Origin of the sequence: Paraburkholderia piptadeniae (genome assembly GCF_900007165.1) — a bacterium.
Taxonomy (GTDB): Bacteria; Pseudomonadota; Gammaproteobacteria; order Burkholderiales; family Burkholderiaceae; genus Paraburkholderia; species Paraburkholderia piptadeniae.
On sequence record NZ_CYGY02000032.1, the window covers coordinates 1 to 115,343 of the forward strand.

Genomic DNA, 115,343 nt, shown 5'->3' on the forward strand with positions numbered 1-115,343 from the left:
ATTTCCGGAGCCACCTCTGGATCAGCTTCGGGTTCAGGCAACGGCACATCCGGCTCAGGCAACACCACGACGGGCAGCACGACATCATCGCCGTCCACCGCCGCGTTCGCCGCCGACGCACTGACGCATCACAACGATCTCGCGCGCACCGGGCAAATGCTCGCTGAAACGACGCTCACGCTGTCCAACGTCAATTCGGCGTTGTTCGGCAATATCGCGTTTCTCGCAGCCGATGGCAAGGTCGATGGTCAACCGTTGTCGGTGATGAGCCTGTCGATCAACGGAACGACTCACAACGTGATCTATGTCGTCAGTGAACACAACAGCGTCTACGCGTATGACGCGGACAACCACGCACTGCTGTAGCAAGTGTCGCTGACAGGCGCGAACGAAACACCCAGCGACGATCGCGGCTGCGGCGACATCACGCCCAAAATCGGCATTACGTCGACGCCCGTCATCGATCGCAATCGCGGACCGCACGGCGCGCTGTATGCCGTCGCGATGACGAAGGATGCGAGCGGCGGCATTCATCATCGCCTGGATGCGCTCGACCTGGCGAATAGCGCCGAACTGTTCGGCGGCCCGAGCGAAATCGCCGCGACCTATCCCGGCACGGGCGGCAACAGTGTCAACGGCGTGCTCACGTTCGATCCGTCGCTGCATACCGAGCGCGCGGCCCTCACACTCGTCAACGGGAACATCTATATGGGGCGGACGGCGCATTGCATGGCCGGCCCTTACACCGGCTGGATCATGAGCTACAGCGCCGACACCCTGAAGCAGACGGGTGTCGTCAACATCGCGCCGAACGGCCTTCAGGGCTCGGTCTGGATGGCCGGTTCCGGCATGGCATCGGATGGCGCATCGATCTATGTGGTCGACGGCAACGGCACGTTCGGCACGACGCTCGACGCGAACGGGTTCCCCGTCGACAGCAACTTCGGCGACTCGTTCATGAAGCTCTCGACGAGCCCGCTCAAAGTCACCGACTACTTCGCGCCGCTCGATGTCGTGCAGCTCGCGAACACCGACAACGACTTCGGCTCCGGTGGCGCGATGCTGCTGCCCGACCAGAAGACAGCGGACGGCACCGTCAAGCATCTCGCCGTGGCGGCAGGCAAGGACAACAAGATCTATGTCGTCGATCGCGACTCGATGGGCAAGTTCAGTCCCACGTCGAATAACGTCTGGCAGGTGCTCACGGGCACGCTGGCGGGCGGCATATGGGGCTCGCCCGCCTATTTCAACGGCACCGTGTACTACGGCGGATTGAACGACAACATCAAGGCGCTGCCCATCACGAATGCGATGCTCGCGGCGACGGCCGCGTCGAAGAGCCCGACGATCTTCGCCTATCCGGGCACCGTCCCGGCGATCTCGGCAAACGGAACATCGAACGCGATCCTGTGGGCCGCCGAAAACGGCACCACGGGCGCGCTGCATGCATATGACGCAACCAATCTCGCCCGCGAGATCTATAACAGTAATCAGGCCGGCACGCGCGATCAGTGGGGGCAGGCAACAAGTTCATCACGCCGATGATCTCGCGCGGCAAGGTCTATGTCGGCGCGACGAACGGCGTCGCCGTGTTCGGGCTGCGGCAATGATCACACTGTGACGTATACCGCGCTGCAGCACGGAAATTGGCGACGAATGGCGTGCTTCTGGCGTGCCTCGCCGCTGCAACGCGATATGCTGGAATAGCAACCTTTCGGCTTGCGATGGCCTGACGGCCGCACTTGCCATGGCTCACAACGTGGCTTCACGCGCGTTTCGCGCCGCGAATCCGCGCCGACAAGATCAATACTTCGCCAGGGAGTCCGCTCGCCCATGAGACGCTTCACCCATGCAGCAATCTCGCTGCTCTTCATCAGTGGCGCATCCGTCGCTCAGCAACCGATGACCGTTCCCGGACGCAGTCAGAGCCCGGGACAGCAGACCATCGATTCGGCTCTGTGCTACGCAGACGCAAACAAGACGACGCATGTGAACATGGCGCACGAGTCGCAACGTCCGCCGCCGCGCGAACAGGCCGCGCAGACAGCGCCGCGTCCCATCGTTGCGCCTGCGCCCGTCAACCCGCCTCTGCCTGCAGCCATGGGGGCATCGGGTGCATCCGCCGCGTTGGCCGCTTCGGCCGCGTCCGCACCCGTCGTTGCGAGCGGCGCGACAGCCGCAAGCGGCGCCCACGTCGCGAGCGCGGCGAACGCGGCGAGCGGCGCGCCGCCCACGACAGTCGCGGCAGCGTCGGGCGCATCGGGCGCCGAAGCCGCATCGGGCGCCAGCACGCCAATGCCCGCGTCGCCGTCGCTGGCCGAAATGCCGCCACCGCCGCCGCCTGAACCGCCGATGGTCCGCTATTGGGCCGCTTACGCGAAGTGCATGCAGCAGCGCGGCTATTACACGCGCTAGCGCGCTGACATAGACAACGCGGCCTCATCGATTCGACGAAACGCAGACGGCACGCATGCGCGCAGAACGCATGCGTGCCGTTCGCATTTCCCCATCGGCGGGGCCTCGCATTTCATCTCTCTGCGACGGTAGTTGTACGCATCGTTGAGCCATGCGACGCGCACGTCGTATTGTGGCGTCCGGTTAAAAAACGGGCATTGGCCTAGACTTATACGCACCCGATAACACGCGAACTCAACGGACGGAATCATGAAAGGGATACTGATCGAGAAGCAGGACAGCGGCAGCCGCGCGTCCGTCACGACAATCGACGAAGCGAATCTGCCTTCTGGCGACGTGACCGTGCGCGTCGAATGGTCGACGCTCAACTACAAGGACGCGCTTGCGATCACGGGACGCTCGCCCGTCGTGCGCAGCTTTCCGATGGTGCCGGGCATCGACTTCGCGGGTGTCGTCGAATCGAGCGGGCATGCGTACTGGAAAGCCGGTGACCAGGTGATCCTGAACGGCTACGGTGTCGGCGAAAAGCATTGGGGCGGTCTCGCGCAATGCGCGCGCGTGAACGGCGACTGGCTCGTGCGCACGCCCACTCCACTGACCTCGCGCGATGCGATGGCCGTCGGCACGGCAGGCTACACCGCGATGCTGTGCGTACTCGCGCTCGAACGTCACGGCGTGACGCCCGAACAGGGCAAGGTGCTCGTCACAGGCGCGGCGGGCGGCGTCGGCAGCGTCGGGATCACGCTGCTCGCGAAGCGCGGCTATCAGGTGATCGCGTCGACGGGCCGCCCCAGCGAGTCTGCCTATCTGCATGAACTGGGCGCACAGGAGATCATTGATCGCGCGGAACTGTCCTCGCCCGGCAAACCGCTCGCTAAGGAACGCTGGGTCGCGGCGATCGATGCCGTCGGCAGTCACACGCTCGCAAATGCCTGCGCCGGCACCGCGTATGGCGGCATCGTCGCGGCATGCGGGCTCGCGCAAGGCATGGACTTCCCCGCGTCCGTCGCGCCCTTCATTCTGCGCGGCGTGACGCTGGCGGGCATCGACAGCGTGATGGCACCACGCGCGCGCCGCGTCGACGCATGGCAACGCATCGCACAGGACCTGAACACCGAACGCCTTGCATCGATGGTCAACGAGATCGGACTCGACGAAGCGCTTGCGGCCGCGCCCGATGTGCTCGACGGCAAGGTGCGCGGTCGACTCGTGGTCGACGTCAACCGATAATCCACGAAACATGCGCGAGTCATGCGCGCATGAAGGCGTGCTGTAACCCGGCGTTACCTTTCTCGCAGCGCTGTAGCACCTGTGTCGCCCATGCGCCCCTAGACTGAAGCCGTACTCAGTCACGCGCAACGATGCGCAGGGAGCAAACAATGAAGAAGATGATGCTTGGTGCAGCTATCGGTCTGACGATGCTGGCGGCTTCGGCGGCCGCTTCCGCGCATGTCGATGTGGCCGTCGGCCTGGGCGTTCCGGGCGTGGTCGTGCCGGCTCAACCCGTGTACGCTGCGCCCGCCCCCGTCGCAGTCGGCTATGTCGACGACGACTGGCGCGCGCGTCGTGAATGGCGCGAGCATGAGTGGCGCGAACATGAATGGCGTCGCCATCAAGCGTGGCGCGAGCACGAATGGCGCGAGCGTCAACGCGAGCGCTGGGGCTACTACTGATCGCGCACGCTGAACACGTAATACGCTGCCGCCTCGCTCGCAGTCGACACACGATCTGCTGCAGCGAGGCGGTGTCTTTGAGGCGCCTAGTGTTCTTTCCGATGCAAAAGCGCGTGCAGGGCCCGCGTCACACACCCGGCTTCCACGGCCATGACGGATACAAACGCCCGTTGCTCTCGACGCTCTCGCGCTGCGGCTCACCGGGCTCTTCCGCGCGCTCGACATCGGCTGCATCGGCGGCATCGGCCGAGGGCACGTCCGCGTCTGCGGACTCGAATGTCTGCGCGGCCGGCAGCGATTGTGCAGGCAACGCATCGCCGAACCATTCGACTTCGCGCTTCATCGCGTCGACATAAGCACGCCAGCCCGCCGCATTGTCCGCAAACAGATTGTCGCGGACGGCGAGCGCGAGCTGCGCGTAGTCGACCTGCTCCTCGAGCAATTGCGCGGGCCACGCGGCAAACGATGCACTTGCCTGCTTCGCGAAGTCCGCTGCCTTCGTCGCGGGAGATATGGCCGCGAGCCATGCGTGTGCCGCAAGGTCCGCGTGAGCGTTCAACAGATCACCCAACGTGTGGCGCGTCGCATCGGCGGCCAGCGCCGCATCGATTGCATGCAGCGCGTCGCCGAGATGCAGCAGCAGCGCGCGTCGTTCAAAAGCGTCTTTCATCGAAACATATCCGTGCGTAAGTCCATCACACCATTCTAAGGGGTGCGGGACGCAAAACCAGTACGGCGCGCAAGCGGCACGTCATGAGCGAACGCCGAAAAAGCCGTGCCACAGCGAATCGAAAAGACTCGCCGCGCGCGCGTCGTGCGAAGGCTTATCGTGCTTCGCCGCAGCCGCTTGAGCTTGCGCTTGAGATGACGTGCGTGCCGCGCGTTCGGCAGGCTCGGGTGAAATATCGGCGGCATCGGACACGCTCGACGTGTGGTCCGCATCGGCGGTCTGGTCCGCATTCGCGCTTTGATCGTCATGCTCCGCGCGCCGCGACTCCTGCAGCGCCCACACGCTGTCGGCGATACGCTGCGCTACGTCGGTATTGCAATTGCGGCCGAGCAGCACGCCGAACAGCACGTCACGGTTGTGGCCTTCGTCGGCAAAGCGCATCGCAACGCCAACCATCCGCGCATACTCCGCTTGCGCGGCGGCCTGCGCCTTGCGCGCCCGCTCCGCCTCCTTCTCCTGCTGACGCTTGTGCAGCGCCTCCCAGCGCCGCATTTCCTGCTCATAGACAGAGTCGTAGACCTTGCGCTGGTTCTGGTCGGAGAGAATCGCGTACGCGTCCCTGATCTCCTGGAACGCCGCGCGCGCGACGTCTTCGTGGCCGACGTTACGGTCGGGATGCCATTTCATCGCGGCCTTCCGGTACGCCCGTTTGATCTCTTCCAAGGTGGCGTCTTGAGACACGCCAAGCTTCGCGTAAAGGGTTGCCATGTCGCGTTGGATTCACGGTTTGCAGTAGACGGTCGCGTTCATCCTAGCACGCAACGATCGAGCCCGAGATCGGCGAGCGGCATCGCGGCGCGTCGTGCTTTCATGCACCGGCATACTGATTGCGTGCGCATCGATGAAGGATGCTCGCGCGAATGTGCGCCAACGCACATTGCGCGCGGCTCGCGAGCGCGCGCCGTCATATGTTCGACACACGCGTCACGCACCATCGGCCCTCGGTAATGAACAAGTAATAAACCTTGCGTCCGGGTTGCCCCCCGCTTTCACCGTTCGCATTCCCGGCGCTGTCCTCGTCACGTTGCTCCTTTCAAGGAACATTTCCGTGCTGCGCTCACGACTCTTCGCCCGCACCATGCTCAGTGCCATCGCATCGCTCGCGGCGCTCGCCGCTGCCCCCGCCGCTCACGCCACCGTCGATCTGATCGCGATCGGCAAGCTGGACGGCAATCTCCTCGACAAGTCGAAAGACACGGCAGGCGAGCTCGAAAACGGCGCGCCCGGCAATCTGCTCGGCGGCATGGGCTCGGGCATCGGCTATGCAGGCTGTCACACGTTCGTCGCCGTGCCGGATCGCGGGCCGAACGCGATTTCGTATAACGCGGCCATCGACGACACTGCGTCGTACATCAATCGCTTCCAGACGCTGCGCCTGCATCTGAAGGAAGCCCCCAAGGGTTCGTCGCTGCCTTTCACGCTGACGCCGAAGCTCCTCGACACGACGCTGCTGCACACGTCCGATCATCTCGTCTATGGCACGGGCGCCGCGTACGGCGTGCCGAACGGCGCGCCGAAACTCAACAGCCAGAACCATACGAACTACTTCACGGGACGCTCGGACAACTTCGATCCGGCGCACCTGTCGACGTATCCGCTCGACGCCCGCTTCGATCCCGAAAGCATCCGCGTCGCGAACGATGGCGACAGCGTGTTCATCTCCGACGAGTACGGCCCCTACGTGTACCGCTTCGAGCGAAAGAGCGGCCGCCGCATCGCGACGTACAAGTTGCCTGACACGTTCGCCGTATCGACACTCTCGCCCGTTGGCAACGACGAGATCAGCATGAACACGTCGGGCCGCGTGGCGAACAAGGGCATGGAAGGCCTCGCGATTTCGCCGGACGGCACGACGCTCTTCGGCGCGATGCAAAGCCCGCTGATCCAGGACGGCGGCACGGACGGCGCGTACACGCGCATCGTGAAGATCGATATCCGCACGGGCAGCACGACCCAGTATGCGTACCCGCTTACGAACATCGGCACGACAGCCAAGCCGAAGTATCCGACGATCAGCGACGTGCTCGCCATCAACGATCATGAATTGCTGATGGACGAGCGCGACGGCAAGGGCCTCGGCGACGATTCGACGGCCGCGTTCAAGCAGGTCTTCCGCGTCGACCTGACGGGCGCGCAGGACGTGAGCCAGGCTAGCAGCCAGAGCGGCCTCGCGCCCTATGCGCTGAAGAAGACGCTGTTCCTCGATGTCGTCGCGGCACTGACGTCGCATGGCTACAAGCCGACCGACATTCCGGCGAAGCTCGAAGGCCTCGCGTTCGGCCCGGACGTGACGGTGGGCGGCGTGAAGAAGCACACGCTCTTCATCGCGAACGACAACGACTTTCTCGCGACCGTCACCGATACGAACCACCCGTCGGGCATCGCGAATCCGAACCAGTTCTTCGTGTTCGCCATCGATCGCGCCGATCTGCCCCACTATGTCGCGCAGCGTTTGCCGGGCGTGTCGAACGATGGTCACCGTGACGCGTGCGGCCGCGATGACGACGACGACCAGGGCCACGATCACTAATCAAGGTCACCAACACTGGCATCACGATCCGGGTTCCTGCGTCCCCTGACGGACGTTGAGACGGGCCGGCCGCGACGATCCGCGTGCCGGCTCTCTTTTTGCCCTCGACACATCGAGCCTCTGCACACGCCGCTTCACGCGTATAGAATCGACGCATGAAGAAGCCCGCGTCCCCAGGCTCGCCGTCCGCCATTGTTGCAGCGGCAGGGCCCGAACTGCCGCTCTCTGCGCCGAGCGTCGCCTCCGTTGCGCTCGCCGCGTCGATCGCGCTGATCGCATGGTGCGCGTTCGCCGCGCAAACGGACATCACCGTGCACCGGATGCTCACGCGCGGCTTTGGCGTGATCGGCGGTATCGAGCGGCTCACAAGCTACCTCACCAATCTGACAATCTTCGCGTGCGCGCTCTGCTTCACGTGCGTCGGATTCTTCAACCAGCGCAGCCGCGTACCCTCGGTCCGCTTCTTCCACAAGCCGACTGTCGTGACGGCGGTGACCGTGTATATCGTGTTCGTCGGCATCGCGTACAACCTGTTGTTGCGCCATACCTGGACGCCGTCGGGCTGGCGCGTCCTCCTCAACGAAAGCCTGCATACGATCGTGCCCGTGCTCGCCGCGCTGTACTGGCTGCTGTTCGTGCCGCGCTTTCATCTGACGCCGCGCCATCTGCTGTGGTGGCTCGTGTATCCGCTCGGCTATCTCGCGCTGACGATGCTGCGCGGCGCGTTCTCCGACTTCTATCCGTATCCGTTCATCGACGTCGGCGAGCTCGGCTACGAACGCGTGATGATCAATGCGTGCCTGCTCGTGCTTGCATTCCTGATGCTGATGGCCGTGTTCGTCGCCATCAATCATCGGCGGCCGATGCCGTCGATATCGCCTGCACCCGTTCCTCACCCAGCGGAGAACCATCATGACAACGACCCGGCGTGAGTTCATCGTAGCGGCCGGCGGCGTCGCGGCCAGCCTGTGCGCAACGCTCGTCACAAGCCGCGACGCCCGCGCGGACGAGAAGCTGAGCGAATCCGATCCGGCTGCGAAGGCGGTCGGCTACGTCACCGTCGCCGCGAAAGTGGACAAGGCGCGCTTCCCGAACTACAAGGCAGGACAGACCTGCAGCAACTGCTCGCTCTTTCAGGGCAACCCGACGGACGCATGGGGCGGCTGTACCCTCTTCGGCACGAAACAGGTGGCAGGCGGCGGCTGGTGCAGTTCGTACACGAACATGTAGCGCGGCTTCGTCGCGTGAGGCTGCACGCGTCGCGCGCATCCCGTTCGCTTAGCATTCGGTTAGTGTTCGCCCGTACCTGCTGTTGTACGCGTAAGCGGCCTGTTCGCAGACGGCGTTCCGCCCGATATCGGCGGCACGATAGCGTTGCAACCTCATAACAAGACCCGCCGATGCCTACGTCTGTCACGTCATGTCGTCCATCGCGCCGTTTTAGGGCTCGCGTATCGCATGGGCTGTTTTCGTTCGGCACGAGCGTGCTCACCCTCGCGCTCTTCGTTGCGCCCGGTCTCGCGACACCTGCCCACGCACAAGGCTCCGTCACGCTGTACGGTCTGATCGACACCAGCATCGAAGTGACGAATCCCGGCAGCGGCTACGTTGCGCGCATGGACTCCGGCGCCTATCGCGGCACGCGTGTCGGGCTGCACGGCAGCGAGCCGCTCGGCGACGGCAACAACCTGATTTTCACGCTCGAGAACGGCTTCGATTCATCGAGCGGCGAGTTCTCCGTGCCGGGCAGTATCTTCAACCGGCAGGCATGGATCGGCGCGCACGGCGCGTGGGGCGAGTTGCGCGTCGGGCGCCAGTACTCGCCGATCTATATCCCGTTCAAAGGTCAACTCGATGCGTTCGGCGCGGGCACGATCGCGTCCGGGCTGAACAATCTGTCGAAGATCACGCCGTACACCGACAACGCGCTCGCCTACCTGTCGCCGACCATCTGGGGACTCAGCGCGACGGGCATGTATGCGCTGCGCGATCCCGGCGACGGCAATGGCATCGGCGGGTATTACGTGACAGCCGACTGGGCGCTCGGCCCCATGAAGCTCCTTTACGCGCATCAGCAGACGCATGGCAGCGGCGCGCTGCGCGCAAACTTCGCGGGCGCTTCTTACCAGTGGGGCACACTGACAGGCTTTGTCGCGTACTTCAACGGCGATGGCGGCACGCCTCGCTATCACGACGATGGCCTGTCGCTGTCCGCGTTGTGGCAGATCACGCCGCAGGCCAGCGCGTCGCTCGGCTATGCGCATGCGCGCGACCGCAGCGGCGGCAACAACGATGCCGACCAGTTCAGCATCATGTTCGACTATCAGCTGTCGAAGGCACTGTTGCTTTATCTGAGCGCCGCGAACCTGGAGAATCGCGGCGAGGCCACATTCACGCTGCGCGGCGTCAATGTGGTGGGCCTGCCCGTCGCCTACCCGGGCGCGCCTGTACGTGGGGTGCAGGTTGGGATGATCGAGCGGTTCTAGCGCGGTGCATTATCTTGCATTGAACTATCGTGCCTTCTGTCGATGCTCGCGGTAGATGGCACATGCATTGCGGATTTCGTCGGTGTATCGAACTGCACTCGCGAGAACCGCATAATGAACCTGCGCCAGACTGCTTTTCCTTTTTTCGTCTATCCGGTCTGCCAGCGGCTGCACACGCCGACGCCGCCCGACGTCGATCCCGATCCGGCGCCGGACGACGACCCCGATCCGGGCCCCGACTCGCCGCCCATCCCCGAGCGCGAGCCCGACCGCATGCCGCCTGCCGAGGAGCCGCCCGCGGGAGATCCGCCCAAGCGCGATCCGCCGATGCACGCCGGCTGGGCAACGCCCCACCGAGCCACCCGTGCCGCCCCAGCCGCCCGAGCGCCGCGCGTCAAAGCTGCGGATCGAGCAGCGACATGACGCGGTCGACGACTTTCTCCATCCATGGCCGCCGCTTCCAGTCGTCGAGCGTCACGCGCTTCGACTTCGCGAGATCGTCGCCGAAGATCTGCGTCTGACGGCGCGCGAAGGCTTCATCGTAGAGGTTGATGTTCGCCTCGTCGTTGAGCTTGAACGAGCGCGAATCGAAATTCGTCGAGCCGACCGACACCAGATAATCGTCGACGACCAGCAGCTTGTCGTGAAACATGGTCGGCAGATACTCGAGCATCTGCACGCCCGCTTCGAGCAACGGTACCCAGCATGCGCGCGAGGATTCGCGCACGGTATGCGTGTCGATGCACTTGCCGGGCGCCAGGATCTGCACGGCGACGCCGCGTTTTGCCGCATCGACGATCGCGTTGACGGTCAGCCTGTCGGGCACGAAATAGGCGCTCGCAAGATGAATCGAGCGCGTCGCCGCCGTGATGGCCATCAGGTACATCAACTGCATGTCGTCGCTGCCGCCCGACGGCGAACTGCTGAACATGTCGCGAGACCCTCGCCTTCGTCGTTGGGCTCGGGAAAATAGTCGGGCCCATGCAGTACATTGCCGGCCGCCTTGATCCAGTTGTTCATGAGCAGACGCCTGCATATGACCGACAACAGGACCCGTGACGCGGAAGTGCGTGTCGCGCCAGTGCATCTTGTCCTGTGCATGTCCCCTCCATTCCTGCGCGATGCCGACACCGCCCGTAAAGCCGATGCGTCCGTCGATGACGAGCAGCTTGCGGTGCGTGCGGTCGTTCATGCGGCCAAGCCCGGTCCAGTGCGGCTTGTGGAACTGGACCACTTCCGCACCTGCCTCCTCGAGCATGCGCGGATAGCGCTTATCCATCTTCTGCGTGCCGACCCAGTCGAGCAACACATGCACCGAAATGCCTGCACGCGCCTTCTCCGAAAGCGCGACCGCGATCCGCACGCCGATTGCGCCGGACCAGTAGATGAAAGTTTCGAACGTGATGGACTTCCGGGCGCTCGCGATGCCTTCGAGCATCGACGGAAAAATCCCGTCGCCGTTGAGCAGCACCTCGAAGCGGTTGCCGGATACGACGGGCGGCCCGAGCAACAGGCCCATCGAGCGGATGAACTGAGGATCGTGGCTACCGTACAGACGCTCGATCTTGTGCTCGATCTTCTTTCACCTGTCGACAGATTGGCGATCACGAGCACGACGACGAGCGTGACGACGGCCGTGAGCAGTATCGTCACATGCGCCGCGTTCAGCGGTGTTCAGCTTGGGAAACGCGCGCCGAAGAGCAAAGCTGCATCGGCGCGCAAGAGGAGATGCACGGGAGGTGCACTACCAGTCCGGGTTGTTCACTTCCTGGCGATAGCCATAGAGGTTGTTCAGCAGGCGATATGGGCGTCCACCCTCCTGCATTGCTTCGCGCCAGCCGCATAGCGTCGCGAGCGAATCGGTATGCAGCACCGCGTAGGGCTTGCTGGCCGCGCCGCCGGCAGTTGTCGCGCCGGGAAAAAGTTCGATGGCGTCCTCGTCGACCGTGAGCAGCATGCGTATGTCCGCTTGCAGGATCTGCATTTCATACTGGGAAGCAGGTGTCATGGCGCGTCTCCTTGATGCATCGGAATCGTTCTGGACCGTGGATACCGACCTGCGGATCGACCGGCTGGCGAAGACGGTTTTCGAAGAATTGGGCTTCACGTCGCTTACGACGCACGAAGCCCAATTGCTACTTGCAAGCAAATGACATTCCCGATGCAGGTTCGAGACGGCGTGCGAGTGATGCGGGATGGCCGGTTGGCGCTTTGAAAAAAGCGCCAACGGAGGGGGTGAAAATTACGCGCCGCTGCTCGCTGGCCTGGGCTGAGAGGCGCGCCAGCGTAAAGCGTGAATCAGCGTCGAGAAGTCAGTCGAGGGGAAGCTGATCGCAGGCGTTAGTCGTCGGCGATGCGCAGATGAACGAGTAGTCGCCGCTCCAGCGCACGGCAGCGGCACTGGCGTGCACGGCGTCCTGGAAACCCGGCGACGTTTCCCACGCGATATAGCCGGAACACAGCACGGCGGACATCACGACCAGCCAGAAGGCGATTTTTTCAAAGATCTGAAAACGGGGCGGCATGGCATCTTTTCCTTTGACGCCGCATTTTACCTCAACACTAGGGTTTTTACCTAGATCAAATGCGGCTCCGCAACATGCCCTTGTTCGTCCGCGCGCGGACGCGCCCCGCCGTCGCCCGAAATGGGGCAAACAGAAGTGCGGCAACGCGCATGATTCTGACGCTTGATGCCTCGATGCACTCCGGCTAACTGGTTGTCGGCAGAGCAGCGCATGACAGTGAGTGCATGCGCCAACGAGCGAGGCAATCTTCTATGACTGGGACGAATGGATCGGCCGGATTTTCTATTTGGCGCGTGCGGACAAAATGCCGCTCCCGGCGGACGATCACGATGAAATCGCCTGCATGCGCATCGCAATGCAGCATGTCATAGCGGCCACGACAGCGTCGTGGTGCGAGATGCACTAAAGGCCATGTCTGTGCGGCGGCGTGCATCACGCGTAAGGCGCTGCCGATTCATGCATGTGCCCATGCTGGCCCGCGCTTCGTGGCTGGCTGCTGCGCGACCTTGAAGCCCGCTTCTTCGAGCACGGCCCGCGACCGTTCGCGGAAATCGTCTGCAGCCAGTTGCGCATCGGCTCCGCTCACCCACACGGCAATGCGCAGAGCCGCGTCGCCGCCGTGCGGATAGTCCGACGCCGTGACCATCGGCGCGAGCGTCGTGCCGCCCAGGACACGGGGGTCGTCGGCGATCAACTTCTTCAGCGCATCGATTGCGCCCGCCACGTCCTGGCGCTGCGCAATCCCGACTTCAACCTCGATGCGCTGCGTCCCGCCACTGGTGTAATTGATGACGGGATTGCTCCAGATCTGGCTGTTCGGCACGAAGACGGCATTGCCGTCGCTGCGTTCGATACGCGTCGTGAATAGACCCACTTCGCGCACGATGCCCGCCGTCGCGCCCGTGCCTTCGATCAAATCGCCGGCACGAAACGGACGCAGCAAAAGCAACATAATGCCGGCTGCAATATTTTGCAGCGTGCCCTGCAGAGCGAGGCCGATGGCGAGGCCGGCGGCGCCGAGCACGGCCAGCACGCTCGCTGTCGCAACGCCGACTTCGCTCAGCGCCGCGAACAGCACAAGCACGCGCACGGACCAGGTGCCGATCGCATTGATCATCGGCGCGAGCGTCGGGTCCGCACGCGTGCGAGACAGCCCTTTCGACAGCAGCGCGCCAATTCGGTTGGACACCCACCAGCCGACGATCAGGATCAGGATCGCCACGGCCGCATGCATCAGATCTTGCGTAAGCGTGACGACCAGCGAGGGTTGCAGGTGAAATACGCGAGTGAGCAAATCATCCATGGTTGTATTTGCAGTTCGATGGGGATTGAACGTGATGCCGACGCGGCGCAAGAAGGCAACGTCGAAACAATGCCGGAACAAGGCTGAGGCCCAGGCCATCCGGCGCGAAACGGCAAGCGCGAGCGAGTTGCTCTACACTGGCGGCCCGACGATGCCTTGGCTCGACGCATCGTTGCGTCGAGCTTCTTTCAACTGCGTGTGCAAATGCGGTGCCTGACGGGCGACGCACACGCGACGGCCCGTTATATGGGACGCCAATTCATTCATCGATGAAAACACCACCCGCCGGCAACAACGACCAGGAGACCTTCGACACGCTCGTCGGCGAGGCCAACCGTGAACCCGAAATCAGCCTGCCGCGTCAGACGCCGTTCCAGCGTTTCTGGTGCACGCGCGTGCTGTCGTCGCTGTCGTTTCAGATGCTGGCCGTCGCGATGGGCTGGCATATCTATGCGCTCACGCATAGCGCGTTCGCGCTCGGCCTCGTCGGGCTCGCGCAGTTTCTGCCGATGTTCGTGCTGACGCTCGTCGTCGGCCAGGTCGCCGATCGCTACGACCGGCGGCGCATCGCGTCCATCTGCCAGGGGCTCGAATGCGCAGCCGCCGCCCTGTTCGCGTGGAGCACGTTCGGCGGCTGGATCAGCGCGCCCGTGATTTATGTGCTCGCCGCATGCGTCGGCGCGGCGCGCGCGTTCGAATCCCCTGCCGTCGCGTCGCTGTTGCCGGGCGTCGTGCCGCGCACGCAGCTGTCGCAGGCGACGGCCTGGGCCACGTCCGCGAACCAGGCTGCGCAGATCGGCGGCCCGGCGCTTGGCGGGCTGCTCTACGGTATCGGTCCGGGCGCGGCGTATCTCGCGTGCACGTTGTCGTTCGCGCTCGCGTCCGCTGCCGTCAGCACGATCCCGCTGCGCACGAAGCCGATGCCGCGCGCGCCCGTCACGCTCGAATCGGTGTTCTCCGGCGTGCGCTTCATCCGCAGCCAGCCGGTGATACTCGGTGCGCTGTCGCTCGATCTCTTCGCCGTGCTGTTCGGCGGCGCGACTGCGCTGCTGCCGATCTTCGCGCGCGACGTGCTGCATGCCGGGCCGCTCGGGCTCGGCCTGCTGCGCTCCGCGTCGGCCGTCGGCGCGCTCGGCGGCACGATCTGGCTCGCGCATTTTCCGCTGCGCAAGCGGCCGGGCGCGGCCATGTTCGGCGGCGTGATCGTGTTCGGCATCGCGACGCTCGTGTTCGGGCTGTCGCATTCGTTTGTCGTGTCACTGCTTGCGTTGATGGCGCTCGGCGCATCGGATGTGATCAGCGTGGTCGTGCGCCTGTCGCTCGTGCAACTGCGCACGCCCGATGACATGCTCGGCCGCGTGAGCGCCGTCAATTCGCTGTTCATCGGCACGTCGAATCAGCTCGGCGAGTTCGAGTCCGGTGTGACTGCGGGCTGGTGGGGAGCTCAGGCTGCTGTACTCGTCGGCGGTTGCGCGACCATTGCGATCGCGCTGCTGTGGATGCGGCTCTTCCCCGATTTGCGCCGCACGCGCACGCTTGAACGCGAAGAACATGGCGGGGCTTCGGGCGCATGAGGCGCATGTGTACCGACCGGTGCAGATAATGCGGAACACCAGGCGCGTTGATTGCGTGCTCGCTGGACAGATCGGCTGCGAAAAATCGGTGCGGCCATCCATCCCGACGCCAAGGAGACGCAGATGCCCCACACACAACGCGCCCATCGAATGCCCTCTCTCCGTCGAATCAGCGCGATCGCAGTCGTCGCGACAACCGCGCTGAGTCCACTAGCCGCTCGCGCCGACGATGCGCCCAACCCATGCGCCGCGCTCAAGCGCATCGTCGCAGCGGCGCCGACGGGATTCTCGCAACTGACGCCCGACGACGGCAAGGGCGTCGCGCAGCCGTACGGCAATGATGCGCAATGCGGCGCGACGAAAGGCGGCTACGAATGCATGTGGACGCCGAACGAAGGCGCGGCATCGAGCACGACGGCATTGCAGGCCGTCGCCGCGGACATCGCGTCGTGTCTGCCCGACGCGACGCACGACGTGAACTCGCCGGTACGCCAGCACTTCTACATCGGCCCACGCGATGCGCGCACGCAGATCACCGCGATGCGCGCCGGCGCGAGCAGGCTGAAGCTGATCGTGTCGGGCAAGTAGCGCGGCATCTGCGCGGCGCAATCACGTGGCCGCGCTAATCGCGCACTATTGCGTTCGATACCAGACGCGAATCCCCGAATACCAGTGGCTCACGCTCGTATCGTCGCCGGAGCCGAAAGTCGACAGGCTTTCGACGTTGATCACATCGATGTTGTGCTCGGCAATCCATGCATTCGCGCGATCGACGAGCGCGGCTGCGTTTTCGTACACGTGCCCTCGAATCACGTGGCGTTGCATGACTTGCCGTTCGAAATCCTGGAACGCGATCTTGCTCATGTGTCGTCTCCGCTGGTCAGGCTGTTCTTGATGTGGCGCCCTCGCGAAAGAGTCTAGCAATGGCGGGACGGGAGCGGCAATTGCTCGCTTAAAGGCGGCTATTGGCAAAGGGAGCGTCTCATGAGCAGCGAAAAGCAACGCACGGGCACCACGAGTCCGGGCAGCGACGTCCAACATCCGAAGCACCCTGTCCACAGCGATAACGAAAAGAGCAAGATGCCTGAGCGCGACGACGCCGGCCGCAAGCAGTCGCCAGCCGATCGTCCGGGCAAAAAGCCGGGCGAAGGCGAGCCCTCCGTCGGCTGAAGCAAAAGCGCGCGGCGAAAAATCATTCGCCGCAAAAAATACGGCGGCCGCATGGGTACGGTCGCGATGCCAGGCTCTACTACCATCTGTCGCTGATCGCGCGCGTTCATCACGATGAAGTGGCGCAGTCTGCCGCCTGCTGCGCCGAAGTTTCCGTAAAAGCGCAGCCACGAAGAACGACGCGGCCATAAGAAAACGGCTCTGTTCATCGAACAGAGCCGTTTGTTGCGTCACAACGGGTCAGGCCGGGCGCATCACGGTTCGTTGCGCAGGTATCCTACCTTCGACGGATCGCGCATGCGGAACGACACGAGACCCGCAATCGCGCACATCGCCGTGACGTACCAGTAGAACGACGATTCGCTGCCCGCCTGCTTGAGCCACAGCGCGACGTATTCCGCCGAGCCGCCGAAGATCGCGTTCGCGACCGCGTACGACAGGCCGACGCCGAGCGCGCGCACTTCCGGCGGGAACATCTCGGCCTTGATCAGGCCGCTGATCGACGTATAGAAGCTGACGATGGCGAGCGCGGTCACGACGAGCGCGAATGCCGCGACGGGGCTCGTCACATCCTTCAGCGCATGCAGCAGCGGCACCGTGCCGATCGTCGCGAAGAAGCCGAACAGCAGCATCGAGTTGCGGCGGCCAATGCGATCCGACAATGCGCCGAACAGCGGCTGCATCACCATGTACACGAAGAGAGCAGCCGTCATCACGTTGCTCGCAGTCTTCGCATGCATGCCCGCGGTGTTGACCAGGTACTTCTGCATGTACGTCGTGAACGTGTAGAAGATCAGCGAGCCGCCTGCCGTGAAGCCGAGCACGGTGAAGAACGCGCCCTTGTGCTGCCACATCCCGCGCAGCGTGCCCGCTTCCTTGCGCTGACGCATTTCGGCCGTCGTCGTTTCGTCGAGCGAGCGGCGCAGATACAGCGCGACCAGCGCCGACAATGCGCCGACCACGAACGGAATCCGCCAGCCCCATGCCTTCAGTTCTTCCGTCGTCAGCACCTGTTGCAGGATCACGAGCACGAGCAACGCGAACAGCTGGCCGCCGATCAGCGTCACGTACTGGAACGACGCGAAAAAGCCGCGGCGTCCCTGGAGCGCGACTTCACTCATATACGTTGCACTCGTGCCGTACTCGCCGCCCACGGACAGGCCCTGGAACAGACGCGCAACCAGCAGCAGCAAGGGCGCGAGCGCGCCGATCTGCGCATAGGTGGGCACGACGGCGATCACGAGCGAGCCGCCGCACATCATGAACACCGACACCATCATCGCGAAGCGCCGGCCGCGCTTGTCGGCGAGACGCCCGAAGAACCAGCCGCCGATCGGGCGCATCAGGAAGCCCGCCGCGAACACGCCCGCCGTGTTCAGCAGTTGCGCCGTCGTGTCGCCCTTCGGAAAGAACGCCGGCGCAAAGTACAGCGCGCAAAACGAGTAGACGTAGAAATCGAACCACTCGACGAGGTTGCCCGATGAGGCGCCGACGATTGCGAAGATGCGTCGCCGGGTGTCGCTGGGAGTGAATACGGTCGTGGTGTCGGTCATGCTGGTGTCGGTCCCTTCTAATAGGTTTTAGCGGTCGTGACGCCGCCTTGTATTGCGCTGAAGCCGGTTTGCGGCGGGGTTTCGGTCCCGTTGCAATCGGGTTTCAGCACGCGCGCGAGATTGTAGAGAAACGTAAGCTTTGACGCGGTCGGTATCTTAACGGATATCCATGGATAACGGCGCGTGGACGCGCATCTGAAGCGTTTCGTGCCAGGCGCGGTCTGCGAACGCAAGCGCGCTGCGCGTGTTGCGCGCACAAAAAAGCCAGCCCGAAAGCTGGCTTTTCATCACGATCGTTGTGCGCGGGCCGGCAAACGCGCGTCAAAGGTTCGTCAGACGCCGATCAAACGCCCAATCAATCAAACGCGAATGGCGGGCGCCGTATAGCGGCACTCGTAGCGCTTTCTGACGGTCCCGTTTTCATCGACGCTTTCCAGGAACACATCGAACTGCCACAAGCGCGCCATATGCTTGAGCACTTCGTCGCTGTCGCTCGACAGATGCCGGTTGTCGCTCATGAAGTGCCGCAGCGTAAGGCTGCGGTCGCCGCGCGTATTCACGGAATACACCTGGATGTTCGGCTCGCGATGATGCATGTCGTACTGCCGCGACAGCGCCTGGCGCACATATTGATAGCCGCTGTCGTCGTGAATCGCGGAGACTTCGAGCGCATCGCGCATATCGTCGTCGAGCACCGAGAAGAGCCGCATCTCGCGGATCAGATGCGGCGACAGGTACTGCGCCACAAAACTCTCGTCCTTGAAGTTGCGCATCGCGTAGTGCATCGCCTGCAGCCACGGACTGCCCGCGAGTTCGGGGAACCACTTGCGGTCCTCTTCCGTCGGGTTTTCGCAGATGCGGCGAATGTCGCTCATCATCGAAAAGCCGAGCGCGTACGGATTGATGCCGCTGTAGTACGGCTTCGTGACGGGCGGCTGATAGACGACGTTGCTGTGCGAATGGAGGAACTCCATCATGAAGCCGTCTTCGAGCTTGCCTTCGTTGTACAGCGTATTGAGCAGCGTGTAATGCCAGAACGTGGCCCAGCCTTCGTTCATCACCTGCGTCTGACGCTGCGGATAGAAGTACTGCCCGATCTTGCGCACGATGCGAATGACTTCGCGCTCCCATGGCTCCAGCAGAGGCGCGTTCTTTTCCGCGAAATACAGCAGGTTTTCCTGCGGCTCCGGCGGATAGCGCTCTTCCACTTCTTCGGGCATCGGTGTGTGACGCGTCGGCAGCGTGCGCCACAACTCGTTGACCTGCGATTGCAGATACGCTTCGCGTTCGCGGCGCGCCGCGAGTTCCCTCTGCAGCGACAGTTTCTGCGGACGCTTGTAGCGGTCCACGCCATAGTTCATCAGCGCATGGCACGAGTCGAGCAGTTCCTCGACGCGGTCGAGCCCATAACGCTCCTCGCACTCCGCGATGTAGTTCTTCGCGTACACGAGGTAGTCGATGATCGCGTGCGCATCCGTCCACAAGCGGAACAGATAATTGCCCTTGAAGAAAGAGTTGTGGCCATAGGCCGCGTGCGCGATGACGAGAGCCTGCATCGTCATCGTGTTCTCTTCCATCAGATACGCGATGCACGGATTCGAGTTGATGACGATCTCATACGCGAGTCCCATTTGCCCGCGTCGATAGCTCTTTTCGGTAGCGAGGAAATGCTTGCCGAATGACCAGTGCCGGTAGTTGACCGGCATGCCGACGGACGCGTATGCATCCATCATCTGTTCGGCGCTGATCAGTTCGAGCTGGATCGGATAGACGTCGAGTTCATATTGCTCCGCAACATGCGCGATATGAGTGTCGTACTCTTCGATCAGTTCGAAGGTCCAGTCGGACGGACACGGCAACGGCCTTCTGTCGGCAACGTTCATACGGACTTCCCTTTGCCCTTCGGTGGGCGCCCCGGTGGGTCCTCGTGCTGCAGCTGCGTCAGGCGCTACGCCTGCCCCGGCATCGGGCGCACGCGTATCCTTCACGTGCGCCGTGTTCGCCTCGGCATGCCCGGCCTCGCTTCGCTTCGGCACGCCTTTACGACGCTCGGGCTGATACCCGCGCGCCTCGTTGTGCAGGTGGCGAGTCGTCATGCCGCTTCCACCTGCTTTTCAAACAGCTCACGGAACACTGGATAGATATCCGCAGCCGTCTCGACTTTCTTCATGGCCAGATGCGGCACCATTTGCGCTAGCTGTGCATATTCGAGCCACAGGTTCTGCTCTTCAGGCGTCACCTGAATGTACGCAAAATACCGCACCTTATCGAGAATGTCATCCGAGAGGATCTTGCGACATTTCGGCGAGTCGTCGGTCCAGTTGTCGCCATCCGAAGCCTGCGCGCCATAAATGTTCCATTCAGTCGGCGAGTAGCGTTCGTCGAGAATCTTCTGCATCAGTTCCAGCGCGCTCGATACGACCGTGCCGCCGCTTTCCGTCGAATGGAAGAACGTGTCCTCGTCGACTTCTTCGGCGCGCGTGTGGTGTCGGATGAACACCACTTCGATCTTCTCGTAGTTCCGCTTGAGGAACAGATATAGCAGGATGAAGAAGCGCTTTGCGAGATCCTTGCGCTGCTCGTCCATCGAACCCGACACATCCATCAGACAAAACATCACGGCCTGACTCGACGGCTGCGGCTGCTTCACGCGGTTCACGTAACGCAGATCGAACGGGTCGATAAACGGAATGCGCCAGATGCGGCCGCGCAAATGGTGGATGTCTTCTTCGAGCAGCTTGATCTCTTCGCGACGATCGGCGGGGTCCGCCTTCATCTCTTCGAGCTGCTTCTCGAGATCGTGCAATTCGTTGACGAGCGGCGCGCCGAGCGCGATGCGCCGGCCTAGCGCGCTGCGCAACGAACGCACGACGTCGATGTTGTTCGGCGTGCCCTCCGCCGCCCAGCCCGCGCGGATGCTCTTCCACGTCGGCACGGCGAGCAGATGCGTTTTGACGAGACGCGGCAATTCGAGGTCGTCGAAGAAGTACTGCATGAATTCTTCGCGGCTCAGTTCGAAGACGAAATCGTCCTGCCCCTCGCCTTCGTTGCTTGCGCTGCCGCCTCCACCACCACCGCCGCCGCCTTGCGGGCGGGGTATCTTGTCGCCGCGTATGTAGTCGGCGTTACCCGGGTGCACCATTTCGCGCCTGCCGCCCGGACCGTGCCGGAACGACGGCTCGGCGATGTCCTTGCGCGGAATCGTGATGCTCTGGGTATTCTGAATGTCCTTGATACTCCGGTCGCGCACCGCTTCGGACACTGCGCGACGAATATATCCCTTCACGCGACGCAGAAAGCGCTCGCGGTTTGCAATGCTCTTGTTCTTGCCTGCCAGCCTGCGGTCGATGATTTGATGAAGCACATCCGGTCTCCCGCTCCGATTTGGAATACGCGGGGCGCAAGTTGCGCATGCAATCTTATGCCCATGCGACTTGCGCCTCGCAGGAGGCCCGCGCCAACCGGGTGAAGCGAACCCGTTTGCGCGGGCTTTGCGCTACGCGCTTCATGACGACTTGCGCACACGCAGATACCAGTCGCACAAGAGCCGCACCTGCTTCGGCGTATAGCCCTTGGTGACCATCCGGTTGACGAAGTCCTCGTGCTTGCGCTGTTCCTCCGCCGACCCTTTCGCGTTGAACGAGATGACGGGGAGAAGTTCTTCCGTATTCGAGAACATTTTCTTTTCGATCACGACGCGCAGCTTTTCATAGCTGATCCACGCGGGGTTCTTGCCCCCGTTCGCGGCACGCGCGCGCAACACGAAATTCACGATCTCGTTGCGGAAGTCCTTCGGGTTGCTGATGCCGGCAGGCTTCTCGATCTTCTCCAGCTCGGCATTCAGCGCCGCGCGGTCGAAGCTCTCGCCCGTGTCGTGGTCGCGAAACTCCTGGTCCTGAATCCAGAAGTCGGCGTACGTCACATAGCGATCGAAAATGTTCTGCCCGTACTCGGAATACGACTCCAGATACGCGGTCTGAATCTCCTTGCCAATGAATTCCGCATAACGCGACGCGAGCACGTCCTTGATGAACGACAGGAACTTCTGTTCGGTTTCCGGCGGAAACTGCTCGCGCTCGATCTGCTGTTCGAGCACGTACATCAGATGCACCGGATTCGCCGCGACTTCCGTCGTATCGAAGTTGAACACGCGCGACATGATCTTGAACGCGAAGCGCGTGGACACACCCGTCATCCCTTCGTCGACGCCGGCAAAGTCGCGATACTCCTGATACGACTTAGCCTTCGGATCGGTGTCTTTCAGATTCTCGCCGTCGTACACCTGCATCTTCGAAAAGAGGCTCGAATTCTCCGGCTCCTGCAAGCGCGTGAGCACCGAGAACTGCGCCATCATCTTCAGCGTGCCGGGCGCGCACACGGCATTGGCCAGCGACGAATTGCGCAGCAGCTTCTCGTAGATCTTCATCTCTTCCGAGTAGCGTAGGCAGTACGGCACCTTCACGACGAAGATACGGTCGAGCAGTGCTTCGTTGTTGCGGTTGTTGCGGAACGCTTTCCACTCCGACTCGTTCGAGTGCGCGAGGATAATGCCGTCGAACGGAATCGCGCCGAAGCCTTCCGTGCCCTTGAAGTTGCCTTCCTGCGTTGCTGTGAGCAACGGGTGCAGCACCTTGATCGGCGCCTTGAACATTTCGACGAACTCGAGCAGGCCCTGGTTCGCGAGACACAGGCCGCCGGAGTAGCTATAGGCGTCCGCATCGTCTTGCGCATATTGCTCGAGCTTGCGGATATCGACCTTGCCGACGAGGGACGAAATATCCTGATTGTTTTCGTCGCCTGGCTCGGTCTTCGCGATCGCGATCTGCCGCAGCACCGACGGATAGCGCCGCACCACGCGGAACTTGCGGATGTCGCCGTTGTATTCGTGCAGGCGCTTGACCGCCCACGGACTCAGAATGCTCTTCAGGTAGCGGCGCGGTATGCCGTATTGCTCTTCGAGGATGGGACCGTCCTCGTCATAATCGAACAGGCCCAAAGGCGATTCGTTGACGGGCGAGCCCTTGATCGCGTAGAACGGCACGCGTTCCATCAGCTGCTTGAGCCGCTCGGCAATCGACGACTTGCCGCCGCCGACGGGACCCAGCAGATAGAGAATCTGCTTCTTTTCTTCGAGCCCCTGGGCGGCATGCCTGAAGTAGGCGACCACCTGCTCGATCACGTCTTCCATTCCGTAGAACTCACGGAATGCGGGGTATACCTTGATGACCTTGTTCGCGAAGATCCGCGAAAGACGCGGATCGTTGCGTGTGTCTATCTGCTCGGGTTCTCCTATTGCCGACAGCATGCGTTCGCCAGCGGTGGCGTACGCGGCGGGATTGTCTTTGCAGAGCGCGAGATACTCCTCGAGCGAGAATTCCTCCTCCCGTGTTTTCTCGAAGCGGGTCGCGAAACTGCTGTAGATATCCATGCTACCTCCTCGCCGAAGTCTGGGACGATGTCGTGCGCGGCGCGCTATCAGGAAACGACATCGCTCGAATTCATCCTAAACCCTTTTAAATTTTTTTTCACGAACTACGTTGTGAAAATCGCGCCATAGCTAGCGCTCAGCCCGACTCGCTTGATGACGCAAATTCGCTCACCTACAATCATTGCCCACACCTCGCGAGAATCTTCACCAGCGCTGCTGCATTGCATCCTGCGTTCCCTCCCCACGCTGTCTTCCACATGCATCTTTCACACGCGGCATCGCGTTGCGTCCTGCACTTTTCCGCACCTTTGCAAACACTCGTGTAGCACGCTGTCTGCCTGACCACACTACTGCGACACCTTACTTCGTCTCGCGCGTGCCCGCAGTGCATGCGACCCAGTGCATGTGCCCAGCGCCATCGACTTCGATAACCGCTGCGCAGGGCCACGTTGCCGCCCTTTCTGCCATAACGCACGCATGGATGCTCGCGACGACAGTTCAGCCGCTGTGTTACATGTTTTGCATGTGCGCAAGCGCGCATTCCTGCCGTTCGTCATCGCGTGCGCCAAATCGTTCAACGCAAGCGGCCTCGATGTACAAGCGCGCGTGGATCGGCGCGACACGTGTCGTTTGTCCTTTGACGCCATGTCCATAGGACGGCGTGCGCGATGCGCATCTGAATAGGTAGATGTAGCCAGGTGTTTGCCCGGTTCGCTCTTGAGCGACGCGTTTGGACGGTACGCTGTCGCAAATCGCAGAGAGAAAGGCAGCGGGGACGAATGAACGCGTGCGGATGCGACGGCAACGCAGGCCGCCGCATCCGCACGCAGTGTGACGACGCCGAAGCGAGCTCGACGCCTCGCGGGACGCCTGGTCGGCTTGATTGGGCTTAGTGGTTTACGTCAGTTCGACTTCGACTTCGCCGAGTCCGTCGATATGACCATACACGCGCCCCGGTCCGTCGACGCGATGCGCGCCGATATACGAGCCTGTCGTGATGGTCCATTCGGGCTCGATCGTGATACCCATGGCGGCGCAGTGGTTGACGAACCACACGAGCAGTTCGCGCGGGTCGCCGGCGGGATTGCCCGTCGATTCGGGCACGAGCGACTGGCCATCGAACGTCAGCTCGAGTTCGGGCGACACGAAGTCGAACGAGCGCGCGAGCGACGCGTACGGCTGCGCATGCCCCGTCACCAGTGCGCCATTGTTCTGCGCATCGGCGAGCTGCGCGAGGAGCGCGATGTTCGGCCATTCGGCGAAGCGGCTGTCGACGATTTCGATCGCGGGCAGCACCGAGCCGACGCGCGCCAGCACTTCATCGCGCGCATAGGTCTCGCCGTGCGGCTCGATGGGGTCGGCGAAGCGGAACGCGATTTCCAGTTCGAGCAGCACGCGGAAAAACGAACCATGTTCGAGTCGCGCGGGCGAGACCACCGTCAGCGCAGCCGGAATCGGGGCGCCCGAGGCCGGACCGCCCGGAGCTTTGGCACCGATTTTCCAGGCGCCCGTCGAGCCGCCCAGCCCCGCGATGACCGCCTGCTGGATCGAATAGGCCGTCGCGGCGTCGGGCGGGAGGGCGTCGAGCGGGAGCGTGTCGATTGCGCGGTGCTGGCGGCGCGCATCGACGAGGCGTTGCGCGAGGTCGTGATCCGTCATGTCGTTTCCCTTTTGGCTTCCTGGACTGTCCTGGTCCGACGTGGGCCGATGCAACGGCAAAGCGATTGCAGCAAGCGATGGCGTCGCGCGGCGAACACGCGCGTGAAGCCGTCCCTGCATACGGCTCGCACGTGCTGTGATGCGGCATGCGTACAACGGCACATTCGCCGCCGCGTTCGTCAATGTACCGGAACATTGGCGCGCTGAGTCGGCTCAGGCGGTCAGAAAGGAGAGCATGGCAACTGGGGCATTATTTGAGCCGGCGCTACGGCCGTGCGCGCATACGGTTTTGCTCGAACAGGCGGCGGACTTATTGGCGCATTCGTTACTGTCGCTCGCGCAACACAACAGAGGCTGTGCTTCAAACCGGCATCTTCAAGCCCGCTTTTGGTGCGTCGGCACGTATCTGGAGCAGGCTGCAATGCGCCTTGCCAATGTCTTTTTAATGCGAGGAAGCACTGAAGCGCCCGTCGTCTGACGAACCCCGCGCCCGCCGTCCACCTGTAATTGTTACAAGCGCCGGGGAAGAACGGCAGTGGCGGCAGGCCCTCGCCACGTGGCCCGCCAGAGAACAAGAGGCGTTCGGGAAGGAAAGAAAACGCTTCACGCCCCGCCGATTTCCGCGCGGGTCGGAATCGACGGCTGCGCGCCGGCGCGCGTGACGGAAATCGACGCGGCGCGCTGCGCGAAGCGGATCGCGTCCGCCACGCTCGCCCCTTGCGCCAGTTGCGCGGCAAAGCCGCCGATGAAGGTATCGCCGGCCGCGGTCGTATCGACGGCCCGCACGCGCGGCGCGTCGAAATGCCGGGGCGGCTCGCCGCCCGTCGCGGCCACCACGCCCTGTGCGCCGATCGTCACGATCACGTTGCGCGCGCCCGCGTTGCGCAACGCATCGGCGGCCAGCATCGCCTCTTCCGGCGACGAAACGGATAGCCCCGTCAGCGTCGCCGCTTCGAGCTCGTTTGGAATCAGGTAGTCGACGAGCGGCAGCCAGTCGGCGGGCAACGGCCCCACGGCGGGAGCCGGATTCAGGATGACGGTCTTGCCGAGCCGGCGCGCCGCCGTGAGCGCGGCGTGGACGGACGCGGGCGGCGTCTCCAGCTGGCAGATCACGACCTGCGCGCGCGCAAGCGCCGCTTCGTGGCGCGCGACGGTGTCGGGTGTCACTTCGCCGTTGCTGCCCGCAATGATGACGATCGCGTTCTGGCTGCCATCGTCGACGATGATGAGCGCGACACCCGTCGGTGCCGTCGCGCTCGTTTCGAGCGCGGCGCAGTCGATACCCTCCGCTTCGAGCCCCGTGCGCAGCTGCGCGCCGTTCGCGTCCGCGCCGACGCAGCCGAGCATCGCGACCTGCGCACCGAGACGCGCGGCCGCCACCGCCTGGTTGCCGCCCTTGCCGCCCGGGACCTGCGCGAACGCGTGGCCGGCGAGCGTCTCGCCCGGCTGCGGCATGCGCGGCGCGCGCGCGACGAGATCCATGTTCAGACTGCCGACCACGGTCACGTGCCCGCGCGCGTCATTCGTTGCCACGACTGCCTCCATCGTCTTGCCTGCCGGCGCACATCGCCCGCGCCGTCCTCTTGTCCAGCAGCCTCACGCCGCCTTGATATTGCGCCGCGCCCCCGCAAACGCAGCCGTCGACTCGCGCAGGATCAGGCGCGGCGCAATCACGCGGCGGCGGAAGGTCATATCCGCCGCCGAGCCATTGATCCGCTCGATCAGCGTCTGTGCCGCCATTTCGCCGAGCGCGCGCACCGACTGGCCGACCGTCGACAGCGCCGGATAGGTGAAGCGCCCCAGCTCGATGTCGTCGAAACCGATGATCGAGCAGTCTTGCGGCACGCGCAGGCCGCGTTCGGCCGCCGCGCGCAGCGCGCCGATGCCCATCATGTCGTTGCCCGCGAAGATCGCCGTCGGCTGGACGGTGTCGAACAGCTGGCCTGCCGCGCGGTATCCGCCGCTGCCCGAGAAATCGCTTTCGACGATGCCGTTCGGAGCGATCTCGATGCCGCGCTCGGCCATCGCACGAATGAAGCCGTGCACGCGCATCGCGCTGACGGCCGTCTCGATCGGGCCCGTGATGCAGCCGATCTTCGAATGCCCTAGTTGCAGCAGATGCCGCGTGGCGAGATAGGCGCCCTTCTCGTGGTCGATCTGCACGAGATCGGCGGACACCCCTTCGATGTTCCGGTCGACGATCACGAGCGGCTCGCGGGAATCGGCGAGCGTCTGCGCCAGCGTCGCATCGTCGCCCGCCGACGCGACGATCAGCCCGTCGATGCGCTTTTCCTGCAGCACGCGCAGATAGTTGCGCTGCTTCGCCGGATCGTCGTCCGAGTTGCAGAAGAACACGCAGTAGCCATTGCGCGCGCAACCGTCCTCGATGCCGCGCGCCAGCTCCGCGAAGTACGGATTGGTGCTGTTGGGCACCACGAGCCCGATCGTCGCCGTCGAGCGCGCCTTCAGCGACCGCGCGACCGCGGACGGTACATAGTTGAGCTGGCGGATCGCCAGTTCGACCTTCGAGCGCACATCCGCGGACACCGGCCGCGTATTGTTCACGACATGCGACACCGTAGTGAATGACACGCCGGCGATGGCCGCCACATCCTTGATCGTCGCCATATGCTAAAACCCCCTGCCTGTTCTTACTGCTGGCCAATGCAGCTCATGCTGCATCCGCGGTGCTCTCGTTAAGTTATTCCCAGGCGACTGCCGTCCCGCGCCACGGCGGCCGCCCCGCTTTCAATTGCGCTTGCGCCGGCTGCGGTACGTATCCAGCACGACCGCGATCACGATCACAGCCCCCGTAATGATGCGCTTGGTCGGTTCGTTCGCGCCGATCTGCGCGAGGCCCGCCGCGAGCACCGATATGATCAACACGCCAAAGAACGTGCTGATGACGGACCCGCGCCCGCCCATCAGACTCGTTCCACCGATCACGACGGCCGCGATCACCTGCAGCTCCAGCCCCACGCCCGCGTTCGGGTCGGCCGCTTCCAGACGCGAGATCTGGAACAGCGCCGCCAGCCCCGACAGCGCGCCCATCAGCGCGAACACGATCACCTTGTATGGCTTCGGGTTCACGCCCGCTAGCCGCACGGCTTCCTCGTTCGTGCCGATGCCGACCAGATAGCGGCCGAACACCGTGCGCGTGAGCACCAGCTGCGCGACGATCATCACGGCCACCGCGATCAGGAACGCCGGCGAGATGCCGACGGCGATCGGGTTCGACAGGAAATCGAACGCGTCGCCGATATACGCGGTGCGCGAGTTCGTCATCTGATACGCGAGGCCGCGCGCCGCTTCGAGCACCCCGAGCGACACGATGAACGACGGAATCCGCCAGCCCACCGTCACGGCGCCCGTGATCGTGCCCGTCAGTGCCGCCGCGGCGAGGCCGAGCGCCGCCGCCACGATCGGCCCGAGCTGCCACTTCAGCGACGCGACGCTCACGATCGATGCACCGAGCGCCAGCACCGAGCCGACGGACAGGTCGATGCCCGCGATGATCAGCACGAACGTCATCCCGACCGACATCACGACGAGATCGGGGATCTGGTTCGCGATCGTCACGAACGTCTCGAACGTCAAAAAGTGCGAGCTCAGCACCGAGAACAGCGCGATCATCGCGACCAGCGCGCCGACGAGCCCGAGGTAGTTCGAAAAGCCCAGGCGCGTGCCCGCCGGCTTGCCGCTCGCGAGCGGGGCCGACGGATCGGCTGCCTGAGCGGCCGTCGCCGTCACGCCGGCGGGCGCGGCCGCCGGCTCCTTGCCCGCGCCTCCCGTGACCCGTTGATCCGTCATGACTGAGTCTCTCCTTCGTGCGCCTCATGCGGGTGCAGCAGGGCTTCGCGATTGCGATAGCCGGCGAATGCCGCGGCGAGCAGCGCGTCCTGCGTCCACTCGTCCCGCCTGAAGACACCCGTCATGCGCCCCGCCGACATCACGCCGATCCGGTCGCAGATCAGCATCAGCTCGCGCAGGTCGCTCGACACGACCACCAGCGCACGGCCTTCGCGGGCCAGCGCGCCCATCAATCCATAAATATCGAACTTCGCGCCGACATCGATGCCGCGCGTCGGTTCGTCGAATAGCAGCACCTTGCAATCGCGCGCGAGCCACCGGCCGATCACGACCTTCTGCTGATTGCCACCCGACAGCTCGCCGACCGGCTGCGCCGGCCCCGACGTGCGGATGCGCATCGCGTCGATCTGCCGCTTCGCGAGCGCGTTCTCGCGCCTCGCGTCGACGATGCCATGCTTCGCGACGCTGCGCAGATTGCCGAGCGACACGTTCGCCGCAATCGGCTGCGGCAGCAGCAGACCTTCGCCCTTGCGGTCTTCCGTGATCAGCGCGATGCCGTGCCTCACGGCGTCCGATGGCGTGCCGATCGGCACGGGCGTTGGCGCCGCGCCCGGCGTCGCGGCCAGCGACACCGTGCCGGCATCCTTCTGGTCCGCGCCGTAGATGAGCCGCATCAGTTCCGTGCGGCCCGCGCCGATCAGACCGCTCACGCCGAAAATCTCGCCTGCCTTCACCTCGAACGACACGTCGCGCACGACGGGCGCGCGGGTCATCCCGTCGACCTTCAACAGCGTCGCGCCGATGTTGCGCGCGCCCAGATCGATGCGCTCGCCGAGCTCCCGGCCGACCATCAGCGTGACGATCTGGTCGCTCGTCAGGTTCGCCATCGCGTCGACGCGCACCAGCCTGCCGTCGCGCAGCACGGCCACACGCTCGGCGACACGCGCCAGCTCTTCGAGCCGGTGCGAGATGTAGACCAGCGCGACGCCGCGCGCCTTCAGCCGGTCGATCTGCTCGAACAGCAGGTCGACTTCGCGCGCCGTCAGCATCGCCGTCGGCTCGTCGAGGATCAGCACGCGGCAGTCGCCGATCAGATTGCGCGCGATCTCGACCATCTGCTGATGGCCAATGCCCAGTTCGCCGACGAGCGTATCGGGGTCGATCGCCTCGAGGCCGACCTGGGCCATCGCCTCGCGCGCGTCCTCGCGCAGCTTGCGACGGTCGATCCAGCCGAAGCCCAGCTTGCCCGCGCGCGGCAGTCGGTTCAGGAACAGGTTCTCGGCAACCGACAGCGTCGGCAGCAGATTCAGCTCCTGCATCACCATGCGGATGCCGAGCGCTTCCGCTTCCGTCCGGCTCGCGGGGGCGTACGGCTCGCCCGCGAGCTGCATCGAGCCCGTCGTCGGATCGACGAGCCCGCCGATGATCTTCGACAGCGTGCTCTTGCCCGCGCCGTTCTCGCCCGTCAGCGCGAGCGCCTCCCCGGCGTGCAACGCCAGCGACACGTCCGCCAGCACGGGCTCGGCATAGGTCTTCCCTATCCCCGTGACGGACAGTTCGGCAGGCAATGCGTCTTGGTCGGTTGATGCCATCGTGATCCAGATCTCGTAGCCGCCGCGCAGCGCTGCAGCGGACTGCGCCTCGTGCGCCCGTCCGTCGTGCAGCGCCGCCGCACGGCTGCACCCGTCATGCGGACAGCGGGCCCGAAGCCGTGCGCATCCCGAAGAAGCGGCTTTTCGGGCTGCACCCGTCCGTCTGCTCGCGCGGCCGGCTTGCCTTCATTACGCTTACCTCTGGCATAACGGCGGCGCGGCGGATTTCTTGAGCACTCGTTTACCTCGACGCGCGGACCGTGGCCGCCGTGCACGCTGCATGTTCGCGCGCGGCCCGCGCGGGCTCCTTACTTCGTGACCAGATCGACTGGCGTTTCGACGACGCCCGACAGGTCCGCCTGCTTCTTGTGCCCGGCGATCGCCTTCAACGCCACGTCGATGCCGAACACGGCCTGCTTCGCCGCGTACTGGTCGGCCGTGGCGAGCACGCGGCCATCCTTCAGCATCGGCTTGATCGCGTTGATGTTGTCGTAGCCGACCACGTAGACCTTGCCCTGCTTGCCCGCCGCGCGCACGGCCGACACCGCGCCGATCGCCATGTTGTCGTTGCCGCACAGCAGCGCCTTGATGTTCGGATAGGCGTTGAGCATCGACGATGCGATCGCGTTGCCCTTGTCGATTTCCCATTCGCCCGACTGCACCGTGTCGACCTTCGCGCCGACCTTCTGCATCGCCGCCTTGAAGCCGGCCGTGCGCTGCTGCGCGTTGGTCGTCGTCGACACGCCTTCGACGATGCCCACCTCGTCGCCCGACTTCAGCTTCTTCGCCAGATAGTCGCCGACCTTTTCGGCGCCCTTCGCGTTGTCCGGACCGACGAACGGAATGTTCAGGTCCTTCGATTTGAGCACGTCGGTGTCGAGCCGGTTGTCGATGTTCACGACGATGATGCCGGCGTCCACCGCCTTCTTGACCACGGGCACCAGCGCCTTCGAATCCGCCGGCGCGAGCACGATCGCATCGACCTTCGAGACGATCATCTGCTCGACGATGCGAATCTGGTTCGCCGTATCCGTCTCGTCCTTGATGCCGTTCGTGATCAGGTCGAAGGTGCTGGCGTTGTGCTTCTGATAGTCCTTCGCGCCCGTTTCCATCGTGAGGAAGAACTCGTTGGCGAGCGACTTCATCACGAGCGCGACTTTCGGTTTTTTGGCGGCCTGAGCCCACGCCGACGAGAACGGCACGGCAGCGGCCGTGAATGCGACAGCGGCCATCAGGACACGGCGACGAATGCGGTGGTTCATGTGGTATCTCCAGTTGTTGGACTCGGGGCGAGTCCGTTTTTGTTTGTGCGCAAACGTTTGCGAGCGATATTCTCGACGGTGCCTGTTCGCGATGTCAACGATGGGCGGTGCTGCGCTGCACATCGCGCCCGCGACGCATGCCGTGCGCAAGGCCTGGCGCCTTTGGACGTAAGTGTTGCCGCGAAGCTTCGGCGGTGCTTCGAATGACGTCGTGGCACGGATCGCTCGCTTGGTTCTGCCCGTTGATCGGCCTGCGCGATGGGAGCCGCCTGTTGCCAGAACGCGTCCCACGCGCAGCGGCGCTCGTGATGCCCGGCGTTGCAACGCGCCGGTACTGCCTTGCTGTTTTCCATCCCCGCAAGCCGCAAGTTCCGCGGCAGGCAGGACGCCTATGCTGGCTCGTTCTCTCGCGCGCGGCAAGGGAAAAGAGGGAAAAAGCCTTGGCCGTCGTGATCGGCGCAACAGGTGCGATATGCGTATCATGGGCCGATGGTTCGTATGGCCTGTCTTTGGCTCGCGCGTTGCGATCGTCACGACGGCCATGCCGGCGTGCGAGCCGTCCAACATGGAGTCGTCATGCTCGGTATCAGCCAGTTCCCGCTCTTTCTCGCCGCCGTCACGGTGCTCAATCTCACGCCCGGACCGGACATCGCGTATGTTGCCGGTCAAAGCATCGCACAGGGACGGCGAGCGGGGCTGCTGTCGGCCGTCGGGGTTGCGTTCGGCGGCTGCATGCATACAGTTGCGTGCGCGCTCGGCATCACGGCGCTGCTGGCGGCCTCGCCGGGCGCGTTCAACGCAGTCAAATGGATCGGCGCCGCGTACCTGATGTATCTCGGCCTCAGAATGCTGTGGCCGACGGCTACGGCCGTGGCGAAGGGCGAAGCGCCGCCCGACGCGCCGCGGCTCTCGCGCGGCACGCTGCTCTTTCGCGGCTTCGTGACGAACGCGTCGAACCCGAAAGTGCTGCTCTTCTATATAGCGTTTTTCCCGCAGTTCGTCAGCGCCGACAGCACGCACAAGACGTTGGCCTTTCTCGTGCTGGGCGCGGTGTTCGTGACGCTCGGGCTCATCAACGATTGCGTGGTCGCGTGGCTCGCCGCGACGGCCGCGCGTGCCGTGCGCTCGCAACCGGCCGTACGGCGCTGGATCGACCGCGTGGTGGGCGCGGGGTTCATCGGCCTGGGCGTGCGGCTCGCGCTGACGAAGCGCTAAGGACTTCGACGACGCGGCCCGCGCGCTACAGCCAGTTCGCCTTCCTGAAGCCCCGGTACAGCGCGAGGTCGATCAGCAGCATCACCAGCAGGCAGATGGGATAGCCGAACTTGAAGTGCAGTTCGGGAATCTCCTGGAAGTTCATCCCGTAGATGCCGGCGATCATGGTCGGCACGGCGAACAGCGCGGCGAACGAGCCGAGGCGCTTGGTCACTTCGTTCTCGGCGAGCGAGATCATGCCGAGATTGACCTGAATGGCCGTGACGATCATTTCGCGGCGCCCCTCGATGGTCCGCACGATGCGGTCGAGGTGATCGTAGACATCGCGGAAGTACGCCTGCATGCCGACGCAGATCGACGGAATGCGTCCGCCCGTGAGCTTGCTAATGCCTTCGAGCAGCGGCGCGATGTGATGCTGGAGCATGACGAGGCGGCGCTTCAACGAGTACAGATCTTCGATGATCGCGCGCGACGCGGCGAGGTCGTGCTTGTCGAAGATGCGGTCTTCGATTTCCTCGATCTCGGTGCCGATGGCTTCGAGAATCGGAAAGTAGCGGTCGACGACGTTGTCGGCGAGCGCATACAGCACGAACGCCGCGCCCTCCTTCAGCAACTGCGGCTCGCGCTCGCAGCGCGCGCGGACTTCCTGGAAGCCGTGGCGCGTGCCGCGCCGCACCGACAGCACGTAATTCGCGCCGACGAACACATCGACCTCGCCGATTACGAACTCGCCGTCGTCGTCGGTCTCGATGGTGTGCATCACGGCGAACAGCGAATTGCCGTACTCCTCCATCTTCGGACGCTGATGACCGTGACGCACGTCCTCGACGGCCAGTTCGTGCAGCCCGAATTCGTGCTTCATCACTTCGAGCTCGTCGGGGCTCGGGTCTTTCAACGCGACCCAAACGAAGCACTCGGATTTGGCGACATAAACGCTGATGTCGTCGATCTCGATGTCGGCCAGCTTGCGGCCATCCTGATACGCGGCGCAGTTGATCAGCATGATTGAATACCTTGAAAACGATTCGGCTTCGCGGATTGAAAGCGGTTAGTCGCGATGGGCGGTTGTCCTGTTCGTGTGCCGCCCGTTCGCGACGCAAAGCCGGCATGAGCGCGGCGTGCGATACGAGTCCCCGATGTTACGTCGGCTCGAACCGGCGCGGTGTGTCGAATTGTGAATGATGCGTCGAGCCTGCCCGTCAATTGGCGACGCGCCGCAGCATGATGCGGTGATCGTCGTTGAACGAAACACTGGCGCGATTCGAATAGCGCGTGTCCGGCGTCACGATGAAGCCGATCTCCACGACAGGGTCGAACTGCGTCGACACCGCGATGCGGTGCGTGCCGGGCGTGAGCCAGAAGACGATGTGCTCGCCGTTCATGATGTCCGCGACGCGTTCGCCGTCGACATACACGAGGGCATCGCGAAAGCGGACGATAACGTTGTCGGTCCGCTCGCGCCGCAGGTCGACGGCCACCTTGCCCGTGCCTGGCTGCGTGACCTCCGGCTTGACGATGCGCTCGGCGGGCACGTCCTTGAACGGCACCTTGTCGGCGGGCGTGGATGCGCAACCGGCGACGAGCGCCACGGCAATCAACAGCGTGACCGACAGCGCCGCGCGTGCCGCTGCGGCGGCGCGCGTCGCCAGGCTTTGCTTGCGTCTCATCCTTCGTCTCCCTGTCGACCGGAGTTAGTGCTTCAGCACTTACCCCGGTCCCACGCAAGGCGGTCGACCGGAGTTGGCGCTTTAGCTGTCGGCTGGAGTTAGTGCTTCAGCACTTACCCCGGTCCCATCCTCTCCCGTTCCACACAGCGCGCTTGCTGTTGTTCGCATCGTTGTACGGACATCGTGCCCGTCTGCACCGGCTGTATTGCCGCCCCCGCTATTCTTCCGCCGGCTGGAACGGGTTCAGCACCCGCGCGCCCGTTCCGTCGAAGTCTGCCACGTTGCGCGTCACGACGGTCAGGTTGTAGATCAGAGCCGTCGCCGCGATCATCTTGTCGAGCGAGTGCTCGGGATGAGGCACGCGCAGATGGCCCCAAGTTTGCGCGACGTCGGTGCCGACATTCAGGATGTGGCTGCTGAACGAATCGATGATCGTATCGAGCCATCCTTCCAGCCGCAGCGCCTGAAACTTATCGCCGCGATGCCGGATCAGATCGACGCCGCGCCGCAACTCTCCGACGGTCACGACCGACAGATACAAGCGATGCCCCTCATCTCTCGCTGCTTCGAAAAATGCCTGAACGCCAGGATTGGCGCGGCTGCTCTTGCGCATTTCGCTGATTACATTGGTATCAATCAAATACACCCGGTCCCTCGCTTTCGTCAGTTGCGTCATGCAGGCGCTCGAAGTCGACGTCTTCGCCGACGTCCGGCATGCTCATCAGCAACTCGGCAAAGCTGAGCTTCTTAGGCTGAAAGAGCGCCTGCGCCAGGATTTCCCGATGTTCTGCTTCGACGCTGCGCCCGTGAGCCGCGGCCTGCTCACGCAGGCTCTGCACCAACGCATCGTCCAGACCTCGGACCAACAGATTTGCCATTTCGATTCCCCGGTACACGTGTGATAGCAATGATATCACCTACAATCGCGCAGTCAACCTGGCCGGATGGCATAGGGGTTGCGGCATGCCGCCTTCGCGTTCAAGATCGGTTCAGGGGGCGCCGCATCGACCGCGGCGCGGGCAAGCGGCGCAGCGCTTCAGGGAGGCTTCGATGTGGTATTTCAGCTGGATTCTGGGCATTGGCGTGGCGCTGGGCTTTGGGATCATCAACGCGATGTGGCTCGAGGCGAACGGCACGTTCACCCGCGACGACGCACCCGCTCCCACACCTTCCAGTACCGAGGACTCATCCACGTGACGCAACTGGTTTTTATCTGTGGCCACGCGGGCACCGGCAAGACGACGCTCGCCAAACGGCTGATCGGCCCATTGATGAAAGCGACGGGCCATGCCTTCTGTCTGCTGGACAAGGACACGCTCTACGGCGCCTATAGCGCGGCCGCGATCGGCGCGCTGACGGGCGATCCGAACGATCGCGACAGCCCGCTTTTTCTCCAGCATTTTCGCGATCCCGAATATCGCGGCCTGTTCGATACGGCCGCCGAGAATCTGCGGCTCGGCATCGGCGTGATTGCCGTCGGGCCGCTGTCGCGAGAAGTGCGCGAGCGCAAGCTCTTCGATCACGCGTGGCTCGGCGTGCCGAACGACGTGAAGATCAGCGTCGTGTGGGTCGCGACGTCGGAAGAGACGGCGCGCGAGCGCATTCTCGCGCGCGGCAATCCGAACGACGCGTACAAGCTCGCGCACTGGGACGAGTACCGGCAACGCCGCTTCGTGCCCACAGGCGGCCAGTGCGAAGGCCTGCTGATGTTCGACAACACCGCGCCCGTACCCGCCGATTACGACGCGCTGCTCGCGCAGATCGTGCAGGCGCCGCAACATGCCGGCGTGATGCTGCCGCCGATGCCCGTCTGACGCACGCTCCGTCGCGCGGCTTCAGCACAACCCTTTAGCACATGCCTTCTGCACGCGCCGGACAACAAAAACGGGCGTTCGACCTTTTTGGTCGAACGCCCGCTTCGCTATTGCCTCTCAGGCGACCCTCTGTGGAGCCTCATCCGTTCGCGATGCCCCTCGGTCCCGCTTCGTCTTTCGTGCGCCGGTCAGATGCTCAGACGGTCGCCACCGCGTCCAGCGCGCGGCCTTCGTACAGCTGCCCGAAACGGTTCGCGAGGAACTCGCGCAGCGACACCTGCTCCTGACGCACGAACCCGCTTTGCGGCAGCTTCTTTTCGCGAAACAGGTCGAGCACTGCGCACATCGCGCCCGCCGTGGTGATCTGGATCGCGCTCATCGGCACGCCGCAGACGGTCTTCGCGAAGATCTTGCGCGTGAACACTTCCTGCACCAGCTGGCCGTCGCGCACGCCCGTCACCGTGATGAAGACGAGCACGACATCCTGGGCCGTCGATGGCACCGAGCGGCGCATGATCGTCTTCAGCGTGTCGCGGTCGGTCGCAAGACGCAGGTCTTCGAGCAGGAACTGCATCAGGTCGCGATGGCCCGGATAGCGGACCGACTTGTAGTCGAGCGTCTCGACGCGGCCCGCCAGCGTCTCGCACAGCGTCCCCAGACCGCCCGACGTGTTGAACGCCTCGTACTCGGTGCCGTCGAGCGAAAAATGCTCGAGCCCTTCGAGCGGCTGCACCCACTGTTGGCGGCTGTCGCGGATCGCCTCGCACGGCTGGCAGTATTCGTTGATGAGGCCGTCGACGCTCCACGTCAGGTTGTATTTCAGCGCATTGGTCGGAAACTCGGGCAGCGCGCCGACGCGCATCTTCACGTCGCGGATTTCGCTGAAGCGGTTCGCCAGTTCGTGCGCGGCGATGCCGATGAAGCCCGGCGCGAGACCGCACTGGGGCATGAACGCGTGCTCGGCGCTGTCGGCGATCGCACGGATCGCGTGCGTCGCGCGCACGTCTTCCGTCAGGTCGAAATAGTGCACGCCCGCGCCCTTCGCCGCCGTCGCGACGCTCACCGCGAGGTAATACGGCAGCGCGTTGACGAGCGCGTCGAAGCCCTGGATGGCGGCGCGCAGCGCGGCGGCATCGGCGGAATCGACACGGCGGGTCGGGATGCCTTGCGCGGCCAGCTTGTCGAGCGCGTGCTGATCGCGGTCCATCGCGACCACTTCGTAGTCGCCTGTCTCACGCAACATGTGCGCGATGGTGTGACCGATCAGACCTGCGCCAACGATGGCAACTTTCATGCGCTTCTCCTTTGTTCTCTGTTCGATGGATGCTGTCTCCAGCGTGAACGGCGCGCCGCAGCGAACCTCTGTAAAGAAGTTTAGGGAGAAGGCCAGTCGGTTTATAGGCGCAAAGTGCTGCGCAATGACCATGAACTTCGACGATTCGACGAGCCATCCCGACGATTTGTCGAAGTCATATCAAAACCGCGTAAACGCGGGGCGTATGCGGCGCTTAACAAGCGCGCATGGAGCGAGCCCGCGTGCACTCATCCGCCGATCATTCCGCGATCGATCTTGCGCGACAGGATGATCGAGGTCGTCGTGCGCTCGACGCCCGCGAGTCCGCCGATCTGGTCGAGCAGATCGTTCAGGCGCTCGGGCGAATCGGCGCGCAGCCACGCGACGTAATCGAACTCGCCGCTCACCGCGCACAGCAACTGCACCTCGGGCATCCGGTTCAGCTTCTTCTGCACGTCGGGTCCGTACTTCGGCGCGATGATGATGCCGACGTACGCATAGATGCTCGCGTCGAGCACGTCCTGCCCGAGCCGCACGCTATAGCCCGCGATCACGTTGGTCTTTTCGAGCCGCGCAATGCGCGCGATCACGGTCGTGCGCGCGACGCCCAGCTGTCGCGCGAGATTCGCGACGCTTTCGCGCGCGTTGGCTTGCAGCAGTGCAACGAGGTTGCGGTCGAGTTCGTCGAGTTGATCGAGGCGCGGTGGTCTCATCGATTCAAGGTCAGCGTTGAGGTGGAAGCTCGCCGCACGGCGAGCCGCAAACGTGGATTACGGGACTACGCGGATTATGCACCCCGCGCCCCGCAGCGCGAATACATGCGGACTGCACATATTGCGCTTTCACGTCGGGAGATGCGTCACGCGCCGAAGCGCTCGATCACGAAGTCGATGAACGTCGTGAGCTTCGGCGTCGGGCGGCCGTCACGCGGATAGATCAGATGCACGGGCGCGCCATCGGGCAGCCAGTCCTCGAGCACGCAGACGAGCTCGCCGCGTTCGATCTCGCGCGCGAGCAGCGCTTCCGGCTGAAGCACCAGCCCGAAGCCGCGCAGCGCCGCCACCTTGAGCGCCTGGCCATTGTTCGCGCGAAAACGCCCCGGACGCAGCTGACAGTCGGTTGCGGCAACGCCGTCGAAACGCCACAGACCTTCGCGGCCCCAATGCAGAAAGCCGAGGCACTCGTGATTCACGAGATCGGCGGGCGTCTTCGGCGTGCCCATGCGCGCGAGATACGCGGGCGATGCGCACGCGCGCATCCGGTACGGCTTCAACGGCCTGGCGACAAGACTCGAATCCGGCAGGCGGCCGATGCGCACAGCGGCGTCGAAGCCCTCTTCGACGAGATCGACGATACGGTTCGACAGATCGAGTTCGAGGCTGACGTCGGGCCATGCGCTCAGATAGTCGGTCATCGCAGGCGAGAACACTTCGACGCCATACGTGAGCGGCACCGTCACTTTCAGCGTGCCGCGCGGCGCGGACGTCATCGATTCCGCGAGCGACTCCGCGGCCTTCACGTCGGCGAGAATGCGCCGGCATTGCTCGTAATACTGGCGGCCGATCTCGGTGAGGCTTTGACGGCGCGTCGTGCGCGTCAGAAGCCGCGCGCAGAGCTGCGTTTCGAGCGAGCGGATGTGCTTGCCGACCATTGCCGACGACAGCTGAAAGCGCTCGGCGGCCGCCGTCAGGCTGCCCGCTTCGACCACGGCAACGAAGATTTCCATGCTGACGAATTTATCCACCGGCTATTTTTCCCGATCGTTTCGGTTGTAAGCAGTTGTCGCAATGCAGTCGCAATGGGGCGATAACGTGATACTAATAGCACCCTGATGTGCGCCGCACGCATATGCATAACGCTTCGTCAAGCTTCACCCATACGAACCGACAACAGGAGTCTCAATGAAAAAAACGCTCGCCATTCTCGCTTCCGCATTGTCGATGAGCGCCGCATTCGCACAGACGGCAGCGCCCGCAGGCGCATCGTCGGCGGCCGCCTCGCAGACGCAGGTCAAGGCACGCCACGAGCAGCGCGTCGAAGATCGGATCAACTATCTGCATTCGCAACTGAAAATCACGTCGGCGCAGGAGTCGCAATGGAACAACTTCGCCGACGTCATGCGCAGCAACAGTGAAACGATGGGCCATCTGTTCGAGCAGCGCAGGGCGAATCCGAACGTGTCCGCGCTCGACGACATGAAGGGCTACGCCGAGATCACGCAGGCTCACGCCGACGGCACGAAGAAACTCGTCGATGCCTTCGACCCGCTTTACACCAGCTTCTCGCCGGAACAGAAGAAGCTCGCCGACGAAACCTTCCGCCGTCAGCCGGCTGAAGGCGGTGCGCACCACCGCCGGTCGGGCAAGCCGGCCGCGCCTGCTTCCGACGCGACCGTCAAGCCTTAAGCCGCAGCGCAAGTTGCCGCTTGTGTTTCGCAAGACGCCTGCCCTCACGGGCAGGCGTTTTTCATTGCATCCGTGCGAATCTGGCATCATGCGCGCCTGCACCGCGTTTGCACTTCGTCGCCCTTCGTCGCGTATCGTTGCGCCGACGTTGGCTTACGCGGCCCTGTCATCTGAATAGGCTTCAAAGCTCATGCTCGAACTGAAGAACATCGACCTGCTCGCCGATCCGGCCGCGCAACGCGTCGTCAAGGACGAAACCGTCACCGTGCAATTCGCCCAGGCCGACGGCGAACTGATGAGCCTCGAAGGACCGAATCGCTACGCGCACGGCGACGCGTTGATCACGGGCTCGACGGGCGACCGCTGGGTCGTGTCGCGCGAACGCTTCGACGCGAAGTACCTGCCTGCCGACGCCGGGATCGCGCACGGCGACGCCGGTTCGTATCGCAATCGCCCTGCCGTCGTGCTCGCGAAGCAGATGAGCGAACCGTTCTCGCTCGCGCGCTCGGCTCAAGGCGGCGACGTGCTCAAGGGCACGGCGGGCGACTGGATCATGCAATATGCGCCCGGCGACTATGGCGTCGTGCACGCCGCGCGCTTCGCGAAGGTCTATCGGCTCGCGGATTGAGCGAAGCTTTGTGCGACGCGCCTCGGCTCTTGCATGGCACTCGCCTCGGCCCTTCACTCGTCGGGCTCGCCGCGTTCAGGCGAATTCGTCGCCGAGTTCGACAGTCACTTCGCGCGGCACGCTCTTGCCCGCCGCGTATTCCTCTTCCAGCGATCCCAGCGTCGCCTCGACATAGGCGCGCAGCACGGCGAAGCTGCGGCCCCGCAGACGCATCGGCGTCGCGCGATAACGCGCGAGCGCGGCCGGCGCGATCGCGACGATCAACACCATGCGGCGCGCCGTCGAGCCGAAGCGCATCGCGACCCAATGCACGACGATCTGCGGCACGCCGTTGTCATCGGGGCGTTCGATGAACTGTGTCTGCTCCGGAAAAAGATCGCTGATCACGCGCGCCAGTTCTTCGATCTCGGCGTTCGCGCACTCGTACTGATAGGCTTCCATGTCGATTGGCCTCGGGCCTGTGGGTCTGGATGGACGATAGATTCTGTTCGATCTGTTGATGGCTCAAGCCGCGCGCGCGTGCATCCTGAGCAGCACCACGGCCACGGCAAGCGCCGCGACGGCATAGATGGCGTCGACGGTCACGAGCGGCAACAGCCGCGCCTGCGACATCGCCGCGGGCACGTCGATCAGCGCGTGCGCGGCAATCGCGACGGGCAGGATGGCGCGCCAGCCCGCGCGCACGCCACGCCACATCAGCACGGAGAGGCCGATCTGGAACACCAGCGCGGCTACGCGTTCGAGCACGAAGAGACCTGCCATCGCAGGCGACAGGCTCGCGAGTATCAGATGAAGCCGCATCAGCGATGCGGGCGGGATGTGACCGAGATACGCATCGAGCAGGCCACGATTTTCCAGCACGCCGAACGCGATCCACTGCGCCTGCACGATCACGCCGACGAGCCACGCTTCCGCGCCGCCGTGCCCGAGCCCGTACGCAAGCGCCGTACCGTCAGCCTTAGCAGGGTTCGCTGTGCGCCGCGCCAGCCAGCGCATCGCGACGAAACGGCCCACTTCCTCGCAGATGCCCGCCGCGAGCGCGCCGTAGACGACGAACGCGAGCGGGTTCGACAGCCATTCGCTCGTGGCCGCGTTCTGACGCAGCAGATAGTCGTTGAGCGCGCGTTCGATCAACATCGCCGACAACGCGAACACCGCGACGCCCGCAATCGCGTCGCGCCGGATCAGCGCGAACGGCGCGCGCCAGCGGCGGTACAGGCCGATCGGAAGCCATGCAATGAAGAGCGTCGCGACAGCGAGAATCGCAAGCGTAATGGGTGAAACGGGCAAAGCTGGCATCGAGCAGCGCGGATCAGGTGACGAAAGAAAGACTCCGCCGCGCATTGTAAGCGCGTCGCCGCCCGAATGCCGAACGCCCGAAAAATCAGCGCGCCGTCGACGCGCGTTCGATCAGCTCGCCGGGCAGCAGACAGTCGCGCGCGCTCGCCTGCGCGCCGTCGATGCGCTCGTGCAAAAATTCGACGGCCCGATAGCCGATGTCGTACGTCGGCTGGCGAATCGTCGTGATGCCGGCGAGTTCGGCCCATTCGGGATCGTCGATCGACAGCAGCGCAACGCGCCTTTGCCAGTTCGCGCCATGCCGCTGGTTCAGATGCCGCGCAAGCGCCAGCGCGACGGGGCCGTTTGCCGCAAAGAGCGCGACGCGCGGCACGGAGGGCTCGCCTTCGCCTTGTTGGCCGCTTGCTTCCCGTTCTTCGATCGCGGCATCGATCCCGGCGTCGAGCGCGGCGAGCGTCTGCGCAAGCTCATCGGCATCGCCGAGCTCGACCACGACCGTGCGGCCGCTCACTTGCGGATACTGCGCCAGCGCCCGATGAAACGCTGCTTCGCGCAGACGCCGCGAACTGACGCGCTCGAACGGCTGCACGACGAACCACACGCGATCGAAGCCGCGTTCGACGAGATGCCGCGTCGCAACCGTCACGGCCGCCTCGTTGTCGAGCCCGACCATATCGGCGACGAGCCCTTCCACCGACCGGTCGACCAGCACGGCGGGAATCCCGCCGCCGCCCACGGGCCGCAGCGTCTCCTCGCTCACGCCGAGCGCGTTGACGATCACCCCTTCCACGCGATACGTCGTCAGCAATTGCAGGAAGCGCCGCTCCATGTCGACTTCGTTCGCCGCGTGGCAGATGAGCGGCATATAGCCGAGCGCGTGGCAAGCCGCCTCGACGCCTTGCAGCACCTCGACGGAATACGGGTTCGTCAGATCGGCGACCAGCATGCCGATCAGGCGATTGCGTCCGCGCTTCAAGCCGCGCGCCATCTGGTTCGGCTGATAGTCGAGCCGCTCGATCGCGGCTTCGATGCGCGCGCGAAGCTGCGGCGACAGCACGCTCAACTCGCCGTTCAGATAGCGCGAGATGCTCGTCTTGCCCGTGCCGGCCTCGCGGGCGACGTCGCTGATGGTGGCGCGGCGCGGTGCGCCTGATGGCGGCGTGTTCATCGCGAGAGAACGTCGCGGTTGACGATGTTGCTCCTCAGCGTGCCGTCGAGCGCGCCGACCAGGTTTTCCGCCGCGCAGCGCGCCATCGCGTGACGCGTCTCGTGCGTCGCCGAGCCGATATGCGGCAGCGCGACCACGTTGCTCATCTTCAGTAGTGGCGAGTTCGCGTCGAGCGGCTCCTTGTCGAACACGTCGAGCCCCGCGCCGTGGATCGTGCCTGTCTGCAGCGCTTCGATCAGCGCGTTTTCATCGACGATCTGTCCGCGCGACGCGTTGATCAGAATCGCGCTCTTCTTCATCTTGCGCAGCTCGTTCGCGCCGATCAGGTGACGCGTTTGCGGCGTCAGCGGCACCTGCAGGCAAACGAAGTCGGATGTGGCGAGCAGTTCGTCGAGCTCGACGCGGCGCGCGCCGTAACGCTGTTCCGCCTCGGCGTTCGCACTGCGGTTCGTGTACAGCACCTTCATGTTGAAGCCGAGCGCCGCGCGCCGCGCAACGGCCCCGCCGATGCGCCCCAGCCCGACGATGCCGAGCGTCTTGCCCTGCACGTCGACGCCATACAGCGCGGGCCCGATGCTCGCCTTCCACTCGCCCGCCCTGACCCAGTCGGCCAGCTCGACGACGCGCCGCGCGCTCGCCAGAATCACCGAGAACACGGTATCCGCCGTCGACTCCGTCAGCACATCGGGCGTATGCGCGAGCACGATGCCGCGCTGCGTCAGATCGTCGACATCGAAGTTGTCGTAGCCGACCGAGATCGTCGAGAGCGCCTTGAGCTTCGTCGCGCCGTCGAGCATCGCGGGCGTGATCTTCACGCTCGCGCCGATCGCGCCGTCGGCGTCCTTGAGCGCGGCGACGAACGCATCGTGCTGCGAAGCATCCACCTGCGCCACTTCGGCGTGCTGCTGCAGATACGACAGCACATCGTCCGGCAGCGGCTTGTATGCGACGATCTTTCGCTTCATCGAATCACTTTCCTTGCAACGGAGTAGCGAGAGCCGCGCTCTGCATGCGCGGCGGCTTGACGGCGAGCGTCAGCACGACGGCGGCGATGAGCGCGACGCTCATGAACACATACGACGCAGCAGGCGAGCCCGTCGCGCCGTTCAGATAGCCGACCACATACGAGCCCACGAACGAGCCGAGCGCGCCCATGCTGTTGATCAGCGCCATCGCGCCGCCCGCGACGTTCTTCGGCAAGAGCTCCGGCACGATCGCGAAGAACGGGCCGTACGGCGCATACATCGCGGCACCCGCAATGACGAGCAGCGCGTACGACATCCAGAAGTGCGTCGAGCCGAGCGCATACGAAGCCGCGAACGCCGCCGCGCCGATCAGCAGGAACGGCCACACGAACGCACGCCGGTTGTTGAGTTTATCCGACGCCCATGACGCCGCGAGCATCGCGATCGTCGCGCCCAGATACGGCAGCGCCGACAGCCAGCCCGTTTCGACCATGCCGAGCGACGAGCCGTTCTTCAGGATCGACGGCAGCCACAGCACGAAGCCGTACACGCCGATGCTCCAGCAGAAGTACTGCGCGCACAGCTTGATGACGGCGGGCTCGCGGAACGCTTCGCCGTAGTTGCGCACCGGCTTGATCGCGGCCTGCTCGGCACGCAGCGTATCGGCGAGCTGCTTCTTGTCCGCCTCCGACAGCCACTTCACCTGCTCGGGCTTGTCCTTCACGATGAACCACCAGCAGACGGCCCACACGATGGCGGGCACGCCTTCCGCAATGAACATCTGGCGCCAGCCGAACGAATGCACGAGGTAGCCGGACACAACGGACATCCACAGCACCGTCACCGGATTGCCGAGAATCAGGAAGGTGTTGGCGCGCGAGCGTTCGCGCTTCGTGAACCAGTTGCTGATGAAGATCAGCATCGCGGGCATCACGGCCGCCTCGACGACGCCGAGCGCGAAGCGGATCGCCATCAGCGACGGAATATCGCTGACGATGCCCGTCAGCGCCGCGCAGCCGCCCCACAGCACGAGGCTCCAGAACACGAGCTTCTTGACGCTGCGGCGCTCCGCGTAGATCGCGCCCGGAATCTGAAAGAAGAAGTAGCCGAGAAAGAACAGCGCGCCGATCAGCGACGACAGCCCTTTGCTGATGCCGAGATCCTGGTTGATGCCGGCGGCGGCCGCGAAGCCGTAGTTCGCGCGGTCGAGATAGGCGAGGCTGTACGTGATGAACACGATCGGCATGATCGTCCACCAGCGGCGGATCGCGAGTGATGAGGGCATCGATGTCTCCTTTGTCGAACAGAGTTGGGGCTTGAGCCTCTTACTCTGGTCCCACGCAAACTATTTCGCGTGAGCCGGTTTCCTGAGTCGGTCTGTCGGTTTGCTGCCGTGTGCCCACTGCCGTGCGCCGCCTGTCGGATGGGGCGCGGCTGGCACCTTCTTGTTGTTGTCTTGCTGATTTGCTGAACGCTGAAACGTCACGCGGCCAGCGCGGGCTGCGCCGGATCGCTGCGCTCCAGCGCATCGAGTTCGGCGCGTGTCGGCAGGCCTTCTGAATCGCCGATCACCTGGATCGCCAGCGCGCCGATGCGGTTGCCGCGCGCCACCGCCTCCGGCAGCGTGCGCCCTTCGAGCAGCGCGCTCACCACGCCGACCGCGAAGCCATCGCCCGCGCCGACGGTATCGACGACGTTCTCGACGCGCTGCGCCGCGACGATGCCCGAACCCGCCGCCGTGCGGTAATACGCGCCTTGCGCGCCGAGCTTGACGATCACGCCCTTCGCGCCGCGGTCCAGGTAAAACTGCGCGATGTCGTCGGCTTTCGTGTAGCCCGTCAGGATCTCGCCTTCGCCGATGCCGGGCAGCACCCAGTCGGCGTACGTCGCCAGTTCGTTCAGCGCCGCCGCCATCGCTTCGCGCGACGGCCACAGCGTCGGGCGCAGGTTCGGGTCGAACGAGATCGTCTTGCCTGCGTTGCGCATTTCGCGCGCGAGATGGAACGCCAGTTCGCGGGAAGTCGCCGAAATCGCGGGCGCCACGCCCGTCAGATGCAGATGGCGCGCGCCCAGCACGTAGTCCGCCACATAGTCGTCGAGCGACAGATGACTCGCCGCCGAGCCCTTGCGGAAATACTCGACGGCGGGGTCGCTGCCGTCGTCGTTCTTCGACTTGAGCTGAAAGCCCGTCGGATAGCGTTCGTCCGTCGTCACGCAGCCCTGATCGATGCCTTCCTTCGCCAGCGTGTCGCGCACGTACTGGCCGAACGAATCGCCGCCGACGCGGCTCATCCAGCCCACCTTGAAGCCAAGGCGCGACAGGCCGATCGCGACGTTCAGATCGGCGCCCGCGATGCGTTTCGTGAACTGGCCAACGCCCGCGAGCGGGCCCGTTTCGGCCGCGACGAACATCGCCATCGCTTCGCCGTAGGTGATGACATCGAGTGTCGGATGCATGGCTTCTCCTGTTGATGCCGTCCGCGCTCGCCGCTTCATGCGGACGCGAGCCGCGCGACGTGATGCGATGCGTCCTGCGCGATCCGCGCCGCGTCGAACGGGAATTCGATGCCGCGCGCCACGTCGCGCGGCAAAAGCGCCAGCACGGCCGCGAAGACGGGATCGTCGGCGGCGGGCGCGACGGCGAAACGGCGCGCGCCTTCGCCCGCGACCGCCTTGCAGTGGATGTATTCGACGTAATGCGCGAGCTTGCGGGCCGCTTCGACAGGATCGACGCCGGGCCACTGCCAGTTGCCAATGTCGAACGTCATGCCGAGCACCGGCTTGCGGCCTTCATTGCGCGCGTCTTTGGCGAGCGCATTGAAAAGCGTTTCGAACTGTGCGAGCGAGCCGCCTCGCTCCATCTGCCCGTTCTCGACGACGAGCCGCGCGGCGACGCCCTTCGTGCATTTCGCGATCGCCTCGCCGTACGCGCGCCCCGCGAAACCGCCCAGTTGCAGCTTGACGAAGCGCGCGCCGAGCGCCGTCGCTTCGATCAGCGCCTCACGCAGCGCGGTTTCGTCGAGCGCGCCGTCCGGCGCGTACAGTTCGGCGGGCGTCGAATACACGGACCACAGGTTCTGCGCGGCGATCGACTTGCCGAGCGCGGAAAGCGCCTCGGGCGACGCTTGCGCTTCGAGCGCGAACAGCTCCCGACGCACTTCGAAGCCGGCCGCGCCCGCTTTCGCAGCCGTATGCAGCCACGCGTGATGACCGTCCTTGCGGATCGCGTCGACCCCAAATGTACTCGCGACGATGACGACTTCCGGCATGTGAAACACCCTGCTCTATCGCTCGAAACAGTCTTTGGAATCGGTTCCAAAGACGGGAATTAAAAAAGCGCGGTAGCGCTGGTTGCGAATACTGCGCTGCCCGGCGCGCGTGCACCATAGTGGAAATCCCTAAATCGGAGAATCGGCCGCCGGCGGGCGGGTGTCGCCGTTCAGGCACAGTTCGAGAAAGCGGCCGACGATGCGCGACGGCGCGCTCGCGTGCGGCACGAGGATCGAGAAACGGCGCGTGAGCGGCTCGGGACCGAGCGGCAGGCGGAACAGCACCTCGTCCTCGTGGCGCATCGACATCGCCGACACAAAGCCGACGCCCATTCCCGCGCGCACGGCCTCTTTCACGCCCTCGACGCCCGCGATCGCCAGCGCGATGCGCATCGGCACGCCGGCCCGCGCAAACGCGCGCTCGATCAGTTGCCGAACGCCGGAGCCTTCTTCGCGCAGCACGACGGGATGGGGGCTCAGATCAGCGAGCGTGACGGCCTGCAAGTTGGCGGTAGCGAGAGGATGCGAGCGCGGCATGATCGCGACGATCTCGTCCTCGTGCCACGGATGCACGGCCGTATCGGGCGGCAACTCCGCGCCGACATGCCCTTCGACAAGCGCGATATCGAACGAGCCGAGCGCGCCGACGATATCGGCCGTATTGCCGTCGTCCGTGTGCACCGTGACGTCGGGGTGGCGGCGCTGAAACGCGGCGATCAGATACGGCAGCAGATAGCTCGCGGGCGTGGTGCTCGCGCCGATACGCAGCGTGCCCTGCTCCATTCCGCGCAGCGCGTCGCGATACGCGTACGCCTGGCGGTACGTGTCCCGCAGGCGCGCCGCGTAGCTCGCCAGTTGCTCGCCGGCGGGCGTCAGCCGCACGCCGCGGCCGTCGCGCAGGTACAGCGGCTCGCCGAATTCGTCCTGTAACTGGCGCAACTGACCGGACACGGCGGGCTGTGACAGATGCAGCGCGAGTGCCGCGCGGCTGATGTTGCGATGCTCGGCGACGGCGGCGAACGTTATAAGCTGATCAGGGGTCATGGCGAAAAAAATATCAGACTGGCCGATACCACACATTCTAAATCACGATTTCTCATATCGATATATGTATTTTAGGATTAGGCCATCGAATCAAGCAGTCTCAGAAAAGGTCGTAACCCATGTCCACCGTATCCACCCGTGTCGTTCCCGCGTCGTCGTCGACGCGCGGCCAGATCAACGGCATCCTGTTCGTCGCTTTGTTCGCCGCGGCCGTCACCCGCATCGCCGCGATTCCGTCGATCGCCGAGCTGGGCATCAGCCCGTTGATCGTCGGCATCGTCGGCGGGATGCTGTATGGCAATGCACTGAAAGACGGCATGCCCGAGAGCTGGGCGGCCGGCGTCAACTTTTCGGCGCGCAAGCTGTTGCGCATCGCCGTCGCGTTCTTCGGGCTGCGCGTGAGCATTCAGGAGATCGCGCAGGTCGGCCTGCCGGGCCTCGCCGAGTCTTTGCTGATCGTCGTCAGCACGCTCGCGATCGGTACGTGGGCGGGCATGAAGCTGATGAAGCTCGACCGCGACAGCGCGCTGCTGACGGCAGCGGGCAGCGCGATCTGCGGCGCGGCCGCCGTGCTCGCCTTCGAGTCGACGCTGCAATCGAAGCCGCACAAGAGCGCGATGGCCGTCGGCAGCGTCGTGCTGTTCGGCACGCTGTCGATGTTCCTCTACCCCGCTTTGCTGCGCGCCGGCATCCTGCATCTGGATACGACGGGCGTCGGCCTCTTCTTCGGCGGCACGATCCATGAAGTCGCGCAAGTGGTGGGCGCAGCCAGCAACGTGAGCCCCGAAGCCACGCATATCGCGACCATCGTCAAGATGACCCGCGTGATGCTGCTCGTGCCCGTGCTGCTCGTCGTCGGCATGTGGGTAAGCCGCTCAGCGCGTAGTGCAAGCGGCGCGCACGGCGAAGCCGGTCATGCGCCGCGCAAGCTGGCCGTGCCCTGGTTCGCTCTTGGCTTTCTCGGCTGCGTCGCGGTGAGTTCGCTGCACGTGCTGCCGGAGGCCGCGACCAGCACGCTCAACATGCTCGACACCTTCGCGCTCACGATGGCCATGACAGCGCTCGGCATCGAAACGCGCCTCTCGCAGATCCGCCAAGCCGGTCCCCGCGCGCTGACGACAGGCCTGATCCTTTACGTGTGGCTGTTCGCCGGCGGTCTGGGTATCACATGGCTCGTCCAGCATCTGCTCGGCTAAGCCAGCAATCCAATCACATCAGCCTCGCCGCGTGCGGGGCTTTTGTGCTTTCAGCGCGGCAGATAGGCGGACGCCGCGCTTCTCTCACGCACGCAACGGTTCGTTCCCACACTGCACCCGACACGCAAACTGCAAGCATCGCGCGGCATACTTCTAGCTCCCGACCGTGTGCATGGATGGCGTTCAACGACGCCACCGACAACCGAGTGAGGACCGATCGATGACTTATCAACTCTATTACTGGGATGGACTGCAGGGCCGCGGCGAATTCGTGCGGCTCGCACTGGAAGAAGCGCGCGCGGACTACGTCGAAGTGGCGCGCGGCGACGAACAGGACGAGCTCGGCACGGGCGCGATGATCGACGCGATGAACAGCCGGACGGAACCTTACCCGCCATTCGCGCCGCCGTTTCTGCGCGACGGCGACCTGATCGTTTCGCAGACCGCGAACATCCTGTTCTATCTCGGGCCGAAGCTGAATCTCGCGCCGCAGGTCGAGAGCCTGCGCTACGTCGCGAACGGACTGCAACTGACGATCGCCGACATGGTCACGGAAGCCCACGACACCCATCACCCGCTCGCCTCGGGCATGTACTACGAGGAGCAGAAAGAGGCCGCTAGAATCCGCGCGACGGATTTCATCGACCATCGCATCCCGAAGTTCATGCGCTATTTCGAGCGCGTGCTGAAGCAGAACCCCGCCGGCGACAGGCACATGGTCGGCGACACGCTCACGTATGTCGATCTGTCGATGTTCCAGCTGATCGACGCTTTGCACTACGCCTTTCCGCGCGCGACGAAGCATTTCGGCGAGCACTACCCGCTCCTCGCCGCGCTGCACGACGCGGTGCTCAAGCGTCCGAACATCGCGGCGTATCTCGCTTCCGAGCGACGCCTGCCGTACAACGAAACCTGTGTGTTCCGGCACTACCCCGAACTCGACAAGGACGTCCGCTGATGAGCTGACATCGCCTTTTCACGACGCGGCGGCGCGCATGCGAGCGAGGCGCGCCGCCCTTAAAGCTTTCGTCGCGCGCTGTCGATATCATGCTGCGCGCCATACCAACCTTCAGACGCCCGTTTCTTCCGTGCTTTCATTTCTGCTGAGACTGCGCACCCGCGCGGCCAATCTGTTCCGTCTGTCCGATGCGCACACGATGCTGGTGTGGTCGGTGATCGTCGGCATCGCGGGCGCTTTCGCAACGATGGCGTTTCGCGAAGGCATCGCGCTGTTGCAGCGCGTGTTCACCGGGCAGGACGGCAGCCTCGTCGAAATGGCACGGCGTCTGCCCATCGCGATGCGCATTGCGCTGCCCGCGTTCGGCGGCCTGATCGCGGGCGGGCTGTTGCTGCTCGCGCAACGCGGCGCCGACAAGAAGCTGCATACCGACTACATGGAAGCCGTCGTGATCGGCGACGGCGTCGTGCCCGTGCGCGTGAGCCTGTGGCGCAGCGTGTCGTCGCTGTTCACGATTTCGAGCGGCGGCTCGATCGGCCGCGAAGGCCCGATGGTGCAACTCGCGGCGCTCGGCGCATCGCTGATCGGCCGCCTCGTGCATTTCGATCCGCCGCGCCTGCGCCTGCTCGTCGCGTGCGGCGCGGCGGCGGGTATCACGTCGGCGTATAGCGCGCCCATCGCGGGCGCGTTCTTCGTCACCGAGATCGTGCTCGGCTCGATCGCGATGGAAAGCTTCGGGCCGGTTGTCGTGTCGTCGGTGGTCGCGAACATCATGATGCGCGAGTTCGCCGGCTACAAGCCGCCTTACGAGATGCCCGTGTTCCCGCCCGTCGCGGGCCTCGAAGTGCTGCTCTTCGTCGCGCTCGGTTTGCTGTGCGGCGCGGCCGCGCCGCAGTTTCTGCGGCTCATCGACACCAGCAAGTCCGCCTTCCGGCGCCTACCCGTGCCATTGCCCATCCGGCTCGCGCTCGGCGGGCTGATCGTCGGCATTCTGTCGACGTGGACGCCCGAAGTGTGGGGCAACGGCTATAGCGTCGTGAACTCGATCCTGCATTCGCCGTGGACGTGGACGGCGCTCGTCGTCGTGCTCGCGTTCAAGCTGATCGCGACGGCGGCGACCGTCGGCTCGGGTGCCGTCGGCGGCGTGTTCACGCCGACGCTCTTCGTCGGCGCGGCGCTCGGCTCGCTGTTCGGGCTCGGCATGAACGCGCTCTGGCCGCACGCGACGTCCGCGCCGTTCGCGTACGCGATGGTCGGCATGGGCGCATTCCTCGCGGGCGCGACACAGGCGCCGCTGATGGCGATCCTGATGATCTTCGAAATGACGTTGAGCTATCAGGTCGTGCTGCCGCTGATGGTGTCGTGCGTGGTCGCGTACTTCGCGGCGCGCGCGATCGGCAAGACGTCGATGTACGAGATCACGCTGCACCGGAACCGCGAGGAACAGGAACGCATGCGCCTGCGCGCGACGCAGATGCGCGAGCTGATCCGTCCGCCGCAAACCGTCGTGCTGCCCAATGCGACCGTGCACGACATGACGCGCGTGTTCCTCGAGTACCCCGTCAAGTATCTGTACGTGACGGACGAAAGCGGCTGCTTTCTGGGCGTCGTCGCGCTGAAGGACATCACCTCCGATCTGCTCGACAGGACCGACACGTCCGCCAGGACGGCCGCCGACTATCTGCAGCCGCACTTCGACGTGCTCACGCCAGACATGCCGCTCGGCGTCGCGCTTCAGCACTTCATGGCGTTCCAGGGCGAACGACTGCCCGTCGTCGAAAGCACCTCGCGGCCGACGCTCGCGGGCGTCGTCTACAAGACGTCGCTGCTCGATGCGTACTTCCGCATGAATCCCACGCGCTAGGCGTCTGTCCGCCTGCGCTCGCCTATGTTTGCCTGCGCTTGCCCGCCTGCGCATCACCCGTTCGGCGCATGGCAAAGCCCGGCAATTTCTCTACAATGAATTGACTAGACGAGCCGCAGGCCGCATCCCGCGATACACGGCGCTGAGCAACGCCGGCGGCGATGCCGCGCACTACGAACGGGAGCGAAGATGAGCGAACCGTCCATCGATGCCGTGCGCCGCGATCATGCGGGCTGGATCTTCGTGCACATAGAAGGCGAGCCGTACGACCGCGGCGAGCAGCACGGCCAGCTGCTCGCCACCGAAATCCAGAATGCGATCCGCACTGCGCGCTATCTCGCGAAATGGGACACAGGCGAAGATTTCGACACGTTCGTCAACGCCGCCGTCGAGCAGTTCGCGCCGCGCATCGATCATGAATTCGCCGATGAGATCCAGGGCATCGCCGACGGCGCGAAGCTGCCGTTCGCCGAAGTGCTCGCGTGGAACGGCTATATGGATCTGCTGCAAAGCTGGTGGCCGCAGCACGCCGCGCAGCAGAAACCGCAACTCGGCATCAAGCCGTGGCGCGGCCGGCGCGGGCATCATTGCAGCGCGTTCATCGCGACGGGTAGCGCGACACGCGACGGCCGCATCGTGATGGCGCACAACTCGTGGGACCGCTACGCGGCGGGCGACGCGTTCAACGTCGTGTTCGACATCGTCCCCGAATCGGGCAACCGCATCCTGATGCAGGGTCTGCCGGGCTGCATTTCGAGCCTGACCGATTTCTGGGTCACGTCGGCGGGCCTGATGGTGACGGAGACCACGATCTCGAACTTCGCGGGCTACAACGCGGCGGGCGCGCCGGAGTTCTATCGCTCGCGGCACGCGACGCAGTATGCGAACAGCATCGGCGAATGGTGCGAGATGTTCGCGCTCGCGAACAACGGCGGCTATGCGAACAGCTGGCTGCTCGGCGACATCAAGACGGGCGAGATCGCCCGCTATGAACTCGGCCTGCACTATTCGGGTTTCGAAAGCACCAAGGACGGCTTCTACAGCGGCTACAACACGGCGACCGATCTGAAGATCCGCAATCAGGAATGCATAGGCGAAGGCGAGGACTACACCGACGTGCGCAGAAACGGCGCGCGGCGGCTGCGCTTCATGCAGCTCGAAGAGATGCATCGCGGGCGGATCGACGTGGAACTGGCGAAGGCCATGATCGCCGATCATCACGACGTCTACCTCGACCGCCCCGACAACCCATGCTCGCGGACGATCTGCGGCCACCTCGAACTCGACGATCAGCGCTTCGGCGGCTCGGATCACGGTCCGTTCAATCCGTGGGGCGCCAACGACGGCAAGGTCGTCGACAGCGAGATGGCGCGTGAGATGGCGTTCGACGCACGCTGGGGTCATCCGTGCGGGCGCCCGTTCGACGCGCAGGCGTTCATGAAACGCCATCCGCAATGGAACTGGCTGAACGGCTACATGCGCGACCGCCCGTCGTGGCCATGGACGCGCTTCGACGTGCTGCGCTGAAGCCCTGCACGCCTACTGTCTCGCGGCGCGAGGCTACGGGGTTAACGCCACCCGCTTTCTACATACCTAATGCGCGACGCGACGCGCGGCCCTGCGCCCGCGGAATCGACGGCACCCCGGTTCGCGACGAAATCTTCCAAAAAATCAATGCCAGGCCCGCGACTGGCGCGCTGCCGTGACGCGTCATCAGCGCTTGTAAAAATAACTGGCGTAATATGGGAAAAATGCGCGGCGCTTGCAGACGGCAGCCGCGCCAGGCGGGCGCCAATCCGTCGCCATCGGAATGGCATAACGCTTGCGTGATGTTCCTGCGCTGCCTGGAAAAGGAGGTCGAGCGATGAAAACCTCGACGCTGTTGACCATGGTGACGTTGTCGGCCTCGTGTTTCGCCGCGCCGGTGCATACGGCGACGGACGGCACGTTCGACATAGCCGCCGCCCGCGCCAATGCCGCCCCCGTCGCGCCCGCCGCGCCGGACGTCGCGGCCCAGACCGATATCCGGCCGGAGCGATGGGAACATATCGCGCTGCCGAAATCGCGGCATCTGGAGCGCGGCTTCAAGGCGCAGGACGAGCATCTGCAGACGTGACCGTGCGTACGGGATCGACGGATCGTCCCGTTCGTGTCGACAACTTTGAGAACAATGGAGCGCGAGCATGACGGCATCAGCCATCCCCCGCGAATCGATCGACCTGCAGATCGCCGACGTTCTGCACGGTGTCAGCTATCCGCTGAACAAGGACGCGCTCGTCGACGCCGCGCGCGAAGCGGGCGCAAGCAACGAAGTGCTCGCGATGCTCGACGGCCTGCCCGAGCAGGACTACGCGGATATCGACGCCGTGACGAAGCTGATCGGCAGCAATTTCGGCCCCGGTCTTGGCATCTGACGGACTGAAGATGCGGCACGGGCGAGGCGCGCACAAGGCGTCCGCGATTCAGCCATGGTCGCGGCCGGCCGAGCAACAGCCTGCGCCGGATGCTCACGGCAAGCGCGACTGGATTCGCCGCGCGCCCGCGCAGGGCGGCGTCGAGCGCATCGAGGCCTTCTTTCAGCACAACGGCTACGCGCTGCATCGGCACGATACCTATGCGATCGGCCGCACGCTCGCGGGCGTGCAAAGCTTTCACTACCGGCGCAGCGAGCGCAACAGCCTGCCGGGCGGCACGATCGTGCTGCACCCCGACGAGCCTCACGACGGCCAGGCCGGCACCGACGAAGGTTTCCGCTACCGGATGATCTACGTCGAGCCAGCCCTATTTCAGGCGGCGCTCGGTGGCAAGCCGCTGCCGTTCATCGAAGGCGGGCTGTCGGACGATCCGCGTCTTGCCGCCGCGACGCAGGCGCTGCTGCAAGGCATCGACGCCGCGATGGACCCGCTCGAACAGGACGACGCCCTCTACGATCTCGCGCATGCGCTCGATGCCGTGTCGGGCGCGCGGCCGCTGCGCGCCTCCGCCGATTTCCGCGCGGCGCTGCTCGCGCGCGACTACCTGCACACGGCGCTCGAGCGCGCCGTCACACTCGACGAACTGGCTTCCGCAAGCGGCCGGGACCGCTGGAGTCTGTCGCGCGATTTCCGCGCGTTCTTCGGCACGAGCCCGCATCGCTATCTGACGATGCGCCGCCTCGACGCCGTGCGAGAAGCGCTGCTGCGCGGCCACCCTCGCGGACGCGGCGGCCGCCGCAGGTTTCGCGGACCAGAGTCATATGACGCGGCATTTCATGGCGGCCTACGGCGTGACGCCGTCGCGCTGGCTGAAGATGCTCAGGAGCCAGTCCCGCTGAAAACGGGTTCTGCGCGGGGGCCAGCACTCCGGCCGTGCACAAACGTTCAAGACGCCCGTGAGAGCGCCCACCTACACTCCGTCGCGTGGACTTCAACGAAGGAGACGCCATGCCCGCTACCGATCAGCCAACCCGATTCGTGCCCATCAATTTCGCCGACAAACTCAGCCGCATCCACGAGCAGTGGCGGCCGCGCGTCGTCGCCGAAATGAACGACTACCAGTTCAAGATCGTCAAGATCGAAGGCGATTTCATCTGGCACGACCACCCGGAGACGGATGAAACATTCATCGTGCTGGAAGGCGATCTGCGGATCGACTTTCGTGACGGCGCCGTGCACCTGTCTGCGGGAGAAATGTTCGTCGTGCCGAAGGGCAAGGAGCACAAGCCCTACGCGGAAAAAGAAGTGAAGCTGCTGCTGATCGAACCGCGCGGCGTGAAGAACACGGGCGACGAGACCAGCGACCGGACGGCCGCCAACGACGTGTGGATCTGAGTGCGTTGCACTGTGCACGATAAAGCGCGGCGCACCCGGCCGCGCTCCAGCGGCCGCGCATCAATGGCCGCGCCTGACCCGCCGCGCCCTGCCCGCCGCGCCCTACCCCATCGTCCTGCCGAACACGACACGCGCAAAGAAGTTGCCCAGCACCTCTTCCGTTCGCTCGACCGAGACGTTCTGTGGATCGATGGTAAAGAAAAACTGCATGCCGTCGCACAGGCCCATCAGCCCGAGCGCCAGCGTTTCCGCGGACAGCGGCAGCGGCGTGCCGACGCGCACCGAAAACTCGTTGATGTATTCGGTCAACTGCTCGACCTTCTCGTGCTGGAACGCGTTGTAGCGCACACGAAAACGCGCATCGCGCGCAGCGAGCAGCTTCGCTTCGACCCATAGCAGGAAGCACTTGTTGTCGCGCGGCAGACGGCTGTAGTAGCGCAGCACGTTCGCTTCCATTTCCTCGCGCGTCGCATTCTCTTCGAAGATGCCATGCAGTTCCGCCTGCATCGACTCATGGTCGCGCCGCAGCAGTTCCAGAAAGAGTTCGGGCTTGCTGCGGAAGTTCGAATAGAAAGCGCCCCGCGTGTAGCCTGCGGCCTCGGCGATGTCTTCGACGCTCGCCGCCGCAAACCCCTTCTTCATGAAAATGGCCTGCGCGGCATCCAGCAGACGCAGGCGCGTCTGGTCTTTGCTCTGCTCTCGCGTGAGTCGTTTGCGTTTCATATTTAACAGTCTAGCATCGATCCGTCCCGAGATTCGGTTTTGCATTCAGATACAGGTGTGTATTAAAATTCACTGCACCATCCGAATCAATGGGTGAAATAACGGGCCGCGATGCGAGTTGCATTGCAGCGCTCGCAGGCCGCTTTGCAGCACATTCAGCAGCACGTCGTCGGTAGCCTCTGGCTTGCCGTATTCGTTTGCTTCTCCAGCCCGGAGGCATCGTGAATCGTTCCCGTCGTGGCGCGTCGTCTCGCGCGCGTAAGCCGCTCCGCCTCAGTTCATCTTCCCTGTCTTTGCCATTGCCTCGCCGTATGAAGATCGGTGCGCTCGTCATCGCGGGCGCGCTGACGCTCGCTGCGTGCCACAACAAGGAAGCCGCCGCGCCCGCGCCGCGGCCCGTGGTGGCCGTCGTCGTGCATGCGGACGGACTGCCGCTTGCGGCGTCGCTACCCGGTGAAGTGCAGGCGCGCTATTCGACGCCGCTGTCGTTCCGTATCGCCGGCAAGATCATCGAGCGCCGCGTGCGCCTTGGCGACGTCGTGCAGAACGGCCAGGTCGTCGCGCGGCTCGATCCCGCCGATGCGCAGAAGAACGCCGCGAGCGCCGCCGCGCAACTCGAAGCCGCGCAGCACCGGCTCGTCTATGCAAAGCAGCAGCTCGACCGCGACCGCGCGCAGGCGCATGAGAACCTGATCGCGCAGACGCAACTGGAACAGACGGAAGACGCGTATGCGTCGGCGGCCGCGCAGCGCGATCAGGCCGCGCAGCAGGCCGCGCTCGCGAAGGACCAGTTGCAATACGCGACGCTCGCCGCCGATCACGCGGGCGTCATCACAGCCGAACAGGCGGACACGGGGCAGAACGTATCGGCGGGACAGGCCGTGTACAGCCTCGCATGGTCCGGCGACGTCGACGTGGTCTGCGACGTGCCCGAAGGCGCGCTCGCGTCGCTGCGTGTCGGACAGGCGGCGACCGTCAAGCTGGGCGCGCTGCCCGGCCGCACGTTCAATGCGCGTGTGCGCGAACTGTCGCCTGCCGCCGATCCGCAGAGCCGCACGTATCGCGCGAAGCTCACGCTCGATCATCCGGGCCCGGACGTGCGTCTCGGCATGACGGCCGACATCGACTTCGCCCGCGACCACGCCAGCAGCCAGCCCGCGTCGTTCACGCTGCCCTCCACCGCGCTCTTTCATGACGGCACGACGCCCGCCGTATGGGTCGTGCGCGCAGGCAGCGATCAGCTCGAACTGCGTCGCGTGCAGGTCGCGCATTACACCGAGCGGACCATCGCGGTCACGCAAGGCCTGAACGAGGGCGAGCGTGTCGTGTGGCAAGGCGTGCATACGGTGACGGCGGGAGAAAAAGTCCGCGTCGTGCCGCCGCTGCACCCCGAGGATTTCGCGTCATGAGCACAGCGCAGAATGAGGAAGGACGCTTCAACCTGTCCGCATGGGCGCTGCGCCACCAGGCGCTCGTCGTCTTTCTGATCACGCTCGCGACGGCGTTCGGCATCCTCGCCTATACGAAGCTCGCGCAATCGGAAGACCCGCCGTTCACGTTCCGCGTGATGGTGATCCGCACCTTCTGGCCGGGCGCGACCGCGCGCCAGGTCCAGGAACAGGTCACTGACCGCATCGGCCGCAAGCTGCAGGAAACACCCGCGATCGACTTTCTGCGCAGCTATTCGCGCCCCGGCGAATCGCTGATCTTCTTCACGATGAAGGACTCCGCGCCCGTCAAGGATGTGCCGCAGACCTGGTATCAGGTGCGCAAGAAGGTCGGCGACATCGCGCAGACATTGCCGCCAGGCATTCAGGGCCCGTTCTTCAACGACGAATTCGGCGACGTCTACACGAACATCTACACGCTCGAAGGCGATGGCTTCTCGGCGGCGCAACTGCACGACTATGCGGACGAGCTGCGCACCGTGCTGTTGCGCGTGCCGGGCGTCGCCAAGGTCGACTATTTCGGCGATCCCGATCAGCACATCTACGTCGAAATCGCGAACACGCAGCTCACGCGCCTCGGCATCACGCCGCAACAGCTCGCGCAGGCGATCAACTCGCAGAACAGCGTGTCGCCGTCCGGCACGCTGACGACCCACGACGACCGCGTCTTCGTGCGGCCGACGGGGCAATTCAACGATCTGAACGCGCTTGCCGACACGCTGATCCGCATCAACGGCCGCTCGTTCCGGCTCGGCGATATCGCGACGATCAGGCGCGGCTACGACGATCCGCCCGTCACGCAGATGCGCTTCCAGGGCAAGCCGGTGCTCGGCATAGGCGTGACGATGCAGCCGGGCGGCGACGTGATCCAGCTCGGCAAGGCGCTCGACGCGAAGATGACGGAGCTGCAGGCGCATCTGCCCGCGGGACTGAAGCTCGTCGAAGTGTCGAGCATGCCGCACGCGGTCTCGCGCTCCGTCGACGATTTTCTCGAAGCCGTCGCCGAGGCGGTGCTGATCGTCCTGATCGTGAGCCTCGTGTCGTTGGGCGTGCGCACGGGGATGGTCGTCGTGATCTCGATTCCCGTCGTGCTCGCCGTCACCGCGCTGTGCATGTACCTGTTCGATATCGGCTTGCACAAGGTTTCGCTGGGCACGCTCGTGCTGGCACTCGGCCTGCTCGTCGACGATGCGATCATCGCCGTCGAGATGATGGCCGTGAAGCTCGAACAGGGCTGGAACCGCACGCGCGCCGCGGCGTTCGCGTACACGAGCACGGCGTTTCCGATGCTGACGGGCACGCTCGTCACCGTGTCTGGCTTTCTGCCGATCGCGCTCGCGAAGTCGAGCACGGGCGAATATACGCGGTCGATTTTCGAAGTGTCGGCGATTGCGCTGATCGCATCGTGGCTCGCCGCCGTCGTGCTGATTCCGATGCTCGGCTATCACATGCTGCCCGAGCGCAAGCGTCAGGCGCACGAGCCCGACGATCACGAGCACGACATCTACGGAACGCGCTTCTATCGGCGCCTGACGGGCTGGATCAGCTGGTGCATCGAGCGGCGCTTCGTCGTGCTCGCGATCACGGTCATTCTGTTCGTCGTGTCGCTGGCGGGCTTCACGCTCGTGCCGCAGCAGTTCTTTCCGAGTTCGGACCGGCCGGAGCTGCTCGTCGATGTGCGCCTGCCCGAAGGCGCATCGTTCGACGCGACGTTGCGCCAGGCGCAGCGGATCGAAAAAGCCCTGGAAGGCAGGCCCGAAATCGATCACTCGGTGGACTTCGTCGGCTCGGGCGCGCCGCGCTTCTATCTGCCGCTTGACCAGCAGTTGCAGACGCCGAACTTCGCGCAGTTCGTGATCACCGCAAAGACCGTCGAGGATCGCGAGAAGCTCGCGCGCTGGCTCGAACCGAAACTGCGCAACGACTTCCCCGCGATCCGCACGCGCCTGTCGCGCCTCGAGAACGGCCCGCCCGTCGGCTATCCCGTGCAGTTCCGCGTGAGCGGCGACGATATCGCGACGGTGCGCTCGATCGCCGAGAAGGTAGCCGCGACGATGCGAGCCAATTCCGGCACGGCAAACGTGCAGTTCGACTGGGACGAACCGGCCGAGCGCTCGGTGCGCTTCGACGTCGACCAGAAGAAGGTGCGCGAACTGGGCATCACGTCGGCGGACGTATCGAGCTTTCTCGCGATGACGCTCTCGGGCTACACCGTCACGCAGTACCGCGAGCGCGACAAGCTGATCAGCGTCGATCTGCGCGCGCCGAAGAACGAACGCGTCGACCCGTCGCAACTGCTGACGCTCGCGATGCCGACGCCCAACGGCTCGGTGCCGCTCGGCACGCTCGGCCGGCTGCGCAGCGATCTCGAATACGGCGTGATCTGGGAACGCGACCGTCAACCGACGATCACCGTGCAGTCGGATGTGCGCGGCAACGCGCAAGGCATCGACGTCACGCATGCCGTCGACAAACAGCTCGCGCAGATTCGCGCGGCGCTGCCCGTCGGCTACCGGATCGAGATCGGCGGATCGGTCGAGGAAAGCGCGAAGGGACAAACGTCGATCAACGCGCAGATGCCCATCATGATCATCGCGGTGCTGACGCTGCTGATGATCCAGCTGCAGAGCTTCGCGCGCGTGCTGATGGTCGTGCTGACGGCGCCGCTCGGCCTGATCGGCGTGGTCGCGACGCTGCTGCTGTTCGGCAAGCCGTTCGGCTTTGTCGCGATGCTCGGCGTGATCGCGATGTTCGGCATCATCATGCGCAACTCGGTGATTCTTGTCGATCAGATCGAGCAGGACATCGCGCAGGGACACAAGCGTTTCGATGCGATCGTCGGCGCGACGGTGCGGCGCTTCCGCCCGATCACGCTAACGGCGGCGGCCGCCGTGCTCGCGCTGATCCCGCTGTTGCGCTCGAACTTCTTCGGCCCGATGGCGACGGCGCTGATGGGCGGCATCACGAGCGCGACGGTGCTCACGCTGTTCTATCTGCCCGCGCTGTACGCCGCGTGGTTCCGCGTGCGCGACGACGAACGCGATCCGCGGCCCGAGCCGTCCGAACATTCGGGGAATTGATCATGAGCCTCCCTTCGATGACCCGTAGCTCCATCTCTCTGGCCGCGGCTTCCCTGCTCGCCGCCGCGTGCTCGTTCGGCCCGAACGGGAATCCTCCTGCAATGCCCGAGCCCGCGCACTACGGCGCCGATCCGCTGCCGACCCAAACGGTGCCCGCGCAAGGCGTCACGCAGCAGTTCGTCGTCGGAGCGAAAGCGGTGCCGCAATGGTGGCGCACGTTCCAGTCGGACGACCTGAATGCGCTCGTCGACGAAGGCTTGCGCAACAGCCCGACGCTCGCCGCCGCCGACAAGAACCTGACGGCCGCGCGCGAGCAGTTGCGCGCGCAGATCGGCAGCAACATGCTGCCGAGCATCGACGCGGGCGGCCAGGTCACGCGGCAACGCGCGCTCGGGATTCCCCAAGCCGGGCCGAACACGTTTCTGTACAACGTGTTCGTCGGCCAGTTGCAGGCGCAGTACACGTTCGACATCTTCGGTGCGGCGCGGCTTGCGAATGCGGCGCTCGCATCGCGCGTGAACGTGCAGGCGTATCAGTTCGACGCGGCGCGGCGCGCGCTGGCCGCGAACATTGTGACGGCGGCGATTTCGGCGGCGATGCTCGATGCGCAGGTGCAGACGACCGAGCGCCTCGTCGCGCTCGCGAATGACCAGGCGCGCGACACGCAGCGCCGCTACGAACTCGGCGCGGTGCCGCACAGCGATCTGCTCAATGCTCAGCAAAGCGCGGCGTCGCTTGCTGCGAGCCTGCCCGCCGCGCGCCAGCAGTTGCTGACGACGCGTCACGCGCTCGCGGTGCTGCTCGGCCGCACGCCGGACCAGGCGCCGCCGCCGCTCGATCTCGCGCTGCTGCATGTGCCGGAACAGGTGCCCGTGTCCGTGCCCTCCGATCTGCTCCAGGCGCGTCCCGACATCGAGGCCGCCGACGCGACGCTGAAGGCAGCCGCCGCCGAAGTCGGCGTTGCGACGGCGCAGATGTTTCCGAGCCTGACGTTGAACGCGTCGATGGGACAAGGCGGGTTCAGTTGGCCCGTCGCAGTGTCGGGCGCGGGAGCGATCTGGAGCCTCGGCGCATCGCTGACGCAGCCGATCTTCCGCGGCGGCGCATTGTTCGCGCAACGGCGCGCGGCCGTCGCATCGTACGAAGCCTCGGTGTCGCAATACAAGCAAACCGTGCTCGCCGCGTTCCAGAACGTCGCCGATACGCTCGCCGCGCTCGAGCACGACACGCAGTCTCTCGATGCGTCCAATATCGCGGCGCAAACGGCGCAGCGTTCGTTCGACGAGACGTCGGCGCGCTATCGTCTGGGCGCCGTGCCCGTGACGGCAGCGAGAGCAAGCGAGCAGCAGTATCGCAATGCGCGGCTCGACGAGATTCGCTACACAGGCGCGCGATTGAACGACACGGCCGCGCTCTTTCAGGCGATGGGCAATCCCCCCGTCGACGATGCGCATGCGGCGTCGGCATCGACGGGCGCCGCGACGGCTGCGCAGTGACTGAAACTCATGAGGTTATCCCCAGTTTCTGGGGATGATCTTGTTGAGAACGCCGGGACAAGCGGGATAAGACATTGAGGCGGCAGCGGTTTTGTCCCGCGATGCAGATTGCGCAGCGCGTGCCCGAAAAGCGCTCAACGGTGCGCACGCGTTTGTTATCAACAGATTCCGTGCACAGGCTTGTTGATAACACCTGGACAATCGTGCTAACCCGTTGAGCGCGCACCTTAATCCCCGGCTGACGCACGCACAAAAAAAACGCGCCCGTGATTTTCACCACGGGCGCGTCTTCTATTCAGGCTCAAGCGGTCAAGGCTTGTTCGACTCGAACAGATCCATGATCTGCTTCTTCTCCGACGACGTGACGCTCGGAGGCGGCGGCGCAGGCGGCGTCATGCCCGCCGGACCCACGGTGCCAACGGCATCGCCGCCGCTTGCCAGCGGATTCGCCGAATCCATGCCGATGCTCGCGATAAAGCCGTTGCCCGGCGTCATGTCCGCATAGAACAGCTCGCCATCGACGCTCGTCACGCCCGTGGGCATTTCCGGCTCGGCCTGCGGCACGCCGCGCAGCGCGCGCTGCATGTAGTCGACCCAGATCGGCAGCGCCAGCTGCGCGCCGAATTCGCGGCTGCCGAGCGACTTCGGCTGGTCGTAGCCCATCCACGCGACGGCCACGAGCGATTGCTGATAACCGGCGAACCAGCCGTCCTTCGCATCGTTCGTCGTACCCGTCTTGCCCTGCAGATCGCTACGGTGCAGCACGTTCGTCCCCGCGCCCGTGCCCCCTGTCGCGACCGAGTGCAGCAGGCTGTTCATGATGTACGCGTTGCGCGGGTCGAGCGTACGCGGCGCGTCGCGGCCCGCCGTCAGCGGCTGCGCGCGCGAGATCGGCTGGCCGTGCGCATCGTCGACTTCGCCGATCAGATACGGATTGATCCGGTAACCGCCGTTCGCGAACACGCTATACGCGCCCGCCGACTGTAGCGGCGTGACGAGCCCCGCGCCGAGCGCCATCGGCAGATACGGCGGCGTCTTGTCGGCGTCGAAGCCGAAGCGCTGCGTCACATAGTCCTGCGCGTACTTCGTGCCGATATACGACAGGATGCGGATCGACACGAGGTTCTTCGACTTCTGAAGCGCGACACGCATCGGCATCGGACCGTCGGGCTGATCGTCGTCCTTCGGCTCCCATGCGTCGCCGCCCGGCGCGCTCGGCGGGAAGTACAGCGGCGCATCGTTGATGATCGTCGCCGGTCCGAGTCCCTTGTCGAGCGCCGCCGAATAGATGAACGGCTTGAAGCTCGAACCCGGCTGGCGCCACGCCTGCGTGATGTGATTGAACTTGTTCTTGTTGAAGTCGAAGCCGCCGACGAGCGCACGGATCGCGCCGTCCTGCGGCGTCATCGACACGAGTGCGCCCTCCACTTGCGGCAACTGCGTGATCTGCCAGTTGCCGTCCGCATCCGCGATCAGGCGGATGATCGAGCCCGGACGCATGCGCTGCGCCTGCGCCGCGCGCGGGGACAGGGAAGCCGCCGCAAAGCGCAGCCCGTCGCCCTTGATGCTCACCTGCGTGCCGTCGAGCAGTTGCACCTTCACTTCCTTCGGCGTCGCCGACGTGACGACGGCGGCCACGATCTCGCCGTTGTCGGGATGATCGTTGAGCGCGTCTTCGATCGCCTCGTCGCGCTCGTCGCCGGCTGCCGGCAACTCGACGAAGCCTTCCGGACCGCGATAGCCGTGACGGCGCTCGTAATCCATCACGCCCTTGCGCACCGCGTGGTAGGCGGCTTCCTGATCGGCGGAATCGATCGTCGTCGTGACGCTGAGCCCGCGCGTATAGGTTTCGTCCTTGTACTGCGCGTACATCATCTGGCGCACCATTTCAGCGATGTACTCGGCGTGCACGCTGTACTCGTTGCCCGCCGTCTTCGTGTGGATCTCCTGCTTGACGGCCTGGTCGTACTGTTCCGGCGTGATGTAGCGCAGATCGAGCATCCGCTTCAGGATGTACTCCTGGCGGATCTTCGCGCGCTTCGGATTGACGACCGGGTTGTACGCCGACGGCGCCTTCGGCAGGCCCGCGAGCATCGCTGCCTCGGCGAGCGAGATGTCCTTTAGATCCTTGCCGAAGTACACGCGCGCAGCGGCCGCAAAGCCGTACGCGCGCTCGCCCAGATAGATCTGGTTCATGTACAGCTCGAGAATCTGGTCCTTCGTCAGCGCGCGCTCGATCTTGTACGCGAGCAGCATTTCATAGATCTTTCGCGTGTACGTTTTCTCGCTCGACAGGAAGAAGTTGCGCGCGACCTGCATCGTGATCGTGCTCGCGCCCTGCGACGAGCCGCCGTGCATGATGTCCGCGAAGCCCGCGCGCAGGATGCCGATGAAGTCGACGCCGCCATGCTCGTAGAAGCGATAGTCTTCGATCGCGAGCACGGCTTTCTTCTGCACGTCGGGGATGTCCTGGAAGCGCACGAGACTGCGCCGCTCTTCGCCGAACTCGCCGATCAGCACGTGATCCGCCGTATAGATGCGCAGCGGCACCTTGGGCCGGTAATCGGTCAGCGCGTCGAGCGACGGAAGCTGCGGCCCCATCACGACGAGCGCGTAGCCGACGATCAGCGCGCCGACCACCGCCAGCGTCGCGAACAGCCCGACGAACCACAGCGCGATCGTGCCGAAGAACGAGCGGCCACCGCGTCGGCCGCGGTCGTCGCTGTCGTCTTCTTCGCGCTGAACGTGGCGATAGTCGCGGCTCGGGTTGTCGTTGTTGCCGAAAGATGGCTCGCGGCCAGGGTGGGAAGAATGCGGTCGTTTGATGATTGGCATGACTGGAATGATTGGCGCTTTCCTACACGCCGGCTATGCACGCGCGGTGCGCTCGAATCGTGGTCGTGGCGTCCGTCGCGCGCCCGAACGGGCGGCAGCGGAACCGTTGCGCACCGGAGCGACGGCCATCCGCCGATGCGGCGACATTCGCGCAGATTCGCGGCGCCACCGCGTGCGGCGCTGCCGGCGGCCCTGCAATGATACTGCGCGCGACGCTCGTTTCCGCCCTGGCGACTGCCACCGCGCGACGCCGTATGTTTACCCCGTCCCGGCCGGTCGCACGGCACGCCCAGACAGGTTCTGGCGCAACGTAACAGCGCATTTTAAAGAAATCAAGCCGCGTGGATCGTGATTTTTTTGTAAGAATTCCCTCATGATCGTGCCCTGAAGTGCAAAAACGCTGCGCGAGCCCCGCCGTTGCGTGCTTGTGCGGTTATCAACAGAAATTGTGCAAAGCCCTGTGGACAATATCCCTGCAACTCGGGCAACCCGTTGATGTGACAGCCATTTTGCAAGCCGCCCGATTTGCAGCGGCACGCCACCGCGCGCCACGGTTTAGTCTTATGATGGTTCGACGCGCGCCAAGCAGGCCTCGCACCCTGCCCGGATTCCTCCGCAGTTCGACACCAACAAAGAACGCGAGCCGATCTATGAACAAGCCCAGCGAACGCATCGTCGTCTTCGTGACGCCCGCCCAGAAACGCGCCATCTCCGCGACGGCGGACAACCTCGGCATCAGCGTCAGCGAGCTGATGCGCCGCGCGGTGCTGAGCTTCGGCGCGACCAGCGAGCAGGTCAAGGCGGCGAGCATCGTCGACCGGCTGCGCGCGCCGCGCGAACCGGACGCGCTGAACGAAGCGCTGCAACGCGTCGCGCGCTCGAGCAATCGCATGCGGCAGGCGGCGCTCAAGCCTCGCGCCGCGTCGTCTGCTGCGTCGTCGGCCGGGGCGCGCGCCGATGCCTCCGCCGAGTCTTCCGCCGCGCATGAGCCGGCCGCATCGCCGGGAAACGATGCCGCGTTCGCCGCATCCCGCAAGCCGCGCGAGACGCTCGCGCCGATCGATCTCTCGCGTCCCGCCGATTCCGCTGCCGTGCTCGCGCCCGTCGGCACGCTCGAAAGCGCGGATGACGACAACGCCGCGCAGGTTGCCGCGCGCGTGGCGGCCGCGAAAGCCGCCGCCATTGCCCACGATAAGAACGAGGCACCGGCAACGGGAAGCGACACGCGTACGCCATCCCGGACTGCCACACTGCTATCGTCGAAACGCAGCGCCGCCAGCAAGCGACAACGCGAGCATGAAGAGGACGAACCCAACATCGATCCCACCGAAGGCAACGGCCGCTTCGCGTGAGCGTCGCGTGTCGATACTTGCCTATGTGGCGTGCGAGCAGGACCACGCATCGTCGGCGATCCGAAAGAATTCCTTCATCTGTATTTCGACAAATCCGCGCATTCATTCGTTCTTCGATTGCGCTCACTACGCACGTTGCAAGACACTGCGAACGGCCCGCTGAAACGTGCACGAAATCGCGCTTTAAGACGGTTTTAAGGGTACGCGTGGTGTAATATCCGCGAGCTGTTGAATACCCATCGCGTCGATCTTCGGACCGGTTCGAAGCGTCGGACATGGCGCTGCGTCAAGGTTAAATTTTCCCGGCGCTATTGCAATCCGTGCACGCGCCCCGACGTCACCGTGAGCATGCGCATGAACGCGAACTGCGATGGCATGCAGCATGATCCGCAGTCTCGCGCATGGCGGCGTAAACTACGTGCTGTCGACGTGATTACGCACCCCATGCAGCGCGCCGGGTATTCAGCGTCGATTTCATCCAATGGAGGTATTCATGTCGCTTTTTGACAGCATCACGCGAACGGTCAAAGGTCTCTTGAACGACGCAGCCGATTCCGTGCAGGACCCGTCGCGTGATGCGCGCCAGATCGTGCGCGAACTCGACGATAGCATCGCGAAAGCGGAGAACTCGCTGATCGAGATCCAGGCGCAGGTCGCCACGCAGCAGAGCAAGCGCGACGTCGCCGCCGACAAGGCGAAGAAGTACGAGGACGGCGCAAGGCGCGCGCTGCAAGCCGGCGACGAAGCACTCGCGCGCGAGGCGCTCGGCGCCCAGGCGACGGCCGAAGCGGAGCGCGACGCACTCGCGAAGGAACTCGCGACGCTAGAGCCCTCGGTCGAGCAACTGAAGAAGCAGATCGACGACATGCGCGAGCGCCGCAACGATCTGAACGCGCGCTCGAACATCCTGCAGGCGAAGCAGCAGATCGCGCAGGCCAAGGACACGGCGGCGACGGCGCTGGGCGGCATCGGCGGCAAGAATCTTGCTGAAGACTTCCAGAAGCTGGAAGACAAGGTGTCGCTGTCGAACGCACGCTCGGACGCGCGCCTGAATTCCGCCGACGAGAAAAGCGGCAAGGCGCTCGACGACAAGCTCGCGGATCTGAATCGCGGTCCGTCTGTCGAAGACCGCCTCGCAGCGCTGAAGAAGCAGTTGGACACGCCTGCGCAGTAACGGCATTGCAGGCGATGTGCCGCGCGGCGTCCGATGAGCGCATTGGCCCGCGCGGTACGGCAACTCGATAGTCATGGAGACGGGCGTCAATCCGCCCGGCCCGCATCATGAAAAAATTCCTCGCAGCAGCCTGTGTTTCGCTGACGCTCGTATCGGGCGCCGCTTTCGCGCTGCCGACGGCGACGCAGATCGAAACGTCGATTCAACAAGGCAACTGGCAGCAAGCGGATTCGCAGTTGAACGAAGTGCTGAAGGCGCATCCGAACAACGCCCGCGCGCACTATCTGTACGCGCAGGTGCTCGATCGCGAAGGCCGCTCGGCCGACGCGCTCGCGCAGCTTCAGCAGGCGAAGACGCTCGACCCGCAGGTCCGCTTCACCGATCCCGCCCGTTTCGCGCAAACGGAAGCGCGCCTGCGCGCCGACGCCGCGCGCGTCAGCGGCGGCACCGCGGGCAGCCTCGCGGGCAACGGCGCGCATCGCACTGCCAATCCGTTCGCGCAGCAGCAAGCCGCGCCCGTCTCGCCGTCCGCGCTCGAGCAGGCGCCGCAACGCCATGGCCCGTCGATGGGCATGTGGATCGGCATCGCCGTGCTGCTCGCCGCGATCGCGCTGATTCTGCGCTGGACGTTGCGCCGCGCGCGCTCACAGGAAGATACGCGGGCCAACGACGATCGGCGCGTGCAGCTCAAGCGCGTCACCGATCTGCTCAACGACGTGCGCTCGCTGAAGCTGGACGTGAAGCTGTCGACGGCGCCCGGACACGAAGCGCTCGAACGCGAAGTCGAAGGCATGGAGACGCAACTGCGTGAACTGGTCGAAGCGCTGTCGAACAGCAAGAACCCCGTGCCGCCGTATCAGGTGGAAGATCTCGAACGGCAGGTGGCGAGCCTGAAGGCGCGCGCCGAAGGCCGGCCCGATCCGAACGCGGCGCCCGCGGCATCGCCGGGCGCGGGCGAGTCCCCGTATGCGCGCGAAGCGAACGAGGCATTCGGGCGCGGCCAGCAACAGGGGTATCCGCCGGGTTATCCTCCGCAAGCGCCCTACCCGTATCCGCCGCAGCAACAGCCGCCCGTCGTCGTGCAGCAAGGCGGCGGTTTCGGCGGCGGCATGGGCGGTCTGCTGACGGGCGTGCTGCTCGGCGAAGCGATGAGTTCCGGGCGTGACCGCGTGATAGAGCGCGATGTGATCGTCGACGACGAAGCACGCAAGCGCGCCGGCAACGATGCCGGCTCCGTCGACTTCGGACAGGGCTCCAACGACTGGAGCGATGGCGGCGGCGACGGCGGCGTCGACATGGGCAGCGACGATTCGGGAGGCTGGAACGACACCTGATACGGACTTGCTTCGCTATCGGCGCAAGCCGTTCGACGAACCACCTGAAAGTGCAAAGGGCTCCTCCCGGAGCCCTTTTTCATTGCAATCACATCGATCCCTGCGCGTCGTGCCGCGCGAGAACGATGGCGCCCGCAAACAGCCTGACGATGAAACGCTCCGCGTAGTCGATCAGCGCCTCACGCTGCGCGGCGTTTCCGATGTACTCATGCGACAGATGGAAAAGCTGCAGCACGATCTGCGTGCAGATTTCCTCGACCATTTCGCGCGACAGCGCGGGAATCAGATTTAACTGCACGACGTCATCGGCCATCTCCGCCGATACCTCGTGCAGGTTCACCCTCACCGCCTCGCGCAACGCGGCCGACGTGCCGTGATATTCGGCCAGCGCGCTCAGAAACGCCTCGCGGTTTTCGAGCGCGAACGCGAAGAACGCCGCAGATGCGCGACGCGGCACACTGTGCGGCTCGTCGTGCGCAGCCAGCCAGCGCTCACGCCGCAACATCGGACGCAAACGACGGCTGACCCATCCGACGGCCTCGCATGCGAGATCGTCGAGCGTATCGAAGTGCCGATAAAACGTGTTGGGATTGAGGCCCGCTTCGCGCGCGAGTTCACGCAAGCCGAGCGTCGCGAAGCTGCGGCCGCCCGCCGTCAGTCGCAACGCTGCCTCGATCAGCTTGCGCTTGCCCGGTGCGAGTTCCAGTTCCGTTGTCGATTGCATGAGCTTCTTGTTCGAATGCGTTGAGGACGACGGGCGCCGTGATCCCGGAGTCAGCACTTTACAACGATCTTGACTGGCCGTGTACAGTTGTCTACCCTGCGCTTTAACCGTCACAGACGGACATAGACAATTCTTCTTCCCTCTCATTCACTGTCGGAGCTTTGCTGACTCCGCGGACTCATTGGAGCACTGCACGTATGCCCTCATCCCGTCGGGCAGAATTGCGCATCGCGATTGTCGGAAGCGGCTTTGCGGGCATCGGCATGGCGATCCGTCTGAAGCGCCTGGGCTATACGTCGTTCACGATCTACGAGGCGGCGTGCGATCTGGGCGGCACCTGGCGCGACAACACGTATCCGGGCGCCGCCTGCGATGTGCCGTCCCATCTGTATTCGTTCTCGTTCGAAGCAAACCCGTCGTGGTCACGCGCATTCAGTCACCAGCACGAAATACTCGCGTACCTGAAGCATTGTGCAGTCAAGTACGGAATCAATAGTGCAATGCGCTTCGACGCACGTGTGACAGCAGCGCGCTTCGACGAAACGCAACTCGTGTGGCGACTCGATATCGAATGCAATGGCGTGCATGAGTCGGTCGAGGCAGATATCGTGATCGCGGCGAGCGGCCCGTTGTCGCGTCCCGCGATGCCGGGAATCGACGGACTCGATACGTTCAGCGGCAAGATATTTCATTCGGCACGCTGGGATCATGACTATGCACTCGAAGGCAAACGCGTCGCCGTAGTCGGCACCGGCGCAAGTGCAATCCAGTTCGTGCCGCAAATCCAGCCGCGCGTCGAGAAACTGCTTCTGTTCCAGCGCACCGCGCCGTGGGTTCTGCCGAAGTCGGACAAGCCGGTCAGCGAACGCGCGCGCTGGTTCTTCAGGCATCTGCCCTTTACGCAGCGGTGCGTGCGCAGCGCGATCTACTGGCAGATGGAGTCGCGCGGCATCGCGTTCTTCGTCAACCCAAAGCTCACCGAACCCGCGATGAAATTCGCGCGTGCTTACCTCGAGCGGCGCGTGAAAGATCCTGCACTGCGCGTCAAGCTCACGCCCAACTACCGGCTGGGATGCAAACGCGTGCTGCTGTCGAGCGACTACTATCCGGCGCTCGGCAAGCCGAACGTCGAAGTCGTGACCGCGCCGATCCGCGCGATCGTGCGCGACGGCATCGTGATGTCGGACGGTACGCATCATGCCGTCGACGCGATCATTTGCGGCACGGGATTCCAGGTGAACGACGCGGGCGCGCCTTTCGATGTGACGGGCATCGGCGGCGCCGACCTCGGTGCACTGTGGCTGAGCGACGGCCCCGAAGCGTACCTCGGCACGAGCATCGCTGACTTCCCGAATTTTTTCATGATGGCGGGGCCGAACACCGCCCTTGGCCACAACTCGATGATCTACATGATCGAGTCGCAGATGAACTACATTGCCGACTGCTTGCGCGAGCTGCGCCGACGTGGCGCACGCACGATGAATCTGCGCCCGGAAGTGCAACGTACGTTCAATGCACGTCTGCAACGCAACATGCGGCGATCGGTATGGACGAGCGGCTGCCACAGCTACTACCAGACGAAGAGCGGCAAGGTCACGGCGATCTGGCCTGGCTTCACGTTCAGCTTCCGCCGGCTCACGCGACGCGCGCGCGCAGCCGAGTACATTTTTTCGCGCTAGGAGTGTGCATGGAAAGCAGTTGAACCGACGCAGTACAACCTCTCGTGCTATGGGGCGCAAAGGACAGCTGGATTCCGCCAGCGCATGCAGCGGAGTTCACGCACCGCATACCGGGTGCACACTCGATCATGTACGAGCGACTCGGACATATTCCGATGGAAGAAGCACCGCAACGCGTTTTGCACGACCTGCGGATGTTCTTCGCGAAGTCCGCGACTAGCAGCGGTCCGTTGCAGGTCTAGCGTTATCTCTGTGCAGATCCGGCATAGACGCGCGTCTCGTAGACGAATTCCACCGTGCCATCCTGCTCGGTACGGTCGAACAGTTCGCGCAACGCCGCGAGCATCGGTTCGTGATTCGGATGCCCCGCCTTCGGTGCATACGACGACGACATCAAACGCCCTTTCAATCCTTCGAAGTCGAGCCGCTGTGCATTCGGGAAACGAGCGTTGTGACTCAAGCCGTCGCCGAACCATTCGGCCATCGATTCGTCGTCGGCATAGCGTTCAGCGACCGACTGATAGTCTTCGCTGAAGCGGCGCAGCAGCGCTTCATAACCCGCGAGAAACGCAGAGCCTTCGAGCAGCCGGCTGTTCCACAACAAGGCGACCAGACCGCGTGGCTTCAGAATGCGCGCGAACTCCTTGCGCGCCGCGACGGGATCGAACCAGTGAAAGGCCTGCGCGGCGATCACGAGATCGACACTGGCTGTTCCCAATGTCGTTGCTTCGGCCGTGCCCGCGACGCTCGCGTAGCCGGCGTAGTGCGAGAGCCATGCATCGGCGGCCGCGCGCATCGCCTGATTCGGCTCCACGGCAACGACGGAATGCCCTGCCTCGAGAAAGAGCTGAGCCGAGATGCCCGTACCCGCGCCGATGTCGGCAACGTGCGCGCCTTCTGCAAGCCCACATGTATCGTGCAGGAACCTGACAACGTCGCGCGGATAGCCGGGCCGATACTTCACGTAGTCGGTCACACGGTCAGTGAAACGCTGAGTGGAATCGTGTGTCATGTGATTGGCGAGCCGCGGAAGAAGATCGTTTCATGAGGTCACTGCGGGCAGTGCAATCGGTTTCAGCTTACGTTACCGTGATTCATCTACTATTGCATGACAATGCACTGCATCGCGCTTCAGCCGCCGCCTAGCAAGCGCAGCAGATTCCACAGGAACTTGCAGACCAGCACGATCAACTCCCACAGATACACCAGTTGGTCCCAGCCCGATAGGCGCGCGAAGTATTCAACAATCATCGGTCATTGGTAGATTCGACAGACGCGAACTACGACTCGCGCACGCACTCGATCCTACCCGAATCGAGTGCGGGATAGTCCCTATCAAGCGTCTCCGTGAGGCGCCGTAGAAAAATAAAAGTGCGTCAGACGCGCAATTCGTGTGCCGCAGTTCATCCGTTGCAGCGACAGACGCACCGCATTCAGCACACGTACGCGACACATGCACGAACGTGCACGTTCAATGGACATTGAGACGACGACGCGAACACAATCGCCGCGCCGTCCGGGAGCTTTCGCGATGACGGGTTTCTTCGCTCGGCGCACGCGCCGCAAAGGCAGCGCTTCATCGGTCGTCGGCGACATCGCCGCGCAGGCGGGCAAGCTCGGCATCGAAATCTGCGATGTGTCCGGCCATATCGAAGAAGTCGCGGCGCGCGTGAATCGACAGGCCGACGTATGCCAGACGCTTCGCCAGTCGGCTGCCGCAACGCTCGCCGGCAATCACCGGATCGCCGCCGCGGCGCGCGAAATGCACACCGTCACCGCTCAGGCTGCCGACGAAGTCGGGCACTCGCAGCAAACGCTCGAAGCGTCGCTGTCCGATATTCATGGGCTCGTCGAGGGCGTGACCGTGATCGAGAGCCAGATCAGCGCGTTGCGCGCGGCCCTGTCGCACGTGAGCCGCGTGTCGGAGGAAATCTCGCTGATCGCCCGGCAGACCCATCTGCTCGCACTGAATGCGGCCATCGAAGCGGCACGTGCAGGCGAATTTGGCAAGAGCTTCGCAGTCGTCGCGGCCGAGGTGAAGACGCTGTCGGCGAAGACGGCACAAGCCACCGGCCAGATCGAGACGACGCTTGCGGAACTCACGGGGCAAACAGAGAGGCTGATCGCCGAGGGTGCCGAAAACACCGCACGAGCGCAGCGTGTACGCGAAGGCACGCGGATGATCGGCGACGTCGTGCACTCGACGGGCCACGCGATCATGCAATTGAATGCAGAGGCGAACCAGATTGCATCGCTCTCCGGTGAAATCGAAGATCAATGCAATGCATTCGAGTCGCAGGTGTTGGAGATCGCGACTGACGTCGAGCATTCGAGCGAGAACTTCCTGCAGGCGAAGGACCGGCTCGGCCATCTGCTGGGCGTATCGGCAAGCCTGATCGAACTGACGGCGGCCGCGGGTGTCGAGACGGCCGATACGCCGTTCATCGACGCCGTCGAGCAGGCTGCGTCGAAAGTCGGCAAGCTATTCGAGGCTGCCGTGGCGCGCGGCGAGCTTTCGATGAACGATCTGTTCGACGACCGCTACGTGCCCGTGCCCGGCACGAACCCGACGCAATTCATGACGCGCTTCACCGGGTTCACCGATCGCGTGCTGCCTTCGATCCAGGAGCCGATGCTCGGCCTCGATCCACGCGCTGCCTTCTGTGCGGCCGTCGACGTGCGCGGCTATCTGCCGACGCACAATCTCAAGTTCTCGCAACCGCAGCGCGACGATCCCGTCTGGAATGCAGCAAACTGCCGGAATCGCCGGCTGTTCAACGACCGCACCGGGCTCGCGGCCGGAACGAACACAAAGCGCTTCCTGCTGCAGACTTACCGGCGCGACATGGGCGGCGGCGAATACGCGCTGATGAAGGACGCGTCAGCGCCCATCTTCGTCAACGGCAGGCATTGGGGCGGACTCAGAATCGGATACCGGATCTGACAACGGGTCGTCCGCATAACGGTCGGTAACGTTCGATTAGCAAGACCACGTGGCAGCATAAAAAGAACGGCCGGTGCTCATCGGAAGCACCGGCCGTTCTCTTTTGCGCGTTACGCATTGCAGCGCCGGATTCAAAACGTGCTCGCCCCGGCTATTGCGCTCCTAGACCGCCATCGCCAGGCGCCGCTTTTCGGCGCGCTGCATGAAGTGATTGGCGACCACCACGCCGACCGTGACGACTGCGATGAACAGCGTCGCCAGTGCATTCATCTCCGGATTCAGGCCGAGTCGCACGCGCGAGAACACCACCAGCGGCAGCGTTGTCGACCCCGGGCCCGACAGGAACGCGGACAGCACCAGATCGTCGATAGACAGCGTGAACGACAGCAGCCACCCCGCCACCAGTGCCTGCGAGATCAGCGGCAACGTGATGAAGAAAAATACGCGCAGAGGCGTTGCGCCCAGGTCCAGTGCAGCTTCTTCTAACGACGGATGCAGGTCACGCACGCGCGACTGCACGATAATCGCGACGTAGGAAATACACAGCATCACGTGGCCGATCCAGATCGTGAAGATGCCGCGTCCCGCCGGCCAGCCCAGCCACTTTCCCATTTCGATGAAGAGCAGCAGCAGCGAAATGCCCTGGATCACCTCGGGGATCACGAGCGGCGCATTGATCATCCCCGTATACAGCGTGAATCCGCGAAAACGGCCCATGCGCGCGAGCACGAAACCTGCCCACGTGCCGATAAACACCGATGCGAACGCCGTCAGCAGCGCGACGCGCAGCGACAGCCACGCGGCGTTGATCAGTTCGTCGTCCTGCAGCAGTGCGGCGTACCAGCGCGTCGAGAAGCGCGTCCATACGGTGACGAGTTGCGACTCGTTGAACGAATACACGACGAGGCTGATGATCGGCACATACAGAAACGCGAAGCCGATGGCGAGTGCAATAAATTGCAGAATGCGATTCGGCTTCATCGCGTCTCCTCCAGTTCCTTCGCCTGCGAGTACTGGAAGAGTGCCATCGGCACGAGCAGCAGCAGCACCATTGCGCATGTGACCGCGGATGCCATCGGCCAGTCCGCGTTATCGAAGAACTCATTCCACATCACGCGGCCGATCATCAGCGTGTTCGCGCCGCCGAGCAGTTCAGGAATCACGTACTCCCCGACGGCCGGAATGAACACCAGCAGGCAGCCCGCGATGATGCCGTTCTTCGACAGCGGCAGCGTGATCTGCCAGAACGCCTTCCACGGCTTCGCGCCGAGGTCGTAGGCGGCTTCGAGCAGTGTCAGGTCCATCTTCACGAGGTGCGCGTAGAGCGGCATCACGAGAAACGGCAGGTACGAATACACCATGCCGATGTAGACAGCCGTGTTCGTGTGATACAGCTCGATGGGCGTGTGGATCAGCCCGATCGACATCAGGAAGTTGTTCAGCAGGCCATTGTTCTTCAGGATGCCGATCCACGCGTACACGCGGATCAGGAACGACGTCCAGAACGGCAGCATCACCGCCATCATCAGGATGTTGCGCGTGGCGGGGTTCGAGCGCGCGATGTAGTACGCCATCGGATAGCCGAGCAGCAGGCAAAGCAACGTCGAGATCGCCGCGACGACCACCGAGTTCACATAGGTCGCGAAGTACAGGCTGTCGGTCAGCAGAAACGCGTAGTGCGACAGGTCGAGCGCGACGTGAACGATGCCATCCTTGAAGGTCGTCAGTTCCGTGTATGGCGGGATGCCCAGTTGCAGGTCCGCGAAGCTGATCTTCACGACCAGCAGGAACGGCACGAGGAAAAACAGCAGCAGCCACACGAACGGGCCCGCGACGACGGCCGTGCGCCCCGTCAGATTGAAGCGCCGCACCGGCCATATCATGAGGGATTGCAGCGCGCTCTTCATGACGTCAGCACCACGCCTGCCGATGCGCTCCAGCGCACATAGACTTCGTCGCCCCATGTCGGCGTTTCGATTTCCGACAGCGCGAGGCTCGACACGTTCGCGATCACCGTCTTGCCCGCGTCGAGCTTCACGTGATACAGCGAGTAGCCGCCCATGTACGCGATGTTCGTCACGACACCCTTGCCCCAGTTGAACGCGCCTTCGGGCGGCTTGCGCGTGAGCGCGATGCGCTCGGGCCGCACCGAGATCGTCACGGGCATGCCGAGCGGCCCCGTGATGCCGTGGTTCACGTACATGCGCACGGGCAGATCGGACGTTTCGATATACACGTGATCCGGCTCGTCCTCGATCACATTGCCGTCGAACAGATTCGTCGAGCCGATGAACTCCGCCGAGAAGCGGGTATTCGGATACTCGTAGACTTCGCTCGGCGTGCCGAGCTGCACGATCTCGCCTTCGCTCATCACGGCGAGGCGGCTCGCCATCGTCATCGCTTCTTCCTGATCGTGCGTGACCATGATGCAGGTGACGCCGACCTTATCGAGAATGTTGACGAGCTCGATCTGGGTGCGCTGGCGGATCTGCTTGTCGAGCGCGGACATCGGCTCGTCGAGCAGCAGCAGCTTCGGACGCTTGACCAGCGAGCGCGCCAGCGCGACGCGCTGCTGCTGGCCGCCCGACAGCTGATGCGGCTTGCGCTTCGCGAAACGGCCCATCTGCACGAGATCGAGCGCAGTCTGCACGCGCTCCTTCAGCTCGGCTTTCGGCACGCCTTCCTGCTTGAGACCGAACGCGACATTCGCTTCGACCGTCATGTGCGGAAAGAGCGCGTACGACTGGAACATCATGTTGACGGGCCGCCGGTACGGCGGCATCTGCGCAAGGTCTTCGCCGTCGATCAGAATCCTGCCCGACGTGACCGTCTCGAGGCCCGCGAGCATGCGCAAGAGCGTCGACTTGCCGCAACCGGAACTGCCGAGCAACGCGAACAGTTCGCCCTTCTTCACCGACAGGTTCACACCCTTGACGGCAACCGTCTCGCCGAATTTCTTCACGACGTCGACGATCTGCACGAAGTTATCCGCTGCCCCCTGTGCAGCGGCGGAATTGCCCGAGGACGACACGCCGGCCCCTGCCAGTGCATTCGACTGGTCACTCATGATCTGCTGCTTCTCTCCCTGCATTTGACGAACAAAGCCCCCGGCTGGATGCCGAGGGCTTCATGATGATGCATTCCTGCACAGCCGTCCGTTTCGGACTGGCTTAGCGGCCGGACTTGAACTCGGTCCACAGCCGCGTCTGCAGACGCTGGATTTCAGGCGGCAGCGGCTTCAGCAGGAACAGCGTCTTGACGACGTCCGCCGGCGGATACACGGCGGGATCGTTCGCGACATCCTTGTCCACGTACTTGCGCGCTTCGAGGTTCGCGCTCGGATAGTAGACGGCGTTCGTGATGGCCGCGTGGACCTGCGGCGTCTCGATGTAGTTGATCCACTCGAGCGCGGCTTCCTTGTTCTTCGCGTCCTTCGGAATCGCCATCACGTCGAACCACACGGGCGCGCCGCCCTTCGGAATGTAGTAGTCGATCTTGTACGGCTTCTTCGCTTCGAGCGCGCGGTGCTTGGCGATCACGACGTCGCCCGACCAGCCGTACGCGAAGCAGACGTCGCCGCCGACCATGTCGTTGATGTAGCCCGACGAGTTGAACTGCGTGATGTACGGACGGATCTTCTTCAGCATCGCAAGCGCGGCGCGATAGTCTTCCGGGTTCGTGCTCATCGGGTCCTTGCCGATGTAGTGCAGCGCAGCCGCGAACATCTGGTCGGGCGCGTCGAGCACCGAGACGCCGCACGCCTTCAGCTTAGAAATGTTTTCCGGCTTGAAGAGGATGTCCCAGTTGTCGAGCGCGACGCCCTTGCCGAGAATCTGCTGCGCCTTCGTCACGTTGTAGCCGAGGCCCGTCGTGCCGTACGCCCAGGGCACCGCGTACTTGTTGCCCGGATCGGCGCCCGCGACGAGCGTCATCAGCGATGGATCGAGATACTTGAGGTTCGGGAGCTTCGACTTGTCGAGCGGCGCGAAGATGCCCGCCGCGATCTGCTTGCCCGCATAGTTGCTGGTCGGCACGACGATGTCATAGCCGGAGTTGCCCGTCAGCAGCTTGGCCTGCAGCGTGTCGTCGCTGTCGTAGTTGTCGTACTTGACCTGGATGCCCGTCTGTTTCGTGAAGTTCGGAATCGTGTCCTTGGCGATGTAGTCCGACCAGTTGTACACATTCAATTGCGTATCTTTTGCCGCCGCCGACATGAAAGGCGTAGCGCACAACACCAGCGCAGCCAGTTGGCCCACCACCAGTTTTTTCATTCCGTTCTCCGTTCTGACCGGCGCGAAAACCGGTCGCTTACCCCGCCTCAAGCCGCTCCGTACAACAGGCGGCTACCCTTGAAAAACCCGAAAGCTACCATCAAACGATGCCCGATTCAAAAAAAACCGCCGGATGTCGCACAAAGGGTACAGCGCGCGGCCTTCGTTCAGGTTTCCTGTGCGCTCATGCGCATCGATGCGGGCATGCCCCGATTGCCGCCGATGACTTGCCGATGGCTGCCGATCGCCGCTGCGCCCCGCCTGATTCGCGATGAAGCGCGCCGGGACGGCCGCCATGCGGCTGCAAAATTGGCCGCAATTTTATCGGGTTATCGCGTCCTGTCCAGCCGAAAAAAACCTCCTTCCCGATGCGGCGAAAACATCGCGCATCGCATGGCCGCCAACGGCGCTCGCATCCTGCTGCATCCGGCTCGATACGCGTCTTTCAACATCACTATAGACTGTCAAATCAGCCCAGATAGTGGTAGGTACGCGACGTATCGCGAATGCATGGCAGGCATGCTTGCTGCACCGAAAGCTTTACGCGCGTCAGCCCGTCGCACTGCGATGAACACGAACCCGTTCGCACTCGATCCCTCCCGCCGCCGACGCCGCGGCGACCCGGGACGGCCGCGCCCCGAAAACTGGCTGGGGTTTGTGGGCGCGGGGGCGCTCGTCGCGGTCGGCTACATGGACCCCGGCAACTGGGCGACGGCACTCGCGGGCGGTGCAGGCTATGGCTACCGACTGCTCAATGTCGTGCTCATCTCGAGTCTGATGGCGATGCTGCTGCAGTGGGCCTCGTCACGGCTCGGCGTCGTGACGGGGCGCGACCTCGCGCAGCTCTGCCGCGAACACACCGGCCGCCGCACGACACTCTTTCTGTGGATCACGAGCGAGATCGCGATCATCGCGTGCGACGTCGCCGAAGTGGTCGGCAGCGCCGTTGCGTTGGAGCTGCTGTTGGGCGTATCGCTGACGGTAGGCGTGCTGATGTCGGCCGTCGGCACCTTCGCGATGCTTGCGCTGCAGCGGCACGGCCGGCGCACGCTGGAAACGGCCGTGGTCGCGCTGATCATCTTCGTCGGGATGTGCTTCGTGGTCGAACTCGCGCTCGCCCGGCCCGACTGGCGCGCGGCGCTGGCGGGCGCGGCGCCCAGCCCGGGGCTGTTGCGCGACGCGGGCATGGTGTGGCTCGCGGCGGGCATCCTCGGCGCGACCGTGATGCCGCACAACCTCTATCTGCACTCGGCGCTCGTCAAGACGCATGCGCGCTCCTCCAGCAGCGCCGACATCGCCCGCGCACTGCGCGGCGTCAACTTCGGCACCTTCAGCTCGCTTTCACTGGCTTTCGTGATCAATGCAGCGCTTCTGATCGTGTCGGCGGCCGTGTTCCATGCGAGCGGCCACCACAACGTCACCGATCTCGCCGACGCGCACCGGTTCATCGCTCCGATCGTCGGGTCGCGCTGGGCGGCGGTTCTGTTCGCGTCTGCGTTGCTCGCATGCGGACTCAGCGCGACCGTGACGGGCACGCTCGCCGGCCAGGCGGTGATGGAAGGCTTCCTGCGGATTCGCCTGCCGCGCTGGCAGCGCGCGCTGCTGACGCGCTCGCTGGCGATCGGTCCGGCGCTCGTGGCCGTTGCCCTGTTCGGGCCGCACGGTTCGGCGCAACTGCTGGTGGCAAGCCAGGTCGTGCTGAGCCTGCAATTGCCGCTCGCGGTGGTGCCGTTGATCCGCTTTGCGTCGGACGCGCGGCTGATGCGTGGCTGGCGCGTGCACGGGGCACCGCTCGCGCTCGCGTGGGCTTGCGCGGCAGGGATCATCGCGCTGAATGGCGCGCTGATCTGGGAGACGGCGATGGAATGAACGGAAGTGCTTGCGAGCGCACAGGCTCATGGCGCGATGCATCGGTGATGCCGTCGGCGCGGACGATGCATAGAAGCACTCGAGTGCAGTCGTCTCCAGCACCGAAGCGGCGCCGGAAGACGATTGCGCTTTTGGTTTACCATAGCGGACCGCTCGCATTTCGGATCCAAGGTAACTCGATGTCTTCGAATCTGCACGACCTCCCCGATAGTCCCTGCATCGGCGTTTGCTCGACGCTTTTCGACGAGGTCTGCAAGGGCTGTGGCCGTACGGCGGCGGAAGTGTCGAACTGGGTGTTCCTCACCGACGAGGAAAAGCGCGTCGTGTGGGAACGCATCGAACGCGAAGGCACGGCGATGCGATTCAAGTACGACAAACTGTGACTCGCATGGACCTCGATGCAGTTTTTTGCACGAGGCCCCGACGAAGGCGACAAAACAAAACGCCGGCTCGCATGTGAGAGCCGGCGTTTTTCAAATGCTTGGGCGTCTGCGTCGCGCTTAGAACTTCATGCCGACACCCACGCCGACGATCAACGGATCGATATGCAGCGTGCCGAGAGGCGTGCCGTTGAGCGATGCATCCGTTTTCATCCAGACCTTCTTGACATCGACGTTGGCGAATACCGATTTCGTCACTTGCACGTCGACGCCCATCTGCAGTGCCGGACCGAAACTGCTGCGCTTGATCGAAACGTCCCGACCAGCCGCGTGCAGTCCGTTGTTGTAGAAGTACGTATAGTTCACGCCCGCGCCGACGTACGGCCGAACCTGCCCCTGATGGTTGAAGTGATATTGCAGCAGCAACGTCGGCGGCAGCACGTTGACGCCGCCCAGTCCGCCGAGGCTCGATGTCAGTTGATGCCGCGACGTGCCGAGAATCAGTTCGACGCCGATGTTGTCGCGAATCATGTACGTGAAATCGAGTTCAGGCACGGTTGCGTTGTTGACGTCGACGTTGAGCGTCGACAATGTATCGCTGGTGCGAACCTGCGGCACGATCGTGATTGCGCGCAGGCGCACGAGTGTGTCGCCCGCATGAATGCCTGAAGTCGAATCGCTGTCTGCTGCGAAGGCGTGTGGAGTCGTCAGCGCTATCCCTGCTGCGCAGAGAGCGGCTGCGATGAATCGAGTGTTTCCGGTCATAAGCTACCCTGATTTTTTTGTGTGTTGCGTGACCAATGCAGTAACGCGCGGTCGATTGTCGAAGCTCGTCAGGGTGCGCTCATTGACCGCCGTCAACCCAGGGAAAATGCCAAGCGCCCTGCGACAGCCGGTCGCGTAACACCTGTCAGCAGCAGTTCCAGAAGATCGCGCACGCTGCGAATTGCATTGCCAAATGGCAGTGCTTCACGTCCGCGGAAGAACAGGCCGTTGGCTACATCGCCGCGCAGTGCAGCAGCCAGCCGCGTATCGATGCAGAAGTGACCGAACTTTTCGATGCCGTCGCGCAAACCACATGCACTCAGACACTCGAGTGCAGTCGGACACACGCGCTTGAGTGCGCCGATCTTCGTGCGAATGCGGGTCTCGTTGCGCAGATAGCGATCGAGCCACGGCGTCTTCACGGCGCGCGCCGGAAGGCCCGTCACGCTGACGAACTCCACGATGTCGTCAGGCTTCGCATCGGCCAGCACGCGCTTGAAATTCGGATGAGCATCGCCCTCCTCCGTGACGGCGAACGGCGTGCCGATCTGCACGCCGTTTGCGCCAGCTTCCAGACAGGTGCGCACAGCGGCGTGACTGTTGATGCCGCCAGCAACGATCACAGGCACTTCAGTTCGGCTGATCTGCAACGAAGTGAACAGTTCGTCGATCTCCTGCAGCACTCGCGCGAACTCGAAGCGCGCATCGTGCATGTCGTCGAGATTCGTCACGCCGAGATGGCCGCCCGCGTGAGCGGGATGCTCAATAACAATCGCATCGGGCAAGCGGCCTTTCTTGATCCACTTCTTCAACACGACGCCGACGCCGCGGCTATCGGACAGAATCGGGATCAATGCAATATCGTGCCCCTGCGTCATATCCGGCAGATCGAGCGGCAGACCAGCGCCCATGACGATTGCATCGGCGCCCTTTTCACAGGCAATCCGCACGTAATCCGCGTGCGCGTTGACCGCCTTCATCACGTTAACAGCGATCATTCCGCGCCCTTCGCTCAGCGTGCGCGCGGCTTCGATTTCGCGCGCAAGCGCGGTGCGATTCGCGTCTTCCAGCGTCGCGCGATCGGATGTCGCGCGGCAACGTTCGAGCAGATCGGGATGATGGTGGCGCAGATCGATACTCGCGATCGTGCCGAACGCACCTTCGCGCGCAACACTGCCCGCAAGGCGGTGCGCAGACACGCCGACGCCCATGCCGCCCTGCACGACGGGCAACAGCGACCGCCCGCGAATCACGAGCGGCGCAAACGGATGAGAGGGAAACATGAGAGGCCTCCGTCGTCGATGGGATTCGACGCAAAGCCTCGATGGTCGCAACTGGCGAATGCAGTATGTTGAGTGAAGTCAAACAAAAGTGCGCGCCCGTCGAGGACACGCACTTGGGTTGCGCTTCGTCATCTGCAGTGCGCGCGGTGACGAGATAAATCGCAGCGCATCGCGCACATGCAGATGGGTGCAGGTCTACACAGGCTTGTTCACCTTTAACTGCATCGACTTGTACTCGAGATACTCTTCGAGTCCGTACGTGCCGTTCTCGCGGCCGTGCCCGGACTGCTTGAAGCCGCCGAACGGAGCGGCCATGTTCCATGCACCACCGTTGATGTCCACCTGCCCCGTGCGGATGCGCCGCGCGACACCGATCGCGCGCTCGTCGCTGCCGGCCCATACGGCACCGCCGAGTCCGTATGGCGAGTCATTGGCGATGCGCACGGCTTCATCTTCGTCCTTGTATGTGAGGATCGACAGGACGGGCCCGAAGATTTCCTCCTGCGCGATCGTCGCTTTCGGATGCACACGGCCGAACACCGTCGGCTTGACGAAGAAGCCTTTGGACACACCGTCCGGCATGCCCGGGCCACCTGTCACGAGATCCGCGCCTTCCTCGATGCCGCGCGCAATGTAGTGCTGCACACGAGCTTGCTGTGCAGCCGAAGCGAGCGGACCAAGACGCGTCGTCTCGGCACGCGGATCGCCCGCGACGAAAACATCGGCCGCCTTCTTCGCAAGTTCGCGTACTTCGTCATAGCGCGATTCCGGCACGATCATGCGTGTATGCGCGGAACAGGTCTGCCCCGAATTCAGGAAACACGCGTTCACCGTCCCCTTGATCGCCGCTGCAAAATCCGCATCGTCGAGTATCACCGACGCCGACTTGCCGCCCAGTTCCAGCGCGACACGCTTCACCGACGCCGCCGCCAGTTCCGATACGCGCTTGCCCGCGCGCGTGGAACCCGTGAACGACACCATGTCGACGGACGGGTGGCTGGCGAGCACTTCGCCGACCACCGGTCCATACCCACAGACGAGATTGAATACACCAGCGGGTAGTCCTGCATCATGAATCGCTTCGGCGAGCACGAACGCATTCAGCGGCGCGACTTCCGACGGCTTGAGCACGATAGTGCAGCCTGCGGCAAGCGCCGCTGCAACCTTCAGCGTGATCTGGTTCAGCGGATAGTTCCACGGCGTGATCGCGGCCACCACACCGACCGGTTCTCGCACCACGAGCGAGTTGCCGACCTGCTCTTCGAACCGGAATTCACCTGCCAGCTTCGCGTAGGCATTCCAGTTGTACACGGGACCACCGACCTGAATCGCACGCGCAAGCTTGATCGGCATGCCGACTTCGCCGCAAATATAGCCGGCGAGTTCATCGGTGCGCGCCTTCAGGTTGTCGGCGATCTTTTGCAGGTACCTGGCGCGCTCCTTGGGTGGCGTCGCCGCCCAACTATCGAATGCAGCACGCGCAGCGTTGATCGCCTCTTCGGCATCCGCTTCGATGCCTTCGGGAATGCGGCCTAAAATCTCTTCGGTGCCCGAGTCGATCACGTCGATCGTGCCCGTGCCACATGGCTTGATCCATTTGCCGTCGATGTAGAAGTGCTCGAAGGTCTTCATGTCTTCTGTCCTGTCGCGCGGATAGTAGGTTTATTTTACTCGCCGACATAGGACGCATTCAGACGCACGCAAGACTAATCGGTCCGGGCGACACCATAGCGTTAGCGCACGAAATAAAAAACCCGCTTCAGACGAAGCGGGTTTTCGCAAGAAACCAGGCAGTAACGCTTGCTTACTGCACGCCCTGGCTCGCCAGGAAGTCTTCGTAATTGCCGCCGAAGTCGTTCAGCGTGCCGTCCGTCTTCACTTCGATGATGCGGTCGGCGAGGCCGCTGACGAATTCACGGTCGTGCGAAACGAAAATCAGCGTGCCGTCGTACTTTTCCAGTGCGATCTGCAGCGATTCGATCGATTCCATGTCCATGTGGTTGGTCGGCTCGTCCATCAGCAGCACGTTGTGGCGGCCCAGCATGAGCTTGCCCCAGATCATGCGTCCCTTCTCGCCACCGGAGAGCACCTTCACCGACTTCTTGATGTCGTCTGCATTAAAGAGCAGACGGCCGAGCGTGCCGCGCACCATCTGCTCGTCGTCACCTTCCTTGCGGTAATGGTCGATCCAGTCCATCAGCGTGACGTCGTCCGGAAATTCTTCGTACGTGTCTTGCGGCATATAGCCGACGTTCGCGTTTTCGGCCCATTTGATCGTGCCGTGGTCGACCGTGAGATTGCCATACAGCGAACGCAGCAGCGTCGTCTTGCCCGCGCCGTTTTCGCCGATGATCGCAATGCGCTCACCCGGCTGCACGCTGAAGTTGAAGTTCTGAAAAATCGAGCGGTCGTACTTCTTCGTGATCTCTTCCGCGACCACTGCAATATTGTGCAGTTTCTTCTCGTACTCGAAGCGGATGAACGGGTTCTGACGCGACGACGGCTTGAACTCCTCGATCTTGATCTTATCGATCATCTTCAGGCGGCTCGTTGCCTGACGCGCCTTCGACTTGTTGGCCGAGAAGCGGCGCACGAAGTCCTGCAGGTCGGCCACGCGCTCCTTCGCCTTCGCATTCGCGGCCTGCTGGCGCTCGCGCGCCTGCGTGCTCGCGAGCATGTAGTCGTCATAGTTGCCCGGGTAGACCTTCAGCGTACCGTAGTCCATGTCCGCCATGTGCGTGCAGACCTGGTTCAGAAAGTGACGATCGTGCGAGATGATGATCATCGTCGAGTCGTACTCGTTCAGCACGTCCTCGAGCCACCGGATGGAATTGATGTCGAGGTTGTTGGTCGGCTCGTCCAGCAGCAGCACGTCGGGCTTCGAGAACAGAGCCTGCGCCAGCAGCACGCGCAGTTTCCAGCCAGGCGCGACATTACTCATCGGACCATTGTGCAGGTCGATCGCGATGCCAATGCCGAGCAGCAGTTCACCTGCGCGCGCTTCCGCCGTGTAGCCGTCGTATTCGGCAAACTTCGCTTCCAGTTCCGCCGCGTGCATGTAGTCGTCGTCGGTGGCTTCCGGGTTCGCGTAGATCGCATCGCGCTCGGTCATCGCCGCCCACATTTCCGCGTGGCCCATCATCACGACGTCGAGCACGCGCACGTCTTCGTGCGCGAACTGATCCTGACGCAGTTTGCCGAGGCGAATGTTCGGCTCGAGCATCACGTTGCCGGAACTCGACTCAAGGTCGCCGCCCAGGATTTTCATAAACGTCGACTTGCCGCAACCGTTCGCACCGATCAGGCCGTAGCGGTTGCCTTCGCCGAATTTGACCGAGATGTTCTCGAACAGGGGCTTCGGCCCGAATTGCATGGTGATGTTGGCAGTAGACAGCACGGCGCGTCCCTTTGAATGTAGATCGGCGAAAAACCAAATATTTTAGCAGGTTATCGCATCTGGCGCGCCGCGCCTCGGGCCGCCACGACGCCCCGCTACGCTTTTTTACGCGGCGTGTGCAACACGTCGATGAAACCGGACAGATCGGCGTCCGCCAGTCCCATGGCTGCACCCAGGCGCAATAGCTGCTGCACTGTGCCTGAAACCGGCATTGGAGTGCCTGTTTCGTATGCAGCGGCTGCAATCGTATCGACGTCCTTCTGGAACGTGCTCAACGCGCCGATGGGCGGCTGGCCCGCTTGCGTCATGCGCGGCACAAAGGTCTGCAGCAGCACCGAATCCGCCCAGCCCCCGGCGAGCGCCTGCGTCAAGCGCGCGGCGTCGATGCCGCTGCGTTGCGCGAGGCTGACGGCCTCGGCGATCGCCGCCACCGTCGACGTGACGATCGCCTGATTGCACAGCTTGGTCGTCTGTCCCGCGCCCGCCGCGCCCATATGCGTGACGCGCGCCGCATAGGCTCCGATGACGGGCGTCACCGCCTCGACGTCGGCGGCGTCTCCGCCCGCCATCACGGCGAGTGCGCCCGCGATTGCGCCTGCAACGCCGCCCGACACGGGTGCGTCGATCCAGCCGATATCCGCTTCGGCGGCTCGCCTCGCGAAGACACGCGTCGCCGACGGCGGAATACTGCCGTGATCGACGATCCAGCGAACAGGACTCGCTCCGTTCGCCTCGTTGACACCCTGAACGATGCCGTTCGTGCCGAACGCGACTTCCTCGACGGCCGCCGCATCCAGCACGCACAGGAAAATGGCTTCAGACCGAGTGGCCAGTTCCGCAGGTGTCGACGCGACGGTCGCGCCGTCAGCCACTAGCGCATCCGCCTTGGCGCGCGTGCGGTTCCACACCTGCACTGCATGTCCTGCACTCAGCAAATGCCGAATCATCGGCGCACCCATCAGTCCCGGTCCGCAAAAACCGATCTTCACTTGTTTCCCCTCTGTTCGATGCATCAAACGCACCGGATTGCGGCCGCTGTTGTGCGGCACATGAACCGTCCATCATACCGGTGGCATCGCAATGCATCATGCCGGGCACGCGACGTGCGGCACGAATTCTGGTTCGTTCACGCGACAGGCATTGCCTATACTTTTTCGACCACCAGGAGGTGAATCATGAACGACCACGTGTACAAGCAGATCGAGCTAACCGGTTCGTCGACGAAGTCCAGCGACGACGCCATCCGTTGCGCGATCGAAAAGGCCAGCAAAACACTGCGCAATCTGCACTGGTTCGAAGTCGTCGAAACGCGCGGTCAGATCGAGGACAACAAGGTTTCGCACTGGCAGGTGACGCTCAAGGTCGGCTTGCGCATCGAGGATTGATGCCGGCGTCGGCCTGCATGCGGCGACCGTGAAAACGCGGCCGCTCGATTCGCGTACCTCATGAAAAAAGCTGCATAGGGCCCGGAGCCCTATGCAGCTTCAGAGTTCGCACGCGCTGCGCGAAACCACGTGCGTGGAAATTCACGCGATGCATCGAATCCCGCATGCAGCGCGCGATTCACATCGACACGTCACGGCACGTCACTTTGTCACGTCACTTCGGCAACGAGCCGTCCACGCCCTCGACGTACCAGTTCAGGCGCTGCAGTTCCGGATCGGTCAGCGTCTTGCCGGCCGGCACCTTCACTGCACCCGTCTGATCCTTGATGGGACCCGTGAAGACGTCCCACTTGCCACCCGACAGTTGCGTGCGCTTCGCTTCGACTTCCTTCAGCGCATTGGCCGGGATTGCCGATGTGTTCAGGTCTTCCAGATTGACAGCCTTCTGCGGAATGCCCCACCACACGGGGTCGTTCTTCCACTTGCCGTCCAGCACCTGCTGAATGGCGGCCGAATAATACACGCCCCAGTGCGCGACCACCGAGCCGAGATGTGCATCGGGGCCGAACTTCTTCATGTCCGAATCCCAGCCGAATGCATGTACATGCTTTTCGGAGGCCGTTGCGAGCGTCGCGCTGGAGTCGGTGTTCTGCAACAGCACGTCGGCGCCCTGGCCGATCAGCGTTTCTGCCGCCTGCTTTTCCTTGCCCGGATCGAACCAGCTGTTGATCCAGATAACTTTCGTGTGCACCTTCGGATTCACCGAGCGCGCGCCAAGCGTGTACGCATTGATGTTGCGCACCACTTCAGGAATCGGCACCGACGCGACGAAGCCGAGTGTATTCGTCTTCGTCACATAGCCGGCGGCGACGCCTGCGAGGTATGCACCCTGATACATGCGCACGTCATACGTGCCGAAGTTCGCTGCCTTCTTGTAGCCGGTTGCATGCAGGAAAACGGTGTCCGGGAAGTCCTTCGCCACCTTCAACTCGAAGTCCTGATAGCCGAAGCTCGAACCGAAGATGATCTTGTTGCCCTTGTTCGCCAGATCACGGAACACGCGTTCCGAGTCCGCGGATTCCGGCACGTTTTCGATGCGCGTGATCTTGACCTTGTTGCCGAACTTCGCTTCCGCTTCCTTCGATCCCTGGTCGTGCGCAAACGTCCAGCCCGCGTCGCCCGGATTCCCGAGGTACACGAATGCGACGCCGGGTACATCGGCGGCCTGCGCCGTCTGCGTCAGCGCGCCGCTGGCAGCCAGCGATCCAGCCGCCAGCGCAAGTACGCCCAGCATGGTTCTTTTTTTCATGTTTTCTCCTGTCGTTGGGTTTTGATTGATGAACCGGGATAGATGGCCCCGCGTACAGATTCGTTCAGGCGTTCAGCCCGCCGCGAAAAACGGCTTGCCGAGAGACGCAGGCGCATTCAGACGGATCGTGTTCGGATTGCGCGAAATCAGCACGAGTACGACGACGGTCGCAAGGTAAGGCAGCATCGCGAGAAACTGCGTCGGCACTGGAACGCCGATCGCCTGTGCATAAAACTGCAGGCCCGTCACTGCACCGAACAATAGTGCACCGATCAACAATCGTCCCGGACGCCACGTCGCGAACACGACGAGTGCAAGCGCGATCCAGCCACGACCTGAAGTCAACTGCTCTTGCCACAAGTGCAGATTGACGATCGAGTAGTAGCCGCCAGCGAGCCCCGCCATCGCGCCGCCAAAGAGCGTCGCGCCATAACGCACGCCGACCACCGGAAAACCGACGGAATGCGCGACCTGTGGCGACTCGCCGACCGAGCGCAGCACGAGCCCGGCGCGCGTGCGGTACAGAAACCAGCCGACGACAGCGAACATTACGAACGCAAGATAGTCGAGCGGCGTGAGGCTGAACAATGCAGGGCCGAGCACGGGGATCTTCGAGAGGCCGGGAATGATCCACGTGCCGATCGACTCGCGCACGGCCGCCGACGTGTACGGCTTGCCGACATACGCAGAAAGGCCGATCCCGAAGATCGTCAGCGACAGGCCCGTGGCGACCTGGTTCGCGAGCATCGACAGCACGAGGAACGCGAACAGCAGTGACATCGCGATGCCCGCGCCGATCGCGGCGAGCACGCCGAGCCACGGGTTGCCCGTGATCGACGTCACCGCGTAGCCCGTCACGGCGCCCATCAGCATCATCCCTTCGACGCCGAGGTTGAGCACGCCGGACTTCTCGGTCACGAGTTCGCCGATGCCCGCGAACATCAGCGGAATCGCCGCGACGACCGCACTCGACGTCAGCGAGCTGGCTTGTTGAATATCCATGTTGATCCGGTTTCCAGCGTTGTTACGATGCCGCGATGCCGCGACGGCGCACGCGATAATTGACGAACAGATCGGCGCCCAGCAGGCAGAACAGCAGCAGCCCCTGGAACACGCCGGACAAGGCCTGCGGCAGTTGCATCGACGTCTGCACGGCTTCGCCGCCGAGGTACAGCAGCGCCATCAGCAGACTCGCGAGCACGATGCCGACGGGATGCAGCCGCCCGACGAACACGACAATGATCGCGGTGAAGCCATAGCCCGGCGACCACGTCGCCTGCAACTGGCCGATCGGGCCCGCGATCTCGCCCATGCCCGCGAGGCCCGCCAGCGCGCCGCTGATGAGCAGCGACGTCCAGATCGTCTTCTTGTCGGAGAAGCCCGCATAGCGCGCGGCAAGCGGCGCCAGACCGCCGACGTTCATCCGGAAGCCGGCAAAACTCTTGCGCATGAAGAGCCACACGAGCGGGATCGCCACGATCGTCACGAAGATCGATGCGTTCAGCCGCGTGCCGCGCATGAATTTCCAGTGCCAGTCGCCGTAGAGCGTCGGGTACAGCGCGTCGCCCGTGAACATTTCGGAGAGCGGGAAGTTCATGCCCTGCGGGTCGCGCCACGGGCCGCTCACCAGATAGATCAGCAATTGCGTGGCGACGTAGGTGAGCATCAGGCTCGTGAGGATTTCGTTCGTGTTGAAGCGGCTCTTGAGCAGCGCGGGAATCGCCGCCCACGCCATGCCGCCGAGCATGCCTGCGATCATCATCGTCGGCAGGATCCACCAGCCCGTCGCCTGATCGAAGTAGATCGCGACGCCGCTCGCCGCGATGCCGCCCAGCACCATCTGCCCTTCGGCGCCGATGTTCCACACATTCGCGCGATAGCCGATCGCAAGACCCAGGCCGATCAGGCACAGCGGCGACGCCTTCAGCAACAGCTCGGACCAGCCGTTGACGCTCGAAAGCGGCTCGATGAAAAACGCGACCATCGCCTGCACCGGATCACGGCCGACGAGACTGAAGATCAGAAAGCCGATCACGAGCGTGAGAAGCGCGGCGATCAGCGGCACGGCGAGCTGCATCGTTCGCGAGGGCGTCGTGCGGGCTTCGAGTCGGTACGGAAGAATCATTGTGTGTTTGGTCGATGGGGTATCTGCGGTTTGATGCAGGCTCGCGTGACGCGCGTCGAGTCGTGCATGTGCCGGTTGCATGCACCGTTATGCACGCGCCGCGTTACGAATGCACGGTCATGCATGCGCCGGCTGGCCGGCCGACGGCGGCGCACCTTCGCGGTCGCCGAAGAGACCGGCCATCCAGCGGCCGATTTCCTCCGCGTTCGTGTCGCCCGTCTTGCGCGACGGCGACAGACGCCCGCGCGCCAGCACGGCCAGGCGATCGCAAATGTCGAACAGTTCTTCGAGCTCCTCGGAGATCACCAGAATCGCGACGCCGCGCGCCGACAGATCGAGCAACTGCTGCCGGATGAACGCGGCCGCGCCGACGTCGACGCCCCATGTCGGCTGCGCGACGACAAGCACCTTCGGCGCCTGCAGGATCTCGCGTCCGACGATGAACTTCTGCAGATTGCCCCCCGACAGGCTCTGCGCGAGCGCGCCCTCGCCGCCGCAGCGCACGTCGAAGGCTTCGATGCAGCGCTTCGCGAACGCCCGCATCGCGCCCGCGTTGATCCAGCCCGAGCGCACCATCTGCTGCCGGTGCGCCGTCAACAGCGCGTTCTCCGCGAGCGACATCGCGGGGACGGCGCCGCGACCCAGACGCTCTTCCGGCACGAACGCGAAGCCCAGCTTGCGGCGCGCCGCGGCGCCCAGCTTGCCGGCGGGCTTGCCGCAGATGGTCACGGCATCCGCGCGATGGTCCTTGTTGTTGCCCTTGTGCTCACCTGAGAGCGCGGCGAGCAGCTCGGCCTGCCCGTTGCCCGACACGCCCGCGATACCGAAGATCTCGCCCGCATGCACGCTGAAGGACACATCGTCGAGCGACGTGCCGAACGGATCGTCGCTCGACGACGACAGATGCTTCACGTCGAGCAGCACGTCCCCCGGCATGTGCGCGCGGCGCTCGTAATCAGGCAGCGAATGGCCGACCATCAGTTGCGCCAGCGACGCGTGCGTTTCTTCGCGCGGCTTCACGTGGCCCGTCACCTTGCCGCCGCGCATCACGGTCGCCGTGTCGCACAGCTCCTGGATTTCGTCGAGCTTGTGGCTGATGTAGAGAATGCTGCAGCCTTCCGACGCGAGACGGCGCAGCGTCTCGAACAGCTTGCGCACGGCCTGCGGCGTGAGCACGGAAGTCGGCTCGTCCATGATCAGCAGGCGCGGGTTCTGCAGCAGGCAGCGCACGATCTCGACGCGTTGCCGCTCGCCAACCGTGAGGCTGTGCACGTGACGCTGCGGATCGATGTCGAGCCCATAGTCCGCCGATACCTCGCGGATGCGTTTGCCGAGCGCCTTCAGATCGAACGGCTCGTCGAGCGCGAGCGCGATGTTCTCGCCGACCGTCAGCGTCTCGAACAGCGAGAAGTGCTGAAACACCATGCCGATTCCGAGCTTGCGCGCGGCAGCGGGACTCGCGATCTCGACGGGCTGCCCTTCCCAGCGGATTTCGCCCGCATCCGGCCGCACCGCGCCGTAGATGATCTTCATCAGCGTGCTCTTGCCCGCGCCGTTTTCGCCGAGCACTGCGTGGATTTCGCCGGGCGCGACGATCAGCGTGACGTCGTCGTTGGCGCGCACGGCAGGATACTGCTTGCTGATGCCCGCGAGCGCGAGGCGCGGTGTGGCGCCGCCGCTACGGTTTGCGCCGTTTGCGTGTGCGCTGCCGCCCGTCGGGCCGACTGAAGATGTGTCGCTCATGTTGTTCCGTATTACGCGTGATGCCGCCAGCACGCGGCCTCACGCGTTTCCCCGATTGAATTGCCCGCTGGACGCGCGTGTCGTGGTGCCGCAGCCGATCGACGATACCGAAATCGACCCCATCAGTCGAGCCGCCAAAATTCCCGCAGAGCCGCGCCACTGCACGGTTTGCGGGTATCCCTCCCTTGACGCCTCCTTATCTCTATATTAAAACGCATATAGCCCCATGCCAGATCGATCAGCCTGAACATATATTTCGGAGAAGTCATGAGCCAACAACGCGAGGCGATCGACACTTACCTACTGCGCGTCTTGCACACTCTTCTGATGGAGCGCAGCGTCACGCGCGCCGCCGTCAAACTGAACCAGTCCCAACCCGCCATCAGCGCCGCGCTGCGACGGCTGCGCGACATCACCGGCGATCCGCTGCTCGTGCGCGGCAAATCCGGCATGGTGCCCACCGAGTACGGGTTGCGCCTGCTCGAACCCGTCCAGAATGCACTGCGCGAGATCGAACGCATTAAATTTCAGCAGCACAACTTCGACCCCGCGACGTCGATCCGCTGCTACCGGATCGGCTGCCCCGACTACCTGAACGTGCTGTTCGTGCCGACCGTCGTCGAGCGCTTCCGCCAGGCCGCGCCGAACGCGACACTCGAGTTCCACTCGCTCGGCCCCGCGTTCGACTATGAACTGGCGCTCGAGGATGGCAAGCTCGATATCGTCGTCGGCAACTGGCCGGAACCGCCCGAGCAGCTGCACCTGTCGAACCTGTTCGTCGACCAGATCGTGTGCCTGATGAGCAACACGCACCCGTTCGCCCGGCGCGGCGGCCTGACGCTCGACCAGTACCTGAACGCGCCGCATCTCGCGCCGACGCCCTATTCAGTCGGCCAGCGCGGCGCGATCGATGTGCATCTGGCCCGCGAGCGCCTGAAGCGCCATGTCGTCGTCACGCTGCCGTACTTCAACCTCGCGCCTTACGTGCTGATCAAGTCCGACCTGATCTTCACGACGACGCGCCTCTTCGCCGACTACTACGCGAAGTTCCTGCCGCTGACCGTCGTGCCCGCGCCGCTCGACTTCCCGCCGATGCAGTATTACCAGTTGTGGCACGAGCGCGTGCACTACTCCGATGAAGTGCGCTGGTTGCGCAGCCTCGTCGCGGAGGCGACCAAAACCCTCGTCGACAAATAAAGCGCGACAAAGACGGCACTATGTTGCAGGCGGCGGTTGTGAAACCGCCGCTTTGCTTTTGCAACTGCCGCTTCGCTTTTAAGCGGCACTTTCGTACAGCGACTTCGCAAGGCTGTTGTGCCGTTCGATCACGGGGCCGAGATCCACCGTCGTTAGCACGCCGTCCTTCACCACGACCTTTCCGCCGATCACGCTCGTCGATACCTGCGACGGCGCGCAGAACACGAGCGCCGCGACGGGATCGTGCTGTGCGCCCGCAAAAAGCGGCTGGCGCAGATCGAACGACACGAAATCCGCTGCCATGCCCGGAGCCAGCGCGCCGATATCGTCGCGGTTCAGCACTTTTGCGCCGCCGAGCGTCGCGATTTCGAGCGCTTCGCGCGCGGTCATCGCGTCGGGCCCGAAACCGACCCGCTGCAGCAGCAACGCCTGACGCACTTCGGCGACCATCTGCGCGCCATCGTTCGACGCCGACCCGTCGACGCCCAGCCCGACGGGCACGCCCGCCAGCCGCATCTTCTTTACCGGCGCGATGCCCGACGCCAGCCGCATGTTCGAACACGGACAGTGCGCGACGCCCGTGCCCGTGCGCGCGAACAGGCCGATGCCGGCATCGTCGAGTTGCACACAGTGCGCATGCCATACGTCGCGGCCGACCCAGCCGAGATTCTCGGCATACTCCGCCGGCGTCATGCCGAACTTCTCGCGGCTGTATGCAATATCGTTCACGTTCTCGGCGAGGTGCGTATGCAGCGACACGCCGTAGTGCCGCGCCAGCGCAGCCGATTCGCGCATCAGGTCGTGGCTCACCGAAAATGGCGAGCACGGCGCGACGACGACGCGCAGCATCGCGTATCGCCCTTCGTCGTGATACGTCTCGATCAGCCGTTGCGTGTCCTTCAGGATGTCCGCTTCGCTTTCGACGACGGAATCGGGCGGCAGGCCACCGTCCTTCTGTCCGACGCTCATGCTGCCGCGGCTTGCATGAAAACGCATGCCGATGCGGCGCGCGGCGGCGATGCTGTCGTCGAGACGGCTGCCGTTCGGATAGATGTACAGGTGATCGCTCGACGTCGTGCAGCCTGAGAGCAGCAGTTCCGCCATCGCCGTCAGCGTCGAAATCCCGATCATCTCCGGCGTGAGATTCGCCCACACCTTGTACAGGTTCGTCAGCCAGCCGAACAGCTCGGCGTTCTGCGCCTCGGGAATTGCGCGCGTCAGGCTCTGATACATGTGATGGTGCGTGTTGACGAGACCGGGAATGACGAGATGCCCCGTCATGTCGAGAATCTCGTCGGCCGTGTCCGGCAGTTCCGCGGTCCTGCCGACGGCGACGATCCGGTTGTCTTCGATATAGAGGCCGCCGTCGCGCAGTTCGCGCCGCTCGCCGTCCATCGTCACGAGCACGTCGGCATGTCGGACCAGCATCGTCTTGCCGCGCTGGCCGGTTGCTCGCGCCGTGCCCGTTGCGTGGGTTTGCATCGTCATTCGTTTCTCCAGTGCCGCCCTGTTCGCCGCCGCGCGATGCCGCCGCATTCGACTGCATAGGGTTGCATGCCGTCAGTTCCTGCTGCATCGATCTGCGCGTGATCACGGTCCGCGGCAGTCGGGGCGAGTGCAAAAGTCATTCGAACGCGATGTCGCCGGCACGCCACCGCGCCGCCGCGTCCCGTTCGAACGCAGTTGGCCCGGTTACCCGGCGTGCTCCGCCGTCTTCGGGATGCACGGCCGCGCCGTGCATGGGCGTAACCTTCGGGCGACAAAATTGCGCTGGCAACCCGGGACGTTGCGATACCCGGATTCACGCAGCGCATATAGTCGGTATTTTTGGTGCCGGTACGATCGGACAAGCGCAGCCATGCCGTTCCGGACTGCACTGGCGTACCCATGCGGAGGCTGTCAGTGGGCAGTCATGCGGCAGCGATTATCTTTCCTATCGCTCGCCCGCGCAGATGAACAATGTTTCTACAATGGATGTCACGGCGCTCGCTTCAATCCGCCGACGGGTATGTAGCCACTGACGTGGAGCCTCGATCCGCCGCAAACTGTGATGGATCGGGCCGCCGCTGAAACCTCGCATCTACACAAGGACAATCGCGAATGGGCAAGCTCACTACCCACGTGCTCGACACGGCAAACGGCCGTCCCGGCGCCGATATCAAGGTTGAACTCTTTGCGCTTTCCGGCGACACGCGCCGTGCGCTCAAGACCACTACCACCAATCACGATGGCCGCTGCAACGAGCCGCTGCTCGAAGGCGATGCACTGACCGTCGGCGAATATGAACTCGTATTCCATGCAGGCGACTACTTCGCGTCGATCGGCACCAAAGTGCCGGAGCCGCGCTTCGTCGATCGTGTGGTACTGCGTTTCGGCATCGCCGACGCCGGCGCGCATTATCACGTGCCGCTGCTGGTATCGCCGTGGTCGTACAGCACCTATCGCGGCAGCTGACGCGAAACGCAGTCGCGCCACGTGCGACAGCGGGTGCATTTCGCCGATGACATGGAGACATTCGCGAAGCGCAAGCCGGACAGGCGCGATCCATCAGCACCCGAGTTCATCTTATTGTCGTTGCATGCACTGAATCCTTGGCCGACATGCAGCGGCGCAACAGCACCGCATTGCGCGCAGTACACGAGATGCCGCGCGAACAACGAATCAGAAGTGGAGGAGTTTCATGGAAGGCTTTATTACCGACTGGCTGAATCTCGCGATTCGCTGGTTTCACGTGATCGCCGCAATTGCCTGGATCGGCGAGTCGTTCTATTTCGTCGCACTCGATAACAGCCTGAAGCCGCCTGTGGACCCGAACCAGCGCCGGCGCGGCGTGTTCGGCGAACTGTGGCACGTGCACGGCGGCGGCTTCTACAACATGCAGAAGTACACTGTCGCGCCGCCCGAGATGCCCGATGACCTGCACTGGTCGAAGTGGCCGTCGTACACGACGTGGCTTTCCGGTTTCGGTCTCTTCACGGTGCTGTACCTGTTCGCGCCGAACACGTACCTGATCGACAAGAACGTGCTCGACATGGGCCCCGTCGTCGCGATCTTCTCGGCCCTCGGCTTCCTCGCGGCAGGCTGGATCGTGTATGACTCGCTGTGCCGCATCCTCGGCAACAAGGACAAGCTGCTTGGCATCTGCGTCGGCATTTACGTGTTGATCGCGGCCTTCCTCGCCTGTCATATCTTCGCGGGCCGCGCAGCGTATCTGATCATGGGCGCGATGCTCGCGACGATCATGTCGGCGAACGTGTTCTTCGTGATCATTCCCGGCCAGCGCAAGATGGTCGACGCGATGCTCAAGGGCGACACGCCGAACCCGATCTACGGCAAGCGCGGCAAGCAGCGCTCCGTGCACAACACGTACTTCACGCTGCCCGTCGTGTTCGCGATGCTGTCGAACCACTATGCGATGACGTACACGCATCCGTACAACTGGGCGGTGCTCGTCGTGATCATGCTGGCGGGCGCGCTGATCCGACAGTTCTTCGTGATGCGTCACCGCGGTCAGGTGCTGTGGTATCTGCCCCTCGCCGGCGTCGCGCTGATGTTCGGCGCGCTGTTCTGGACGATGCCGAAGCCAGTCGTGCCCGTCGCGGAAGCCGCAAATGCGCCCGTCGTGAAGATGGCCGATATCGTGCCCGTGCTGCAGCAACGCTGCGTGGCGTGCCACTCCGCGCATCCGACGCTGATGGGCAGCGCCCCCGCCGGCGTGCTGCTCGATACGCCCGACGAGATTTCGATGAACGCGCAGCGCATCTATCAACAGGCCGTGACGCTTAAGGCAATGCCGCTTGGCAACGTCACGCACATGACCGATGGCGAACGGCAAAAAATCGCCGCATGGTTCCAGGGCGGTGCAGTGAAATAACAGACGAGGTGTCGATGACGGGCGCAAGCCCGTTTCTTCGAGGTTGGCGGGCTGTTCGCGCAAGCGGCAGCCCGTTTTTTTTTGCGCCTGGCGACGGCACCGGGCTACACGTTTGCGTGCGAAGGAATAGATGCCGGTGCGTTCGTAGCCCGAGGCTACCGCATGCGCATTTAGCAGGTGTTTTGCAGGCTTGGATCTACAAGCTGGATACTGCGGATTGTGTCCCTCGCGACTTCAACAATCGGCGAATCTCGTCGGGCAACAACCTGCTCGACGGCTTCGAGCTCAATCTGATCCGCGCAGAGTTTTCATCGCGCCCAAGCCATACGCAGCGCGACACATCGTCAGCCGCTGCATAGCCCGAAGAAGAGCATATCGTTAAAAGCTCATCAAGGTCGAAGGCAATCGACGCGGCGGGTTTCTCTCCAATCCAAAACCTGCCTGCCAACAAAAAGCCCATCGCGGACATTCATCCGCGATGGGCTTTGCCTTCATCATCGAAGCGCCGCGCGCGACGCGATGCGCTTCACGTCACCCCATTCAAACCGCGACAGCGCTCAACGCCTCTTCAGTGAGCCACAGCGAAGCCTTGAGATCCTGCTCGTTGAGATTGAGCCCTTCGCCACCGCGATCGACGACGATGAAATCGCTCACTTCGCCCAATGCGATCAGCGGATGGTGCCACGCGCCTTTCGCGTAGTTCACGCCCTGCCAGCCGCTCGTGACGAACGCGCGAACCTTCGACTCGTCGAGTGCGCCGGCCGGCGCGACTACGACCAGATACGGCTTGTCGTTCAACGGAATGAACGCCTGGCTGCCGAGCGGATGCCGTTCGAGCATCTTCACTTCGAACGGCAGTTCGCGCGGCTGCCCGCGAAACAGATTGACGAGCGTGCGGCCGTCCTGATCGGCGACATCGACTTTCGCGAGATCGTGATAACGGATCGTCGTGCCGAGATTGATCGGGATCTGCTTCGCGCCTTCCAGTTCGATCACGTCGCCGAACGGCGCGAACGCTTCGCGTGTCAGCGGTTCGATGGCGAGTGTCTTCATGATGCGAGCGTGCCCCACAGACGCAGACGCGACACGCCGCCGTCCGGAATGATGTTGAAGCGGACATGCGTGACAGGGCCGAGCGCCGCGATCTCGCTTTCGAAGAAATGCCGCTTGTCCATCTGCAGCTTCTGTTCGCCGAGCAGCACCGGCCAGAACATCGCCTGCGTGATCAGCGAACTATCGGTGCCGCCCGTCACGTATGCGGCCTGCAACGAGCAGCGATCGGGAAAGTTGCCCTTGAAGTGCGCTGTATCCACTTCGATCTTCTTGATGACGCCGGGCTGCGCGAGCGCGACGATCGCCCAGTCGTTGCCCGGCTCGCGGCGTCGGCGCGTTTCCCAGCCGTCGCCCATGTTCACGCCGCGGCCCGGCATCAGGAGCGTCGACGCGGCGCCGAAGTGCTGGTTGTTCGCGGCAACCAGATACGCGCCGTTTTCCATCGCGGCCAGATCGACCAGATCGGTGCGGCTCGCGCCCGCCCAGTCGACTTGCGGCTGACCGTACACGCGCAGGCGCGCGATGCCGCCGTCCGGATAGATATTCACGCGCAGGTGCGTATACGCGTTCGTGTCGCCCACGTCGACGTAGTGATGGCTATTGCCTTGCAGCGTCGTCGACGGAACGATCTCGGTCCATTGCGTCGACTGGTTCGGCGCGCCATCCGTCACGCGCGCAGCTTCCACCGACGCCGCCGGCGGGAAGTTGCCCGTGAAGTGGCTCGTATCGATATCGAGTCCCTTGATGACGCCCGGACGCGCGAGCTTCACGATGCACCAGTCGTAGCCCGTCGTGCGCTTGCGGCGCGTCTCCCAGCCGTCCATCCACTTGCCGTGCTCGTCGTACTTGCCGGGGATGAAGACGGCGGCCTCCGGATTCAGCATGCGCTCCTTCGGCGCGAAGAAATCGTCGCTGGATTCGAGCGCTTGTGCGCCAAGACGCGGGTCCGCGAGGTTCACGAAACGGCGGGTGAATTCGGGTGCGTTGGGGTCGAGAATCGGGAGTGCCATCTTTGTCTTCCTTGCTGTCGGGATGTTGCTTTGTGTAAGTACATCGAGCGCGCGATGTGTCGCGACGCAATGCCGATCATGCTGCGAGCGCGACGTTCACGCGCTGATCAGATCGTCGAGACGGAAACGCGCGATGCGATAGATCTGGTCGAGGCTCGCGCGCAGCTCGTCGGCGCGGCTGTTGCTCACACGCGATTCGAAGTTCGCGATGATCCCGTGCCGGTCATAGCCGCGCACGGCGAGAATGAACGGAAAGCCGAATTTCTCACGATACGCCGCGTTCAGCCGCAGCAGCTTGTCGAACTCTTCCCGCGTGCATTGATCAAGACCGGCGCCGCTCTGCTCGCGCGTCGATTCGGCCGTCAGCTCGCCGCGCACGGCCGCCTTGCCCGCGAGTTCCGGGTGAGCGTTGATCAGCGCGAGCTGCTTCGCTTCGCCCGCTGTTTCGACGGCGTTCGACATCGTCTTGTGCAGCGTGTCGACGCTCGCAAAGGGACGCTGCGCGGACGCCACTTCTGCGACCCACGGCGAGTGCTCGAAGATGCCCGACAGCGCCGCGACGAACGCGTCGGTCGAGATCCTGTTCAATTGATCGAGTGTGTATTGCATCGCCTTCATGCCGCAGCCCCGCGGTTGTCCTGTGGTTGATAAGGGTGATGCTCGCGCCAGTGACGCGCGATATCGACGCGCCGCGAGACCCAGACGCGCTCGTGCTTTTCGATGTGGTCGAGAAAGCGCTGCAGCGCGCGAAAGCGCCCGGGACGGCCGAGCAGACGGCAATGCATGCCGATCGACATCATCTTCGGCGCTTCGTCGCCCTCTTCGTACAGCACGTCGAATGCGTCGCGCAGATACGTGAAGAAATGGTCCGCCGTGTTGAAGCCTTGCTGTGTCGCGAAGCGCATGTCGTTGGTGTCGAGCGTGTACGGCACGATCAGGTGTGGCACTTTCGCGCCACCCGTCACCTCGACGTCCATCCAGAACGGCAGGTCGTCGCCGTAGTAGTCGGAGTCATACAGAAAGCCGCCGTATTCGGCCACGAGGCGGTGCGTATTGGGGCTGTCGCGGCCCGTGTACCAGCCGAGCGGCCGCTCGCCCGTCACGCGCTCGATCGCTTCCATGCCGAGGCGCATATGCTCGGCTTCGCGTTCGGGCGACATGTCCTGATAGTGAATCCAGCGATAGCCGTGACACGCGATCTCATGACCCAGCTCGACAAACGCGCGCGCGACTTCCGGATGCCGTTCGATCGCCATGCCGACGCCGAACACCGTCAACGGCAGGCCGCGCTTCTCGAATTCGCGCAGGATGCGCCAGACGCCGGCACGCGAGCCGTATTCGTAGATCGACTCCATGCTCATGTGACGCGACGGATACGCCGCCGCGCCGACGATCTCCGACAGAAACTGCTCCGAGCCCGGGTCGCCGTGCAGCACGCAGTTCTCGCCGCCCTCTTCGTAGTTGAGGACGAACTGCACCGCGACGCGCGCGCGTCCTGGCCAGTCAGCCTGCACGGGATAACGGCCGTAGCCGATCAGATCGCGTGGATAGTTCGAATCGAGTGACATGATGTGAGTGACGCAGCGGTTGACGTGAGCGATTGCAAGTCTGCGCCGGCGGACGTCGTGAAAGCGGGGAAACGCGCTACGGCAGGGCCGGCAGGGTTGAACCAGTGTAGCGAAAACACCCGGGTGCGCCCATACACCCGGGCAGATAGTGCGTGTCAGACGGAATGTATGTGCGGCGCAATATCGGCGGCGGGGTCGGCGCGCAGCGCGCTCGCGTTGACGCGCAGCAGCGCGCCGTTCGTGCCAGTCACACCATTCACGCCGGGCGCGGCTTGTTGCCCGCATGGCGCGTCAGCGGACGCTTCGCCCATCGGACTGAAACGCGCGAATTCGCCGTCGTAGCGCTTCGCGAGCGGTCGCGCATAGTCGCCGCGCTTGGCCGTCGCGAGGCGCAACGCGACGAGCGCCTCGACCCATTTGACGGCGGCCGTCACGCCTTCGATCACGGGCGCGCCCAGCGCGTCTTCGATCTCCGCGCACAATTCAGCCATCCCCGCGCAGCCGAGCACGATCGCATCCGATCCATCCTCGTCCAGCGCCCGGCGGCATTCGTCGAGAATGATGCGCCGCGCCGCCGAGCCGGGCTGATCGAGCTCGAGCACGGCGACGTCGGTGGCGCGAACGTTGCGACAGAAGCGCTTCATGCCGTAACGCTCGGCCAGATGCCAGGCCATCCCGCAGGTGCGCGAGAGCGTCGTCACCACCGAGAAGCCCGGCGCCAGCACGCTCGCCGCATGCATCGCCGCTTCCGCGATGCCGATCACCGGGCCACGCGCCAGCTCGCGCGCCGCATAGAGGCCGGGATCGCCGAAACATGCAATCACGTAGCCGTCGAAGCCTTCACGCTCGCCCGCTTCGATTTCCGCCAGCAGCCCCGGCGTGGCGAGCGCTTCGTCGTAATAGCCTTCGATCGACGGCGGGCCCATCGTCGGACTCGTCGCCACCAGCTCCGTCCCCGGCGCCACGACGCTGCGCGCACAACGGCCCATGGCCTCCGTCATCCGTTGCGTCGTGTTCGGGTTGATCAGTTTGATACGCATGTCAAGAACTCCTGTTGCACCCTTTGATGAACTGTCATGCGCGTTCATGCACTGCGTTGCAGCTTACGGGCGAGCACACTGTAAAAGACCGCACCGAGTCCCGCGCCGATGAACCACGAGAAGTTCGCCAATCCGTCCAGCGACGGCACCATCACGCAGATCACCGCGATCAGTGCAGCCGGCAGCAGCGCGGCCACTGCACGATAGTTCACGCCCTTGTGATACCAGTACGAACCCTTCTCCGACACCGTGTACAGATCGTCGAGCACGATCTTCTGGCGCTTCACGAGGAAGAAGTCGACGATCAGGATGCCGTACAACGGTCCGATGAAGCTGCCGAGCACGTCGAGCGTGTAGTGGATCACAGCCGGGTTGTTGAACAGGTTCCACGGCGTGATGAAGATCGACGCGACGGCAGCGAGCATGCCGCCTGCGCGCCAGCTGATGAGTTTCGGTGCGACGTTCGAGAAGTCGAATGCAGGCGACACGAAGTTGGCGACGATGTTGATGCCGATGGTCGCGATGGTGAACGTCAGTGCACCGAGAATCACAGCCGTCGGATAGTCGATGCGGCCCACCGTTTCGACGGGATCGGTGATGAGCTCGCCGAACACGGGCAGCGTCGCGGCCGTCGTGATGACCGTCACCAGCGAGAACGCGAGGAAGTTGACGGGCAGGCCCCAGAAATTGCCGCGCTTCACGCTGCGAAAGCTCTTGCCGTAGCGCGAGAAGTCGCCGAAGTTCAACATCGGGCCCGAGAAGTACGACACCACCAGCGACACCGCCGTGATCATCACCGGGATCACTTCCGCACCGTGATACTTCACGCCGCCCAGATTGATGCCGATGTTCTGCCAGCCCGCACGCCACACCATGTAGCCGGCCAGGATGAACATCACGACATACACGGCCGGACCCGCGAAGTCGATGAACTTCTTGATCGTCTCCATGCCGTTCCAGAACACGAATGCCTGAAGCACCCACAGCAACATGAAGCCGGCCCAGCCGATCGTCGACAGGCCCATGAAGCCGTGATGATGCACGTCCGCGTACGGCACGAGCTGCGGGAAGAACTTGAGCACGACGATGACGAGCGCGCTCGATGCAAGATACGTCTGGATGCCATACCACGCGACGGCGATAAGGCCGCGGATCACGGCCGGAACGTTCGCACCCAGCACGCCGAACGTCGCGCGACACGCGACGGGATACGGCACGCCGTTCAGCTGGCTCGGCTTCGCGATCATGTTGCACAGCAGGTTCACGATCGTGATGCCGACGAGCAGCGCGATCAGCACCTGCCAGCTCGTGAGGCCCAGCGCGAACAGGCTGCCCGCGAACACATAGCCGCCGACGCTATGCACGTCCGACATCCAGAACGCGAAGATGTTATAGGCGCCCCACGTCTGGTGCTTCAACGGCGCGAGGTCTTCGTTGTACAAACGCTCGCTGTAGCCCGCAGGAAGCGCGTGACCGCTTTGCGCGCCGCTCTCGTAATCGGGGATTGCCGAACTATCCGGTGCTGCACTGAACTGAGCCATGGATTCCTCCTAAGGTGGGAACGTCGACGGGGATCGACGAGCATTGCATCGTGTATGCCAGGCGCGCGACCGGCCCACCCTATGGGTCGTGCCGATGCACGGCGCCTGCACGTTGCCGCGGGTGTCTCCGTACTTACGTACTTGTTTTGATGGCCCGGCAGGCTCTCCGCGAATGCCTGCAAGGCTTTGCCGCGTCGGCGTGGCTGCTTGATGAGCGGTCACGCCTTACGGTCTCTCGGTCTCGATACGCGCCGGGTGCGGCTCGTATCGGTTCATGTCCCGGACGGCCTGTCGGCCGACTTTTGATCAAACACAGTTCACTTCAGTGCAGCGCGCACCGCCTGCGAGCGCGGGCGGGCGTCATGCTTGCACTTTGATTCAGCCGGCGACTATCTTGGGCGCGCGCATGCCGAATACTTCATGCAGATCGGTTCCACCGCTTGCCGGCCGATCCAGCATCTTCAGCTCGACGCTCTGCAGATGGCGCGACATCAGCGCGCCCGCCGTCTTCGCGTCGCCCGCGTCGAGCGCCGCGAGAATCGCTTCGTGATCCTCGAACGAACAGGGGCTGCGGCCGAGCGATTCGTACAACGCAGAGATCAGCGTCGAACGCGCGACCAGTCCGTTCAGGCAATCGCACAACACGGTATTGCCCGTCAGCGATGCGAGCTCCGTATGAAACTCGCCCGACAGCCTGATCCACGCCGGAAAATCACGCGACTCGAACGCCCTGCGCTCGCGGGCGAGCATCCCGCCGATGCTCTTCAACCGCCGCGAGCCTTGACCCGCGCAAATCTTGTCGACGACGGCCAGTTCGATGATCCGGCGCATCTCGAACACTTCATGCACTTCCTGCAGCGACGGACTGGCGACAAATGCACCGCGGTTCGGCTCCAGATCGACGAGGCGGTCGGTGGCCAGCAGGGCCAGCGCCTGCCGGATCGGTCCGCGCTTGACGCCGAACACGTCGCACAACTGGGCTTCCGTCAATTTCGCGCCGGGCGCAAGCCGATGCTCGAGGATCGCGGCGCGAATGCGCTCGGCGATCGCTTCGGGTTTCGTGCTGCTCGCGGCTGCGTTGGGTGTCTCTGACATGATGAGCGTGCTGTTATGGGGTCCATCTTAGGACGGACATAAAAATTGTCAACAATTTTGGCCGCCAATTTTCGACAATTTCAGTTTGGACTGACGTGCCCAAAACTATCCGAAATGGTCTCTGACGGCCCGCCTGTGCGGCTGAGCGACCAACCGCGTCGGTCAAAGCCTTCCTCCTCTGACGAACATTTTGTCAACAAAACGTGCGATTGCGGCGGGCGAATACGAATTGGCGGGTGCCGAATCGCTCAGACCGTTAGTTGCGATTGATCGTCAAAACAAAGGCGAGTCGCCTCGCCTCCGACGCAATGCGACGCGTTGCGCCGCCTCTTACGTCCGTTACCCGAGCACGGGATGTCCCGACACCGTCAGCTTGAACCCATGCGCCCCCGCGACGAGATGCGCCTGCGCGCCGACGGGCAGCGTCACCATGTCGGGGATGTGGCCGAACGGCAGGCCCGTCACGACGGGAATGCCGATCACCGACCTCACCTGCTCGATCATCGCGTGAAGATCGTAGCCGTTGTCGTAGTCGAACGGATTGCCGCCCGAAAAGTCGCCGAACACGAGCGCCTGCTGCCGCTCGAGGATGCCTGCGAGATGCAGCTGATAGATCAGCCGCTCGATCCGGAACGGCTGCTCGTTGACATCCTCGACGAACAGGATGCCGCCCTCGACAGGCGGCATATACGGCGAGCCGACCAGCGACGCCAGCACGGCCAGATTGCCGCCCCACAGCGTGCCTTTGACATCGACGGTTTGCGCTTGCGGGAGCGTGCCCGAAATCGTGTAGGTATCCGAAGTCAGCGCATGCCAGAAATGCTTCATCGTGAAGTCGCTGACGGTTTCGGCGCCGAAGTCGACCGCGAGCATCGGGCCGCCGAAAGTCGTCACGCCCGCCTGCGCCAGCAGCGCCAACTGGAGCGCGGTGAAATCGCTATGGCCCACGAACGCGATCGGCTGGTCGCGCAAGCGGCGTTGCAGCCCCGCGTAGTCGAGCCCGTGCAGAATACGCACGGCACCATAGCCGCCGCGCACGGCGAGCACGATATCGGGCAGCTCGCGCGACGGGTCCGCCAGCCGGTTCAGCTCTGCTGCGCGCTCGCCGTCGGTACCGGCAAAGCGCTGGTAGCGCCGCTGCGTCGCGCCGATGTTTTCGACGTGGTGCCCTTGCGCGCGCAACCGTTTCAGCGCGAGCTGAATCGCGTTCGGATCGTGCGGATAGCCCGAAGGCGCGATCAGTTCGATGGTGCGATGCGTGGCCATGTCAGCCTGTTGTTCTGTTGACGGGATTGGTGTCCTGGAGCGGTTCGGACGCGCCGGGTTCGCTGTCGCGCGCGGCGGCGGCGCGCCGTTCCCGCACGGCCCGCCGGCGGTCCGCGAAGAACGAGCGCAGCGCATCACCGCATTCGTCTTCGAGCACGCCGCCGATCACGGTCGTGTGATGGTTTAGCTGCGGATTCGCAAACGCATCGACGACGCTGCCGCATGCGCCCGTCTTCGGGTCGCGCGCGCCGAACACGACGCGCGCAATGCGCGCATGCATGATCGCGCCCGCGCACATCAGGCAGGGTTCGAGCGTCACGTAAAGCTCGCAGCCCGGCAGCCGGTAGTTTCCGAGCCTTTGCGCGGCGGCGCGCAGCGCGGCCATTTCGGCGTGCGCGGAAGGATCGTGTCCGCTGATCGGGTGATTGAAGCCCTTTGCGATCACTTCGTCGCCGCGCACGAGCACCGCGCCGACGGGGACTTCGCCTGCGGCGCGCGCTTCGTCGGCGGCGGCCTGCGCGAGGCCCATGAAGTGGAGATCGCGTTCGGTGATATGGGTCAGTTCTTTGGGAACGGCGGCTTGGGCGTCTGGAGCGTTCGGAGCATTCGGATCGGCCGTGGCAGTCACGACAAGCGGCGGCCGCGCGCCCGTTTGATCGACGGCCGGCTGGGCCGGCGTACCAGCGGGCAAATCGGTTTGCGACGCGGAGGGATCGACGTCGATGCTCACGCCGGCCCCGCCTCGGCGGCCGGGTCGTCGGCGGCGCGCTCCGAGAGACGCTCGGCGATCCGGCGGCAGTACTCACGCGGCATGACGAGCGGTCCGCCACGCAGCGATTCCAGCGCCATGTCGAGCGCCAGCATCTTCGCCTGCAGCCGGCAGCGGGTGGACCGGTCGCTGACGGCATCCAGTTCGTTCTGCAGGTCGCGCAGCGCCCGCAGTTGTTCGACGGCCGGCGGCACAAAGCCCGCATTCTTCAGAATGCGGTTCGCGATTCGAACTTCTTCGGGCACCAGAGCGTCATCGTCGAGCGTCTGGGGCGCGCCGGCTCCCGGCAAATCGTCGAACTCGCCGCGCGCGGCCGCGGCGGCAATCCGTTGTTCGACAAGTGCATCAAGCAATTTCATTTGCAATCCACTACGTTGCGGCTCGGGCATTTTATCAGGAGCCGCGAAATGCATTTGTCAGACGCCTAGAGTGCGCAATCAGATCTTAGGAAATGTCGCATAGGATGGCGTTCCGCACGGAAATAAGGTTGCCGGTTTTCCTGCTCGTGCGTCCCGATTGCCCCGGTCGTTTTTCTCCGACGCGCAATTTACACACTGTTACGCACGGCGCTCGTCAATAGCGACACGGGTTTCCCTATACTCGTCGCCGTCCACAGCTGGTGGCGCCACGACAATCTCGCAACATGACCCACTCCCGTTTTGCTCGCCCTCTCGTCCGAACGTCGCTGATCGCGCTCTGCGTCACGCTGCCGCTTGCCGGCTGCGTCGTTCCCGGCAATGCGCCCTATGGTTCTGCCTACGGTTCGTCGTACGCCACGCAACCGGCCTACGCCCAACCGGCTTACTCGCAGCCTGTCTACGCGCAGCCTGGTTACGCGCAGCCGCCGCAGTATCAGCAGCCCTACGCGCAACAGCCGCAATATCAACAACAGCCCGCGTACGATCAGTCCGACTGGCAGGACGGCCAGAACCAGGGCTATCAGCAGCCTCAGCAGGGCTACGGATACGGCGAGCAGTACGGCGTCGTTTCGTCGATCCAGCCGTTGTCCAATCCGGGTGCCGTGACGGCGGGCGGCGTCGCGGGCACGGTGATCGGCGCAGTCGTGGGCGGCGTGATCGGCAACCAGTTCGGACGCGGCCATGGCCGCGATGCCGCGACGGCGATCGGCGTGCTAGGCGGCGCTGTCGCGGGCAATCAGCTTGGACAGCAGGCGGGCGCGTCGTCGCCGGGCGGCTACCGGGTTTCCGTGCAACTGAACGACGGCTCGATGCGCGCTTTCAATGTCAGCACACCCGGCGACCTGCATCCCGGCGACCGCGTGCGCATCGCAGGCAACCGGCTCGACCGCTACTGATTCACCGATTGATTGGTGCCGCGCGTACGGCTGACGTCGGACGCGCGCGACGCGCATTCAACGCATGCAATATCATGCTGGCGCGCCGCGGAACGCCATTTGCCGGGCCGGCGCGTCGGCGTCATTCACTCCCTGGCTCGCAGGCCATTGCGAACAGTCCGCAATGCGAGCCGATACCGAGCTTTCGTGCGCGCGGGGTTCGAGCACCTCGAGCATGAGCAAAGCGCGATCACCAGGTTGCGCGGACTGGAAACTCCGCCTCCAGCGCTTCGATCACCTTCGAAAGCGCGTCCGCCCAATCACCACGCTCGGACTGGTTGAAAATGCGCAAGCCTGGATACCACGCACTGTCGGTACGATCGCGCAGCCAGCGCCAGCATCCCGCGTAACGGTTCAGCAGCCACACGCGCTTGCCCATCGCCGCCGCCAGATGCGCGACTGACGTATCGACGGCAATCACCAGATCGAGATGCTCGACGAGCGCCGCCGTATCGGCGAAGTCGTCGATTTCGCTCATCCAGTCGGTCACGTTCGGACGCTTCGTCGGCGTCAGTTCCTTCGATGCGTCGTCCGCTTTCTGCAAGCTGAGCCAATGCGCACGCGGCCACGCCAACAACCGCTCGATCTGCGCGGGCGCGATGCTGCGCATCTGGTCCATGTGCGCGTTGCTCTTTCCGCCCGCCCACACGATGCCGATGCGCGGCACGCCTTGCGGCGCCAATGCCGCGAGCCGTCCGCGCCAATATTGCGCACGCTGTACATCGGCGCGCAGATAACGGCTCGGCGCCGAAGCGAGGTTCTGCAAATCAATGCCGAGCGACATCGGCAACGAGAGCATCGGCGAATGGCAATCCCATTCGCTCCAGTCCGACGGCATGTCGTCGAGCAGTTTCAGTTGCGGATAGCGTGCGCCGAACGAGTCTTCGAAAAGCCGCCACAACAGCTTCGGACAGTTCAATCCGATCGTCGTGAAACGCGCGAGCGCGAGCGGGAAAAAGCGGCAGAACTGCAATGCATCCCCGAGCCCCTGCTCGTACACGATGAAAAGCCGCGCGCCGTCTTTCGGCAAGGGCTCGCCCCGCCACTGCGGCACGGGCAAACCGACGGGCCGCGCGCCGCGCTCGCCGCGATTGTTGCCGAGCGCGGCCCAGCGATACTCGAAATGCGGCCACGCCTCTTCGTATCGGCCGGCCGCGAGCATCATGTGACCGATATTGCTGCGCGCTTCGAGATTCGACGGGTCGAGTTCATAGGCGCGCTGATGATGCTCGATGGCCGCTTCGACATCGCCCAGTGCGTTCATCACGAGGCCGAGATTGTTGTGCGCGCCGGAATGCCCCGGGTTCGTGGCGATCACGCTGCGATAGGCGTGCTCCGCCGCTTCCATGTCGTCGTTCAGTTGCAGCGCCACGCCGAGATTGAACGCGAGAATCGACGTATCGATTGCAACGGATGGTTGACTGCGCGCCAGATCCAGGCCGCGTTGCGCGCTCGCCGCGCCCTCGGCAAGCGCGCCCGAGCGGATCTGCACGACGCTCAGACTGTTGTAGAAAACGGGATCGGGCCGCACGCGCAGCGCGTGCTCGATCCAGTGCGCCGCGCCACCGGGCTCTTTCGCTTCAAGGGCAATCAGCCCCCGCAGATGGAGCGCGGCAGCATGTTCGGGCTGCGTCTGGAGAACGCTCTCGGCATGCACGCGCGCCGTGTCGTGCTGACCGCAGAGGAAGGCCTGCTCGGCCGCGGCGTAAAGCTGTCCGATGTCCAAATGTGGCGTCATTCAATCAAGTCCTGCGCGAAGACGAAGCGGTTGTTGAGAGCCCTCGCCGATGGTCTGGTCGATGGGCCCGAGCGCCGCGATGATCGCACCGCACCGGTAAGCCGCTGTGAACTTCTGTCAAAGTACCGCTTCGCTGAACATGAATGGAAGAATAGTGCCAAGCCGGAACTGCGTTCAGTTGCATGCGAGTGCAACGACATGCAGTGAACGGAGCGCCATGCGAACCATTCAGCGGACCTTGCGCCTTCGCCTCGAACCGTTCGATGAAGTCCATTTCGATGGACTACTTGCGCTCTACTCCGACCCCGGAAGTCATGCGATTTCCAGGCGCTGGCTCGCCTGCCAGTGCAGCAGAAGTGCATGAGTGTGTCCGCATAGCGAAAGAACGGTGGGATCGGTTTGGTTTTTCCTGTGAGCGATTCTGAAGAAGGACGGAGGCGAACTGATCGGAGCGGGTTGCGTCCAGTACATCGAGAACAATAAAAAAGGGCGCCGCAGCGCCCTCTTTTCTCACTCCCACTCGATCGTCGCCGGTGGCTTGCCCGAAATGTCGTACACGACGCGATTGATGCCGCGCACTTCGTTGATGATCCGGTTCGACACGTGGCCGAGCAGATCGTGCGGCAGATGCGCCCAGTGCGCCGTCATGAAGTCCAGCGTCTGCACGGCGCGCAGCGCGACGACATACTCGTACGTGCGGCCATCGCCCATCACGCCGACGCTCTTCACAGGCAGAAACACCGCAAACGCCTGGCTCGTCAGGTCGTACCACGACTTGCCCGTATCCTTGTCGATAAACGTGCGCAGCGTCTCGATGAAGATCGCGTCCGCGCGGCGCAGCAGATCTGCGTAATCGCGCTTCACTTCGCCGAGAATCCGCACGCCGAGGCCAGGGCCCGGGAACGGATGTCGATACACCATCGACGGCGGCAGACCCAGCTTCACGCCCAGTTCGCGCACTTCGTCCTTGAAGAGTTCGCGCAGCGGTTCGAGCAGCTTCAGGTTCAGCGTTTCCGGCAGGCCGCCGACGTTGTGGTGGCTCTTGATCGTATGCGCCGCCTTCTTGCCCTTGCCCGCCGATTCGATCACGTCCGGATAGATCGTGCCTTGTGCGAGCCACTTCGCGTCCGTCAGCTTGCCGGCTTCGGCCTGGAACACTTCGACGAATTCCGCGCCGATGATCTTGCGCTTCGCCTCAGGATCGGTCACGCCCTTGAGCTTCGACAGAAACGCCTCGCTCGCATCGACGTGAATCACCTTCACGCCCAGGTGATCGGCGAACGTCGCCATCACCTGTTCGGCTTCGTTCAGGCGCAGCAGGCCGTGATCGACGAACACGCACGTGAGCTGATCGCCGATCGCTCGATGCAGCAGCGCTGCCGCCACCGACGAATCCACGCCGCCCGACAGGCCGAGGATCACATGCTCGTCGCCGACCTGCTTGCGGATGTTCTCGACGGCTTCATCGATGTAGTTGCCCATCTCCCAGTCAGGCTTCGCGCCGCAGATCTTCAGCACGAAACGCTCGAGCATCGCGCGGCCCTGCACCGTGTGCGTGACTTCCGGGTGCCATTGCAGGCCGTAGAAATGGCGCGCTTCGTCGGCCATCGCGGCGATCGGGCACGATTCCGTCGATGCCATCAGCTGGAAGCCCGACGGCATTTCCAGCACCTTGTCGCCGTGACTCATCCACACCTTCAGCATGCCGTGGCCTTCGGGCGTCGCGAAGTCCTGAATGCCGTCGAGGAAGCTCGTATGGTTGCGCGCGCGCACTTCCGCATAGCCAAACTCGCGCAGATGGCCGCTGTCGACCTTGCCGCCGAGCTGCTCGGCCATCGTCTGCATGCCGTAGCAAATGCCCAGCACGGGCACGCCCGCTTCGAACACCGCTTGCGGCGCACGCGGCGTATCGGTCTCGGTCACCGAATTCGGGCCGCCCGACAGGATGATGCCCTTCGGCTTGAATTCGCGGATGAACTCGTCGCTGACGTCGTGCGGATGGATTTCCGACAGCACGTGCGCTTCGCGGATGCGGCGTGCGATCAGTTGGGTGACTTGCGAACCGAAGTCGAGGATTAGGATCTTGTCATGCATGGCAGCGGACGGAATCTAAAAAGAACGGAAAGGGAAAGCCGCGCAAGTCGCATCGCGACCGGGCAGCATGGTATTCAAAACGGACCGGCTCGGCCGGTACAGGCGATCGCGCGGACGACATGACGAACGCATCGCGACGAGGCAGCATCGACCGAGTCCCGACGATGCACTCGCAGCCACGAAACTCCATCGATAAAAGGACTGCGCGCAGACGGATTCCGGTTGTTTCGGCAGAAAGCGTGTCGTGTCGCGGATCAGCCATGAAACGGAGGCCGGGGTGCGCCGGACTTCGCTTCGGCCGCGGCGCGCTCCCGCGCGCCGGCTTCTTCGTCCGCAGCGGCTGCACGCTCGCGCGCGAGCGCATCTTCACGCGACCGGGCCGCCGATGCGCCCGGCGCCGCCGCCGTCAAATCCGGCTCGACGGGATGGCCCGTCGCGGGACTCACGGGCGACGCTGCGCTCCCGGAACGCGTCGTATCGAGCATCGGCTCGGCTGCATGCGACCCGCTCGCCGGATAGACGCCTTCCGGAGGCGCCGCGTTGCGCTCGCGCTCGGCCTTGCGCGCTTCGTTCGCGGTGTCGCGAGCCGCGACGCGGTCGGCACGCCCTGCGGCCGCCGTGCCCGCCAGCCGATCGCGCCGGCGTACGGCGCTCGCCAGCCTCACGCCACCCAGGCCGATGACGAGCACCACTGCGCCTGTCACCACTGCCACCAGTTGACCGAGACCCGCCAGCGACGGCGTATGCAGCCCGACCAGCCAGACAAGCATCAGCACGCCCGTCAGCCAGTTCACATGACCGACGACCTTGGCCATCGTCGCCGTCATTGCGCCGTCGATCGACGCATGCAGCGCGAGCCACGCGAGCCCGATCAGCGCGATGCCGAAGCCTTGACCGACCAGCACAGGGTCCGTCTGCGCCAACTGCAGCGCGTCGTACAGCGATTTCCACGGCGTAAGCAGGAAAAACAGCCCGAACGCCAGCAGTATCAGAGCATCGATGATCAGTACGGCACGCAGCAGCGGCTTCATCGGCGATCAGTCCACGTGGTAGTTGGGCGCTTCCTTCGTGATCTGCACGTCGTGCACGTGCGATTCGCGCATGCCCGCCGCCGTGATTTCGACGAACTCGGCCTTTTCGTGCAGCTCGTCGATCGTATTGCAGCCGCAGTAGCCCATGCTCGCGCGCACGCCGCCGATCAGCTGGAACAGGATCGCGCCGACCGAGCCCTTGTACGCGACGCGGCCTTCGATGCCTTCGGGCACCAGCTTGTCGATATTCGCGGAGTTGTCCTGGAAGTAGCGGTCAGCCGCGCCGTCCTTCATCGCGCCGACGGAGCCCATGCCGCGATACGACTTGTACTGGCGGCCCTGATACAGGAACACGTCGCCCGGCGACTCTTCCGTGCCGGCGAACATGCTGCCCATCATCACGGCGTTTGCGCCCGCGGCCAGCGCCTTGCTGACATCGCCCGAGAAGCGCACGCCGCCGTCCGCGATCACGGGGACGCCGGAGCCCTTGAGCGCCGCCGACACGTTCGCGATCGCCGAGATTTGCGGCACGCCGACACCCGCGACGATACGCGTCGTGCAGATCGAGCCCGGGCCGATGCCGACCTTCACGCCGTCCGCGCCGTACTCGACGAGCGCCTTCGCTGCATCGGCCGTCGCGATGTTGCCGCCGATCACCTCGACGTGCGGGAAGTTCTTCTTGACCCACTGGACGCGCTCCAACACGCCCTTGCTGTGGCCATGCGCCGTATCGACGACGATCACGTCGACGCCCGCCTGCACCAGCAGCGACACGCGCTCTTCGTTGTCCGCTCCGACGCCGACAGCGGCCCCCGCGCGCAGCTTGCCGTGCTCGTCCTTACAGGCGTCCGGGTGCTCCGTCTGCTTCGTGATGTCCTTCACGGTCATCAGGCCGCGCAGCTCGAATGCGTCGTTGACGACCAGCACGCGCTCGAGGCGGTGGCTGTGCATCAGCGCCTTCGCTTCGGCGAGCGGCGTGCCTTCCTTGACCGTCACGAGACGCTCGCGCGGCGTCATGATCGTGCGCACGGGCTCTTCGAGGCGCGTTTCGAAGCGCAGGTCGCGGTTCGTCACGATGCCGATCAGTTGCGC

104 protein-coding genes and 4 pseudogenes (1 of these 108 running past the window's edge) are annotated in these 115,343 nt (G+C 64.0%); 44 read left to right on the top strand and 64 right to left on the bottom strand.

What is annotated here, in order from left to right; translation table 11 throughout:
- The 4 genes and pseudogenes from BN2476_RS16525 (at position 1) to BN2476_RS16540 (ending at position 4,088) form a co-directional block, all read left to right on the top strand.
- Positions 1–1,610: pseudogene (locus BN2476_RS16525) on the top strand (pyrrolo-quinoline quinone).
- 223 nt (positions 1,611–1,833) lie between these two features.
- Entirely contained in the window at positions 1,834–2,415 is a 582-nt protein-coding gene (locus BN2476_RS16530) for a hypothetical protein (protein WP_087735255.1), read from the top strand.
- Between the two features lie 246 nt (positions 2,416–2,661).
- Positions 2,662–3,645 (top strand): acrylyl-CoA reductase (NADPH), encoded by a 984-nt coding sequence (acuI, locus tag BN2476_RS16535; protein WP_328590304.1) that lies wholly within the window; start codon positions 2,662–2,664, stop codon positions 3,643–3,645.
- Positions 3,646–3,794: 149 nt separating this feature from the next.
- Positions 3,795–4,088: a hypothetical protein gene (locus tag BN2476_RS16540; protein WP_087735257.1), complete on the top strand. Its 294-nt coding sequence runs from the start codon at positions 3,795–3,797 to the stop codon at positions 4,086–4,088.
- 127 nt (positions 4,089–4,215) lie between these two features.
- Here the strand turns inward: BN2476_RS16540 and BN2476_RS16545 are convergent, their stop codons facing one another.
- Complete coding sequence (locus tag BN2476_RS16545; RefSeq protein ID WP_087735258.1) at positions 4,216–4,758, bottom strand: hypothetical protein; 543 nt, start codon at positions 4,756–4,758, stop codon at positions 4,216–4,218.
- An 81-nt stretch (positions 4,759–4,839) separates the two neighbouring features.
- Complete coding sequence (locus tag BN2476_RS16550) at positions 4,840–5,526, bottom strand: J domain-containing protein (protein ID WP_087735259.1); 687 nt, start codon at positions 5,524–5,526, stop codon at positions 4,840–4,842.
- Positions 5,527–5,866: 340 nt separating this feature from the next.
- Here BN2476_RS16550 and BN2476_RS16560 point away from each other — a divergent pair, with 340 nt between their 5' ends.
- The 5 genes from BN2476_RS16560 to BN2476_RS16580 all read left to right on the top strand — a co-directional run bounded on the left by BN2476_RS16560 (position 5,867) and on the right by BN2476_RS16580 (position 10,257).
- Positions 5,867–7,348, top strand: coding sequence for an esterase-like activity of phytase family protein (locus tag BN2476_RS16560; RefSeq protein ID WP_218274524.1), 1,482 nt, complete (start codon positions 5,867–5,869; stop codon positions 7,346–7,348).
- Positions 7,349–7,503: 155 nt separating this feature from the next.
- Positions 7,504–8,280, top strand: a complete 777-nt coding sequence (locus tag BN2476_RS16565) for a Pr6Pr family membrane protein (RefSeq protein ID WP_087735262.1) — start codon at positions 7,504–7,506, stop codon at positions 8,278–8,280.
- Positions 8,261–8,578: a high-potential iron-sulfur protein gene (locus tag BN2476_RS16570; RefSeq protein ID WP_087735263.1), complete on the top strand. Its 318-nt coding sequence runs from the start codon at positions 8,261–8,263 to the stop codon at positions 8,576–8,578. Before BN2476_RS16565 ends, BN2476_RS16570 begins: the two co-directional genes overlap by 20 nt.
- Positions 8,579–8,748: 170 nt before the next feature.
- Complete coding sequence (locus tag BN2476_RS16575) at positions 8,749–9,834, top strand: porin (protein ID WP_235850863.1); 1,086 nt, start codon at positions 8,749–8,751, stop codon at positions 9,832–9,834.
- 114 nt (positions 9,835–9,948) lie between these two features.
- Positions 9,949–10,257, top strand: coding sequence for a hypothetical protein (locus BN2476_RS16580; protein ID WP_162849254.1), 309 nt, complete (start codon positions 9,949–9,951; stop codon positions 10,255–10,257).
- Here BN2476_RS16580 and BN2476_RS16585 read toward each other — a convergent pair.
- Positions 10,229–11,487 (bottom strand): annotated as a pseudogene (locus BN2476_RS16585) (phospholipase D-like domain-containing protein). The gene BN2476_RS16580 and the pseudogene BN2476_RS16585 overlap by 29 nt on opposite strands.
- 91 nt (positions 11,488–11,578) lie before the next feature.
- Complete coding sequence (locus BN2476_RS16590) at positions 11,579–11,842, bottom strand: hypothetical protein (protein WP_087735265.1); 264 nt, start codon at positions 11,840–11,842, stop codon at positions 11,579–11,581.
- On the opposite strand from BN2476_RS16590, the gene BN2476_RS46495 reads away from it, so the two are divergent.
- Complete coding sequence (locus tag BN2476_RS46495) at positions 11,841–11,987, top strand: hypothetical protein (RefSeq protein WP_160111726.1); 147 nt, start codon at positions 11,841–11,843, stop codon at positions 11,985–11,987. The two genes, BN2476_RS16590 and BN2476_RS46495, sit on opposite strands and share 2 nt — an antisense overlap.
- A 159-nt stretch (positions 11,988–12,146) precedes the next feature.
- On the opposite strand, the gene BN2476_RS16595 is transcribed toward BN2476_RS46495, so the two are convergent.
- Positions 12,147–12,359: a hypothetical protein gene (locus BN2476_RS16595; RefSeq protein WP_087735266.1), complete on the bottom strand. Its 213-nt coding sequence runs from the start codon at positions 12,357–12,359 to the stop codon at positions 12,147–12,149.
- Between the two features lie 454 nt (positions 12,360–12,813).
- A complete protein-coding gene (locus BN2476_RS16605) occupies positions 12,814–13,662 on the bottom strand; it encodes a mechanosensitive ion channel family protein (protein ID WP_087735268.1) in 849 nt (282 codons plus the stop codon).
- Between the two features lie 269 nt (positions 13,663–13,931).
- Between BN2476_RS16605 and BN2476_RS16615 the strand changes: the two genes are divergently transcribed.
- Both BN2476_RS16615 and BN2476_RS16620 read left to right on the top strand, forming a co-directional pair.
- Complete coding sequence (locus BN2476_RS16615; RefSeq protein WP_235850864.1) at positions 13,932–15,236, top strand: MFS transporter; 1,305 nt, start codon at positions 13,932–13,934, stop codon at positions 15,234–15,236.
- 123 nt (positions 15,237–15,359) lie between these two features.
- Positions 15,360–15,824, top strand: a complete 465-nt coding sequence (locus tag BN2476_RS16620; protein WP_087735270.1) for a hypothetical protein — start codon at positions 15,360–15,362, stop codon at positions 15,822–15,824.
- Between the two features lie 45 nt (positions 15,825–15,869).
- On the opposite strand, the gene BN2476_RS16625 is transcribed toward BN2476_RS16620, so the two are convergent.
- Positions 15,870–16,100: a hypothetical protein gene (locus BN2476_RS16625; protein WP_087735271.1), complete on the bottom strand. Its 231-nt coding sequence runs from the start codon at positions 16,098–16,100 to the stop codon at positions 15,870–15,872.
- A gap of 120 nt (positions 16,101–16,220) precedes the next feature.
- Between BN2476_RS16625 and BN2476_RS16630 the strand changes: the two genes are divergently transcribed.
- Positions 16,221–16,406 (top strand): hypothetical protein, encoded by a 186-nt coding sequence (locus BN2476_RS16630; protein ID WP_087735272.1) that lies wholly within the window; start codon positions 16,221–16,223, stop codon positions 16,404–16,406.
- Positions 16,407–16,660: 254 nt separating this feature from the next.
- On the opposite strand, the gene BN2476_RS16635 is transcribed toward BN2476_RS16630, so the two are convergent.
- The 5 genes from BN2476_RS16635 to BN2476_RS16655 all read right to left on the bottom strand — a co-directional run bounded on the left by BN2476_RS16635 (position 16,661) and on the right by BN2476_RS16655 (position 25,046).
- Positions 16,661–17,959 (bottom strand): MFS family transporter, encoded by a 1,299-nt coding sequence (locus BN2476_RS16635; RefSeq protein ID WP_087735273.1) that lies wholly within the window; start codon positions 17,957–17,959, stop codon positions 16,661–16,663.
- A gap of 359 nt (positions 17,960–18,318) precedes the next feature.
- Positions 18,319–20,055, bottom strand: coding sequence for a SpoVR family protein (locus BN2476_RS16640; protein WP_087735274.1), 1,737 nt, complete (start codon positions 20,053–20,055; stop codon positions 18,319–18,321).
- Complete coding sequence (locus BN2476_RS16645; RefSeq protein WP_087735275.1) at positions 20,052–21,323, bottom strand: YeaH/YhbH family protein; 1,272 nt, start codon at positions 21,321–21,323, stop codon at positions 20,052–20,054. Before BN2476_RS16645 ends, BN2476_RS16640 begins: the two co-directional genes overlap by 4 nt.
- Positions 21,324–21,464: 141 nt before the next feature.
- Positions 21,465–23,387 (bottom strand): PrkA family serine protein kinase, encoded by a 1,923-nt coding sequence (locus tag BN2476_RS16650; protein ID WP_087735276.1) that lies wholly within the window; start codon positions 23,385–23,387, stop codon positions 21,465–21,467.
- A gap of 897 nt (positions 23,388–24,284) precedes the next feature.
- Complete coding sequence (locus tag BN2476_RS16655) at positions 24,285–25,046, bottom strand: 2-keto-4-pentenoate hydratase (RefSeq protein WP_087735512.1); 762 nt, start codon at positions 25,044–25,046, stop codon at positions 24,285–24,287.
- 139 nt (positions 25,047–25,185) lie between these two features.
- Here BN2476_RS16655 and BN2476_RS45555 point away from each other — a divergent pair, with 139 nt between their 5' ends.
- Entirely contained in the window at positions 25,186–25,524 is a 339-nt protein-coding gene (locus BN2476_RS45555; RefSeq protein ID WP_143810981.1) for a hypothetical protein, read from the top strand.
- A 125-nt stretch (positions 25,525–25,649) separates the two neighbouring features.
- Here the strand turns inward: BN2476_RS45555 and rbsK are convergent, their stop codons facing one another.
- The 5 genes from rbsK to BN2476_RS16680 all read right to left on the bottom strand — a co-directional run bounded on the left by rbsK (position 25,650) and on the right by BN2476_RS16680 (position 31,710).
- Positions 25,650–26,579 carry a ribokinase gene (gene rbsK, locus BN2476_RS16660; RefSeq protein WP_087735513.1) on the bottom strand — a complete coding sequence of 310 codons (930 nt, stop codon included), beginning with the start codon at positions 26,577–26,579 and terminating at the stop codon, positions 25,650–25,652.
- Positions 26,580–26,642: 63 nt separating this feature from the next.
- Positions 26,643–27,674: a LacI family DNA-binding transcriptional regulator gene (locus BN2476_RS16665; RefSeq protein ID WP_087735277.1), complete on the bottom strand. Its 1,032-nt coding sequence runs from the start codon at positions 27,672–27,674 to the stop codon at positions 26,643–26,645.
- 120 nt (positions 27,675–27,794) lie between these two features.
- Positions 27,795–28,856 carry an ABC transporter permease gene (locus BN2476_RS16670; protein ID WP_087735278.1) on the bottom strand — a complete coding sequence of 354 codons (1,062 nt, stop codon included), beginning with the start codon at positions 28,854–28,856 and terminating at the stop codon, positions 27,795–27,797.
- On the bottom strand, positions 28,853–30,448 hold the full coding sequence (locus tag BN2476_RS16675) for a sugar ABC transporter ATP-binding protein (protein WP_087735279.1): 1,596 nt from the start codon (positions 30,446–30,448) through the stop codon (positions 28,853–28,855). The genes BN2476_RS16670 and BN2476_RS16675 overlap by 4 nt, the downstream gene beginning before the upstream one ends.
- Before the next feature lie 308 nt (positions 30,449–30,756).
- Positions 30,757–31,710, bottom strand: a complete 954-nt coding sequence (locus BN2476_RS16680; protein ID WP_087735280.1) for a sugar ABC transporter substrate-binding protein — start codon at positions 31,708–31,710, stop codon at positions 30,757–30,759.
- 576 nt (positions 31,711–32,286) lie between these two features.
- Here BN2476_RS16680 and BN2476_RS16685 point away from each other — a divergent pair.
- Complete coding sequence (locus BN2476_RS16685) at positions 32,287–32,925, top strand: LysE family translocator (RefSeq protein WP_087735514.1); 639 nt, start codon at positions 32,287–32,289, stop codon at positions 32,923–32,925.
- 25 nt (positions 32,926–32,950) lie between these two features.
- Here the strand turns inward: BN2476_RS16685 and corA are convergent, their stop codons facing one another.
- The 4 genes from corA to BN2476_RS16705 form a co-directional block, all read right to left on the bottom strand.
- Entirely contained in the window at positions 32,951–33,928 is a 978-nt protein-coding gene (gene corA, locus BN2476_RS16690) for a magnesium/cobalt transporter CorA (RefSeq protein ID WP_087735281.1), read from the bottom strand.
- Between the two features lie 196 nt (positions 33,929–34,124).
- Positions 34,125–34,592, bottom strand: a complete 468-nt coding sequence (locus BN2476_RS16695) for a hypothetical protein (protein WP_087735282.1) — start codon at positions 34,590–34,592, stop codon at positions 34,125–34,127.
- A gap of 217 nt (positions 34,593–34,809) precedes the next feature.
- Positions 34,810–35,238: a type II toxin-antitoxin system VapC family toxin gene (locus BN2476_RS16700; protein WP_087735283.1), complete on the bottom strand. Its 429-nt coding sequence runs from the start codon at positions 35,236–35,238 to the stop codon at positions 34,810–34,812.
- Positions 35,225–35,470 (bottom strand): FitA-like ribbon-helix-helix domain-containing protein, encoded by a 246-nt coding sequence (locus BN2476_RS16705; protein WP_087735284.1) that lies wholly within the window; start codon positions 35,468–35,470, stop codon positions 35,225–35,227. The genes BN2476_RS16700 and BN2476_RS16705 overlap by 14 nt, the downstream gene beginning before the upstream one ends.
- A 172-nt stretch (positions 35,471–35,642) precedes the next feature.
- On the opposite strand from BN2476_RS16705, the gene cydX reads away from it, so the two are divergent.
- Entirely contained in the window at positions 35,643–35,789 is a 147-nt protein-coding gene (gene cydX, locus BN2476_RS16710; protein WP_087735285.1) for a cytochrome bd-I oxidase subunit CydX, read from the top strand.
- Positions 35,786–36,406, top strand: coding sequence for a P-loop nucleotide/nucleoside kinase family protein (locus tag BN2476_RS16715; protein ID WP_087735286.1), 621 nt, complete (start codon positions 35,786–35,788; stop codon positions 36,404–36,406). Before cydX ends, BN2476_RS16715 begins: the two co-directional genes overlap by 4 nt.
- Before the next feature lie 196 nt (positions 36,407–36,602).
- On the opposite strand, the gene BN2476_RS16720 is transcribed toward BN2476_RS16715, so the two are convergent.
- The 3 genes from BN2476_RS16720 to BN2476_RS16730 form a co-directional block, all read right to left on the bottom strand.
- Positions 36,603–37,700, bottom strand: a complete 1,098-nt coding sequence (locus tag BN2476_RS16720; protein WP_087735287.1) for a saccharopine dehydrogenase family protein — start codon at positions 37,698–37,700, stop codon at positions 36,603–36,605.
- A 248-nt stretch (positions 37,701–37,948) separates the two neighbouring features.
- Positions 37,949–38,413, bottom strand: a complete 465-nt coding sequence (locus BN2476_RS16725; RefSeq protein ID WP_087735288.1) for an Lrp/AsnC family transcriptional regulator — start codon at positions 38,411–38,413, stop codon at positions 37,949–37,951.
- Between the two features lie 146 nt (positions 38,414–38,559).
- Complete coding sequence (locus BN2476_RS16730) at positions 38,560–39,444, bottom strand: LysR family transcriptional regulator (RefSeq protein ID WP_087735289.1); 885 nt, start codon at positions 39,442–39,444, stop codon at positions 38,560–38,562.
- Positions 39,445–39,601: 157 nt separating this feature from the next.
- Here BN2476_RS16730 and BN2476_RS16735 point away from each other — a divergent pair, with 157 nt between their 5' ends.
- The gene (locus BN2476_RS16735) at positions 39,602–40,105 is read left to right on the top strand and encodes a Spy/CpxP family protein refolding chaperone (protein ID WP_087735290.1); all 504 of its coding nucleotides are present in this window, start codon (positions 39,602–39,604) and stop codon (positions 40,103–40,105) included.
- 190 nt (positions 40,106–40,295) lie between these two features.
- Positions 40,296–40,733, top strand: a complete 438-nt coding sequence (locus BN2476_RS16740; RefSeq protein WP_087735291.1) for a PGDYG domain-containing protein — start codon at positions 40,296–40,298, stop codon at positions 40,731–40,733.
- Positions 40,734–40,808: 75 nt separating this feature from the next.
- Here BN2476_RS16740 and BN2476_RS16745 read toward each other — a convergent pair whose 3' ends face one another.
- From BN2476_RS16745 to BN2476_RS16780, 8 genes are all read right to left on the bottom strand, one after another.
- A complete protein-coding gene (locus BN2476_RS16745) occupies positions 40,809–41,174 on the bottom strand; it encodes a DUF3022 domain-containing protein (protein WP_087735292.1) in 366 nt (121 codons plus the stop codon).
- 63 nt (positions 41,175–41,237) lie between these two features.
- Positions 41,238–42,032: a YhfC family intramembrane metalloprotease gene (locus BN2476_RS16750; RefSeq protein WP_087735293.1), complete on the bottom strand. Its 795-nt coding sequence runs from the start codon at positions 42,030–42,032 to the stop codon at positions 41,238–41,240.
- A gap of 85 nt (positions 42,033–42,117) precedes the next feature.
- Complete coding sequence (locus BN2476_RS16755) at positions 42,118–43,200, bottom strand: LacI family DNA-binding transcriptional regulator (RefSeq protein ID WP_087735294.1); 1,083 nt, start codon at positions 43,198–43,200, stop codon at positions 42,118–42,120.
- Entirely contained in the window at positions 43,197–44,165 is a 969-nt protein-coding gene (locus tag BN2476_RS16760) for an NAD(P)-dependent oxidoreductase (protein ID WP_087735295.1), read from the bottom strand. The genes BN2476_RS16755 and BN2476_RS16760 overlap by 4 nt, the downstream gene beginning before the upstream one ends.
- A 4-nt stretch (positions 44,166–44,169) precedes the next feature.
- Positions 44,170–45,450 (bottom strand): MFS transporter, encoded by a 1,281-nt coding sequence (locus tag BN2476_RS16765; RefSeq protein ID WP_087735296.1) that lies wholly within the window; start codon positions 45,448–45,450, stop codon positions 44,170–44,172.
- A gap of 197 nt (positions 45,451–45,647) precedes the next feature.
- Complete coding sequence (locus tag BN2476_RS16770) at positions 45,648–46,622, bottom strand: sugar kinase (RefSeq protein ID WP_087735297.1); 975 nt, start codon at positions 46,620–46,622, stop codon at positions 45,648–45,650.
- 35 nt (positions 46,623–46,657) lie between these two features.
- Positions 46,658–47,434, bottom strand: a complete 777-nt coding sequence (locus BN2476_RS16775; RefSeq protein ID WP_087735298.1) for a sugar phosphate isomerase/epimerase family protein — start codon at positions 47,432–47,434, stop codon at positions 46,658–46,660.
- 129 nt (positions 47,435–47,563) lie between these two features.
- Complete coding sequence (locus BN2476_RS16780; protein ID WP_087735299.1) at positions 47,564–48,478, bottom strand: LysR family transcriptional regulator; 915 nt, start codon at positions 48,476–48,478, stop codon at positions 47,564–47,566.
- A gap of 119 nt (positions 48,479–48,597) precedes the next feature.
- Here BN2476_RS16780 and BN2476_RS16785 point away from each other — a divergent pair, with 119 nt between their 5' ends.
- The 8 genes and pseudogenes from BN2476_RS16785 (at position 48,598) to BN2476_RS16820 (ending at position 56,305) form a co-directional block, all read left to right on the top strand.
- Positions 48,598–49,674, top strand: coding sequence for a YeiH family protein (locus BN2476_RS16785; RefSeq protein WP_087735300.1), 1,077 nt, complete (start codon positions 48,598–48,600; stop codon positions 49,672–49,674).
- A 220-nt stretch (positions 49,675–49,894) separates the two neighbouring features.
- Positions 49,895–50,632, top strand: a complete 738-nt coding sequence (locus BN2476_RS16790) for a glutathione S-transferase (protein WP_087735301.1) — start codon at positions 49,895–49,897, stop codon at positions 50,630–50,632.
- 130 nt (positions 50,633–50,762) lie between these two features.
- On the top strand, positions 50,763–52,496 hold the full coding sequence (locus BN2476_RS16795; RefSeq protein WP_087735515.1) for a ClcB-like voltage-gated chloride channel protein: 1,734 nt from the start codon (positions 50,763–50,765) through the stop codon (positions 52,494–52,496).
- A gap of 189 nt (positions 52,497–52,685) precedes the next feature.
- Positions 52,686–54,023 (top strand): C45 family autoproteolytic acyltransferase/hydrolase, encoded by a 1,338-nt coding sequence (locus BN2476_RS16800; RefSeq protein WP_087735302.1) that lies wholly within the window; start codon positions 52,686–52,688, stop codon positions 54,021–54,023.
- A 337-nt stretch (positions 54,024–54,360) separates the two neighbouring features.
- Entirely contained in the window at positions 54,361–54,612 is a 252-nt protein-coding gene (locus BN2476_RS16805) for a hypothetical protein (protein ID WP_087735303.1), read from the top strand.
- A 67-nt stretch (positions 54,613–54,679) separates the two neighbouring features.
- Entirely contained in the window at positions 54,680–54,910 is a 231-nt protein-coding gene (locus BN2476_RS16810; protein WP_087735304.1) for a DUF2795 domain-containing protein, read from the top strand.
- A gap of 10 nt (positions 54,911–54,920) precedes the next feature.
- Positions 54,921–55,809: pseudogene (locus tag BN2476_RS16815) on the top strand (AraC family transcriptional regulator).
- A 109-nt stretch (positions 55,810–55,918) separates the two neighbouring features.
- Positions 55,919–56,305 (top strand): cupin domain-containing protein, encoded by a 387-nt coding sequence (locus BN2476_RS16820; RefSeq protein ID WP_087735305.1) that lies wholly within the window; start codon positions 55,919–55,921, stop codon positions 56,303–56,305.
- A gap of 102 nt (positions 56,306–56,407) precedes the next feature.
- On the opposite strand, the gene BN2476_RS16825 is transcribed toward BN2476_RS16820, so the two are convergent.
- Positions 56,408–57,028, bottom strand: a complete 621-nt coding sequence (locus tag BN2476_RS16825; RefSeq protein ID WP_087735306.1) for a TetR/AcrR family transcriptional regulator — start codon at positions 57,026–57,028, stop codon at positions 56,408–56,410.
- A gap of 311 nt (positions 57,029–57,339) precedes the next feature.
- On the opposite strand from BN2476_RS16825, the gene BN2476_RS16830 reads away from it, so the two are divergent.
- The 3 genes from BN2476_RS16830 to BN2476_RS16840 are packed head-to-tail and all read left to right on the top strand — an operon-like array spanning position 57,340 to position 63,052.
- Positions 57,340–58,437: an efflux RND transporter periplasmic adaptor subunit gene (locus BN2476_RS16830; protein ID WP_087735307.1), complete on the top strand. Its 1,098-nt coding sequence runs from the start codon at positions 57,340–57,342 to the stop codon at positions 58,435–58,437.
- The gene (locus BN2476_RS16835; protein WP_087735308.1) at positions 58,434–61,556 is read left to right on the top strand and encodes an efflux RND transporter permease subunit; all 3,123 of its coding nucleotides are present in this window, start codon (positions 58,434–58,436) and stop codon (positions 61,554–61,556) included. Before BN2476_RS16830 ends, BN2476_RS16835 begins: the two co-directional genes overlap by 4 nt.
- 2 nt (positions 61,557–61,558) lie before the next feature.
- Entirely contained in the window at positions 61,559–63,052 is a 1,494-nt protein-coding gene (locus BN2476_RS16840; protein WP_087735309.1) for an efflux transporter outer membrane subunit, read from the top strand.
- Positions 63,053–63,361: 309 nt separating this feature from the next.
- Here BN2476_RS16840 and BN2476_RS16845 read toward each other — a convergent pair whose 3' ends face one another.
- On the bottom strand, positions 63,362–65,887 hold the full coding sequence (locus BN2476_RS16845) for a penicillin-binding protein 1A (RefSeq protein WP_087735310.1): 2,526 nt from the start codon (positions 65,885–65,887) through the stop codon (positions 63,362–63,364).
- A 650-nt stretch (positions 65,888–66,537) separates the two neighbouring features.
- Here BN2476_RS16845 and BN2476_RS16850 point away from each other — a divergent pair.
- The 3 genes from BN2476_RS16850 (at position 66,538) to BN2476_RS16860 (ending at position 69,747) form a co-directional block, all read left to right on the top strand.
- Positions 66,538–67,239 carry a plasmid mobilization protein gene (locus tag BN2476_RS16850; protein WP_087735311.1) on the top strand — a complete coding sequence of 234 codons (702 nt, stop codon included), beginning with the start codon at positions 66,538–66,540 and terminating at the stop codon, positions 67,237–67,239.
- A gap of 493 nt (positions 67,240–67,732) precedes the next feature.
- Entirely contained in the window at positions 67,733–68,413 is a 681-nt protein-coding gene (locus BN2476_RS16855) for a PspA/IM30 family protein (RefSeq protein ID WP_087735516.1), read from the top strand.
- A gap of 107 nt (positions 68,414–68,520) precedes the next feature.
- Positions 68,521–69,747: a tetratricopeptide repeat protein gene (locus tag BN2476_RS16860; RefSeq protein WP_087735312.1), complete on the top strand. Its 1,227-nt coding sequence runs from the start codon at positions 68,521–68,523 to the stop codon at positions 69,745–69,747.
- 88 nt (positions 69,748–69,835) lie between these two features.
- On the opposite strand, the gene BN2476_RS16865 is transcribed toward BN2476_RS16860, so the two are convergent.
- Positions 69,836–70,471, bottom strand: a complete 636-nt coding sequence (locus BN2476_RS16865) for a TetR family transcriptional regulator (RefSeq protein ID WP_087735313.1) — start codon at positions 70,469–70,471, stop codon at positions 69,836–69,838.
- Between the two features lie 197 nt (positions 70,472–70,668).
- On the opposite strand from BN2476_RS16865, the gene BN2476_RS16870 reads away from it, so the two are divergent.
- Entirely contained in the window at positions 70,669–72,150 is a 1,482-nt protein-coding gene (locus tag BN2476_RS16870) for a flavin-containing monooxygenase (RefSeq protein ID WP_087735314.1), read from the top strand.
- 32 nt (positions 72,151–72,182) lie between these two features.
- Positions 72,183–72,392, top strand: a pseudogene (locus BN2476_RS48245) (alpha/beta fold hydrolase); the annotation flags it as partial.
- Between the two features lie 2 nt (positions 72,393–72,394).
- Here the strand turns inward: BN2476_RS48245 and BN2476_RS16880 are convergent.
- Positions 72,395–73,162 (bottom strand): class I SAM-dependent methyltransferase, encoded by a 768-nt coding sequence (locus BN2476_RS16880; protein WP_087735315.1) that lies wholly within the window; start codon positions 73,160–73,162, stop codon positions 72,395–72,397.
- Positions 73,163–73,681: 519 nt separating this feature from the next.
- Between BN2476_RS16880 and BN2476_RS16885 the strand changes: the two genes are divergently transcribed.
- Positions 73,682–75,094 carry a methyl-accepting chemotaxis protein gene (locus BN2476_RS16885; RefSeq protein ID WP_087735316.1) on the top strand — a complete coding sequence of 471 codons (1,413 nt, stop codon included), beginning with the start codon at positions 73,682–73,684 and terminating at the stop codon, positions 75,092–75,094.
- Between the two features lie 162 nt (positions 75,095–75,256).
- On the opposite strand, the gene BN2476_RS16890 is transcribed toward BN2476_RS16885, so the two are convergent.
- The 4 genes from BN2476_RS16890 to BN2476_RS16905 all read right to left on the bottom strand — a co-directional run bounded on the left by BN2476_RS16890 (position 75,257) and on the right by BN2476_RS16905 (position 79,365).
- Entirely contained in the window at positions 75,257–76,075 is an 819-nt protein-coding gene (locus tag BN2476_RS16890) for an ABC transporter permease subunit (RefSeq protein WP_087735317.1), read from the bottom strand.
- The gene (locus tag BN2476_RS16895; protein ID WP_087735318.1) at positions 76,072–77,001 is read right to left on the bottom strand and encodes an ABC transporter permease subunit; all 930 of its coding nucleotides are present in this window, start codon (positions 76,999–77,001) and stop codon (positions 76,072–76,074) included. Before BN2476_RS16895 ends, BN2476_RS16890 begins: the two co-directional genes overlap by 4 nt.
- The gene (locus tag BN2476_RS16900; RefSeq protein ID WP_162497879.1) at positions 76,998–78,161 is read right to left on the bottom strand and encodes an ABC transporter ATP-binding protein; all 1,164 of its coding nucleotides are present in this window, start codon (positions 78,159–78,161) and stop codon (positions 76,998–77,000) included. Before BN2476_RS16900 ends, BN2476_RS16895 begins: the two co-directional genes overlap by 4 nt.
- Before the next feature lie 103 nt (positions 78,162–78,264).
- Positions 78,265–79,365, bottom strand: a complete 1,101-nt coding sequence (locus BN2476_RS16905; RefSeq protein WP_087735319.1) for a polyamine ABC transporter substrate-binding protein — start codon at positions 79,363–79,365, stop codon at positions 78,265–78,267.
- A gap of 567 nt (positions 79,366–79,932) precedes the next feature.
- On the opposite strand from BN2476_RS16905, the gene BN2476_RS16915 reads away from it, so the two are divergent.
- Together BN2476_RS16915 and BN2476_RS16920 are read left to right on the top strand one after the other, a co-directional pair.
- Positions 79,933–81,234 (top strand): Nramp family divalent metal transporter, encoded by a 1,302-nt coding sequence (locus tag BN2476_RS16915; protein WP_087735321.1) that lies wholly within the window; start codon positions 79,933–79,935, stop codon positions 81,232–81,234.
- Positions 81,235–81,413: 179 nt separating this feature from the next.
- Complete coding sequence (locus BN2476_RS16920; RefSeq protein WP_087735322.1) at positions 81,414–81,617, top strand: DUF1289 domain-containing protein; 204 nt, start codon at positions 81,414–81,416, stop codon at positions 81,615–81,617.
- A gap of 117 nt (positions 81,618–81,734) precedes the next feature.
- Here the strand turns inward: BN2476_RS16920 and BN2476_RS16925 are convergent, their stop codons facing one another.
- The 5 genes from BN2476_RS16925 to BN2476_RS16945 all read right to left on the bottom strand — a co-directional run bounded on the left by BN2476_RS16925 (position 81,735) and on the right by BN2476_RS16945 (position 88,072).
- A complete protein-coding gene (locus BN2476_RS16925; protein WP_087735323.1) occupies positions 81,735–82,379 on the bottom strand; it encodes an OmpW/AlkL family protein in 645 nt (214 codons plus the stop codon).
- 92 nt (positions 82,380–82,471) lie between these two features.
- On the bottom strand, positions 82,472–83,662 hold the full coding sequence (locus BN2476_RS16930) for an NAD(P)H-dependent flavin oxidoreductase (protein ID WP_087735324.1): 1,191 nt from the start codon (positions 83,660–83,662) through the stop codon (positions 82,472–82,474).
- A gap of 195 nt (positions 83,663–83,857) precedes the next feature.
- Positions 83,858–85,294, bottom strand: coding sequence for an aldehyde dehydrogenase family protein (locus tag BN2476_RS16935; protein WP_087735325.1), 1,437 nt, complete (start codon positions 85,292–85,294; stop codon positions 83,858–83,860).
- 172 nt (positions 85,295–85,466) lie between these two features.
- Positions 85,467–87,059, bottom strand: coding sequence for an ABC-F family ATPase (locus BN2476_RS16940; RefSeq protein WP_087735326.1), 1,593 nt, complete (start codon positions 87,057–87,059; stop codon positions 85,467–85,469).
- A gap of 95 nt (positions 87,060–87,154) precedes the next feature.
- Positions 87,155–88,072, bottom strand: coding sequence for an NAD(P)-dependent oxidoreductase (locus BN2476_RS16945; RefSeq protein ID WP_087735518.1), 918 nt, complete (start codon positions 88,070–88,072; stop codon positions 87,155–87,157).
- A gap of 162 nt (positions 88,073–88,234) precedes the next feature.
- On the opposite strand from BN2476_RS16945, the gene BN2476_RS16950 reads away from it, so the two are divergent.
- On the top strand, positions 88,235–88,444 hold the full coding sequence (locus BN2476_RS16950) for a dodecin (protein ID WP_087735327.1): 210 nt from the start codon (positions 88,235–88,237) through the stop codon (positions 88,442–88,444).
- Between the two features lie 214 nt (positions 88,445–88,658).
- Here the strand turns inward: BN2476_RS16950 and BN2476_RS16955 are convergent, their stop codons facing one another.
- The 4 genes from BN2476_RS16955 to BN2476_RS16970 form a co-directional block, all read right to left on the bottom strand.
- Positions 88,659–89,753 (bottom strand): BMP family ABC transporter substrate-binding protein, encoded by a 1,095-nt coding sequence (locus BN2476_RS16955; RefSeq protein WP_087735328.1) that lies wholly within the window; start codon positions 89,751–89,753, stop codon positions 88,659–88,661.
- A 72-nt stretch (positions 89,754–89,825) separates the two neighbouring features.
- On the bottom strand, positions 89,826–90,755 hold the full coding sequence (locus BN2476_RS16960; RefSeq protein WP_087735329.1) for an ABC transporter permease: 930 nt from the start codon (positions 90,753–90,755) through the stop codon (positions 89,826–89,828).
- Between the two features lie 22 nt (positions 90,756–90,777).
- Entirely contained in the window at positions 90,778–91,878 is a 1,101-nt protein-coding gene (locus BN2476_RS16965) for an ABC transporter permease (protein WP_087735330.1), read from the bottom strand.
- Positions 91,879–91,995: 117 nt separating this feature from the next.
- Complete coding sequence (locus tag BN2476_RS16970; protein WP_087735331.1) at positions 91,996–93,621, bottom strand: ABC transporter ATP-binding protein; 1,626 nt, start codon at positions 93,619–93,621, stop codon at positions 91,996–91,998.
- Between the two features lie 267 nt (positions 93,622–93,888).
- Between BN2476_RS16970 and BN2476_RS16975 the strand changes: the two genes are divergently transcribed.
- Positions 93,889–94,818, top strand: a complete 930-nt coding sequence (locus BN2476_RS16975; RefSeq protein WP_087735332.1) for a LysR substrate-binding domain-containing protein — start codon at positions 93,889–93,891, stop codon at positions 94,816–94,818.
- Positions 94,819–94,896: 78 nt separating this feature from the next.
- Here the strand turns inward: BN2476_RS16975 and BN2476_RS16980 are convergent, their stop codons facing one another.
- Entirely contained in the window at positions 94,897–96,306 is a 1,410-nt protein-coding gene (locus BN2476_RS16980; RefSeq protein WP_087735333.1) for an 8-oxoguanine deaminase, read from the bottom strand.
- A 612-nt stretch (positions 96,307–96,918) separates the two neighbouring features.
- On the opposite strand from BN2476_RS16980, the gene uraH reads away from it, so the two are divergent.
- Together uraH and BN2476_RS16995 are read left to right on the top strand one after the other, a co-directional pair.
- Positions 96,919–97,272 (top strand): hydroxyisourate hydrolase, encoded by a 354-nt coding sequence (uraH, locus tag BN2476_RS16985; protein ID WP_087735334.1) that lies wholly within the window; start codon positions 96,919–96,921, stop codon positions 97,270–97,272.
- 226 nt (positions 97,273–97,498) lie between these two features.
- The gene (locus tag BN2476_RS16995; RefSeq protein WP_087735336.1) at positions 97,499–98,692 is read left to right on the top strand and encodes a urate hydroxylase PuuD; all 1,194 of its coding nucleotides are present in this window, start codon (positions 97,499–97,501) and stop codon (positions 98,690–98,692) included.
- 540 nt (positions 98,693–99,232) lie between these two features.
- Here the strand turns inward: BN2476_RS16995 and BN2476_RS17000 are convergent.
- The 10 genes from BN2476_RS17000 to BN2476_RS17045 form a co-directional block, all read right to left on the bottom strand.
- Positions 99,233–99,745 carry an ureidoglycolate lyase gene (locus tag BN2476_RS17000; RefSeq protein ID WP_087735337.1) on the bottom strand — a complete coding sequence of 171 codons (513 nt, stop codon included), beginning with the start codon at positions 99,743–99,745 and terminating at the stop codon, positions 99,233–99,235.
- Entirely contained in the window at positions 99,742–100,755 is a 1,014-nt protein-coding gene (gene alc, locus BN2476_RS17005; RefSeq protein ID WP_087735338.1) for an allantoicase, read from the bottom strand. Before alc ends, BN2476_RS17000 begins: the two co-directional genes overlap by 4 nt.
- Positions 100,756–100,851: 96 nt before the next feature.
- Positions 100,852–101,373, bottom strand: coding sequence for a 2-oxo-4-hydroxy-4-carboxy-5-ureidoimidazoline decarboxylase (gene uraD, locus BN2476_RS17010; protein WP_087735339.1), 522 nt, complete (start codon positions 101,371–101,373; stop codon positions 100,852–100,854).
- Positions 101,370–102,323, bottom strand: a complete 954-nt coding sequence (gene puuE, locus BN2476_RS17015; protein ID WP_087735340.1) for an allantoinase PuuE — start codon at positions 102,321–102,323, stop codon at positions 101,370–101,372. The genes uraD and puuE overlap by 4 nt, the downstream gene beginning before the upstream one ends.
- A gap of 155 nt (positions 102,324–102,478) precedes the next feature.
- Positions 102,479–103,363, bottom strand: a complete 885-nt coding sequence (locus BN2476_RS17020; RefSeq protein WP_087735341.1) for an aspartate/glutamate racemase family protein — start codon at positions 103,361–103,363, stop codon at positions 102,479–102,481.
- Positions 103,364–103,407: 44 nt separating this feature from the next.
- On the bottom strand, positions 103,408–104,904 hold the full coding sequence (locus BN2476_RS17025) for an NCS1 family nucleobase:cation symporter-1 (RefSeq protein ID WP_087735342.1): 1,497 nt from the start codon (positions 104,902–104,904) through the stop codon (positions 103,408–103,410).
- 378 nt (positions 104,905–105,282) lie between these two features.
- Positions 105,283–105,999, bottom strand: coding sequence for a GntR family transcriptional regulator (locus BN2476_RS17030; protein ID WP_087735343.1), 717 nt, complete (start codon positions 105,997–105,999; stop codon positions 105,283–105,285).
- A 339-nt stretch (positions 106,000–106,338) separates the two neighbouring features.
- Entirely contained in the window at positions 106,339–107,265 is a 927-nt protein-coding gene (gene ldcA / locus BN2476_RS17035) for a muramoyltetrapeptide carboxypeptidase (protein ID WP_087735344.1), read from the bottom strand.
- Position 107,266: 1 nt separating this feature from the next.
- Positions 107,267–107,995: a tRNA adenosine(34) deaminase TadA gene (gene tadA / locus BN2476_RS17040; RefSeq protein ID WP_235850865.1), complete on the bottom strand. Its 729-nt coding sequence runs from the start codon at positions 107,993–107,995 to the stop codon at positions 107,267–107,269.
- Positions 107,992–108,393: a DnaJ family domain-containing protein gene (locus BN2476_RS17045; protein WP_087735345.1), complete on the bottom strand. Its 402-nt coding sequence runs from the start codon at positions 108,391–108,393 to the stop codon at positions 107,992–107,994. The genes tadA and BN2476_RS17045 overlap by 4 nt, the downstream gene beginning before the upstream one ends.
- A 284-nt stretch (positions 108,394–108,677) precedes the next feature.
- Here BN2476_RS17045 and BN2476_RS17050 point away from each other — a divergent pair, with 284 nt between their 5' ends.
- Positions 108,678–109,349: an outer membrane lipoprotein gene (locus BN2476_RS17050; protein ID WP_087735346.1), complete on the top strand. Its 672-nt coding sequence runs from the start codon at positions 108,678–108,680 to the stop codon at positions 109,347–109,349.
- Positions 109,350–109,578: 229 nt separating this feature from the next.
- Here the strand turns inward: BN2476_RS17050 and BN2476_RS17055 are convergent, their stop codons facing one another.
- Positions 109,579–110,919 (bottom strand): glycosyltransferase family 9 protein, encoded by a 1,341-nt coding sequence (locus BN2476_RS17055; RefSeq protein ID WP_235850866.1) that lies wholly within the window; start codon positions 110,917–110,919, stop codon positions 109,579–109,581.
- A gap of 9 nt (positions 110,920–110,928) precedes the next feature.
- On the opposite strand from BN2476_RS17055, the gene BN2476_RS48250 reads away from it, so the two are divergent.
- Complete coding sequence (locus tag BN2476_RS48250; protein WP_235850867.1) at positions 110,929–111,333, top strand: hypothetical protein; 405 nt, start codon at positions 110,929–110,931, stop codon at positions 111,331–111,333.
- 303 nt (positions 111,334–111,636) lie between these two features.
- Here BN2476_RS48250 and guaA read toward each other — a convergent pair whose 3' ends face one another.
- From guaA to guaB, 3 genes are all read right to left on the bottom strand, one after another.
- Positions 111,637–113,220 carry a glutamine-hydrolyzing GMP synthase gene (guaA, locus tag BN2476_RS17060; RefSeq protein ID WP_087735348.1) on the bottom strand — a complete coding sequence of 528 codons (1,584 nt, stop codon included), beginning with the start codon at positions 113,218–113,220 and terminating at the stop codon, positions 111,637–111,639.
- 254 nt (positions 113,221–113,474) lie between these two features.
- Positions 113,475–114,251, bottom strand: coding sequence for a hypothetical protein (locus tag BN2476_RS17065; protein ID WP_087735349.1), 777 nt, complete (start codon positions 114,249–114,251; stop codon positions 113,475–113,477).
- 6 nt (positions 114,252–114,257) lie between these two features.
- Positions 114,258–115,343, bottom strand: the 3' portion of a protein-coding gene (gene guaB, locus BN2476_RS17070) for an IMP dehydrogenase (RefSeq protein ID WP_087735350.1). 375 nt of this gene lie beyond the right edge of the window; 1,086 of the gene's 1,461 nt are visible here — the last part of the coding sequence; the start codon falls outside the window, past its right edge; the stop codon is at positions 114,258–114,260.

Bases quoted from the DNA above. Each gene is read 5' to 3' on its own strand.
- BN2476_RS17050 (WP_087735346.1), top strand. From the start codon at position 108,678: ATGACCCACTCCCGTTTTGCTCGCCCTCTCGTCCGAACGTCGCTGATC.
- BN2476_RS16530 (WP_087735255.1), top strand. From the start codon at position 1,834: ATGAGACGCTTCACCCATGCAGCAATCTCGCTGCTCTTCATCAGTGGC.
- BN2476_RS16720 (WP_087735287.1), bottom strand. From the start codon at position 37,700: ATGAAAGTTGCCATCGTTGGCGCAGGTCTGATCGGTCACACCATCGCG.
- BN2476_RS17020 (WP_087735341.1), bottom strand. From the start codon at position 103,363: ATGCGTATCAAACTGATCAACCCGAACACGACGCAACGGATGACGGAG.
- BN2476_RS46495 (WP_160111726.1), top strand. From the start codon at position 11,841: ATGGCGCGTCTCCTTGATGCATCGGAATCGTTCTGGACCGTGGATACC.
- BN2476_RS16830 (WP_087735307.1), top strand. From the start codon at position 57,340: ATGAAGATCGGTGCGCTCGTCATCGCGGGCGCGCTGACGCTCGCTGCG.
- BN2476_RS16650 (WP_087735276.1), bottom strand. From the start codon at position 23,387: ATGGATATCTACAGCAGTTTCGCGACCCGCTTCGAGAAAACACGGGAG.
- BN2476_RS16890 (WP_087735317.1), bottom strand. From the start codon at position 76,075: ATGAAGCCGAATCGCATTCTGCAATTTATTGCACTCGCCATCGGCTTC.
- BN2476_RS45555 (WP_143810981.1), top strand. From the start codon at position 25,186: ATGCGGCATGCGTACAACGGCACATTCGCCGCCGCGTTCGTCAATGTA.
- BN2476_RS16810 (WP_087735304.1), top strand. From the start codon at position 54,680: ATGACGGCATCAGCCATCCCCCGCGAATCGATCGACCTGCAGATCGCC.
- BN2476_RS16770 (WP_087735297.1), bottom strand. From the start codon at position 46,622: ATGCATCCGACACTCGATGTCATCACCTACGGCGAAGCGATGGCGATG.
- BN2476_RS16680 (WP_087735280.1), bottom strand. From the start codon at position 31,710: ATGAACCACCGCATTCGTCGCCGTGTCCTGATGGCCGCTGTCGCATTC.
- BN2476_RS16805 (WP_087735303.1), top strand. From the start codon at position 54,361: ATGAAAACCTCGACGCTGTTGACCATGGTGACGTTGTCGGCCTCGTGT.
- BN2476_RS16630 (WP_087735272.1), top strand. From the start codon at position 16,221: ATGAGCAGCGAAAAGCAACGCACGGGCACCACGAGTCCGGGCAGCGAC.
- BN2476_RS16745 (WP_087735292.1), bottom strand. From the start codon at position 41,174: ATGGAAGCCTATCAGTACGAGTGCGCGAACGCCGAGATCGAAGAACTG.
- BN2476_RS16565 (WP_087735262.1), top strand. From the start codon at position 7,504: ATGAAGAAGCCCGCGTCCCCAGGCTCGCCGTCCGCCATTGTTGCAGCG.
- BN2476_RS16970 (WP_087735331.1), bottom strand. From the start codon at position 93,621: ATGAGCGACACATCTTCAGTCGGCCCGACGGGCGGCAGCGCACACGCA.
- BN2476_RS16835 (WP_087735308.1), top strand. From the start codon at position 58,434: ATGAGCACAGCGCAGAATGAGGAAGGACGCTTCAACCTGTCCGCATGG.
- BN2476_RS17025 (WP_087735342.1), bottom strand. From the start codon at position 104,904: ATGGCTCAGTTCAGTGCAGCACCGGATAGTTCGGCAATCCCCGATTAC.
- BN2476_RS16885 (WP_087735316.1), top strand. From the start codon at position 73,682: ATGACGGGTTTCTTCGCTCGGCGCACGCGCCGCAAAGGCAGCGCTTCA.
- BN2476_RS16975 (WP_087735332.1), top strand. From the start codon at position 93,889: ATGAGCCAACAACGCGAGGCGATCGACACTTACCTACTGCGCGTCTTG.
- BN2476_RS16925 (WP_087735323.1), bottom strand. From the start codon at position 82,379: ATGACCGGAAACACTCGATTCATCGCAGCCGCTCTCTGCGCAGCAGGG.
- BN2476_RS16945 (WP_087735518.1), bottom strand. From the start codon at position 88,072: ATGCATCGAACAGAGGGGAAACAAGTGAAGATCGGTTTTTGCGGACCG.
- ldcA (WP_087735344.1), bottom strand. From the start codon at position 107,265: ATGGCCACGCATCGCACCATCGAACTGATCGCGCCTTCGGGCTATCCG.
- BN2476_RS16695 (WP_087735282.1), bottom strand. From the start codon at position 34,592: ATGAGACGCAAGCAAAGCCTGGCGACGCGCGCCGCCGCAGCGGCACGC.
- BN2476_RS16570 (WP_087735263.1), top strand. From the start codon at position 8,261: ATGACAACGACCCGGCGTGAGTTCATCGTAGCGGCCGGCGGCGTCGCG.
- BN2476_RS16775 (WP_087735298.1), bottom strand. From the start codon at position 47,434: ATGCCGGAAGTCGTCATCGTCGCGAGTACATTTGGGGTCGACGCGATC.
- BN2476_RS16755 (WP_087735294.1), bottom strand. From the start codon at position 43,200: ATGAACACGCCGCCATCAGGCGCACCGCGCCGCGCCACCATCAGCGAC.
- BN2476_RS16580 (WP_162849254.1), top strand. From the start codon at position 9,949: ATGAACCTGCGCCAGACTGCTTTTCCTTTTTTCGTCTATCCGGTCTGC.
- BN2476_RS16880 (WP_087735315.1), bottom strand. From the start codon at position 73,162: ATGACACACGATTCCACTCAGCGTTTCACTGACCGTGTGACCGACTAC.
- BN2476_RS16725 (WP_087735288.1), bottom strand. From the start codon at position 38,413: ATGAGACCACCGCGCCTCGATCAACTCGACGAACTCGACCGCAACCTC.
- BN2476_RS16900 (WP_162497879.1), bottom strand. From the start codon at position 78,161: ATGAGTGACCAGTCGAATGCACTGGCAGGGGCCGGCGTGTCGTCCTCG.
- BN2476_RS16850 (WP_087735311.1), top strand. From the start codon at position 66,538: ATGAACAAGCCCAGCGAACGCATCGTCGTCTTCGTGACGCCCGCCCAG.
- BN2476_RS16595 (WP_087735266.1), bottom strand. From the start codon at position 12,359: ATGCCGCCCCGTTTTCAGATCTTTGAAAAAATCGCCTTCTGGCTGGTC.
- BN2476_RS17065 (WP_087735349.1), bottom strand. From the start codon at position 114,251: ATGAAGCCGCTGCTGCGTGCCGTACTGATCATCGATGCTCTGATACTG.
- BN2476_RS16800 (WP_087735302.1), top strand. From the start codon at position 52,686: ATGAGCGAACCGTCCATCGATGCCGTGCGCCGCGATCATGCGGGCTGG.
- corA (WP_087735281.1), bottom strand. From the start codon at position 33,928: ATGCTGATCAACTGCGCCGCGTATCAGGATGGCCGCAAGCTGGCCGAC.
- BN2476_RS16845 (WP_087735310.1), bottom strand. From the start codon at position 65,887: ATGCCAATCATCAAACGACCGCATTCTTCCCACCCTGGCCGCGAGCCA.
- BN2476_RS16670 (WP_087735278.1), bottom strand. From the start codon at position 28,856: ATGACGGATCAACGGGTCACGGGAGGCGCGGGCAAGGAGCCGGCGGCC.
- BN2476_RS16550 (WP_087735259.1), bottom strand. From the start codon at position 5,526: ATGGCAACCCTTTACGCGAAGCTTGGCGTGTCTCAAGACGCCACCTTG.
- BN2476_RS16980 (WP_087735333.1), bottom strand. From the start codon at position 96,306: ATGACGATGCAAACCCACGCAACGGGCACGGCGCGAGCAACCGGCCAG.
- puuE (WP_087735340.1), bottom strand. From the start codon at position 102,323: ATGTCACTCGATTCGAACTATCCACGCGATCTGATCGGCTACGGCCGT.
- BN2476_RS16655 (WP_087735512.1), bottom strand. From the start codon at position 25,046: ATGACGGATCACGACCTCGCGCAACGCCTCGTCGATGCGCGCCGCCAG.
- BN2476_RS16820 (WP_087735305.1), top strand. From the start codon at position 55,919: ATGCCCGCTACCGATCAGCCAACCCGATTCGTGCCCATCAATTTCGCC.
- BN2476_RS16780 (WP_087735299.1), bottom strand. From the start codon at position 48,478: ATGACCCCTGATCAGCTTATAACGTTCGCCGCCGTCGCCGAGCATCGC.
- BN2476_RS16855 (WP_087735516.1), top strand. From the start codon at position 67,733: ATGTCGCTTTTTGACAGCATCACGCGAACGGTCAAAGGTCTCTTGAAC.
- BN2476_RS16635 (WP_087735273.1), bottom strand. From the start codon at position 17,959: ATGACCGACACCACGACCGTATTCACTCCCAGCGACACCCGGCGACGC.
- alc (WP_087735338.1), bottom strand. From the start codon at position 100,755: ATGGCACTCCCGATTCTCGACCCCAACGCACCCGAATTCACCCGCCGT.
- BN2476_RS16930 (WP_087735324.1), bottom strand. From the start codon at position 83,662: ATGTTTCCCTCTCATCCGTTTGCGCCGCTCGTGATTCGCGGGCGGTCG.
- BN2476_RS16625 (WP_087735271.1), bottom strand. From the start codon at position 16,100: ATGAGCAAGATCGCGTTCCAGGATTTCGAACGGCAAGTCATGCAACGC.
- uraD (WP_087735339.1), bottom strand. From the start codon at position 101,373: ATGAAGGCGATGCAATACACACTCGATCAATTGAACAGGATCTCGACC.
- BN2476_RS16870 (WP_087735314.1), top strand. From the start codon at position 70,669: ATGCCCTCATCCCGTCGGGCAGAATTGCGCATCGCGATTGTCGGAAGC.
- BN2476_RS16760 (WP_087735295.1), bottom strand. From the start codon at position 44,165: ATGAAGCGAAAGATCGTCGCATACAAGCCGCTGCCGGACGATGTGCTG.
- BN2476_RS16545 (WP_087735258.1), bottom strand. From the start codon at position 4,758: ATGAAAGACGCTTTTGAACGACGCGCGCTGCTGCTGCATCTCGGCGAC.
- BN2476_RS16665 (WP_087735277.1), bottom strand. From the start codon at position 27,674: ATGGCGACGATCAAGGATGTGGCGGCCATCGCCGGCGTGTCATTCACT.
- BN2476_RS17045 (WP_087735345.1), bottom strand. From the start codon at position 108,393: ATGAAATTGCTTGATGCACTTGTCGAACAACGGATTGCCGCCGCGGCC.
- BN2476_RS16740 (WP_087735291.1), top strand. From the start codon at position 40,296: ATGCTCGAACTGAAGAACATCGACCTGCTCGCCGATCCGGCCGCGCAA.
- BN2476_RS16965 (WP_087735330.1), bottom strand. From the start codon at position 91,878: ATGATTCTTCCGTACCGACTCGAAGCCCGCACGACGCCCTCGCGAACG.
- BN2476_RS16620 (WP_087735270.1), top strand. From the start codon at position 15,360: ATGCCCCACACACAACGCGCCCATCGAATGCCCTCTCTCCGTCGAATC.
- BN2476_RS16605 (WP_087735268.1), bottom strand. From the start codon at position 13,662: ATGGATGATTTGCTCACTCGCGTATTTCACCTGCAACCCTCGCTGGTC.
- BN2476_RS16640 (WP_087735274.1), bottom strand. From the start codon at position 20,055: ATGACGACTCGCCACCTGCACAACGAGGCGCGCGGGTATCAGCCCGAG.
- BN2476_RS16590 (WP_087735265.1), bottom strand. From the start codon at position 11,842: ATGACACCTGCTTCCCAGTATGAAATGCAGATCCTGCAAGCGGACATA.
- BN2476_RS16790 (WP_087735301.1), top strand. From the start codon at position 49,895: ATGACTTATCAACTCTATTACTGGGATGGACTGCAGGGCCGCGGCGAA.
- BN2476_RS16675 (WP_087735279.1), bottom strand. From the start codon at position 30,448: ATGGCATCAACCGACCAAGACGCATTGCCTGCCGAACTGTCCGTCACG.
- BN2476_RS16995 (WP_087735336.1), top strand. From the start codon at position 97,499: ATGGAAGGCTTTATTACCGACTGGCTGAATCTCGCGATTCGCTGGTTT.
- BN2476_RS16765 (WP_087735296.1), bottom strand. From the start codon at position 45,450: ATGCCCTCATCACTCGCGATCCGCCGCTGGTGGACGATCATGCCGATC.
- BN2476_RS16785 (WP_087735300.1), top strand. From the start codon at position 48,598: ATGTCCACCGTATCCACCCGTGTCGTTCCCGCGTCGTCGTCGACGCGC.
- BN2476_RS17030 (WP_087735343.1), bottom strand. From the start codon at position 105,999: ATGTCAGAGACACCCAACGCAGCCGCGAGCAGCACGAAACCCGAAGCG.
- BN2476_RS16735 (WP_087735290.1), top strand. From the start codon at position 39,602: ATGAAAAAAACGCTCGCCATTCTCGCTTCCGCATTGTCGATGAGCGCC.
- BN2476_RS16615 (WP_235850864.1), top strand. From the start codon at position 13,932: ATGAAAACACCACCCGCCGGCAACAACGACCAGGAGACCTTCGACACG.
- BN2476_RS16840 (WP_087735309.1), top strand. From the start codon at position 61,559: ATGAGCCTCCCTTCGATGACCCGTAGCTCCATCTCTCTGGCCGCGGCT.
- BN2476_RS16960 (WP_087735329.1), bottom strand. From the start codon at position 90,755: ATGGATATTCAACAAGCCAGCTCGCTGACGTCGAGTGCGGTCGTCGCG.
- BN2476_RS16825 (WP_087735306.1), bottom strand. From the start codon at position 57,028: ATGAAACGCAAACGACTCACGCGAGAGCAGAGCAAAGACCAGACGCGC.
- BN2476_RS16950 (WP_087735327.1), top strand. From the start codon at position 88,235: ATGAACGACCACGTGTACAAGCAGATCGAGCTAACCGGTTCGTCGACG.
- BN2476_RS16860 (WP_087735312.1), top strand. From the start codon at position 68,521: ATGAAAAAATTCCTCGCAGCAGCCTGTGTTTCGCTGACGCTCGTATCG.
- BN2476_RS16705 (WP_087735284.1), bottom strand. From the start codon at position 35,470: ATGGCAAATCTGTTGGTCCGAGGTCTGGACGATGCGTTGGTGCAGAGC.
- BN2476_RS16920 (WP_087735322.1), top strand. From the start codon at position 81,414: ATGTCTTCGAATCTGCACGACCTCCCCGATAGTCCCTGCATCGGCGTT.
- guaA (WP_087735348.1), bottom strand. From the start codon at position 113,220: ATGCATGACAAGATCCTAATCCTCGACTTCGGTTCGCAAGTCACCCAA.
- cydX (WP_087735285.1), top strand. From the start codon at position 35,643: ATGTGGTATTTCAGCTGGATTCTGGGCATTGGCGTGGCGCTGGGCTTT.
- BN2476_RS16915 (WP_087735321.1), top strand. From the start codon at position 79,933: ATGAACACGAACCCGTTCGCACTCGATCCCTCCCGCCGCCGACGCCGC.
- BN2476_RS16575 (WP_235850863.1), top strand. From the start codon at position 8,749: ATGCCTACGTCTGTCACGTCATGTCGTCCATCGCGCCGTTTTAGGGCT.
- BN2476_RS16895 (WP_087735318.1), bottom strand. From the start codon at position 77,001: ATGAAGAGCGCGCTGCAATCCCTCATGATATGGCCGGTGCGGCGCTTC.
- BN2476_RS17000 (WP_087735337.1), bottom strand. From the start codon at position 99,745: ATGAAGACACTCGCCATCGAACCGCTGACACGCGAAGCGTTCGCGCCG.
- BN2476_RS16540 (WP_087735257.1), top strand. From the start codon at position 3,795: ATGAAGAAGATGATGCTTGGTGCAGCTATCGGTCTGACGATGCTGGCG.
- BN2476_RS16905 (WP_087735319.1), bottom strand. From the start codon at position 79,365: ATGAAAAAACTGGTGGTGGGCCAACTGGCTGCGCTGGTGTTGTGCGCT.
- BN2476_RS16685 (WP_087735514.1), top strand. From the start codon at position 32,287: ATGCTCGGTATCAGCCAGTTCCCGCTCTTTCTCGCCGCCGTCACGGTG.
- BN2476_RS16935 (WP_087735325.1), bottom strand. From the start codon at position 85,294: ATGAAGACCTTCGAGCACTTCTACATCGACGGCAAATGGATCAAGCCA.
- BN2476_RS16750 (WP_087735293.1), bottom strand. From the start codon at position 42,032: ATGCCAGCTTTGCCCGTTTCACCCATTACGCTTGCGATTCTCGCTGTC.
- BN2476_RS16865 (WP_087735313.1), bottom strand. From the start codon at position 70,471: ATGCAATCGACAACGGAACTGGAACTCGCACCGGGCAAGCGCAAGCTG.
- BN2476_RS16955 (WP_087735328.1), bottom strand. From the start codon at position 89,753: ATGAAAAAAAGAACCATGCTGGGCGTACTTGCGCTGGCGGCTGGATCG.
- uraH (WP_087735334.1), top strand. From the start codon at position 96,919: ATGGGCAAGCTCACTACCCACGTGCTCGACACGGCAAACGGCCGTCCC.